This is a genomic window from Halorubrum salsamenti (assembly GCF_007671685.1).
GTDB lineage: Archaea > Halobacteriota > Halobacteria > Halobacteriales > Haloferacaceae > Halorubrum > Halorubrum salsamenti.
Map to the genome: position 1 here is coordinate 166,482 of NZ_VCNL01000004.1, position 111,362 is coordinate 277,843.

A 111,362-nucleotide genomic window follows, 5' to 3' on the forward strand; every position below is an offset into this window, starting at 1 on the left:
CAGTCAAAAACGTTCGGAAGCGCGGATACGCTTCGAGACACCGTCTCCACTGGGTTCTCCTCGCGAATTCCGAGTGATCTTACGGTAAGTTCTCGCAGGTGTCGGGCGGGCTCGGCCGCAATCGTTATTCGCCCGTGGCCGGAAGCGTCGTGACATGGCCGAACCATCGGGGCGGACCTTCTCGGACGCGGACGAGGAGATAATGCGGGCGACCTACCGCGCGCTCCGCGAACACGGATACGCCGATCTCACGATCAAGCGGATCGCGGCGGAGTACGGCAAATCGACCGCCGCGGTGCACTACCACTACGACACGAAGGAGGAGCTGTTGGCGGCGTTTCTCGACTACATCCTGAATTGGTTCGTCGCCTCCATCCGCGAGGTCGAGACGACCGACCCCGAACAGCGCCTGACGGTTCTGCTCGACAAGCTGCTCGTCGCGCCGCAGGAGAACCCCGACCTGTCCGTCGCGCTGCTGGAGATGCGGAGTCAGGCCCCCTACAACGAGGCGTTCGCCGAGCGCTTCCGGCAGAACGACGAGTACGTCCGTTACCTGGTCAAGGCCGTCATCAACCACGGCATCGACGAGGGCGTGTTCGCAGATGTCGACGCCGACCGCGTCACGCGGTCGCTGCTGACGATCGTCGAGGGCGCCCGTACCCGATCGGTGGTGTTCGACGACGTGGGCGAGTACGAGCGCGCGCGGGCGACCGCGGAGGAGTACGTCGACGCGACGCTCAGATGAGCGCGCTCAGGCGAGTCGACGCTTAGCGGCCTGACCGCTCGCTCGCAGCGTCCCCGGAGTCGACCTCCAGACCGCCAGACAGATCGGCCGTACACCAGTGACAGAAGTCGAGCTCCGGATCGACCTCCTTCCCGCAGTTCGGACAGCTGTCGGTCGTCTCTCCGGCCACGTCCTTCGTCCCCTCGCCCGTGTTCCTCGTCGCCTCGGTCGCGTTCTCCGTCCGGGCGAGCGCGTTCTGCGCGCGGGCGATGACGTACGCGTCGACGACGCTTGCGCCCCCCACGAGCAGGGTCGGCGCGACGCTCAGCGGATCGACCGGCTCGCCGGCCGCGAGCGCCTCGATCGCCGCCGGCTCGACGAAGACGTAGCTCACCGCGAACAGCACCGCGAGCCAGCCGACCGCGCGGCGCCACCGACGCAAGTAGAGGTGACCGAACCCGGTCACGAGCGCGCCGAGAAGGGCCGCGAGCCAGGGCCGCTTCTGCGATATCGTTCGCTCCATGCCCGAACTTACCGGTCGGTCAGGTATAAGCCTTCTACCGCTTCGGAATCCGGACGATGTGCCGACCGATCGCTCACGGCACTCGCCAGCGGCGTTCACGCTCGCGAGCGCTCGGGTGAGTCGCCACTTAAATAGCGCCGTGGGAGCCGCCGTTCCCTCCGGCGCCGGCGTCGCCGAGCGACTCGCCAACCTCCTCGTCGACCGTCCCCTCGTCGACCGCCCCCTCGTCGACCGTCCCGCTCGGTCCCGCGACGTATCCCCCGACGCTCCCGCCCTCCCGGATCCGGCCGTCGAGCGCGTTGTCGTCGAATAGGTCCGAATCGTCGACCGACGGCAGCGGCTCGTCCGGGACGGGGATCCGCCACGCGTCGAGCGTCCCGAGGAGCCGCGTCCGGTCTCCCTCTACCGCCAGCCGGAGAGTCGGCGCGAGCGTCCCGCCGAACCGCTCCCGCTGCTCGGCCTCGGGGAGGTCGGCGATCGCGTCGAGCGAGTCGCCGGCGAAGTCGTAGTAGTTGAGGAAGCTCTGGACGAGCACCTCCTCGTCGTGGGCGAACGCCATCCACGAGTACGCCTGAAACGGCGCCTCCGGCGGATTCGTGGCGACCAGCCCGGAGCCGTTCAGGGGGCGATACTCGCCGCCGAGCGCGTCGGCGACGAAGCCGTAGAGCCCGTCGGGGCCGGTGACGCCCGGCGCGAACGTGTGGACGTGGCTGCAGACGAACAGGTAGTAGCGCCCGTCGGCGACGACGACGTGCGGGCGCTCCAGCTCCTGATTGACCTCGGTCGCGTCCAGCAGGGGCGGGCGGAGCTCCCACGAGAGCGGGTCGCCGGACTCCGAGACGGCGACGCCGACGCAGCCGTTGAACTCCCGCCGGTGAGCGGTCTCCGGGTCGTCGCCCTCCCGCTCAGGGGCGGGCGCGTTCGCCTCGAACAGCAGGTGCGTCTCGCCCGTCGTCGGGTCCTCGAAGAACCACGGGTCCCGGAAGGTGTAGGTCATCCCGCGCGACTGCGCCTCGGTCTCGTACCACTCGCCGTCGGGGGTCAGCAGCGTCTCGTGGGTCCACGGGCCGGAGAGCTCGACCCCGTCCTCGCCGGCGCCCACCGTCCCGCCGTGCGCGACCGCGATCCGCTGGGCGTACGTCATCTCGTCGGCGGTCTCGTCGCCGGCGGCGGTGTAGTAGAGGTAGACCTCGCCGTCGTCGTACAGCGCGGAGCCGGCCCACTGGCGCTGGCCGAGCGCGCCGCCGTCGAAGACCGGCCCCGCGTCGCGCCAAGTCTCGCCGTCCGGCGAGTAGAAACACCGGATCTCGGCCACGTCGTGTCGTTTACCGGGGAGCAGCTCGGCCGGCGCCGTCAGCGAGAACGCGAGCCGATACCCGCCCACGTCGGCGATCTCGCCGTGTCGGTCGCGGAGCAGCCACGTGTCCCAGATGTGAAGCTCCGGGAAGGGGTCGATCTCGGGGGCGCCCGCCGCCGGGGCGACGTTCTCGCGCCGGCGTTCGATCGACGCGGCCTGCGCTCTGGTCCACCGCGACAGCGAGTGACCGCCGTCGCTCTCCGGCGTCTCGTGCATACGCCTCCTCCGCCAGCGACCGAATAAAGCCTTTTCAGTCGGAACGGCGTTCGGTCTGGACCACCCCCCGTAACGGAAATAAAACGTTTTATCACAGCCGTGGTAGTTCAGAGCATGGCAGGAACACGCACTGAACGAGATCGGCCGAAACGCGGCGCAGCCAGTCGAACCGAAACGAACCGCCGCAACCGTACGGGCCGACACGAGATCGCACGCGGGGGATGAAGGTGGACCGCGCAGAACTCACCGAGACCCTGGAGGACGCCGGCCTCTCGCCGTATCAGGCGGACGCCTACGTCACCGTCCTCGAACTCGGCTCCGCGCCGGTCACCCGGGTCGCCGACGCCAGCGGGGTCCCCGACCCCCGGATCTACGACGTGTTGCGCGACTTGGAGAGCGCCGGCTACATCGAGACCTACGAGCAGGAGTCGCTGTACGCCCGCGCCAACAGCCTCGACGAGATCACCGAGGACCTCCGGACGCGAGCGAACCGGTTCACCGAGGCCACCGAGGAGATCGAGCGCCGCTGGAACGAGCCGTCCGTCGAGCAGTCCACCGTCAGCATCGTCACCCGCTTCGAGACGGTGATCAAGAACGCCGACGAGTTCATCCGCGACGCCGACACGCAGGTGAACGTCTCGCTCGGCGTCGAGCACTTCGAGCGGCTCCGTCCCGCGCTGCAGGCGGCGACGGAGCGCGGCGTCCGCGTCAACCTCTCCATCCACACTCCGGACGGGAGTACGGACTCGCTCCCCGACCCCGAGGACCTCGCCGAGGTCTGCTCGGAGGCGCGCCACCGTCGGCTCCCCTCCCCGTTCGTGGTGATCGTCGACCGGACGCGGACCTGTTTCGCGCCCCACGCCGGATCGACCAACGAGTACGGCGTGCTCGTCGACGACCGCACCCACACGTACGTGTTCCACTGGTACTTCCTGACGACCCAGTGGGACACGTGGGAACCGATCTACACGTCCATCGACGACGAGCCGCCGATCGACTACATCGACATCCGGTACTGCGTCCGCGACGTGACCCCGCTCCTTCGAAACGGCGACACGGTGCGGGTCCGGATCGAGGGGATCGACACCGACACCGGCGCCGACCGCGCCGTGGAGGGGACCCTCTCCGAGGTCATCGTCACCGGCGACGAAGACGTGGCGGCCGAGACCATCGCGAGCTACGGCGGCCGGGTCGCCCTCGTGGTCGAGACCGACGACGGCCCCGTCGAGGTCGGCGGCTGGGGGGCGATGGTCGAGGCCGTCGAGGCCCACCGGATCACGGTCGTCGACGTGGAGTGAGCGCCGGTGTGGGGAGGTCCCGTCCGCGCCGAGCCGAGGCTCGCCGGCGTCGAACGAGACGGAAAAATGCAGCGCCGACGGCGATCCGACCGAGCTACGTCACTCCAGCGAGTGCGTGATCGCGTCGCCGCTCGCCCGGTCGAACAGGTGGACGTTCTCGCGGTCCATCACGATCCGGATGTCGTCGCCCTCCGCGATCTCCGTGTCGGGCGCGAGGTTGATGAGGAGCTGTCCCTCGCCGCGTCCCTCGGCGCTCGCCTCCACGTCGCGGTCGAACAGCAGGTAGGCGTTGACCTCCTTCCCCATCGGCTCGATCACGTCGACGACGGCGTCGAACGCCTTCGTCGGCGAGGCCGCCTTCCGGGCGTCCTCCTCTAAGAACACGTCCTCGGGACGGATCCCGACCGTGATGTCCTGTCCCGGCGAGACCCCGTGTGTCTCGGGGTCGAAGTCGATCTGCGTGTACTGGGACTCGAAGCCGCCGTCGACGACCGCTCCCTCGATGAAGTTCATCGCGGGCGACCCGATGAAGCCGGCGACGAACAGGTTCGCGGGCTCGTTGTAACACTCGAGCGGCGGCGCCACCTGCTGGAGCACGCCGCTGTTTATCACCGCGATCCGGTCGGACATCGTCATCGCCTGCGCCTGGTCGTGGGTGACGTAGATGATCGTCGTGTCCAGCTCGCGGTGGAGCCGCTGGAGCTGCGTGCGCATGTGGACCCGCAGCTCCGCGTCGAGGTTCGCCAGCGGCTCGTCCATCAGGAACGCGTCCGGGTTGCGGACGATGGCGCGGGCGATCGCGACGCGCTGGCGCTGCCCGCCGGACATCTCGCTCGGCATCCGGTCCATCATCCCCTCCAGCTGGACGATGTCGGCCGCCTCCTCGACGCGCCGGTCCACCTCCTCCTGGTCGTACTTCCGGAGCCGGAGCCCGAAGGAGATGTTGTCGTACACGTCCATGTGGGGGAACAGCGCGATGTTCTGGAACACCATGGAGATCCCCCGGTCCTTCGGCGGGAGGTTCGTCACGTCGCGCCCGCCGATCTCGATGGTACCCTCGGTGGGCAGCGTGAGCCCGGCGATCGTCTCCATCGTGGTCGACTTCCCGCACCCGGAGGGGCCGACGAAGGTGACGAACTCACCGTCGTTGATCTCCAGGTTCATGTCGTCGACTGCCGTTACGTCCTCGTACCGTTTCGTGATTCCCTCTAATGTGACTGATGCCATGGTTACTCCTTAACCGCCCCCGTGGTGAGTCCGCTCACGATCTTCTCCTGTGCGACGACGACGAGGATGGCGACCGGCAGCACCGCGACGATGCTGGCGGCGGCCATGAGATTGTACAGCACCTCGAACTCGCCCTGGAACCGCAGTATCCCCTCGAGCATCGGGGCCCAGTTCCCCGGCCGCCCGTCGGTCATCAGCGAGCTGAAGAAGTACTCGTTGTACACCGAGATGAACGTCAACACGCCGGCGGTCGCGACGCCGGGCGCCGACAGCGGGACGATGACCCGGAACAGCGCGCCGAGCCGAGTCGTCCCCTCCACGCGGGCCGCGTCCTCCAGCCCGTCGGGGATCTGCGAGTAGAACGTCATCAGGATGAATATCGACAGCGGCAGGAAGATCGCCGACAGCGGGATGAAGATCGCGTACGGGGTGTTATACAGCGACCCGGCCGAGATCAGCGGCCGCAACACGTCGACGTTGGTGTTGAACAGCCGGTTCAGCGGGATGAAGAAGGCCGCCGGCGGGAAGAAGGACGTGACGAGGACTAAGAGCAGCATCGCGTTGCGTCCCCGGAACCGGAGCCGACCGAACACGTAACCGGCGAGGCTCCCGACGAGCAGCACCGCAACGGTCGCAATCGTCGCGATCAGGAAGCTGTTGAACACGTACCGGTGGAACGGCAGCGTCTGGAAGACCTCGACGAACGCCGCCGGGTTGAACCCCGCCGGGAGGAACACGCCGACCTCGGAGAGGTTGTTCCGCGGCGTCAGCGCGACCACGAGCAGCCAGTAGAACGGGAACAGCGTCGTGACGACGAAGAAGACCGTCGCGACGTAGAACGTCGCCCGGTACGCGCGGTCCGGGTTGGAGATCATCTTCGCGGCCCACGCCTCGATGATGCCGCGGTCGAGTTCGGGCTCGTCCGCCTTGGCCTGATCGGCCATCTCGACGGTCGGATCGGCCTCGTCGACCGACTCGCCGTCGGGGCGGTCGGCGCTCATGCCACACCCCCGTTGCTGTTACGCAGCGCAAGCAGGTACGCGACCACGAATCCGCTGATGACGACCGCGGTCAGGAACGCCACCGCGGAAGCGGTCGCCCAGCGCCGACTGTTCTGGAGCGCGATGATTACGAGGCAGGTCAGCGACGGCACCGTCTCACAGCCCGCCGTGGCGTCGATCAGCCCGTAGATGCGCATCGCGTCCATCGTCCGGAACAGCATCGCGACGAGCAGCGCCGGCGCCACGAGCGGCAGGGTGATGTACCGGAACCGCTGCCACGGCGAGGCGCCCGACACCTTCGCCACGTCGTAGAGCCCGCGATCGATGCTCTGGAGCCCCGCCAGAATGAGCAGCGCCATGAACGCCGTCGTCTTCCAGATGTCGGCGACCAACACGATCATGAACGAGTCAGAGCTGCTCGACAGCGGGTTGTCGCCGAACACGCCGAGCCACTGCATGAACTCGGTCCCGAAGCCGATGGTCGGGTTGAACAGGAGGAAGAAGATCATTCCCTGAATGACGATGGGGATGGCCCACGGGATGATGATCGACACCCGGACCCACCGGCGACCGTAGAAGTCCTGATCGAGCACGAGGGCCTGTCCGAACCCGATCAGCGTCTCGAACAGGACGCTCAAGATCGCGAACGCCAGCGTGACGAACAGCGCCTGCTGGAGGAACGGCGCCCCGAACGTCACGAACGGGAACGAGTCCGTGGTCGATATCGAGATGAACTGCTGCGTGAAGTTCGTGTCGCCGGTCAGCAGGTCGACGTAGTTGTCGAGGCCGATGAACTCGCCGAACGGGTCGGCCGACGCCACGGCGTCCGCGAGCAGTGAGAACCGGAACGTCTCGATCAGCGGGTAGAACGCGACGACCGCGAGCAGCAGGAATGCGGGAGCTAACAGGACGTAGGCGTACACCTCCTCGCTCTGCGTCTCCAGCCAGTTGAGCGGCCGGGCGAGCAGCGAACCCCCCTCGTCCGCTCGCGTGTCGGTTGACATGCTCGTCCCTCGTTATTCAGCCAGGTCGGATTCGATCGAGCTGAGCGAGCTTTCTAAGTCGGACATGGCGTCCTCGGGCGACTTCTCGGCCTGATACGCCGCCGAGACCTCGGAGGCGACCTGCGGGCTCTGGTCGGGCCACGCCACGGTGACCGGACGCGGGACCGTGTTCTGGCCGGCGACCGCGAGCGTGTCGAGGAAGTCGCCGAGCGCGCCCACCTCGTCGGGATCGACCGACTCGGTGACCGACGGGTCCGGCGGGAGGTACCCCCCCTCGGCGAAGTTGCTCTGCATGACCTCCTCGTTGGCGAACGCCTCCAGCACCTGAACGCACTCGTCGAGCCGCTGGGTGTTCGGGTTGATCGTGAGGTGCCAGCCGCCGAGCGCCCCGGCCGGGCCGCCGGTGCCCTCGTAGGCGCCCTCGCCCGCCTCGACGCCGTACGGGAGCGGCATCACGTCGTAGTCCTCCGGGTCGAAGCTGTCGGAGTCGAGGTTGATCGGGATCGCGTACGGCCAGTTGCGCATGAAGATCGCGTTCCCGCCCGTGAACGGCTCGCGGGCCGGCTCCTCGGTGAAGGAGAGCAGGTCGGTCGTCGAGATCTGCGGGAAGTCGGGATGGGCGTACTCCGCGTCGGGCCCCTCCATGAACGACCGCATCATGCGGATCGTGTCGTGGACGGGCTCCTCGTTGACCGTGACCGGCCGGTCGCCGATCGGGCCGAAGAGGTTCTCGTGGTCGCCGAAGTACGCGCCGCCGAAGGCGGTCATCGTCTCGTTGAACGTACAGCAGGCGAGCCCGACGTAGTTGTCGGCCTGCGTGGTGAACCCGTAGTCGAAGCTGTCGCCGTCGGGGCCGCCGTTCTGCTCCCACACGTCCGCGGCCATCTCGGCGAACTCCTGCCAGCTCATCGGCTCGGTCGCCCAGTTCTCGCCCTCGGGGTCGTAGCCGGCGTCCTCGACGACGTCCCTCCGGTAGTGCATCACCGGGTAGTCGGGGAACAGCGGGAGCCCGAACAGGTCTCCGCTCTCCGGGTCGCTCGCGGTGCTCACCGCGCTGTCGAGGTAGTCGTTCTGAACGTAATCGAGCGTCTCGGAGGAGAGCTCCTCGCTCAGGTTCACGAGCTGGCCGCGCGCGATGAACGGGATGGTCCATCCCGAGTCCATCATGAAGATGTCCGGGCTCGCCCGCCCGGCGTCAAGCGCCGACGTGAACTCCGACCGGCGCGCCCCCGACTCGAAGTCGCCCGGCAGGATCTCGATCTCGATCTCCTCGTCGAGCCCCGCGTCGTGGAGGCTCTGGCTGACCGAGTCGCCGATCCCCGCCCACTCGCTGTCCATCGTGATCTGGATCGGCCCGTCGCCGCCGCCCCCACCGCCGGAACAGCCGGCAAGCCCGACGGTCGCCCCTGCAGCGCCCGTCGCCTCCAGGAACCGTCGCCGCGATACCCCCACACGCCCCGTTTCGTGATCGGATTCTCTGTCGACCATTACACCTGTTGTTACAAAATACACCCGTATATAATTATTGATGCCAACACTTATGCATGATCGGGCGCACGCGCTCGAGAGCGAATTCGAACCGATCACCGTTGGCCGACCGCGCCTCCTGAGTCCCCGAGTCCCTCCCGACGCCGTCGGAACGGCTATGGATCCCGAGCGTCGAGTGGGTGCCAGTCATGGGTTCAACCGGCACGGTCGCGGGACGGGTACGAGACGGGGTGGTTCAGTGGCTCGAACGCGTGTTCTTCGGGGGCGCGGAGATCTCGCTGCTGTCGTCGCCCGCGTTCGCCGCGGTGCTCGTCCTCCAGACGCGCTACCCCGACGCGGCCCCGATCGCCGGACTCCTCGCGATCGGGTTCGGGAGCGTCGCGATCGCGCTGTTCCGCGCGAAGGTCCTCGACGTCGGGGCGTGGCCGCGGCGCGGCGAACTGGCGACCCTCCCCCTGCGAGTCGGCTACTTCAGCGCCCTCTTCCTCCTCTCGACGGTCGGAGTCGCGGCGGCGGCGACGGCGGCCGGATCGCTGTGGTTCGCCCTGCTCGGCGGGGTCGTCCAACCCCTCGGCCTCGCGGCGTTCCCCCGCGCCTACCGCGCCGTCCACGGCGAACCGCTCCAGCGCACGCCCGGGGTGGAGCTGTGAGCGACGGCCGGTCCGCCGTCGACGCCCTGCGGGACGCGGTCGCCGCGCTCGCCGATCCCGATCACACCGGCGAGAACCGCTGTCTCCCCTGCACGGTCGTCAACGCGGTCGGCGTCGCGGCCGTGGCCGGGCTGGTCTCGCGTCGCCGCCGGTCGCTCGGGCTCCTCGCCGCCGTCCTCGGCGGCGCGGCGATCTGGCTTCGCGGCTACGTCCTCCCCGGGACCCCGCGATTCGCCCCGCGGCTCGTCGCCCCCCTCCCGATCGATATCGGTCCCGACCACCGGGCGGGGCTCGGCTCCGGATCGCTCGCCGACGACGCGGTCACGGTCGATGTGAGGGGAGACGAACCGGCGGGAGACGAACCGGCGGAGAGTGACGCGGAGACGGGCGACTCGGAGACGGGCGATCCGGACCGCGATCCCGGATACGACGCCGGTATCGCGCCGAGCGAGGGAGATGCGGACCGCGGGGGCGACAGCGACGGCGACGCCGTCGGCCCGGAGGCCCTCATGACGACGCTCGTCGACGCGGGCGCCCTCGTCGACGACGGCGAGACGCTCCTCCTCGATGAGTCGTTCCGGACGGCGGTGTACGACCGGATCGACGCGCTCCGTCGCGGCCCCGACGAGGAACTCGCCGAGCGCGCTGCGGCGCTCGCCGGGACCGACGTCGAAGGGCAGGTCCACGACGGCCGAATTCTCCTCGCCGGACGGCGCGACGCGTGGCTGAGCCGGCCGATCGCGCTCGCGGAGACGGCCGCCGCGGAGACCCTCCGCGAGCGCGGGGTCGACGACGCGGTCGCCCGGCAGGCGGCGCGGCCGCTCCGCGCGTTCCTCGACGCCTGTCCGGTCTGTGACGGTCCGGTCCGCGAGACGACGCTGCGGAACTGCTGTGGCGGCCCAGGGGGCGTCAGCGGGAACCCCGAGCGACCGGTCCGCGCCTGTGCCGACTGCGACGCGGTCGTCTTCGCCGACCGGTCCTGAGGGCGGCGACGGGGCGCTCGGCGGCGCCGAGGCGACGATCGAGTTGCCCCGCTCACTGCGCCCGGTCGCCGTCGCGCGTCGCCGCGGCCGGCTCGTCGGCGGCGGGCGACGGAGCGCCCGCTCGCCCGTCGGCGACGCCGGGATCGGGGCCGTCGGCCGCGGCGGTGACCGTCACGTCGCGCTTGGGGTAGGGGATCTCGATGTCGGCCGCGGCCAGCGCCTTGTACAGCGCGCGGTTGAGCTCGTGTTGGGCGCGCCGCCGTCGCGTCGGTCCCCTGACCCAACAGAGCAGCTCGTACTGCAGCGCAGAGTCCCCGAACGAGCGGAGCCGCGCCCGCGGCTTCGGGGAGTCGAGGACCAGCGCCTCCGCCTGCACGACCTCGATCGCGAGCGCCTCGAACGCGTCGATGTCGGTCCCGTAGGCGACGCCGATTGGCACCCGGACGCGGCGCCGGCGCTGCGGCGCGGACTCGTTGGTGACCTTCGCGGCGTTGAGCGCGGCGTTCGGAACCGTCACCAGCACCTCGTCGCGGGTGAGAAGCGTCGTCGAGCGCACGCCGACCTTGATCACGGTCCCCGCGGTGCCGTCGTCGAGGACGATGTAATCGCCGATCTTGTAGGTGTCGTCGAAGTACAGCGCGATGCCGCCGAAGAAGTTCGCGACCGTGTCCTTCGCGGCGAAGCCGACCGCGATGCCGGCGACCCCCGCGGCGCCCAGGAGCGGCGTGATCTCGATGCCCCACAGCCACAGCAGCGTCCCGGCGCTGCCGACGAGGACCGCGAGCGTCCAGACGTTCGAGAAGACGGGCGCGAAGTCGAACCGGCCGCCCTCCTCGTTGACGGCGGCGACGACCTGGTTCACGACACCGTTCGCGGCGTGTGCCCACACCAGCACGATGACCGACAGCGACGGTCGGCCGAAGATGTCGTCGAGCAGCTGCGGGTCGACGAGGACGGACGATCGGATCGCGGGGACCTGGGTGAGGACGAACACTCCGGCGAGCGCGGCGGTGACGACGAGCGGCGCGCGAAGCGAGGAGATGACGATGTCGTCGTACCCGGAGTCGGTGGCCGAGACGTACCGGCGCGCGAGTCGCAACACGACGAACTCCATCCCGAGGGCGGCGACGACGGAGACCGCGAGGACCGCGACCGTCGCCTCGACCGCGGTGAGCCCTTCGAACAACGCGGGCAGGGAGGGAATCATGTCGTCCGAGACGCGACAGCGGGAGATAACGGTTTCTGCGGCGAGTGGCTGCCGACGGCCGACGACTGGATCTTCCGAACCGCGTCTACTCGAACCGCTTCCGGACGCTCTCCGCGTGCGCCTCTAACCCCTCGGCCTCGGCGAGGGTCGTGATCGCCTCGGAGAGGCCGTCGAGCGCGTCGCGGTCGAGCCGCTGGACCGTCGACGACCTGAGGAAGGTGTCGACGGAGAGCCCGCCGTACCGCTTCGCGCCGCCGTTCGTCGGCAACACGTGGTTCGTCCCGGTCGCGTAGTCGCCGGCGGCCACGGGGGAGTACGGCCCGAGGAACACCGAGCCGGCGTTCGAGATCCGATCGAGGAGCGCCTCGTCGTCGGCGGCGACGATCGAGAGGTGCTCGGCCGCGTACTCCTCGGCGAACAGCACCGCCTCGGGCATCGACCGGGCGTGGAGGACGCCGGAGGCGTCGTTGTCGAGGGCGGCCCGGATCGTCTCCTCGCGCTCGCGGCCGGCGGCCTGCTCGTCGACAGCGTCCGCGACCGCCGCCGCGAGGTCCGGGTCGTCGGTGACCACGACCACGGAGGCGTTCGGGTCGTGTTCGGCCTGCGCGACCAGATCGGCGGCGACGAGGTCGGGGTCGGCGGTCTCGTCCGCGAGCACGAGCACCTCGCTCGGCCCGGCGAGGAAGTCGATCTCCACGTCGCCCTGCACGACCGCCTTCGCGGCGGTGACCCACTTGTTACCGGGGCCGACCACCTTCTGGGCGTTCGTGACCGTCTCCGTGCCGTACGCGAGCGCGGCGATCGCCTGTGCGCCGCCGGCCTGATACACCGCGTCCGCGCCGGCCTCGTGGACCGCCGCGAGCGTGACCGGGTTCAGATCCTCGGCCGGCGGAGTCGCGACCGACACGTGGTCGACGCCCGCCACCGTCGCCGGGATCACGCCCATCAGCGCGCTGGAGGGATACGCCGCCGCGCCGCCGGGCACGTACACTCCCGCGCGGTCGAGCGGGCGGAACCGGCGACCGAGCTCGCGGTCGCCGAACTCCTCGCGCCAGTCCTCGGGGCGCTGCCGGTCGTGGAACTCGCGGATGTTCGCGGCCGCCTCGCGGACCGCGTCGAGCACCGGGTCGTTCGCGTCGTCGAGCTCGGCGTGCGCGCGCTCCGCGTCGTCCGTCACGTCGATGTTGCCGACGGTCACCCCGTCGAACTCCTCGGAGAACTCCCGCAGCGCCACGTCCCCCTCCTCGCGCACCCGGCCGACGATCTCGCTCACGTCGTCGCGGACCGCGTCGACGCCCGCGTCGCGCTCGAAGAAGGCGCGACGCTCGGCCGGCGAGAGGTCGGCGACGGTTCGTACGTCCATACCCGTACTCCGAGCCGCGGTCAAAAGGGCGTTCCGACTTCGCCTACCCCCCGAATGCGCTCTCGCCGAAACGGCCGGCCGTTAAGGGCCGACCGACGGCGGGAGTGGGTGTTACAGCCGCTGTCGGGGAAGCGATATTTAAACAGCGGTGAGCGACTGCAACGATCACTTATAAACAAGCTCCCGCCGCACCGATTCACCCGCCCCCCACCATCAAACGGGTGTGAGACGCCCCGTCCGGCGATCCGGGATCGGCCCGAACCTGCGGCGGTGTTGCGGAACATTTTTATAATGAAACTCGGGTAGATACACGTGATGATCGCGGAGGCTCGTCTCGACGCCGCCCTTATCCGAGGCCGACGAGCCCCGCGACCGCGACGAGGCGTCCGACCGCCGCGACCGGCTTCCGGCGCGGCGCGACGACCGGCCCCTTCGGGCCAGTAACCTTCCTCCCTCGTCGCGTTCGCGCCGCTCCGTTCCGGTGAGTGACAGCTACGTCCTCCGGTAGCGTCGGCGCCGTCATTTTCTTGCAATATCTAAAGCGACGAATTTAAGGGGGAGAGTCCATTCTACTTCGGTAATGGCAACCGTTGCACTCGCGTTCAGTGGGGGACTCGACACGACCGTCTGCGTGCCGCTGTTGAAAGAGGAGTACGGCTACGACGAGGTCATCGGCGTCAACGTCGACGTCGGACAGCCGACCGAGGAGTTCGACGAAGCCGAGGAGACCGCCGAGGCGCTCGGGCTCGACATCCACGTCGTCGACGCCAAAGAGGAGTTCGCTGACCTCTGTTTCGACGCGGTGAAGGCGAACGCGACGTATCAGGGCTACCCGCTCGGCACCGCCCTCGCGCGTCCCGTCATCGCCGAGGCGATCCTCGGCGTCGCCGAGGAGCAGGGCTGTGACGCCATCGCGCACGGCTGCACCGGGAAGGGGAACGACCAGCTCCGGTTCGAGGCCGTCTGGCGCGGCTCCGACCTCGAAGTGATCGCCCCCGTGCGCGAGCTCGGGCTCACCCGCGAGTGGGAGATCGACTACGCCGCCGAGAAGGACCTGCCCGTCGAGGCCGGCGACGGCGGCGTCTGGTCGATCGACGAGAACATCTGGTCGCGCGCGGTCGAGGGCGGCGAGCTGGAGGACCCGAACTACGAGCCCCCGGAGGACATCTACGAGTGGACCGCGGAGCCCGAGGGCGAGACCACAATCGAGATCGCCTTCGAGGAGGGCGTCCCGGTCGCGGTCGACGGCGAGGCGATGGACCCCGTCCCGCTCATCCAGCATCTGAACGAGTACGCCGGCGGCTACGGCATCGGCCGCACCGACGTGATGGAGGACCGCATGCTCGGGCTGAAGGTGCGCGAGAACTACGAGCACCCGGCCGCGACCGTCCTGCTGACGGCCCACCAGGCGCTCGAAGACCTCGTCCTCACCAAGAACGAGCGCTCGTTCAAGAAGGGGATCGAGCAGGAGTGGTCCGAGAAGGCGTACCAGGGCCTCGTCTTCGCCCCCGTCGTCGACGCGCTCGACGCGTTCGTCGACGAGACGCAGGACGTGGTGACCGGCACCGCGACCGTGAAGGTCTCCGGCGGCAACTGCCGCGTCGTCGCCCGCGACTCCGAGTACGCGGTCTACTCCGAGGAGATGGCCTCGTTCAACACCGAGGACGTGGCCGGCATCGCACAGGAGGACGCAACGGGCGTCGCGAAGTACCACGGGCTCCAGGAGCGCCTCGCCAACGACGTGAAGGAGTCGGTCTCGAAGCCCGAACTCGCGACGGACGGAAGCGGAATCGACGACGAGTCCGAATAGATGACCGACGACGATCCCGGCACGGCCGTCCGCCGCGACCGCTTCAGCGACGGCCCCGCCCGCGAGTTCCTGTCGAGCCTCGCCGCCGACGCGGCGATCTTCGAGGCCGACCTCGCGGTCGACCGCGCGCACACGGTGATGCTCGCCGAGCAGGGGATCGTCGATAGCGCGGTCGCCGGCGAGATCCTCGCGGCGCTCGACGACGTGGAGGCCGCCGGCCACGGCGAACTGTCCGACGGCGAGGACATCCACGAGGCGATCGAGACGGCGGTCATCGACCGGATCGGGCCGGACGGCGGGCGGATGCACACCGCCCGCTCGCGCAACGACGAGGTGGCGACCTGCATCCGGTACCGCCTGCGCGAAGACCTGCTCGCCGCGGCCGAGGCCACGGTCGCGCTCCGCGAGGCGCTCGTCGAGGTCGCGAGCGAGCACGCGGAGACGGTGATGCCCGGCTACACCCACCTCCAGCCGGCCCAGCCGACGACGGTCGCGCACTACCTGCTCTCCTACGAGGGCGGGGTCGCCCGCGACACCGAGCGCCTGCTCGACGCGTACGACCGGGTCAACCGGTCGCCGCTCGGTGCGGCCGCCTTCGCGGGGACGCCGTTCGACATCGACCGCGACCGCACCGCCGAGCTGCTCGGTTTCGACGGGACCGTCCGGAACTCGACGGACGCGGCCTCCTCGCGCGACTTCCTCGCGGAGGGGTCGACCGCGTGCGCGACGCTCGCGACGACGCTGTCGGGGCTCGCGGAGGACCTCGTCCTCTTCTCGAACAAGGGGTTCGTGGAGCTGTCGGACGCGTACGCCTCCACCTCCTCGATCATGCCCCAGAAGAAGAACCCCGACACGCTGGAGCTGACCCGCGGCGTCGCTGGCGACGCGATCGGCGAGGCGACGGGGACGCTGAGCCTGCTGAAGGGGCTCCCCCGCGCGTACAACCGCGACCTCCAGCGCGCCCACGCTGGCGTGTTCGAGATCGCGGACGACGTGCGCGAGGCGACCGAAGTCGCCGCGGGCGCGGTCGCGACCGCCGACTGGGACGAGGCGACGCTCGCGGACGCCGCGGGCGAGGGGTTCTCGACGGCGACCGGCGTGGCCGACCTGCTCGCGATGGGCGGGATGCCCTTCCGGACCGCTCACGAGATCGTCGCGACCGCCGCCGAGGCCGTCTCCGACGGCGACTCGCCGGCCGCCGCGGCCGCAAAAGTTGACGAAGCCACCCGAAAGGTGACGGGCGAGCCCCTCTCGGCGCACGTGAGCCGCGAGGACGTGGAGTCCGCGCTCGATCCCGCCGCCAGCGTCGCGAGCCGGGACTCCGCCGGGGGGCCTGCCCCCGACGCCGTCGCCGACGAGCTCGCGACCGCCGAGGCGGGGATCGAGGCCGACGACGCGGCGCTCGCCGACGAGCGGGAGTCGCTCGCGACGGCGGCGGCGCTGCTGGACGCGGAGGTGGACTCGTATGCGTGAGCCGACGACGACCGCTTTCGGTCGGCGACCGCGGCCACCGCGACGACCGGCGCCGTCGGCGATCGATCCGCGACCGCCGACGGCTCCGCCGTCCCCGCGAGGGGACACACTAACTACTGAAATCTGATATCGGATTTCACACCGCGGTTTGTACGACCGGTTTTCATCCGTTAGCGGGGGGTATATTTATTGTAAAACAGATTACAAGTTCGAAGGATTTATGCGGGTTCACGGTCGAGTGGGTTGTACGATGACGACCGACACCGATCCGGTGATGGCAGAGGATCCGATCACGGGCGAAGAGATCGAGCTTCCGGCCGACGTCGAGGTCGGCGAGATCATTGACAGCCCGGTTACCGGGACCGAGCTGGAGGTCATCTCGCTGGACCCCGTCGTGTTAGAAGAGGCTCCCGAACTCGAGGAGGACTGGGGCGAGTAGATGGCGACGACCGCCACGACCGCGACACGCGAGTGGTCGACATGCAAGTAGGGATCCTCTACTCGCGGATCCGGAAGGACGAGAAGCTGCTGCTCGGCGAACTCCGCGAGCGCGGCCACGAGGTCACGAAGATCGACGTCCGCAAGGAGCGCTTCGGGCTGGAGTCGACCACGGCCGACGTCGGCGACCTCGATCTGGTCGTCGACCGCTGCCTGTCGACGAGCCGGTCGCTGTACGCGACCAAGTTCCTCGACAGCTACGGCGTCCCGGTGGTGAACGCCCCCGAGACGGGTGACGTCTGCGCCGACAAGGCGAAGAACTCGCTCGCGCTCGCGGAGGCCGACATCCCCACCCCGGCGACCGAGATCGCGTTCACGAAGGAGGCCGCGATGGAGGCCATCGAGGAGTTCGGCTACCCCTGCGTGCTCAAGCCCGTCGTCGGCTCGTGGGGCCGGCTGATGGCGAAGATCGACACGCGGAGCGCCGCGGAGGCGATCTTAGAGCACAAGGAGACGCTCGGCCACTACGAGCACAAGGTGTTCTACATCCAGGAGTTCGTCGACAAGCCCGGCCGCGACATCCGCGTGCTGGCGGTCGACGGCGAGCCGGTCGCCGCGATGACCCGGTCGTCCGACCACTGGCTCACGAACGCCGCGAAGGGCGGCGAGACGACATCGTTCGACCTCGACGACCGCGCGCTCGACCTGGTCGAGCGCGCCTCCGAGGCGGTCGGCGGCGGCATGCTCGGCGTCGACCTGATGGAGGTAGGAGTCGAACCGGAAGCGGACACCGGTGAGACCGGCGGCACCGGCTCCGGCGAGTACACCGTTCACGAGGTGAACCACACGGTCGAGTTCAAGGCGCTCGACTCGGCCACCGACGTCGACGTGCCCGCGAAGGTCGTCGACTGGCTGGAGGCGAAGGCGACCGCGGCGGCCGGCGACGGCGCCGCGGACGACACCGCGGAGGCGCACACATGACCGACGAGACGTACACCGCGAGCGTCGTCGGCGGCACCGGGTTCACCGGCGGCGAGCTGTTGCGGATCCTCTCGGGCCACCCCGAGTTTGACGTTGTGCAGGCCACGTCGCGGTCGGCCGACAACATGACGGTCGGTCGCTCGCACCCGAACCTGCGCGGGCTCGACCTGCGTTTTTCGGATCCGGACGATCTGGAGTCGGTCGACGTGCTGTTCTCGGCGACGCCCCACGGCGTCTCGATGGGACAGATCGACGAGTACTTCGAGGCCGCCGACACGGTCGTCGACCTCTCGGCGGACTTCCGCCTGCCCAAGGCGGAGCTGTACGACGAGTGGTACGACGGCCACGAGTCGCCCGAGTACTTGGGGCGCGCGGAGTACGCGCTCCCCGAGATCAACCGCGAGAACCTCCCCGGCGCCGACCTGATCGCCGGCGGCGGCTGCAACGCGACCGCGACGATGCTCGGGCTCAAGCCACTCGTCGACGCGGGCGCGCTCGGTCCGGACACGGGCGAGGTCGTCGTCGACGTGAAGGTGGGTTCCTCGGAGGGCGGCGCCGGCGGCGGCGCGGCCTCCTCGCACCCGGAGCGGTCGGGCGTCGTGCGCCCGTACGCGCCCACCGGCCACCGCCACGAGGCGGAGATCGAGGCGTACCTCGGGCTCGACGTTTCCTTCACCGTTCACGCGGTCGAGATGGTCCGCGGCGCGAGCGCGACCTGCCACGTCTTCCCCGACGAGCCCGTCTCGAAGGCGGACCTGTGGCAGGCGTACCGCGGCGCCTACGCCGACGAGCCGTTCATGCGGATCGTCTCCGGCGGGGGCGGCGTCTACCGCTACCCCGAGCCGAAGGCGGTCGCCGGCACCAACCACGGCGAGGTCGGCTTCGAGCTCGACCCCGGGAACCGGCGTATCGTCGTCTTCTCGGCGATAGACAACATGATGAAAGGCTCCGCCGGACAGGCGGTCCACGCGGCGAACGTCGCCCTCGGGCTGCCGGAGGAATCCGGTCTGGAGTTCCAGGGGCTCCACCCCGTGGGGTCGCCATGACGGGGGAGCGCGACGCGACCGCGGACAGCGGCGCACCCGCAGACGAGCCCCCGGTCGTCGTCAAGATCGGCGGCGCGAAGGCGGTCGACCCGGCCGGCGCGGTCGGCGACGTGGCACACCTCGCCGCCAACGGACGGCAGGTCGTCGTCGTCCACGGCGGCTCCACGGTCGTCGACGAGGTTATCGAGCGGCTCGGCATGGATCCCGAGTACGTCGAGTCCGCCTCCGGCGTCACCGGTCGGTTCACCGACGCGGAGACGATGGAGGCGTTCACGATGGCGATGGCCGGCAAGCTCAACACCGAGCTGACGGCGCAGTTCCGCGAGGCCGGCGTCGACGCGGTCGGCCTCTCCGGCGTCGACGGCGGGCTCCTCTCGGGGCCGCGCAAGTCGGCGGTCCGCGTGGTCGAGGACGGCAAGAGGAAGATCCGCCGCGGCGAGCACTCCGGCCGGATCGAGTCGGTGAACGCCGACCTCCTCTCCGGCCTGCTCGCCGACGGCTACACCCCCGTCGTCTCGCCGCCCATGGAGGGGAAAGAGGGAGACGGCGGCGTCACTCCGGTCAACACCGACGCGGACCGGGCGGCCGCCGCGGTCGCCGGCGCGGTCGGTGCCGACCTCGTCCTGCTGACGGACGTGTCCGGCGTGTACGCGGACCCCGACGACCCCGACACGCTGATCGAGTCGGCGGCGACGCCCGGCGAACTCGACGCGGTCGAGGACGCCGCCGAGGGGTTCATGGGCAAGAAGGTGATGGCCGCCAAAGAGGCGCTCTCTGGCGGATCCGGCCGCGTCGTCGTCGCCGACGCCAACGTCCGCGATCCGATCGTCGCCGCGCTCGGGGGCGAGGGGACGACGATCGAACGCTCCGCGATTGCGGAACAGGCCGAAACGGAGGGCGAGACCGCATGAGCGGCTTCGTCTTCTCCGAGAAGCCGATCGAGATCGCCTCGGGCGACGGCGTGACCCTCACCGGCACGAACGGGAGCGAGTACCTCGACTTCGGCGCGAGCTACGCGTGTACGCCGGTCGGTCACTGCCACCCCGAGGTCGTCGACGCCGCGACGAGCCAGCTGGAGGAGCTCATGTACGTGCAGGCGTCGTACCCGCACGCGGCGCGGACGGCGCTGTACGAACGGCTCTCCGAGGCCGGACCGGGCGACGTCGACGAGGTCTGGCTCTGTAACTCCGGCACCGAGGCCAACGAGGCCGCGCTGAAGTTCGCCCGGCACGCGACCGGCCGCGAGAAGATAATCGCGACGACGCAGGGGTTCCACGGCCGGACGATGGGCGCGCTCGCGACCACGTGGAAGCAGAAGTACAAGCAGGGGTTCGAGCCGCTCGCCGGCGGCGTCGAGTTCGTCGAGTACGGCGACGTCGACGCGATGCGAGAGGCGGTCGACGACGAGACCGCCGCGGTGATCTTGGAGCCCTTGCAGGGGGAAGGCGGGATCAACCCCGCCGCCACCGAGTACCTGCAGGCGGTCCGGGAGGCGACGGAGGAGACGGGGGCCGCGATGGTCCTCGACGAGATCCAGACCGGACTCGGCCGTACCGGGTCGCTGTGGGCCGCCGAGCGCCACGGCGTGGTGCCCGACGTGCTCACGACCGCGAAGGGGCTCGCCAGCGGGCTCCCGATCGGCGCGACGCTCTGTCGCGACTGGATCGCCGAGGACGCCGGCAACCACGGCTCGACGTTCTCCGGCGGGCCCGTCGTCTCCGCGGCCGCGGGAGCGACCCTCGACGTGATCGAGCGCGAGGACCTCCCCGCACACGCCGCCGAGATGGGCGAGTACATCCGCGGGCAGATCGAGGAGCGCCTCGGCGACGACGTTCGCGACGTGCGCGGCGACGGCCTGATGATCGGCATCGAGGTGAAGCGCGGCTCGAACCGCCTGCTGCGCGATCTGGCGATCGAGCACCAGGTGCTCGCGCTGCCGGCGGGCCGCACCGTGTTGCGCCTGCTCCCGCCGCTGACGATCGAGCGCGAGCACGCCGACGCGGTGGTCGACGCGCTCGCCGAGGTGATCGGGTGATGTCGACCGGCAAGGAGCGCGAATCGGACGCGACCGACGCGGACGATTCGGCGACCGGGTCGACCGCCGCCGACGACTCGTCGGCGCCCGGGACCGACGTGGTCGCGGGCGGCGGCTACCCCGAGGCCTGCGACACGCCGGCCCGGAAGCTGCTGTACGACATGGTCTCCATCCCCTCGCCCTCGGGCGAGGAGGAGCAGGCCGCGAAGCGCCTCGTCGACTTCTTCGAGGCCAACGGTCGGGAGGCGTGGATCGACGAGGTCGGTAACGTCCGCGCGCCCGCCAGCGACGCCGTCCTGCTGACCTCGCACGTCGACACCGTTCCGGGCGACATCCCGGTCGAGGTGAAGCCGGCGGACGAGGACGACGCGGTCGGCGAGCCGGGCGAGCCCGTCCTCTGGGGGCGCGGGACCGTGGACGCCACCGGTCCCCTCGTCGCGATGGCGGTCGCGGCGGTCAAAACGGGCGTCTCGTTCGTCGGCGTCGCCGGCGAGGAGACGAACTCGCGGGGCGCCCGGTTCCTCGTCGAGGACCGCGACGCGCCCGAGTCCGTGGTGAACGGGGAGCCCTCCGGCTGGGACGGCGTCACCCTCGGCTACCGCGGCTTCCTCGCGGGGACGTACGTGAACACGAGCGAGTCCGGTCACACCTCGCGCCCGGAGCCGAACGCGATCCAGCACGCGATCGACTGGTGGCACGGCGTCGAGGAGACGTTCGAACCGACCGACGACGACACGCCCGTCTTCGAGCAGGTGACGACCAAACCCGTCTCGGTCGACGGCGGGCTCTCCGACGACGGGCTGGCCGTCGAGGCGACGATGGACGTGCAGCTCCGCGTCCCCCCCAACCGGACGGTCGACGAGATCCACGAGCTGGCCGAGACGGAGCTGTCGACCGGCTCGGTCCACTGGAAGGAGCCGATCCCGCCGGTGATGGAGAGCCCCCGCACGGAGCTGGCGCGGGCGTTCCGCGTCGCGATCCGCGGCGCCGGCGGCGACGTCCGCCTGCTTCGCAAGACCGGGACGAGCGACATGAACCTGTTCGCGGCCGCGTGGGACTGCCCGATGATCACCTACGGCCCCGGGAACTCGGACCTCGACCACGCGCCGGACGAGCGGCTCCCGCTCTCCGAACTGGACCGCGCGACGGCGGTGTTGAGCGACGTCTGCCGGGACCGACCGTAGGCGTCACGGTACCGACCGTGACGCCGACTCCTTCTGAACCGGACCGTTTCGTCGCCGACGACTGACACAGCCACCACGACCGCCGCACCATGGCTCACCGATACCACCGCCACCGACGCCACACCCAACACACCACCTACCAATGCCACTCGCCACCGACGACTTCCTCGACATCGACGACGTAACGCCGGCCGAACTGGACGCCCTGCTCGACCGCGCCGCCGCGATGAAGGCGGGCGAGACCGATCCCCGACTCGGGGACGCGACGCTCGGGATGATCTTCGAGAAGCCCTCGACGCGCACCCGCGTCTCCTTCGAGACGGGGATGACCCGACTGGGGGGCCACGCGATGTTCCTCGGTCCGGACGATATCCAACTGGGCCACGGAGAACCCCTGAAAGATACCGCCCGCGTGCTCGGCCGCTACGTCGACGGGGTGATGGCCAGACTCTTCGATCACGAAGACGTCGAAGTCCTCGCCGAGTACGCCGACTGCCCGGTCATCAACGGGCTCACCGACGAGGCGCACCCCTGCCAGACGCTCGCGGACCTGCTCACGATCCGCGAGACGGTCGGCGAGGACGCCACGGTCGCGTGGGTCGGCGACGGCAACAACGTCGGGCAGTCGTTCGTCGTCGGCGCGGCGATGGCCGGGATCGACGTCGAGGTGGCGACGCCCGCGGAGTACGAAATGAACCCCGCCGTCTTCGACCGCGCCGCGGAGTTCGGCGCGGACGTGGAGCCGACGACCGACCCGGCGGCCGCGATCGACGGCGCCGACGTGGTCTACACCGACGTGTGGATCTCGATGGGACAGGAGGACCAGCGCGCGGAGAAACTGGCCGCGTTCGAGGGGTTCCAGGTGAACGCCGACCTGCTCGCCGGCACCGACGCGAAGGTGATGCACTGCCTGCCCGCGCACCGCGGCGAGGAGATCACGAACGACGTGTTGGAGTCGGACCGCGCCCTCGTCTGGGACCAGGCCGAAAACAGAATGCACGCCCAAAACGCGCTGCTCGTCGAACTGCTCGGCGGGGAGTGAGAGCGGATCGGGGTTAGTTGAACGTCGACACTATTTATAAACGGATATGCGGTGGCGCGCGCCTCCGAGCGCCCTCTTGGGCGCGAGTAGTGAGGGACCGAAGGACCCTCTGACAGCCGGCGCGAAGCGCCGGCGACGAAGCGAGCGGCGAGGCTGGGGCTTTGGAGGCGTTCACCGTCGATCTGCTGTCAACCATTTATAAACAGGCACACGACCCACAGGAGACGTTCGCTACGACGACAGATTCCTTATAAATGCCAGAGCGCCAGTCTAGTTCCCGGTCCACCGCAGGATCGCCAGCGTCCCCTCGTACAGCACGATCATCGTCAGCGTCACGATGATCGGCGCCATCCCGGTCGGGTCGGGGCTGAAGAGGAAGGCGATCCCGAGGAACGATCCCCAGAAGATCAGCCGCTTCGCCTCCAGCCACTGCCGGGTGACGAGGTTCATCATGATCGCGAGCATGATGAACAGCGGGATCTGGAACACGATCGCCATGAACGCGAGCATGATGACGATCAGGTTGAACGTCTCCGCGAGCCCGAACGCGATCGTCGCGGCGTCGGACGTGTAGGTGGTGAAGTACGAGAAGATCGCGGGCAACACGAGGAAGTGCGCGAACGCGATGCCGACGCCGCCGAGGATGAGACTCGTGGGAACCGCCGCGAGGTAGTAGCGCCGCTCGTTCTCGTACAGCCCCGGCTTCATGAACCGATAGGTCTGGTAGACGAACGCCGGGAGCCCGACGACGACGCCCGCGAGCCCGGCGACCTTCAGCCGCGTGAGCGGGAGTTCGAGGGGGCCGTACAGCCGCGGCCGGTTCTCCATCGGCGCGGGGATGTGGTAGCTCCAGAAGTAGTTGATGAGCTCCGTCGACTCGGTGACGACGACCAGCGTCGCCAGCCCGCCGATGGCGAAGACGACGGCGAGCCGCCGCATCATCTCCTCGATGTGGGCCGCGAGAGGCATCTCCTCGTCCGTCTCGGGCGCCTCTAAGCCCGCGAACTCCTCGTCGCTTCCGGCGGTCCCCCCGCCCGCGACGCCGCCGTCCTCGACGGTCGGCGCGCCGGCGTCATCCTCGGCAGTGGAGTCGTCATCTGAGGCGTCCTCGGCAGAGGAATCGTCCCCGAGATCCGGCTTCCCGCTGTCGTCGAGGTGCTTCGCGCTCCCCGGCTCGTGCGCGTCGAAGGTGCCGCCTTCGTCGCCTGCGCCCACGTCGTCGTCCGCGTCCGCCTCACCCGTGTCGATCTCCGAGGTGACCTCGGGGGACACCTCCGGCTCCACGGACCCCGACTCGGCGTCGTCCCCGCTCTCGTCGCCGTCGGATCGGCGGTCTTCGGACGTGTCGCCGTCCGTTTCGGCCGCTTCGTCCGCTGCGGCGTCGGCGCTGTCGACCGTCCCGTCGGCGGCGGCCGAGTCGTCCTCGGGGGCCGAGGGCTCGTCACGCGACCGGTCCGAGTCGTCCATTCACTTCTTCTACGCAACCGGGTGACTATAGGCCTTTTCGGATAGCGGCGAGCGCCGGGCCGGCGCGCGGACGCGAACGTGGTCGAAAAGGTTGATAACGACGACGGACTTCCGGACCCGTATGGCGAGTGCCCTCGACGAGGATACCCAGCAGTCGCTCGCGGACGGACGCGAGTCGGCGAAGGCCTTCCTCCGGTCGGTTCAGAAAGACCTCCAGAAGGTGTTCGTCGTCTTCCTGTTGGGCTTTCTCGCGACGTTCTGGGCGCTCCGCGTGTTCATCTGGGACCGGCTCAGAGCGATCACCGAGTCGAACATGAACGCCGCGGTCGCCGCCGAGACGGACGTGATCGCCACCACTCCGTTCGAGGTGATCCTCCTACAGGCGAAGATCGGGCTGATCGTCGGCGTGATCTTCGCGATTCCGCCCTTCATCTACGTCGCCCGCGACGAGCTTCGTGCCCGCGGGGCGTGGCCGCAGTCGCCGATCGCGCGCTGGAAGCTCGCGGGAATAGGACTCCTCGGGGCCGGACTGTTCACGGTCGGCGTCGCGTACGGGGTCTACGCCTTCTTCCCGATCATGTTCTCCTTCCTGGCCGGCTTCGGGCTGGAGGCCGGGCTCCAGCCCACCTACGGGATCGTGATGTGGACGGAGTTCATCGTCTTCCTCTCGCTCTCCTTCGGTCTCGCCGGGCAGATGCCGCTTCTCATCACCGGGCTCTCCTACTCGGGTATCGTTCAGTACGAGACGTTCCGCGACAAGTGGCGCTACGCGGTCGTCGCCATCTTCGTCTTCGGTGCGGTGTTCTCCCCGCCGGATCCGTTCACCCAGCTGATGTGGGCGTTCCCGCTCATCGTTCTGTACGGCTTCAGCCTCTACCTCGCGAAGCTCGTCGTCACGGCCCAGCGGAGCTCCGACCGGATCGACGTGCTCGGTGCGGCCCGGAACCACTGGAACGTGGTGGGTGGCGCGGCCGTCCTCGGCGGCGGACTCGTGTACGCCTTCTACGAGTACGGCGGACGGACCGCCGTCAACGACTTCCTCCGGCTCGTCAACAGCGACTGGCGCTTCCTCGAACCCGGCGCGGGGCTCGGCACCGACCCCGCGACGGCGGCCGGGATCTACGCCGCCGCGTGGGCGCTCGCGTTCGTGGCCGTCGCGACGCTGTGGGCCGTCTACGCCGACCTCGACACGACGAGCGCGGGGTACCAGTACGGCGACCCGACCGCCATCGACGTGAGCGACCTCGACGCGGCCGGCGTCCGCGCCGCTCCGGACGACGCGTTCGCGGAGATGGACGAAGAGGAGTCGCTCGCGCTGGCGCAGGCCGCGCTCGACGACGACGACCCCGAGAAGGCGCAGGCGATCCTCGACCGGTTCGACGCAGTACACGGCGAGGACGGTGACGGCGAGGGCGCCTCCGACGCCGACGCGGCGGGGACCGGCGGCGGGGCGGGCGGCTCTGGCGGCGCCGGTGGCTCCGGCGACGACGGCCTGATGGGAACCGTTCAGGACCGCACCTCCCGTGCGAGCTCCACGTTCCTCTCCGAGCTCACCGACGGCGACGAGGACGAGGCCGAAGACGACATCGGCGGCTACTACAAGGATCTCAGGTTCATCTTCGACTCGCTGCGGTCGCGGTCGTTCCGGCTCGTCGCCGTCTTCGGCGGCGTGATGGCGGCCGCGTTCACGTGGCTGTACCTCGGCGGGCTCGCGACGGTGCGCAACGACCTGGAGTCGCGCGTTCCGGCCGAGATCGAGGGCGGGATCAACATCATCACGCTCCACCCCGTCGAGGCGCTGATCTTCATGGTGAAGTTCTCCGTCCTGCTCGGGATCGTCGCCGTGTTCCCGGTCGCGCTCTACTACGCGTGGCCCGCCCTGCGAGAGCGCGGCTTCGTCGCCGGACGCATCTACCAGGTGTACCTCTGGGCGGGCGCGCTGTTCGCCGGCCTGATCGGCGGCTTCGCGCTCGGGTACGCCTACATCGCGCCCGGGATCATCGGGTGGCTCGTCACCGACGCCAAGCTGGCGGACATGATCATCACCTACCAGGTGAGCGACTTCCTCTGGCTCGTCGTCTACACCACCGTCGGGATCGGCTTCCTCGCGGACATCCCGATCGCGATGCTCCTGTTGAACAACGCCGGGGTCCCGTACCGCGTCTTCCGGACCCGCTGGCGCGAGGTCGTCGTCGCGATCATGCTGTTCGCGGCGGTGTTCACCCCCGCCGACGTGATCACGATGATCCTCGCGACGCTCCCGCTGATGGCGGCGTACGGTATCGGTATCGGCGTCCTGTTCCTCGTCACCTTCGGCGGCCGGCGGAACCTCTCGCCGCCCTCGGAGCTCGTCGGACGCTGACGGGCGCCGGGGCCGTCCGCCGTCACAGTCGTCCGCGTGCCGTTCGCTCGTCTTTCCGCCAGCGCCGCAGACCGGTCTTCCCGCCAGCGGCCCAGACCACCGAGACCGACGGGTATTCCCGCGCGCGCACGCAACAGAGGGCAAGATGAGCAAGGACTACATCGAGGTCCGCGGCGCCGAGGAACACAACCTCAAGGACCTCGACGTCCGGATCCCGCGCGAGGAGTTCACCGTCGTCACCGGGCTCTCCGGGTCGGGGAAGTCGTCGCTCGCGTTCGACACGGTCTACGCCGAGGGACAGCGCCGGTACATCGAGTCGCTGTCGGCGTACGCCCGCAACTTCCTCGGGCAGATGGACAAACCGCAGGTGGAGGCCGTCGAGGGGCTCTCGCCCGCTATCTCCATCGACCAGAAGAACGCCGCGAACAACCCCCGCTCGACCGTGGGCACCGTCACCGAACTGCACGACTACCTCCGGCTGCTGTACGCCCGGATCGGTACCCAGTACGACCCCGTCACCGGTGAGGAGGTCGGCGAGCAGTCTGCACAGGACATGGTCAACCAGATCCTCGAACTGCCCGAGGGGACCCGCGCGAAGGTCGCCGCGCCGGTCGTCCGCGACCAGAAGGGCGCGTTCGAGGACCTGTTCGAGGAGCTCGTGAGCGACGGGTACGCCCGCGTCGAGGTCGACGGCGAGCCGATCGACCTGACCGTAGACGACCCCGGCCTCGACGAGAACTACGACCACACCATCGACGTGATCGTCGACCGCGTGACCGTCTCGCCCGACGCCCGCTCGCGGATCACGGACTCCGTCGAGACCGCCTTGGAAGAAGCGGGCGGCGCGCTCAAGCTGATCGTCCCCGACCCGCCCGAGGACGTGCCGTTCGCCTCGAACGCGCGCTCGACCGGGTCGCTCGCGGCGGACGCCGACGCCGACGACCGGCTCGTCGTCGAGTTCTCCGAGGAGCTCGGCAACCCCAACTCCGACGTGCAGTTCTCGGCGATCGAGACGCGCTCGTTCTCCTTCAACAGCCCCTACGGCGCCTGTCCCGAGTGCGAGGGGATCGGCTCGACGAAGGAGGTCGACGAGGGCCTCGTTATCGAGGACCCCTCGAAACCCCTCAAACACGTCTTCGAGCCGTGGAGCTACGACCGCACCTACTACTCCCGTCAGCTCGACAACGTCGCCGACCACTTCGGCGTCTCGCTGGACACGCCCTTCGAGGAGTTAGACGAGTCGATTCAACGGCAGTTCCTCTACGGCACCGACGATCTGGTCCACTTCGAGTGGACCACGAAGAACGGAACCCGCGAGAAGACCGAGCGCTTCGAGGGCGTCATCCCGAACTTAGAGCGCCGCCACGTCGAGACCGACTCCGAGCGCGCCCGCGACCACATCGAGGAGTACATGGCCGTGACGACCTGCCCCGAGTGCGAGGGCACCCGCCTGAAAGAGCAGTCGCGGCACGTCCTCGTGGGGGACACCGCGATCACCGCGGTGAACGAGATGTCGATCGCGGAGGCGCGCGAGCACTTCGAGGGGATGGAGGCGGAACTGACCGAGCGCGAGACGACGATCGCGACGGAGATCTTAAAGGAGATCCGCGCGCGGCTCGGCTTCATGGAGGAGGTCGGCTTAGAGTACCTCACGCTCGACCGCGAGGCGTCGACGCTCTCCGGCGGCGAGAGCCAGCGCATCCGGCTCGCGACGCAGGTCGGCTCCGGGCTCGTCGGCGTGCTCTACGTCCTCGACGAGCCGTCGATCGGGCTCCACCAGCGCGACAACGACCGCCTGCTCGACACGCTCACCGGGCTGCGGGACCTCGGAAACACCCTCGTCGTCGTCGAACACGACGAGGAGACGATGCGCCGCGCCGACGAGATCATCGACATGGGGCCCGGCCCGGGCAAGCGCGGCGGCGAAGTGGTCGCGCAGGGCGACTACGACGACGTGATCGCCGCCGAGGACTCGATCACGGGCGACTACCTCGCGGGCCGGAAGGAGATCCCGGTGCCCGACGAGCGCCGCGAGCCGGACTGCGAGCTGACGGTGCGCGGCGCCCGCCAGCACAACCTCAAGGAGCTCGACGTACCGATTCCGCTCGGCACGCTCACGGCCGTCACCGGGGTCTCCGGGTCGGGGAAGTCGACGCTCGTCAACGACATTCTTTATAAGGGCCTCGTCCGCGAGATGAACGACAACACCTCCGTCGATCCCGGCGACCACGACGCGATCGACGGAATGGACGGGATCGAGACGGTGCGGCTCATCGACCAGTCGCCGATCGGCCGGACGCCGCGTTCGAACCCCGCGACGTACACGGACGTGTTCGATCACGTCCGCGAGCTGTTCGCGGAGACAAAGCTCTCCAAGCGACGCGGCTACGAGAAGGGCCGGTTCTCGTTCAACGTGAAGGGCGGGCGCTGCGAGGAGTGCGGCGGTCAGGGGACGGTGAAGATCGAGATGAACTTCCTCTCGGACGTGTACGTCCCCTGCGAGGAGTGCGGCGGCGCCCGCTACAACGACGAGACGCTCGACGTCACTTATAAAGGTGCGACCATCTCGGACGTGCTCGACATGAGCGTCGAGGAAGCGTACGACTTCTTCGAGAGCCATCGGGGGCTCCAGCGGCGGTTGAAGCTCCTGAAGGACGTCGGACTCGGCTACATGGAGCTCGGTCAGCCCTCGACCACCCTCTCGGGCGGCGAGGCCCAGCGCGTGAAGCTCGCCGAGGAACTCGGGAAGAAGTCGACGGGCGACACCCTCTACCTGCTCGACGAGCCGACGACGGGACTCCACAAGGAGGACGAGCGCAAGCTGATCGACGTGCTCCACCGCCTCGTCGACGCCGGCAACACGGTGGTCGTCATCGAACACGAGCTCGACTTGGTGAAAAACGCCGACCGCGTGATCGATCTGGGCCCCGAGGGCGGCGACGGCGGCGGCGAACTCGTCGCGAGCGGGACCCCCGAGTCGGTCGCCCGCGAGGAGGATTCGCACACCGGCCGGTACCTCCGCGACATGCTCCCCGACGTCGACCTGGAGGGGCCGCGCGACGACCGCCGGAAGCCGGCGGTGGCCGACGACGACTGAGTCTCGGTCCCGAACGCTCCGCCGAACTCAGAACTTCTCCAGTAAGTCCCCGTAGAAGTCGGTGTCTCGGTCGCCGGCGAGCTTCTCGACGATGAGCTCCGGCGTCGACCGCGCGAGGTGCCCCTTGCGCGGCGAGCGGTTCACTCGGAGTTCGCCGTCGACGAGCCCGGCGGCCTCGATCCCGTCCACGGCGACCGCGAAGTCGGCGGCGTCGCGGATCTCCCGGGCCAGGTGGGAGACGAAGACGGCGGTGGCGTCCTGCTCGTCGAGCGCTTCGAGGATGCCCGCGATGATCTTCGCGGAGGCGCCCGGCTCCGTGATCGACTCCAGCTCGTCGACAAGCACGAGCCGCCCGTCCGCGCCCTCGACGAGGTCGCCGAAGTCCCGAAGCGTCGCCTCGAACGCGCCGGCGTCGAGGGTCCCCTGCGATTTCGCGTAGTAGTGGACCTCCTCGAAGCGCTCGACGCTCGCCGACGCGGCGGGGACGGGCATCCCCATCTGCGCGAGGACGACCACGAGCGCAACGAGGTCGAGGGTCGAGGTCTTCCCGCCGGAGTTGACCCCCGACAGCAGGGTCGCGCCCGACACCCCGTAGTCGATCGGCTCCACGTCCTCGAAGTCGACGTCGAGGAGGGGCGAGCGGCCGCCCTCGATGCGGAAGCCCTTCCCGGCGCCCTCCTCCGGCCCGACCACCTCCGGCATCGTGCAGTCGAAGTCGCGCGCGAACCGCGCGATCGCCAGCTCCACGTCGAGTTCGAGGGCGTCCCGCACGAGCTCCTCGACCGGCCCGCGCAGGTCGCCGAGGTCGCTCGCCAGCTCCGCCTTCAGGCGGGCGGCCCGCCGGTCGCGCGCCGCCGAGAGCTCGGTTCGGAGCCGCGAGACGGCGCTCTCGTCGTGTTCGACCGGGAAGGAGGGATCGTCGCCGAAGGCGCGCTCGGCGAGTTCCGCCTCCTCGGGCTCCAGGCGAAGCGCGTCCGCGAGGTGTTCGCGGGCGCGAGCCATCGCGTCGTCGTACTCGTCGGCCAGCTCGCGGTCTAAGAGGGAGTCGACGCGGGCGCCCTGCTCGACGAGGGAGAGGAAGTCGGTCCCCTCGATGGTCACGTCGCGCTCGCGGATCGCTTCCCGGAGCCGGTCGTCGGCGACCGACGCCGCGGTCGACACCGCGGCGTCCAGATCGTCGACGGCGGCCGTCAACCGCTCGAACTCCTCGTCGCCGACGATCGTCCCGTCGTCGTCGAGCCGCGCGAGCGCGTCGCGGAGGCGGTCGAGGTCCGCCGCGGGGGAGAGGTCGGCCGCCTCGTGGACCGCCGCGGCCGCCTCCAGCCGCTCGCGGTTCGCGGCGAAGAAGGCGAGCAGGCGCTCGGGGACGGTCTCGGCGGGCTCGTCGAGGGCGTTCGGCCGAACATGGACATCGCCCTCGACGTCGAGCCCGGCGAACTCCTCGTCTAAGACGATCACGGTCGCGTACGACCGCGCGAGCTCGGAGACGTCGCGCGTGTCTTCGACCGTCTCGACCGACAGCTCCGGGACCGCCGACTCGGCGCGGGCGAGCGTCTCGGCGTCGGCGGTCGCGAGACACCGGTCGCGCACGCGGACCGTCGGCGGGTCGGTGAGAGGTTCGACCCCGGTGAGAGCCTCGCGGACCGCGGGGTCGGGCTGGCGTTCGATCGCGCTCTCGACGAACGACTGCGCCTCGTCGATCCGCGAGACCGAGGCGCTCGGGTAGAACGTCTCTAGCCGCTTGGCGGCGTAGTCGGTGACGGTGCGCTCGCGCAGCAGGTCGATCGCGGAGCGGTACACCTCGCGGGCGCGGTCGGTCGCCAGCACCCGCCCGTCGTCGCCGTGTCGCCGCCGGATCGCCCCGCGGGCGATCCGGGCCGCGCGGGCCTCGTTGACGCCGGGGGCGCGGGCGATCGCGGCCACGTCGCCGGACTCGACGGTCGCGACCGGGTCGTCGAGCTCGCGCAGCGACGCGGCCGTCTTCGCGCCGACGCCGGGGATCGCCTCCAACTCCATCTGTCCGCGGGTATCGCGGCAACGCGCAAAAGGATGGGGGGTCCCGGCCCGCTACTCCCCCTGATCGTCCGCGGCCGACGCGCTTTTTCCCGCCGACCGCGAATCCGGGTCCATGAGCCACCACACCCTCGCCGCCGACGGGAGCGACCTCGCCCCCGAGACGGCGGCGAAAGCGGCGGCCGTCCGCGACGCGCTCGCCGAGCGCGACGGGGTCCTCGTCGCCTTCTCCGGCGGGGTCGACTCCTCGGTCGTCGCGGCGCTCGCGCGCGACGCGCTCGGTGACGACGCGGTCGCGTGCACCGCGCGGAGCGAGACGCTGCCGGCCGCGGAGCTCGACGACGCGAGGCGAGTCGCCGGCGAGATCGGGATCCGCCACGAGACGGTCACCTTCTCCGAGCTCGACGACCCGAACTTCGTCGCCAACGACGGCGACCGGTGTTACCACTGCCGGACGATGCGGCTCGGTCGGATGTACGAGACGGCCCAGGAGCTCGGCATCGGCACGGTCTGCGACGGGACGAACGCCGACGACCCGGGCGAGGGCCACCGCCCCGGACTGCGCGCGGTCGAGGAGCTGGACGTGTTCTCGCCGCTTCTGGACGCCGATATCACGAAAGAGGAGGTGCGCGAGATCGCCGAGGCGTACGACCTGTCTGTCGCCGACAAACCCTCGATGGCGTGTCTCTCCTCGCGGATCCCGACAGGGCTGGAGGTGACCGAGGAGCGGCTGACTCGCGTCGAGAAGGCCGAGCGGGTGCTCCGCGAGTGGGGGTTCGAGGGGTTCCGCGTTCGCGACCACGACGGGCTCGCGCGCGTCGAGATCGCGCCCGACGAACTCGAACGCGCCCTCGATCCCGCCTTCGCCGACGCGGTTCACGAGCACCTCACCGACGTGGGGTTCGAGTACGTCACCCTCGACATGGCCGGCTACCGCACCGGGAGCGTGAGCCCGGGCGGTGACGGGGGCGAGGAGACGGGTGACGACACGGACCGCGACGGCAACGACGGGGGCGACGGGACGACCGTCGACCTCGGCCGGCAGTACCCTCGCTGAGGCGGTCGCGGGCAGGCGCGACGCGGCTCAGACGCAGCCGACCGCGAGCGAGCCGTTATCACCCGAGAGAACCCGACGCGAACGTTTATCAGCCGTGTTGGCGAAACGACAGCTATGAGCGAGGCGAAGACGCTCGCGATCATCGCGGGCGGCGTGGGCGGGTCCGTCGGTGCGTTCGTCGGCGTCGCGGTCGGCGGCGACGCGCTCGGAACGACGCTGACGACCTTCGTCGTCGCGGTGCTCGTCGGTGCGGCGGTGATCGCGAGCGCCGTCATCGCCGGCGACGTGGAGTTCTTCGCGAGCGCCGACGGCGAGTGATCCAGTTCTTCGCGAGCGGCCTTATCGAATTCTCGGCCGGCGACGGATTCTGATCCGCGGCAGTCACTACTGGAACGGTGGCGATCGATAGCGGGAGTAGGTATTGCAGTTCGGTGGTACCGATTTAGTTATTTAAATAGACCTGAACCACGGCATCGATCGCTTATAAACGAGGGTTGCGGTTGGCGCGCGCCTGCGAGCGGCCGCCCCCGGCGGCCGCGAGTCAGCGCGTGCGAGGGACGCGGTGAGCGCTCGCAGAGCGCGAACCGCGAGGCTGGGGAGGCGTGAGGTGCGGTTGCGGTGCTGTACGGGTGGGATTCAAAGGGGCAGCCGGCGAGGCGGACGCAGGTGACGTAAGCACTGCAGGGAGCGAGCAGCACGAGCGACCGAAGCGCGCAGCGAGCGTGCGTCCGCCTCGCCGGCTGGGGCTTTGGAAGTCTTCACCGCAAAGCCGTCGATCCCTTATAAACAGCCGACAGCAACACCACAATCCGACTTATAAATGGCTACTCTCACGACGTACTACACCCACTCCCGTCATCGATCAAGAGGCATCCTCCAGCGACCACCCGTTTCAGACAAAATATCTCTGCAGGGTCGGATCGCGACAGCACTTCGCGACCCGCGTTCACAGAAACGCGGCTGTCGCCCTCAGAACACGCCGGGACCGCCCTCGGCCCCCTGCCGGCGTCCGCTGATGATGCTCGGGGTGCCGCCCGTCTGGATGATGTTGAACGCGGTCATCAGGTCCGAGCGGGAGATGAGCCCGACCAGCTCGTTGTCCCGGTCGACGACCGGAAGCCGGCCGACACCGTTCTCCTGCATCGTCTGGAGCGCGGTCATCGCGTCGGTCTCGGGCCCGATGCCGACCACCTCGGTCTCCATCACGTCTGCGACCTGGTAGGCGTCCCGCTCGACTTCCCGAACCGATCGGGCGTCCTCTAAGGTCACCATCCCGATGAGGTCGTCGCCGTGAAGCACGGGGTAGCCGGTGTGTCTCTCCTCGAACATCCGGCTCATCAGGTCCGCTATCGACGTGTCCTCGGTGACGGTGTGGAGGTTCTCGCGGCGGGTCATCACGTCGGCGACGGTGACGTCCTCGAAGGCGGCCTTCAGGGTCGTCTGCTGGGCCTCGCCGGAGGCGGCGATGTAGATGAAGAAGGCCAACACGATGAGCAGGAGCTGGAAGGAGAACAGCCCGATCAGCCCCATGAAGAAGGCGAACACCTTCCCGATCGCGGCGGCGCGCTGGGTCGCCTGCGCGTGCGGCTGGTTCCGCGCGAGGATCGCCCGGAGGACGCGCCCGCCGTCCATCGGGAACGCGGGGAGCATGTTGAACACGGCGAGGACGACGTTCAACAGCGCGAGGTAGCCGAAGACGAACAACACGCTCGAGCCGACCGGTGCGAACGCGAACACGCCGTAACAGACGACTCCGACAGCGACGCTGACGACCGGCCCCGCGATCGCGATCCAGAACTCGTGTTTCCAGTCCTCGGGGAACTCGGTGAAGCTGGCGAGTCCGCCGAGCAGCCACAGGGTGATCGACTCGATCTCGTAGCCGTACCGCATGGCGACGATCGAGTGACCGAACTCGTGGAGGAGGACGCCGCCGAACAGCCCGAGCGCGGCCGCCAGCCCGAGCACCCACGGCGTGACTCCCGCCCCGACCACGTCGAGCTCGATGCCGGCGCCGAACGCTTCGTTCATCACCTCGGCGATCATCCCGACCTGCGAGCCGATGAGGTAGGCGAAGAGCGGCAGTACGATCAGAAACGTCCAGTTGAGCCTGACCGGGATCCCGAGCACGGTCCCGATTTTGAGTCCTCGCATGCCCTTGGATTAGTCGGGTGGGGGGTTAAACGTCTGGACGGTGGCGATGGACCGCACGGCGCCGACTCCCTCGCCGTGGTTTATAAGCGTCCCGCCGTCGATCGGTCGGTATGGACGACAGCACCGACGACGCGACGGCCGCGGGACCGGACCCCGTCGTGAAGCGCAGCGACGAGATTAGCTACGAGGGGGTCGACGCAGCCGAGGGGCTCCGGAAGGGTGTCCTCCTCGACGAGTCGGACGGCGCCCCGAACTTCGCGATACGGCGGTTCGAGCTCGCGGCCGGCGCCGCGGTCCCGCGCCACACGAACGCGGTCGAACACGAGCAGTACGTGCTCGCCGGCGAGTACGTGGTGGGGATCGGCGAGGAGGAGCACGTCGTCGGTCCCGGCGACGCCCTCCTCATCCCGGCCGGCGTCGAGCACTGGTACCGGAACGAGGGCGACGAGCCGGGGGCGTTCATCTGCGCGGTGCCGAACGGCGACGACGAGATCGAACTGGTCGAGTAGCTCGCACGAACCCACCGCTCACTCGATCGTCCCGACGCGGTCCGCGACGTAGCCGAACTGATCGCGGTAGCCGTACGGCGACAGCAACACGGGGTAGAAGGGCTCTTCGGCGCGGAGCTGCTCGTCGCCGGCGGCCGCGAACGCCTCGCCGGCCTCGACGCGTTCGAAGTTGCGCGCGAACACCTCGTACGCCTCGGCGTCCGGCTTCGGGATCCGGTCGCGGAGCCGGAACACCGCCACGTCCTCGCGTCCGCCGGCGTCGACCACGCTCTCCGCCCCGGGCGCGGGAATGACACCGGTCGCCGCCAAGAAGGCCCGCGCCAGCCAATAGGCGTTGTCGGCGGCGGCCTCGGAGCCCTGAAGTCCGGCCTCCACCTCGAGGGTGTGCGGGTGTTCGATGAGTCGTCCCTCGGTAAACGCGTCGGTCTGGATCACGGCGTCGACCGGGAGGTGCGGGGCCACCGCGCGGGCGACTTCGTCCATCGAGTCGACGACGGCGAACGGCTCGGCGTACGACTGCGTCGAGTGGATCGCGAGCGTGGAGCAGCCCTCGAGCGCGCCGAGCAGTTCGGCGGCGAGCCGCACCTCGTGCGCCTCCGCGTCCGGATCGCCGGGGAACGACCGATTGAGGTCGGCGTCGAGGTATCGGACGCCGGCGTCGAGCGCCGCCTCGTTGGCGATGATCAGCCGCACCGGGCGCTCGACGTCGAGGTCGGCGTCGAGGAGCCGTCGGATCGCGCGGGCGCCGCAGGGCTCGTCGCCGTGGATCGCGCCGACGACCGCGACCTCCGGCTCCCCCTCGCCCAGATCGTGAACGTCCATACCTGTACGACGCGCTCGGACGGTAAGTCGCGTTCGGATCGGGGACGCGCCGCAGATCCCCTCGTCAGTTCAGTGCCTCTCGTCGATCCGCTCCGCGTACTCGTAGTCGGCGGGGTACGCCTCGGGGCGGGCGCCGTCGATGGCGATCGTCCATCCGTCGATCGCGGTCGGATCGTCGAGCGCGGCCCGGAGGGTCGCTCGGACCTCGTCGACGTCGACCCCGTAGAAGTCGCCCGGGAGCCCGCGGAGGTACTCCAGCGCCGTCTCGAACAGCGACCGCATCCCGTCGTCGTTCCCGAAGTCGACGCGCTTGTACGCGCCCGCCGCGACCTGCACCATCCCGTGGAGGAAGGCGCTCTCGGCGGTGCCGCTGCCGTAGTTGTACCACTCGTCCTCGAAGCAGTCGTGCGACTCGTGATACGCGCCGGCGTTGAACAGCCGGACGCCGTGCTCGGTCGCCCGCCGGAGGGTGGCGTGCTCCCAGTGGCCGCCGGCGATCCGCGTGTCGGCGGCGGGGTCTCCGTCTGTCGCGGCATCCTCGTCCGCAGCGCCCTCACTCGCCGCGTGCCACCCGGTCGGGTTCCCGAGCGGCGGGGCGACGCCGGGATCGCGGGTGTGCTCGTCCATGGACACGCGTCGCGCCCGCAGCGACCTAACCGTTTCGCGGGGGCCGCCGAGGGCGTCGCTTCGCGGCGACCGGTCCGCCCCGCCGGATCGAACGGCTCTTTCCGCCGCCGTCGTCGCCGGGACCGCCGCGGTCATCCTCGGCGAGCGCCACTTCCGGATCCGGCTCGTCGCCACCTCCTTGCCGTCGGCGGCGGAATGATCGCGTTGTGAGGGCCAAATCCCACCCCGCCGCACCTAACCGACGGGATAAAGGGGAGCGACGTTAAACCGTCGACTGCGTGCGAGGGTAGCCAAGCCCGGAAACGGCGGCGGACTCAAGATCCGCTCCTGTAGAGGTCCGTGGGTTCAAATCCCTCCCCTCGCATGAGCGCGTCCACAACGCGCGAATGCACAAGGGGGGAGGATTTGAATCAGGGAGCGCCTCTGGCGCGACCGTGGTTCAAATCCCTCCCCTCGCATCGCCGGGGTCCATCCCCGTGATGCGGAAGACGCTCTCGGAGCGCTCTTCCCTCGCAACACTTCACTCGAACTCGACGAGCGACTTCCAGCGACGGCTACGTCCCCGTCACGCTCTCGCTCCGGTACCGGGCGAGCGCGAGACCGGCGAAGACGACGACCGCGAGCTGGGCACCGACGCCGAGCGTGGACCCGAGCGCCTGTAGGAACACCACGGCGCTCTGTTGCGGATCGGCGATCAGCAGTACGATACCGGTGCCGACGAGGGTCACGACCGCGGCGGCGAGGCCGGACGCGAGCGCGATCCGACCGTCGCTCCGCGGGTCGTCGCGTCGCCGCCCGACGGCGAACGAGACGCCGAACAGGAGCCCGTAGACGAGCAGGAACGAGACGAACTGCCCGCCGGCGACGTACAGCCCGAGCCTGCGAACCGGCGGCGTGTCTATCGGCGACGACACGAGAAGCGGGGGGAGCCGACGGAGGACGCTCAACGCGAACCCGACGCCCGCCGCGACGAGTGGAGGGACCGCTGACAGGTTCATGGGACGGCCGCGACTGCTTCCGCGGGAAAGGAGTAGCTTTCGCTTGCCGGTCAGCTGCGCCGGTCTCGCTGGTCTGCTCCACCCCTTCGGAGGGCTCCACCCCGGAGACCCCGCCTCGGCGACCGGACAACGCCGACGAGGCCGGGATGCGCTACGAGCCGACTGGGGCGTAGCGCGAGCCGCTCGCCGCGGAAACGTCACGAACGTCCACCCGAAACGAAGCGTCCGAAACGGTTTTGCCGGCCCCTGACGGACGGTCGATATGCCAACGGATCCCGACACAGGGTACGACCCCTCGCTGGGTCGGAAGTTCGTGTTCGTCACAGGCGGGGTGATGTCCGGGCTAGGTAAGGGCATCACCGCCGCCAGCACCGGTCGTCTCCTCGCGAACGCGGGCTTCGACGTCACCGCCGTGAAGGTGGACCCCTATCTCAACGTCGACGCCGGAACGATGAACCCGTACGAACACGGCGAGGTGTACGTCCTCAAAGACGGCGGCGAGGTCGACCTCGACTTGGGCAACTACGAGCGCTTCCTCGGCACCGACATGACGTTCGACCACAACGTCACCACGGGGAAGACCTACCAGCACGTCATCGAGCGCGAGCGCGCCGGCGACTACCTCGGCAAGACCGTCCAGATCATCCCGCACGTCACCGACGACATCAAGCGGCGCATCCGGGAGGCCGCCGAGGGGAGCGACGTCTGTCTGATCGAGATCGGCGGCACGGTCGGCGACATCGAGTCGATGCCCTTCCTCGAAGCGCTCCGCCAGTTCGCCCACGAGGAGGACGACGAGGACATCCTCTTCACCCACGTCACCCTGGTCCCCTACTCGAAGAACGGCGAGCAGAAGACGAAGCCGACCCAGCACTCGGTGAAGGAGCTGCGGTCGATCGGGCTCCAGCCCGACATCCTGGTCGGTCGCTCCGAGGACCGACTCGATCCGGAGACGAAAGAGAAGATCGCCCTGTTCTGCGACGTGCCCACCGACGCCGTCTTCTCGAACCCCGACGTCGAGGACATCTACCACGTCCCGCTGATGGTCGAAGACGAGGGGTTAGACGAGCACGTGATGGAGCGGCTCGGGCTCGCCGACGAGGCGCTTCCCGAGGCGGAGCGGTCGACCGAGTGGCGCGAGCTGGTCACCCGCGACCGCGACGAGGAGATCGACGTGGCGCTCGTCGGCAAGTACGCCCTCGAAGACGCCTACATGTCCATCCACGAGGCGCTGAAACACGCCGGGATCCAGACCGAGACCGAGGTGAACGTGCTGTGGGTCGACGCCGACGAGACCCGCGCGGAACACGAGGAGCGACTCGCCGAGGCCGACGCGGTCGTCGTCCCCGGCGGCTTCGGCTCCCGCGGGACGGACGGGAAGATCGAGGCGGTCCGGTACGCCCGCGAGAACGAGGTGCCCTTCCTCGGGCTCTGTCTGGGCTTCCAGATGGCCGTCGTCGAGCACGCCCGTAACGTGCTCGGGCTGGAGGGCGCCCACTCCGCCGAGATCGACCCCGACACGCCCCACCCCGTCATCGATCTCCTCCCCGACCAGTACGAGACGGAGGACATGGGCGGGACGATGCGGCTCGGCGCCCACGAGACCGACATCGAGCCCGACACGCTCGCGGCGCGGGTGTACGACGCCGACTCCTGTACCGAGCGCCACCGCCACCGCTACGAGGTGAACCCCGAGTACATCGACGAGCTGGAGGCCGACGGGCTGGCCTTCTCCGGGCGGGCCGACAACCGGATGGAGATCCTCGAACGCCCGGACCACCCGTTCTTCTTCGGCACGCAGGCGCACCCCGAGTTCCGGTCGCGGCCGGACCGCGCGAGCCCCCCGTTCGTCGCCCTGGTCGAAGCGGCGCTGGGATCGACGGACACAACCGAACGGAACGCGGACGTGAGGCTATAGATGGTCGAGACGGAGGAATTCATCGCGGAGGCGAAAGCGGAGATCCGGGAGGCGATCGGCGACGCGAACGCGGTGATCGCGTTGTCCGGCGGCGTCGACTCCTCGGTCGCGGCGACGCTCGCGTACGAGGCGGTCGGCGACCAGCTCACTCCCGTCTACGTCGACACGGGGCTGATGCGGAAGGGGGAGACCGACGAGATCCGAGACACCTTCTCCTTCATGGAGTCGCTGCGGGTGATCGAGGCGCAGGACCGGTTCTTCGACCGCCTCGCGGGCGTCACCGACCCCGAGGAGAAGCGCCACGTCATCGGCGAGGGGTTCATCGACGAGTTCGAGACCGTCGCCCGCGACGTGGACGCCGACTACCTCGTACAGGGGACGATCTACCCCGACCGCATCGAGTCGGAGGGGAACATCAAGTCGCACCACAACGTCGGCGGGCTCCCCGAGGTCGTCGACTTCGAGGGGATCGTCGAACCGGTCCGCGACCTCTACAAGGACGAGGTCCGCGAGGTCGCCCGCGCGCTCGGCTTAGAGGAGATAATCTCCGAGCGGATGCCGTTCCCCGGCCCCGGGCTCGCCGTCCGGATCGTCGGCGAGGTGACACCGGAGAAGGCCGCGGTCGCCCGCGAGGCGACTCACGTCGTCGAGGAGGAGCTGGAGGAGTACGACCCCTGGCAGGCGTTCGCCGCCGTGCTCGGGAAGGCCACCGGCGTCAAGGGCGACAACCGCGTCCACGGCTGGGTCGTCGCCGTGCGCTCGGTCGAGAGCCGCGACGGGATGACCGCGCGCGCCCAGGAGCTCGACTGGAGCACCCTCCAGCGCATCCAGAGTCGGATCACCGGCGAGAACGAGAACGTGGCGCGCGTCGTCTACGACGTGACCCACAAACCGCCCGCGACGATCGAGTACGAGTGATGGCGGCCCGACCTCTCGCCGTCGTCGCCGGCCCCGACGAGCACGGACTCGGCGAGGAACTCGAAGCGCTCGGCGTCGAGATCCGCCGTATCGAGGGGATCGTCACCGCCGACGCGCTCTCCGAGGCCGGAATCGAAGACGCCGCCTACTTCGTCCTCACCGACGTAGAGGAGGCGACCGGCATCCCGATCGCGAAGGAACTGAACCCGGACGTGCTCGCGGTGACGTACGCCGAACGGTCGCTGCCGGAGTTCGTCTCCGGCGTCGCCGACCTCGCGATCGACCCGGCCCTGATGAGCCCGGAACTGGTCGCAGAAGAGCTCCATAACGGGACGAACGACGGATAACGCCGCCTAACTCGTCTCCGTCGCCACCGGCGAACCGACCTACCCATTGTTCTCGCTGTTACCGCCCTCGTCGCCGCTTATCTCACCGTCACCGCCGCTCGCCTCACCGTCCTCGATCGTGCCGGCGCGCCGCCGTCGCCGGACGGACAGCCACACCGCACAGCAGAAGGCGGTAGCGACGGCCGCCGTCGTGAGCGAGAACGCGACGCGGTAACCGGTCTCGGTGTAGACCACGGTCCCGGAGACGACGTCGCCGGTGCGGTACCCGTCGAGGACGACGCCCATCGCGGTCGGGAGGACGGCCCCCCCGAGGAACCCCGCCCCGTTCACGGTCGCGGTGGCGACGCCGCTCGCCTCGGCCGGGTACTGCTCTTTGATTATCGGGAGCGAGAGCATGACGAACCCGAGGCTGAACCCCACGAGGAAGAACACGCCGGCGACCGCCGGGAGCGGCGGATCGCCGACGGCGGGCACGACGGCGAGCACGAGCGTGAACAGCCCGAGCCCCGCGATGAGCGGCCCGTGACGGCGGCCGAGCCGGTCGGAGACGCGCCCCATCGCCGGCGCGCCGATCAGCATCCCGACCGCCCCCGCGAGCGTGAACGAGGAGGCGGTCGTCACGTCGAGCCCGTACACGACGACGAGGTACGGCACGCCCCAGAGCCCGATCACGGTGAGGATCGTCCCCATCGCCGAGAAGAAGACGACCGACAGCAGCCACTGGTCGAGGTCGCCGAGCAGCGTCCGGAGGTGCGCGCCGGTCTCGCGGAGGCTCGCCGTGCGCTGCTCCGGGACGTTCGCGATCGGATCGAGGCCGGCGTCGCTCGGCGAGCGGCGCACTAACGCGGCCACCGCGACCGCCGCCGCGAAGCCGACGACGGCGAGCCCGCGAATGGTCGGCTGCCACCCGATCCGGTCGATGGCGACCGCCAGCGGGACCGTCGCGAGGATCGCGCCGAGTCCGGCGATCCCGGTCGTCACGCCCGTCATCGTCGCGAACTCGTCGACGCGGAACCAGTTCGCGCAGAAGCGGAGCGTGGCGATGAAGATCACGCCGCTGCCGAGCCCGATCACCGCCCGCGAGAGGAACGCCGTGAGGTAGCTGTCGCTGAACGTGAACGCGACCGCGCCCGCGCTGAGGACGACCGCGCCCGCCGCCCCCACGTACCGCGCGCCGTATCGGTCGGCGACGACGCCGGTCGGGATCTGCACGACCGCGTAGATGAAGAAGAAAGAGGCGTGGAGCGTCCCGAGCTGCGACGCGGAGATCGCGAACGCGTCGACCAGCTGTTCCGAGAGCACCGCCGTCGAGAGCCGGTGGACGTTGACGAGGAGGAAGACGACCGCCAGCGACCCCCACCCGAGCCAGCGGCGCTTCGTGGGGTCGGTGAGCGCGCTCATGCAGGTCGATCCGCGATCCCGGGCCTAAAAGCGTGGTACTCCGGAAAACGAGGCTCTGCGGCGGCGGGGAAGCGCCTACCCTCCCCGAGTTCGATCGGCCGATCAGGCCGTTTCCATTTCGCGCTCCAGATCGCGGAGCCGCTCGATCCGGTTCTCAGTCGACGGGTGCGTCGAGGCGAGCTTCCCGACGAACCCGGCCTTGATCGGGATGATGAAGAACGCGTTCATCTCCGCCTCCTCGCGGAGGTCCTCCTTCGGCACGCGGTCCATCCGGCCGTCGATCGTCATCAGCGCGGATGCGAGCGCGCCGGGCTTCCCAGTGATCAGCGCCGCGCCGCGGTCGGCGGAGTACTCGCGGTACCGCGAGAGCGCGCGGATGAGCAGGAACGAGATGACCCACACGACGATCGACACGAGGATCGCGACGATGACGGGCGCGCCCTGCCGGTTGTCGCCGCTGAACAGCCATCCCCACCGCACGATGAAGAAGGCGATCGTCGAGAGGAACGAGGCGATGGTCATCACCATCACGTCGCGGTTCTTCACGTGTGCGAGTTCGTGAGCGAGCACGCCGTCGAGCTCGTCGTCGTCGAGCGCCCGGAGCAGTCCGGTGGTCACGGCGACGGTCGCGTTCTTCTTGTTCCGGCCGGTCGCGAACGCGTTCGGCACCTGCGTGTCCGCGACGGCGACGGTCGGCTTCGGGAGGTCGGCCTGCTGGCTCAGTCGCTCGACCCGGCGGTGGAGATCGGGATACTCGTCGGCGCTCACCTCGCGGGCGCCCATGCTCCGCAGGGCGAGCTTGTCGCTGAAAAAGTACTGAGCGATCGAGAACCCGCCGAGCATGATCAGCGGGAACAGGAAGTCACCGAAGTACACGGTCAGCGCGCCGACGAACACGACGTAGAGGGCGAAGAGGAGGAACATCGTGAACGCCATCCGTCCACGCAGTCCCCAATCGGTCTTCCATTCCATACCCGTATTTTACCGCTCGCGCGATTAAAGGCTGCCGGGAGCGGGAGATCGTCCGACGACGGCAGCGCTTTTCCCCCGCCGCGGCCACCCGCACGCATGGAGACCGTTCTCGTCACCGGCGGCCGCGGCGCCTCCGGGCGCTGGGTCGTCGACCGGCTCGCGGGCGACTACGAGGTCGTCGTCGTCGACTACGAACGCCCCGGCCCCGGCGTCGACCCGACTCCGCACGTCTCGTTCCGCGCGGCCGATCTCGCCGACCGCGGCGAGGCGCTCGACACCGTCCACGCCGTCGCCCCCGACGCCGTCGTCCACTGGGCCGCGATCCCCGTCGCCGGCACCCACCCCGACGGCCGTGTGTTCGAGACGAACGCCCGCGCCGCGAAGAACGTCCTCGACGCCGCGGGGCGCGCCGACGCCCGGATCGTGCAGGCGTCGAGCGACGGGGCGTACGGCTTCTTCTTCGCCGATCCGACGCCGGTCCCCGACGAGCTTCCCATTACCGAGGATCACCCGCTCCGACCGGAGGACCCCTACGGCCTCTCGAAGGTGACCGCCGAGGCGGCCGCGGGTGCGGTCGCGCGCCGCGAGGGCGTTCCGGCGGTATCGATCCGCCCCTCGTGGATCCAGTACCCCGGCGAGTACGCCTGTCGGAGCGACGACTACGTCGACGATCTGGACGCCGGCGCCGGCAACTTCTGGTCGTACGTCGACGCCCGCGACGTCGCCGACCTCGTCGCCGCCGCGCTGGCGGGCACGGCGGGACCGGACCCGGCCGTCCCGTCCGGAGCCCACGAGGCGGTCAACTGCGTCGCCGCCGACAACGCGCTCGGCCGACCGCTGCTCGATCTGGTGCGGGAGTCGTACGGCGAGATTCCGGACGACTGCGCGGTCGACGAGGGGGACGACCGGGGCGCCTACGCGATCGAAAAGGCCGACCGGCTGTTCGGGTGGAAACCGAGCCGATCGTGGCGCGAGGCAGCCGGCGAGGACGTTCCCGAGCCGACGCTGTCCGAGGGGTAGATCTGGAAGAGATGCCCTTATAAACGAACGAGGCGTGAGGCTGCGGTGCGGTTGCGGTCCGGGCGGGACTCAAAGGGGCAGTCGCCGTCGATCCAATATCAGCCGTTTATAAACAAACGCCTGAAGATCCGGAAACAGCCATCCTTCCGCCAAGAATCACTTATAAACAACGAACGTATCGAATCGATTCTTAAATCGACAGGATCGCGTTGACCAGCGTCCGCGTCGCGATCGCCGTCGCCGCGCCCAGCCACGTCAACAGGACGAAGTGGATGTACCCGTTCGCGGGGTTGCCGCCGTCGATCCGCCGGATCATCTGCGAGGAGAGGGAGGCGTTGAACAGCACGACCGTGAGCAGCAGGTACTCGATCAGCGGGATGTCGTACGCCCCGGGGTAGACGATCTGGCCGATGTCCATCTGATCGAGCTGGAAGTCGGCCGTCAGATCAGCGAGGATGGCGACGATCTCTAACCCGATGAAGAAGGCGAACGTCGCCGCCGCCGTGATCCCGTACAGCAGGCCGATAAACGTCATCGCCGCCTGCCGACGCTGCTCGCGGAGCTGGTTGACGGCGTTCATGTTCTTCGAGATCAGCTCGCCGAGCATCTTCGGGTCCCCGCCCATCCGCCGGCCGACGAGGTACATCTCGGAGAACTTCTGGATGAGGTACGACCGGGTGTCGTAGGTGAACTGCTCCCACGCGCCCTCCGTGCTGATCCGCATGTTGAGCCGGCGGTAGAGCCGCTCGATCGACGGCGAGAGGGCGCCGAAGTTCTTGTCGCGCAGCGTGGTCAACACGTCGGTCGTCGTCGACTGCTTCGCGCTCTCGGTCGCACCGAGCGCCCGGACGAAGGAGGGGAACTCCCCGTCGCGGGCCGTGATCGCCTGTTCCTCGCTGCGGAGGATGACGCCGGTAATAAAGAGGGGAGAGATCGGCACCGCGAGGTACAGCGGGAGCCGCACGTCGTCGATGAAGAAGAGCAGCCCCGGGAGCCCCGGACCGTGCCCGAACATCCCGGCGGCCGTGATCCCGATGATGAGGAAGGAGAGCCCGCCGCCGATCCCGAGCGACGCCCAGAGCTTCAGGTCGCCGGGGGCCCGCTCGTCCGGGTGGAACCAGATCGGGTCGTACGGCGAGGTCGCACGGATCATCGCGTAGAAGCCGAGCTGGACGAAGACGAACAGCACGATGACGGCCGCCACCGTCGCGGTCGGGTCGTTCCCGGTCAGGATCGGCAGGACGATCGCGAAGACGAGGGCGAACGTCATCGAGAGGATCATCGACATGTACAGGTCCTTCATCACCTCCAGGTTCGACAGCGAGGACTCGTACAGCGTCTCGTACTTGGCGAGCATGACGTCCTGCTCGGAGACGAGGAACTCCTCTAGCGACTGGCCCGCGCCCATCGTGTAGCCGAGCCGGTCGAAGAAGTCGGCCATCGCGTCGGAGGGGACCTCCTCGGCCCGCCGGCGACACGCGTCGTCGAGGCTCTGGTTCCAGGTGTCGACGAGGTGGACGACGCGGGCGATCTCCTCGGCCGCGACCCCGTACTCCTCCTCTTTCGCTAAGGTCCGGAACACCTCCATGCGGTCGATGTTCGTCGTCGACAGCACGGTCATGTGCGTCATCACGAGATGGAGTTGGTTGTCGATCTTGTTCTCCAGACTGGAGAGGTAGATCTTCGGGTAGATCACCGCCGACACCACTACCAGTCCGCCAAACATCGGGACGGGAACCCGCGCCGCGAACGGGAGCGGGAGGACGAACAGCCCGACGACGCTCGCGAGGAAGACGATGACCGCCGGAACCAACACGAGCCCGACGTACTTCCGCTTCGAGATGTCAAGCTTGTCGTACGACTCCATGACGGCCGAGGTTAGCTCGGCCGCGGTCGCGAGTCCGTTGCCGACCTCCTTCACCGCCATGGCTATCTGACGTTCCGGTGCATGTCGAAGGGGAGCCCCTCGACGCCGTCGCGCTGGAAGGAGTCGATCGCGTTGTTCACCTCGTGGTAGCCCAAGATTCCCTCTTGGATCATCCGTTCGATCAGCTCCGCGCGGAACTCCAGGTCGTCGTAGATGTCACGGGTGTCGGCGTATCCCAGCAGCGTCGCGATCTGCTCTTCTAACACGTAGGAGTTGTTCATCCCCTGGAAGACGATCTCGTCTTCGACGGGGTCCCAGCTGAACACCTCGCGGGTGACGACCCCCTCCATCTCCTTGGAGTACCCCTCGATCTCCTGGACGCTCGTCACCCGGCGCAACACCTGATCGCCCTGTTTCACCCGGTTCTGGAACAGCGCCACGTCGGCGTTGTCCATGAACGTCTCGGGGACGTTGATCGGCTCGGAGGTGAACCGCTGGATCATCGAGACGATGTCGGACGCGTGGAACGTCAGCATGACCGGGTGCCCCGTCTGGGCCGCCTGGAACGCCATGCGCCCCTCGGCGCCGCGCACCTCGCCCACGATAATGTAGTCGGGACGAGACCGCAGCGCGGCGGCGACGAGGTCGAACATGTCCACGTCGGAGGAGCCCTCTCCGCCGCCCTCGCGGGTCAACAGCTGCTGCCAGGTGTTGTGCGGCGGGATGACCTCGGCGGTGTCCTCCGCGGTGTAGATCTTCGAGTCGCTCGGGATATACGAGAGGATGGCGTTCAACGTCGTCGTCTTGCCGGACGCCGTCTCCCCGACCACGAACACCGTCTGCTCGTTCTCCAAGCAAAGCCAGAGGTACGCCGCGAGCTCCGGCGAAAGCGTCCCCCAGTTGGTGATCTGGTTGATCGACAGCGGCACCTCCTCGCCCTGCCGGATCGTGAGCGAGGAGCCCTTCAGCGACACGTCGTCGGAGTAGATGATGTTGATACGCGACCCGTCCGGCAGCGTGGAGTCGACGATGGGGTCGGAGTCGGACAGCGGGTCGCCGATCCGCTCGCCCATGTTTCGCAGCCAGTTGTCGAACTCCTGCGGGGTGCCGAAGTCGACGGTCGTCTCCAGCATGCCGAACGTGCCGTGATCGACGTGACACTCCTTGGGGCCGATGACGTGGATGTCCTCGTTGGCCGAGTCGCGCATCACCGGTTCGAGCGGGCCGAGACCGACGATATCGCGGTTGAGCCGGTAGCGGATGTTCTCGTAGGTCTCCTCGGTGACCGACAGCTTCCCCATGTTGAGCAGCTTCGAGAGGCTGCCGCGGAACCCCTGGTTCTGCTCGTCGACATGGGTGACCTCCTCTAACAGCTCCTCGATGAGGTCGTCGTACTCGGATTCGCTGTCGGGGGCGCTGTGCTGGCCACTCACCGTGAGAAGGCGGTTTTTCACCTCGTTGAGGACCTCCGCCTGCGGACCGGAGACCTCCGGCTCGATGGCGTAGTACTTGGTGTCCTGCCCGAGGTCGCCGTAGATGTGGCTGTAGATGGGTCCGCCGACGGGGTAGATGACGTTGGGCCGGTTCGACTCGTACTCGGCTTTCGGCTCCTCGATGAACTGCGGGAACTCCCCGGTGATCTGCTTGAACTCCCGCAGGTGCTCGCGGAGGTGCGGCCGCCGCATGGCCGCCTTCCGGAGCTCGTCCGACGGTTTCGCGGTTCCGTGTTCGGTCATGTCTTACTCCGTGTCTCCCGTCCGATCGGTCGCGTCCCGGCGGCCGGGACGGCTGTGCGTCGACCCGCGCATGCGTTCACGCGACGCTGCGGCTCTCGATGACGATGCCGGTCCCCGAGCGGACCGAAAAGCCGATCGTGTCGCCGACCTGTTCGCCCATCCCCGCGAAGCGTTTCACGTTGATCTGGCGGCGGATGTCGTTTCCGACCTCGATCATCTCCAGTTGGAGGAAGACGTCGGCGATCGACCGGAACGGCCCAATAGCGTCGTCGTCGACGGCCGAGGGGTCGACGGTGAGCACCACCACCTTCCCCTGCGAGATGATCTCCCGGAAGAAGGAGATGATCTCCAGGGCCGCCTGTCGCTCCTCGTTCTTCCGAACCAGCGCCTCGAAGGTGGGGTCGTTCCGGAAGATGGCGTCGAACGTGTCCAGGAAGACGACGTCGGAGTTCCACATCGCCTCCGCGTTCATCAGCCGCTTGAGCAACTCCTTGCGCTCCCCGTCGTCGTCGGAGAACGCCCCGCCGGAGTCGAAGTCGGCGTGGAGGAAGAGCATCTCCTCCTGGAGGAGCGGCTTCACCATGTCGTACTCCAGCGAGTGCATCTGGTCGATGAACCCGCGGACGGTGAGCTCCGTCGACATCATCGTCACCGACGCGCCCTCCTCGACGAGCCCGTAGGCGAACCGCTGGGAGATGGCGCTTTTGCCGGCGCCGTAGTCGCCCTCCATGAGGACGATGCTACCGCGGGGGATCCCCCCGCCGAGCTCCTTGTTCAGCCGGTCGCGATCGCCGAGCCCGAGCGAGAGCAGGTTGTCGCGGGGCATCTCAGTTACTCCCCTCCACGCGGAACTGGAACAGCTCCTCGTCGCCGTTGGCGGTGACGTACACCCGGTGGTCGCCGTCGTCGAGGCCGCCGCTCGTTCCGTCGAGCGCGTTCACGTTGATCGTGAGCCGCAACACGTCTCCGCGGCTCCACGCCGCGCCCGCGTCGGCGGAGACGAGCTCGCCGTCGATGGCGCTCGGCGGGACGTAGCTCCCGTCGAAGACGACGTCGAGCCCCGAGCCGTCGGGCGCGAGCCGATAGGTTCCGGTGTTCTTTATCAAGAGGGTCACGTTCTGGGTGCTGGCGTTGTACACCCCCGCGTTCGCGTCGGAGATGATCGTCACGTCGGTCCGGAGCGTCTCGGTCGCGTCCAGTCCGGCGTCGTCGACCGCCGCGCTCACGCGGTCGACTCCCGTGGTGATCGTACCGACCACGCCGGCCGCGATCACGAGGCTCGCGATGAACAGGATGAGGTGCGAGACGGGAACGCTGGCCATCTACGCGCTCACCTCCGCGGCGTCGCGGACGCCGGACTCGACGACGAGGACGACGCGGGTCTCTCCCGCGGCCACACCGGTTGAGAGGTCGCCCTCGTCGACCTCGATGGTCAACGTCTCGCCGCCGAGCCACAGCTCTGTGTCGCCGTTGCCGTCGACCGTCGTGGTCGCGTTCGGCCCGCCCACGTCGACGTACACGTTGTCGACGAGCAGCGTCGCGTCGCCGGCGACGAGGCCGAGGGAGCCGTCGTTGGTGGCGTTGACGGTGAGAGTCGTGTCGTCGAACGTCGCGTTCGTCACCGTGAACGCCGTGTTCTGCCGCTCGAGCGCGCGTTCGTTTATCCCGTGTTGCGCGTCGCTGACGCGGTCGAAGCCGTTGGCCGCGACGGGATAGAACGTCGTGAACGCGAAGAACAGCCCCGCGACGATGATGGCCGTCGACGCCGAGACGCTAACGCCCATCGCCCCACCCTCCGTCGGCCGGGTCGGCGCGGTCGGAACGCGGGTTCGGGTCGTTCATCGGCCGCGGGGAGCCGCCGTTGCGCTCGCGCCCCTCGGAGCCGCGATGGTCTGCGTGGTCGTCTCGGTGGCCAGCGTGGTCGTCCCGCCTCCCCGCGTCGCCGCCCTGACCGTTCTCGCTCGCCCGACGGTCTCGGTCGTCGCCGCCGCGATCGCCGCCTCGGTCCTCGCGCGGGGCGCGTCCCTCGCGACCTCCTCGCCCCCCGCGACTCCCCGAACCGGCCCGCGGCGGTCCGCCGCCGACCAGCGAGCCGCCGGCGAGGTCGTCCCAGCGGTCGAGCAACAGCAGATGGCCGCTCGTCCCGTTGAGCTGGGTGACGTACCGGAGACTGCGGGTGTGGTGTTCGCGGACCAGCCGGTCGGTCCCCGGCCGGTCGACGAGGTTGCGGTCGATCGTGCCGAACCCGGAGAGGAAGTCGCGGAGCCGCGCGGCCGCGTCGGGACCGACCCACTCGATGCGCTCGTAGTAGTTGATCGCGCGCACCGCGTCGGTGACGTCGCTCTCGGAGACGAGGAACTCCAGCCACTCCATCACGAGGAGGTCGCCGACGTAGTCGCCGGGGAGCTCCGTGAGGTACGGCTTGCCGCGAGTCCCCGAGAGGTCGTCCTCGCGGACGTACTCGAAGCCGCCGCCGTTCGCCTCGGCGGGGTCGCCGCCGGGCCGCTGGCCGCGCGAGCGGTCGGGCTCCGGCTCCGGTTCGGGGTCCGGCTCCGGCGCGTGACCGTTCGTCGCCGGGCCGTCGTCGACGGGCTCGTCTTCGAACGAGTCCATCCCCTCGTCGAAGTTGACGCCGTCATCGGGCCCGTCGTCGAACGGGTCCGACTCGTCGCCGAGGTCCTCCTCGAACGAGTCGCCTCCGTCGTCGAACGGGTCCTCGTCAGCGGGCGCGTCCGCGTCCGTTTCGGCGCCGTCCTCGTCGGCCCAGTCGGCCTCCCCGGCGTCGTACTCCTCTTTCAGCTCGCTGAAACTCTTTCCATCGTCGTTCATGTCGTCTCCGTCGTCCGCCGCCGCGGTCTCGGACGCGGCGTCGGCGGGGTCGCCGTCGTCCGTGTGCTCGTCGTCCGGTTCCTCGTCCAGCTCGGCGAACTCGTCGTCGTCCTCGAAGTCGTCGTCGAGCAGGTCGTCGTCGAAGAACCCGTCGGCGTCCGCGTTCGCGACGTCTTCGTCGAGGTCGTCGTCGCCCGCGTCGTCCCCTTCGTCGTCGTCGAAGAGGCCGAACGACCCCTCACCGCCGCCGTCGACCCCGCCGAAGCCGCTGGAGTCGTCGACGAACGGGTTGATGCCGCGGGTGACCATCTCGTAGATGTCGAGTAAGTTCCGCACGTCCTCCTCGATGTCGTCGACGGCGGCCGAGATCTCCTCGTTCTCCGAGCGGACGGTCGAGACGGTCGACGAGAGCGAGGAGACCTCGTTCTCCAAGTCGTCGAGCCGTTTCTCCAGCTCGTCGGTGTCGGCGCCGCCGCCACCGCCGTCGTCGAACCCGTCGTCCCACTCGTCCATCCCGTCGAAGTCGTCGAAATCGTCGCCGCCGCCCATTCCGCCGCCCATTCCGCCGCCGCCCATCCCGCCATCTCCCATCCCGCCGCCGAAGGGATCGTCGCCGCCGCCCATGCCTCCGGAATCGTTGTCGTCGGAGCCGTCATCGTCGAGGAACCTATCGAGGACGCTCGCACCGACGAGCCCCAGCGTGGCGACTATCCATGCAGCCGTTGGAGATCCCCACACCGGTAGTTCGAGGCCCATTACCGTATACCATCCTCAGAACGCACTTCAATTCACCCCTCAAAATATCAGCTGTGAGAAGACGCGCGTTCGGCGGAGATCCGGACACGCCGCGCCATCTCCTCAGCGGTTCGATCTCAAAGCGTCCGCTCGAACCCGTCGGCCGCTCGAACGACCAGCCGGCCGTCCGCCCTGAACCGGACGGTCCGTCCGACGCCGTCGCCGACGGCGCGCTCGACCACCGGAATTCCGGCCGCGTCGAGGCACTGCTCGGCGCGCGCGACGTTCCGCGGCCCGACCGCGTCCGTGAGATCGAGCATCTCCGCGCCGCCGGCGACGCGCGCTTCGAGTCGGTCGAGGGACGCGCCCTCGGCCTCCAGCTCCGCGATCAGCGTCTCGATGCCGGTGTCGACGTACTTGCCCGGTCGTTCGATCCCGGTATCGGTCTCGGTGCCGTTCGGTAGCATCGCGTGTAACAGCCCTCTGACGCCGGTCGACCGGTCGACGAGCGCCACGGCGACGCACGAACCGAGGCCGCTCGTCGTCAGCGTTTCCCCGCCGGTCGCGACCGACAGATCGCTGACCCCGACCTTGATCCGGCCGGCGTCGGGGGCTCGGGAGAGCGTTCCCTCGCGAGACGACGGGGGGTGGCTCACGACTCCGAGAGTCGGTCGAGCGCCCGGGTCAGTTCGCGCTCGTCAGGGAGCGCGTACACGTCGCACCGCGCCTGCACGCCCTCGGTCCGGATCGCGGCGTCGATCACGAACCCGTAGTCCTGTCGCTGACTCAGTTTGGCGACCAGCGGGCTGATCGCTGCCGAGCCGATGTCGTGGACGAACTCCGGCGGCGAGTGGGTGATCGACGTGCCGAGCACGTTCGCCCAGCCGTCGATGAACCCGCTCGTCATCACGTTGCCGAGCTCGCAGAGGGCGTTCTCCGCCATTCCGCCCAGCGGTTCGTCCGGTTCGGTGGGGAGCATCGAGGCCGCGATCTTCGCCGCGGACTCCTCCTCGAAGAGGATCGCGAGGTAGCCGCTCGGCTCTCCCTGGAGCTCGAAGACGGTCCCCGCGTGCGGCTCGACGCCCACCTCGGCGGGCACGTCGGCGAGGGGGACAAATCGTAGTCGACTCACGTCGACACTCGTGGTAAGTCCCGTCATCATCGCGATGTTGTCGGCGGCGTTCGCGGAGCCGCGCTTCGCCAGCGACGCGAACGTCGACAGCGACTCGTAGGGAACCGCGGTGCTGTCGGCGCCGTCGTTCCCCGCCTCGCCGTCCGCGCCCGGCGCGGCGGCCGGCGCGGTCTTACCCACGACGAGGTCGCGGAACTTCCCGGAGTCGGGGAGCATGTAGATGGAGAAGTCGAGATCCGCCGTCGTCGCGTCCAGCCGGCTCTCGAAGAGGAACACGCCGTCTCCGGCGAGCGCCCCGTCGGGGAGGACGGCGGCGCCGTCGGCTTCGAAGTACCGGGGCGGCGTCATGTCGATCGCCGTCCCGAGGTAGTTCGCCCAGCCGTCGAGGAAGCCGCCGAGCGCGATGTTGCCGACCTCGGTCACCGCGCTGCGTCCCATCGACGCCCCGCCGGGCAGGAGCGAGAGCAGAGCGTCGACGTTGTCCGCGTCGAACGCGAGGACCGCCTCGCCCTCCAGTCCGCCGCGGAGGTCGACGCTCACCCCGATCGACTCCCGGCCGGCGAACGCCTCGGCGAGGTCCTCGCCGCTGGCGACGCTGGCGCCCGTGACCTCCACGGAGAGGTCCGTGCCCGTCAGGTCGGTGAGCGCGCCGGCGGCCTGTCCGGCCCCCCGCTCCGCCAACCGGTTGCAGGCGCCGAGCGCCCGAACGTCGACGCGCATTATACCGCCGATCCGATGGCGTCGAGCACGTTCGGCTTCTGGAACGGCTTCGTGATGTACCCCTCGGCGCCGGCCTTGATGGCCGCCTTCATCTTCTCCTCCTGCCCGACGCTGGTGCACATGATCACCGTCGCCTCCGGGTTGGCTTCGAGGATCTCCGTCGTCGCCTCGATACCGTCCCGGATCGGCATCACGATGTCCATCATCACGAGGTCGGGGCCGTGTTCCTCGTACATGTTGACCGCCTCCACGCCGTTTTCGGCCTCGCCGACGATCTCGAACTCCCCTTCGAGGATCTCCCGGAGCAGGTTCCGCATGAACTCCGAATCGTCTGCGATAAGCACGCGCGTTGCCATAGTTATCTGGAAGGCGGGACAGCGCTCACTTAACGACTCCCCCGCGGTTCTCAGCGATGAGAACCGACGTGGGAGGCCGGATCGTCGAGACCCCAAGCGTGCTCACACCCAGTGACCGAGGAGGTACGTCGCGCCCACGAGGACCGTCCCGCCGAACGTCTCCCGCGTCCCGATACCGAAGGGGAGGAACGTCGCCGGCGCGTCGCCCGGCACCTCGTCGTCGCCACCCTTCGACGGCCCCTCGTTCGCCCCGCCACCGTCCGAACCGTCGCCACCCGCCTCGTCGTCGCCGTCCGATTCACCTTCTCCCCCATTCCCTCCGTCGGTCGCCGCCGACCCCTCTTCTCCGGCGCCGGGCTCGTCGACCCGCGTCACCGACGGGTCCGCCTCCACGGTCAGCGTCCCGTTCACGCTGTGCCCGTCGATCGCGAGCTCGTACGGGTACTCACCCGGCTCCAGCTCGGCGTCGATCTCGCCGAACGTCTCCGCTTTCGAGGCTCCCGGTTCGACCGTGAGGTGGCGCTCCTCGACGACCGCCCCGTCGTCGACGTCGAGCGACAGCCGCTCCCGGGTCTGTAGCTGCCCGACGTTTCGCACCGTCGCGGAGAGGTTCGACAGCGACTCGCCCCGGGTCACCGTGAGATTCGTCGTCGTCTCGTTCGACAGCCGCAGGCGGGCTGGGTCCCCCGCGTCGTCGACGACGATGATCCTCCGGCTGTCCTGCAGCGACTGTCCCTGGTAGAGCCGGTAGCTCGCCTCCGTCCCCGGCGTCACGTTAGTGAGCCCGCTGTCGACGGAGAAGTTCCCGTCCTCGATCGTCAGCTCCGACTCCGTCCGTGACGGCTCGCCGTCGTCGTCCCTGACGATCGTCGCCGACAGCTCCGTCACGGGGAGGATCGACGTCGACCCGGTGATGGTCTCGTTGTCGGCCTCGACGAGGAGGTCGCCGTCGGCGGTGGCGTGGTCGTACCGGAGGTAGCGCTCGCGGACGCTGAACGACGCCTCGGCGCTCACCCGGCCGTCGGCGCTCCCGTGGTACGGGTACTGCTCCGACAGCCGGTCGTCCGCGGCCGACTCCGGTTCGAAGGCGGCCGGGGGCCCCTGCCCGTCGCGGAACGCGTACCGCTCGCCTTCGGTCCCCTCCAGGGCGAACTCGACCGAGAACTCGTCGCCCGGCTCGGGGTCGGCGGTGAACGGGCCCCCGTCGCTCGTGTCTATCGCGAGGTAGAACCGGCTGGGCGCCCGATCGCTGTCCCCGCGTTCGAGCGTCTCCCCCTCCGCGAGATAGAGCGTGACGTCGTCCGGGTCGGCGTTCGCGAGGTCGAGTTCCGCCGTCCGCTCGTTACCATTGGAGTTCGTCTGTCGGACGCGGAGCGAGACGCCCTCTTCGGCGTCGAGGAGATCGGCGAGGGCCCGGTGATCGATCTGGGACTTGTCCTCGATCGACCCGGCGGACCGCTGCTGGGCGAAATACGAGAGGGCGCCCCAGATCCCGGTCGACTCGAATCCGAGCACGACGCGGTCGCCCTTCGTCACCGCCGTTCGGTCGAGCCCGCTCTCCCGGAGCGCGCCGAGCGGTTCGGTCCCGCCCTCGCCGTCGGTGGTCACCTCGCTGTCCGCGGTCGTGAACACCTCGACGCTGTCGTTGAACGCCGGCTTCCGCAACACGAGATCGGACTCCGCGGCCACCTTGACCGGGTCCACGGCACCAGAGTCTCGGACGACGAACGTCCCGTTCGTGACCGCGAGCCGGTATCGCTGTGGATTTAGAGGGCGCGCGAGTCCGTCGGCGCCGGTCGCGCCGGTCGCGCCGGACAGGTTCGCGAGGTCCTCCGCGATCACGTCGCCCGCCTCGTTCCTGAACTCGAGGTCGCAGTTCACGTCGGAAGCACTGCAGCTATCGACGTCGCTCTCGTTCGTCCCGAGAAGCCGCGTGTTGATCGTCGTGGATCCGCCGGACGCCTTGACGACGTCGACGAACCCGACCGTTCCGCCGGAGTCGGTGAGTCGGTTGCCGCCGATCAGCAGGTACGCGCTGTCGTTCCCGGACGCGCCGACGACGTGTCTGATCTCCACCGGGTCCCCCGCCGTCCCGGTGTACATCGGTCGGCTGAACGATCCGCGGATCTCCTGACGGGCGGCGCCGCCCGGTTCCGTTTCGTCGTCGGTCGCGATCGCGGGAGCGATCCCGTCTCCACCGGCCGCCGTCGCGTCTCCTCCCGCGAGCGTCGCCGCGGCGGGGCCCGTGGCCGCCGCACCGAGAAACGAGAGGAGCACCGCGAGCGCGACCAGCACGACGCCGAGGTCCGAGAGCCGGGTGCGGAGCGTCATCTCCGCCTCCTCCCCCACGTTCCCCTCGCCCGGTTTAGTGCGCGATCCGGTAGGCTCGGTGCGCGAATCGGCACGCCCGCTGCGGACGCGGGCTGTCGTCGTCCGGCCGGACCGATCCGCGTCGTCCGGTGAAGCTCTGGAGGTCATCGTGGTGTCCGTTTCGTCCTGACGGGCCGAGTCGTTTCCACGGCCCGCCGTCGGTTGGTACGTGGTCGGGATCTCAGTGACTAAAGCGTACCTTCCCGATTATCGTAACAGAGAACCGGACCCTCCGCCACGGAGGTGAATCGACCCAAACCGACAGATGGCGGCGGGATCGAGTCGTCAACAAAGCTCCGAAGAGTTAAGTCCGCCCGCGGTACGCTTTCGATGAGGATGAAGACCTGCTCCCGGTGTGACTCGTCGCTCGACGACGAAGCCCGCTACTGCGTCGAGTGCGGCGCCCCCCAAACGGAGGACGCCGCTGAGGAACTCGACGACTACGTGCAGCGACAGGCCCAGCAGGTGGCCGCCGACTCCGGGGATGCAGGCGGCGGAGGCGGACACGCCGGAAGCGGCGGTGACGGGTCCGGATACGTCTCGACCGAGGAGCTCACCGACCGCGAGCAGCTCTGGCGCCGCGGCTGTTACGTGCTCGGCTACGGGACGATCGTCGTCGCGCTCACGCTGGTCCCGCAGATCGGTTCCTTCCCCCTGATACTCGGTGGGATCGCGATCTTACCGCCGATCCGCCGCCTGACCTCGGAGCCGCTCGGGAGCCCGCTGAAACGCGAGGTGATGGCCGGACTGTACGCGGTGTTCGCGCTGCTCGGCGTCGCGCTGCTCGTTCTTTTATAAGCATCCGCTCGGAACAGTCGTTCCAGAAAGCGCTCGCTACTCGATCCGGAAGCCGTTCGCCTCCTCCGCCGCGCGCACCAGATCGCCGATGCTGTCGCTCGCCGTGAGCCCCTGGCTCGCGGCGAAGCGCTTGATCGCCACCGGCGGGACGTCGACGGTCGTCTCGCTCGCGACGAGCAGGAGCCCGAGCGCCTCGGGGGTGGGCGAGCTCGGGCCCGCGTTGGACGCGAACCACGACACGAGCGAGTCGAACGTCGCCGTCACGTCGTTCGAGACCATCCGCTGACGGGTGGTGTCGCCGTCGACGTGGAGCGTCGCGTCGATCCCGTAGGTGAACCCGTCGTCGTCGAAGGAGTTCGCCAGCCACCGACTCACCGACTGGCGGTCGACTTCGGGGGTGGCGTGACCGCCCTGTGGGTGGTTCGTGGAGGCGCCCTGCGGCCGGGCGGCGTTCCCGCCCTGCACCTGACCGCCCGCATCACGGGGCGCGTCGGCGCCGGGGACATCCCCGCTCCCCGCACCTCCCGGACCACCACCCGGATCGGGTGGTCGCCTCTCCGCCGGATTCGCCGGGTCGGCGGACGTGAAGCCGGTCTCGTCGGCGGGGGACCGGTCCGGCTGCGCCCGCCGGATGTTGGGCCGGCCGTTCGTCCCGACGACGTACCGGCTCTCCCCGATCTCGACGACGCTCTCGTCGTCGGTGAAGTCGAGCTCGTCGGGGTCGGCCGGCGGCGCGTCGGGGTCGGCGGCCGGTGCGTCGCGGTCGCTCATGGTAACGCCGTGAACGCGCGAGAAAATAGGTGTTCCGGGCGGATCGATCCGCCGAGGAAGTGGTTAGGGGGCTCTTCGAGGCTCGTTAGAGTCTGACTGCTTCGTCCTTCGTGTTGAACAGGTCGGGCGCACGCAGTTCCACCTGCGTCGCCGCGCCGGCGGGCGAGACGATGTCGAGGGTCGCCTGTTCTCCCTCACCGAACGCGCTACCGCCAGCGTTGAACGCACCGGCGTCAGGATTTAAGAGGATCTGGAACTGCGACTCGCTGTCGAGCACGGCACTCGACTGAAGCGTGCCGTCGTCGCGGACCGCGAACTCGTTGCCCTGTAAGTCGCTGGCGCCGCTTACGAGGTCGACAACAGAGACGGTGTCAGTATCAGCCTCAACATCGTTGGGTTGAATGAGAGTGACCGTTAACGTATCTCCAGAATCGACCGAACCGGAGATATTAGTTAGGCTGACTTCTCGGGTGTTAACGTCAGTGTTGGAATCGCCACTGAACGTCGTGAAGTCGGTATTACCATTGCCGTCAGTCACAGTAAGGTTGAACTGCCCGGTAGTAGTTGTGGTAGTATTGGCGGTTAGTGTCCCGTTACCAACGTTGTACTCTGCTTGGGCGTCCGTTTCGTTATTACCGGTAGTGACGTCATCGATGGACGTGTCAACCGTTCCACCGGGGACGAACACGAGGTTCTCCTGACCGTCCGGGCCGACCGCTTGGATCGTCGTTTCGGTCAGGTCGATGTTGTCGGAGCCGGGCGCGCCGGAGACCGACAGGCGGATCTCCTTAAGAGTATCAGTATCTGCGCTGACGATACCGACGGAGCTACCGACTTCGATGCGTTCGGACACGAGGTCCGTACTCTCCTGGCCCGTTGCTTCCGCCTGTGACTGGAGGAACCCGGCCGTGTTGATCAGGACGCCGGCGGCGATCGCCGCCACCAGCACCATCGCGATGAACACGATGAGCGTCCCGATCCCCACCTGACCACGTTCCTCGGAGTTAGTGATGAATTCGAACATTGTTACAGCCTCACCGAGCTATCCTCGCTCGTGATAGTCGTCGGAACGCGGATCTCCTTGGTCGTCGTCGCCCCCGCGGCCGTCGTGAACGTTACCGTAAGGCGCTCGCCTTCGGCGAGTTGCGCGTAGTCGATGTCGGCACCACTGGCACTTCCGTTAAGCACGATATTGATGTTGACACGGTCGCTGTTGTCCGTGAGAATGTTACCTTTATCAGTGCCGATGATGTCCGTCGTGGTAACCTCTGCCACGTCATTGTCGTTGAGATCGAAGGTAGCCTGTCCGTCCTGACCGATGAATTCGGCCGTCGTCTCTTGGAGGTCGACCGGACTCGAACCGGGTGCGAGCGCGACGACGAAGTCGAGTTCGTTGATCCCGTCGTTGGTTGCCGTTACGTTACCCGAAGTACTCACGACCTGTAGTCGGTCGCTCACCTGGCTCGTACTCTCCTGCCCCGTTGCTTCCGCCTGCGTCTGGAGGAAGCCGGCCGTGTTGATCAGGACGCCGGCGGCGATCGCCGCCACCAGCACCATCGCGATGAACACGATGAGCGTCCCGATCCCCACCTGACCGCGCTCTTCCTCGTCCAGTAGTGTTTCGAACATTGTGTGTTGCGTTGGCCCCCGGCCTTCCCGGCGGGCGTTATCGCTAGGGAGCAGGATTTCCCTATTAAAGACTCCGCGCCGATTATTTAAGCTGATAAAATGCTGCAGTAGTGCGGTTATCGGGTTATTTTCTGCCTATTGGTTTTTGAATACATTAACAATATCTCTATCTGATTATCGCCGCTGGATCTGTGGGAACCCCGTATGGCCGGACGGCTCGGACGAGATCGGCGCACAGATCTGCGACGCTGACTGGTGCGATCGTCGAGAGAATTCCCGCTTGAAAATCCGAATAGCGATCGTCCGCGCCGCGTGATTTCGACCCGGCTCAGCGGTCCTGGATCCGCGTCAGTTCCGAATCGGGGATCACGAACTCCCGCGTGCCGGGCTCGTACACCGCGAGGCTTCCCGCGACCAGCGCCATCGACGCCGCCAGCAGGCCGGTGTTGACGAGCAGTAGCGCCTGCGGGTTCGCGAACGCGGTCCGGAAGGCGGCGACGGGTGTCGCCACGGCGGCGAGGACGACGAGCCCGAACCCGACCGCCAGGTACGCCATCGCCGTCCGACCCGACGACCGATACGCCGAGACCGCGAACGCAAGTAGCGTCGCGCTCGCGCCGGCCAGCACGGTGGTCGTCACGAGATATAGCCCCTCGATGAGCTCCATATCCACCCTGACCGGAGTCGGGTTATAAACTTACGGTAGCGGCTATCACCGTCGATAACACCCGAGAATACGCGTAAGCGAACGAAAGCCCGTTAGAGCGGGCGACGTGCCACCGGGCGGGATTTTCGACCTGCATCGATCACCGGTACCCTTTTAAGCTCTAAAAATCAACGGCGATAACGTGAATGGTGGGGGACAATCTGATCGCGGTACTCGGCAACAAGTACAACACGGACATCCTAACCGCGACCGGTGACGCGAAGTCCGCGCAGGAACTCAGCGACGAGCTCGACGTCCCGATCGCGACGTGTTACCGCCGGATCAACGAGCTGGAGGAGGCCGACCTCCTGGAGCTTCACGACCGTCCGCTCTCGGACGAACACCGCCGCGTGAAGGTGTACCGCCGGAAAGTGGACGGCGTCGATGTCGACTTCCGCGACGGGCTCACCGTGGAGGTCGAGGAGCGCTCTGCGGTGAAAAACCGACTCGACGACGTGTGGCGCGACCTCTCGTCCGGTCAGTAACCGCTCACGTTCCCCGTTACGCCGCGTTTTTCCGCCCGTACCGTCCGTACCTCTCCCCCGGGGTCAGAACGAGGGTTCTTCGGACCGACCCATCATCGAGAACCCGCCCGCTCGCTCGTGGACGGTAATTCCGCCCTCGCCGATCTCCATCGGGAAGATGTCGGTGTCGATGTCCTGTTTCCGCATCTTCGCTACCCAGACGTACCGGTTGACGCCGGAATCGGTCGGCGTCTGGATGAAGTAGATGTTCCCGTCGGTGAGGAAGTTCTCCAATCCGACCTCGGTGTCGGGGAACACCGCGCCCTGCTCGTTGATGAGCAGCGAGGTCAACCCGTTCGCCTTGAGGATGTCCGAGAACTTCAGCAGGTACGTGCGTTTCTCCTGTTCGGCGTCGAAGAAGAGCTGGAACATCGACAGCGAGTCGAGCACTAGCCGGTCGAAGTCGCCGTCCTCGATCGTGTCTAGCAGCTTGTCGACCGCCGTCGAGAAGTCGGTCTCGCGCAGCATTTCGCGCTTGTCGAGGATGACGATGTCGCCGCTGTCAACGAGGTCGTCGAACCCCTCCAACCCGATCGACTCCGCGGCGCCGCGGATGTCCGCTTCGTCCTCCTCGAAGGAGACGTACACCCCCCGTTCGTCGTGTTCGGTGACGCCGTGGTGGAGGTACTGAATCCCGAAGATACTCTTGCCGGTACCGGGGTTCCCGGAGACGAGGACCGTCGATCGCTCCGTGATGCCGCCGGAGAGGATCGAGTCGAGTCCCTCGACCCCGGTGGAGACGAGTTCTGACATTCGTCCCGTCCTTGGCGACGAGAGTATATAAAAGACGATCCGACGGACCAACCGCACAGACGCCGACAGGTTTATTCCTCGACACGCCGCCCCTTCCTGTATGCCCGGTGAAGCGTCCCCCGTCGACCGCGGCGGTGATCGGCGGTGAGCCATCCATCGGTCCTCGTCGTCGAGGACGAGCCCGACATCGCCGCGCTGTACGCCGGTTTCCTCGAGGAACGATACGACGTTACCCTCGCCGAAACCGCCGCCGAAGCGATCGATCGGGTCGACGACGCGATCGACGTGGTGTTGCTCGACCGTCGGCTTCCCGACGGGAGCGGCGACGACGTGCTTGAGCATATCCGCGAGACCGGCTACGACTGCCGCGTCGCGATGGTCACCGCCGTCGAGCCCGACTTCGACATCATCGATATGGGGTTCGACCTGTACCTCACCAAGCCCGTCAGCCGCTCGAAGCTGCTGGCGGCGATCGACACGCTGCTGACCCGTAGCGAATACGACGCTCTGATACAAGAGGCCGCGGCGTTAGCGAGCAAGCGCGCGGTGCTCAACGTCCAGAAGCCGGCCGCCCAGCGCGAGGGGAACGAGGCGTACGCCGAGCTGGTCGAACGGCTCGAAACGCTCGACGCCGACATTGACGAGCTCGGCGAGTCGCTATCGTCCGACGATTACCGCGCGATGTTCCGCGACCTCGGCGAGGCCTGACGCGGTCGAACTGCGGGCTTCTCCCTCTTCGCTGCCCGGTTTCGCTACGAGAGCTGTTCGCCGACCAGTCGGTCCGCTTCGGCGATAAACGCGTCGCGCTCGCCGATCGGGACGGTGGCGCCCGCGGCCACGTCGTGGCCGCCGCCGTCGCCGCCGACCGCCCGACTCGCCTCCCGCATCACTACCGAGAGGTCGAGCCCCTGTCGAACCAGCGCGTGCGACCCCCGCGAAGACACCTTCAGCTCCTCGGCGCTCTCCTCCGCGAACGCGATCACGGGCTTCGAGCGGTCGAGGGCCGGCGAGCCGATCGCCATCCCGGCGACGATGCCGACGATCGTCTCGCGGATCCGCGAGCCGGCGTCGAACCACTGGAGGAACTCCTCGTCGGTGACGCCCTCCGTCTTCACCCACTGTAACCCCTCCGAGAGGTTCTTGCGATGATTCCGCAGGAGCCGGCGCGCCTCGGCGAGCGCGTCGCCGCGGTCGCCGAGACACACCGCGAGCCCCACGTCGGCCCGCTCGTAGCGGGCGGTGGCGTTGAGGAGCGTGGAGAACTCGCTCACGTCCCGCAACTCCGTGCCGGGCTCCTCGTCGACGAGGGTGTAGGAGGTGCCGACGAGCGCCTCGATCCGGTCGGCGGGGACGCCGGAGGCGACGGCGCGGCGCATCAGCGCGGACGCCAGCGCCTGTCGCTCCTCGCCGTCGAGGTCGACCCAGCGCCGCCACTCCCCGTCGCGTTTCACGTCCACGTCGAGGTCGGTGAGGAAGGAGATCGCGCCCGCCTCGTCGTTCGAGACGCCCGGGATCTTCACGTCGGAGGCGTATTCCAGCAGCTTCGGGAGCGGGCGCGTCTGTCTGCCGTACAGGTCCAGATCGGTCTGCGCCTCGATGACGCCGGCGTCGACGCCGTCGGCGACGACCGCCTCGTTGGCGCCGACGAGCCCGCCGTCGGAGTCCTGCATATCGCCGACGGCGCCGACCACAGCCAGCGCGGCGAGGTCGCGGTTGTCGCCGTCCGGCCCTTCGAGCGCGCGGGCGAGCACGTAGCTCGCGCCGGCTCCCGACAGCTCGCTCGCGCCGTTTATCCCCTCGAGCAGCGGGTTGAGGTGGAACTCCGTGTCTCGGTCGGCCGGCTGGTGGTGGTCGGCGATCACGGGGACGAAGTCGCCGCGGTCCTGGTGGTCGGCGATCACGTCGAGCTGGCCGGAGCCGAAGTCGGTGAACAGCACCACGTCGAACTCGCGGGCGGCGATCCCCGCGATCGACTCGGCGTCGAGCTGCTTCTCGAAGACGACTTCGTGGTCGATCCCGGCCCGCTCGAGCGCCGTCGAGGCGATCGCGCCGCTGGTGAGCCCGTCGGCGTCGATGTGGGACGCGAGCAGCACGCGGTCCGCGGCGCGGAGCCGGTCGGCGCAGGCGTTCGCGCGCGCAGCGAGCTCCGGTACGGGAGGATCGGCGACTGCCATTACCGACCGTAGGCTCGCGATCGGGGATAAACTCACGCTTCGGCCGGGCGACGGTGAGGACCGCACCCGAGCCGAGACGGCCGCGCCGACACAGGCGGAGGCATCACTTGCCGTAACTGGCGGTTATAGATGTTTGTAGATATATGCACTACACACATGACACGTGGGTTCAACACCCGGAGTCTCCACGCCGGCGCCGAGGCGGACCCGGCGACCGGGTCGCGCGCGACCCCGATCCACCAGACGACCTCCTTCGTCTTCGACGACGCGGACACGGCGGCGGAGATGTACGCGCTCCGGGCGGAGGGCCACATCTACTCCCGGCTCTCCAACCCGACCGTGAACGTCCTCGAAGACCGCATCGCCGACCTGTCGGGCGGCTCCGACGCGGTCGCGACGGGCTCGGGAATGGCCGCGCTCGACGCGATCGCCACCGTGCTCGCGAGCGCGGGCGACAACGTCGTCGCCAGCTCCGAGATGTACGGCGGGACGGCCGCGTACCTCACGAGCATCGCGAACCGCCGCGGGGTCGAGGCGCGGCTCGTCGACACGCTCGACGACGAAGCGTACGCGGAGGCGATCGACGACGACACCGCGTTCGTCCACGTCGAGACGGTCGCGAATCCCTCGCTCGTCACGCCCGACTTCGAGCGGCTCGCCGAGATCGCCCACGAGCACGCGGTCCCGCTCGTGGTCGACAACACGTTCGCGACGCCCTACCTCTGCCGGCCGTTCGAGCACGGCGCCGACATCGTCTGGGAGTCGACGACGAAGTGGATCACGGGCAACGGCACCACCGTCGGCGGCGTCGTCGTCGACGGCGGGCAGTTCCCGTGGGACCACCCCGACGCCGACTACGACGAGCTCGACGGTCAGTCCCCGGCCTACCCGATCGACTTCGTCGAGCAGTTCGGCGACGCCGCCTTCGCCAACGTCGCCCGCCAGCGCGGTGTCCGACCGACCGGCGGCCAGCAGTCCCCCTTCGACGCGTGGCAGACGATACAGGGGCTCAACACGCTCCCGCTCCGGATGGAGCGACACTGCGAGAACGCCCGGACCGTCGCCGAGTTCCTCCGGGGCGACGACCGGGTCGACTGGGTGGCGTACCCCGGCTTCGAGGACCACCAGAGCCACGACAACGCCGCCGAGTACCTCGACGGCTACGGCGGGATGGTCACCTTCGGCGTCGACGGCGGCTACGAGGCCGCCAAGACGTTCTGCGAGGCCGTCGACCTGACGAGCTTCCTCGCGAACATCGGGGACGCGAAGACGCTCGTCATCCACCCGGCCTCGACCACCCACGCCCAGATGGAAGAGGCGCAGCAGCGCCTCGCCGGCGTCTACCCCGAGATGCTCCGGCTCTCCGTCGGGATCGAGGACGCGGACGACGTGATCTCCGACCTCGATCGGGGGCTCGCCGCCGGCGAGCGCGCGGCGACTGGGCGAGCCGAAACGGACTCGGAGGTGTGACGCCGTGAGCACCGTCCCGACCGACCACGGCGTCGCCTCGCTCGGCGAGTTCGCCTTCGAGTGCGGCCAGTCGGTCCCCGACTTGGAGGTCGCCTACGAGACGCACGGCGAGTTCGACGGCGACAACGTGGTGTTGGTGTGTCACGCGCTCACCGGCAGCCAGAACGTCGCCCGGTCGCCCGCGCCGGAGCGCGACGAGGGGACCCGCGGGGCCGGGCAGGCCGGACAGGCCCGCGCCTGGTGGGACGACATCGTCGGCCCGGGGAAGGCGATCGACACCACCGAGTACTACGTCGTCTGCGCGAACGTCCCCGGCTCCTGTTACGGCACCACGGGACCGGCGAGCGAGCGCCCCGCCGACCTCGACCTCCCCGAGGAGCCCGACCACGACCGATGGGGGACCGCGTTCCCGCCGGTGCAGGTCGAGGACTGGGCGCGCGCGCAGCGCCGCCTGCTGGACCACCTCGGCGTGGGGCGGCTCCGGGCCGTCGTCGGCGGGAGCGTCGGCGGCATGAACGTCCTGGAGTGGGCGAAGCGCTACCCGGACGACGTCGACCGCGTGGTCGCCATCGCGACCGCCGGACGCCTCGACGCGCAGTGCCTCGCGCTCGACGCGGTCGCCCGGCGGGCGATCCGCGCGGACCCGAACTGGAACGGGGGCGACTACTACGGCGAGGGCCGTCCCTCGCCCGACGAGGGGCTCGCCTTGGCCCGCCAGATCGGTCACATCATGTACCTCTCGAAGGCGTCGATGGAGCGGAAGTTCGGCCGCCGATCGGCGGGCCGCGACTCGCTGACGCGCGAGGAGGGGGACCTCGGGCTGCCGCCGGAGCCGACGGCCGCGTTCTTCCCGTACCGGGAGGTGGAGTCGTACCTCGACTACCAGGCGGAGGGGTTCAGCGACCGGTTCGACGCCAACAGCTACCTCTACCTCACGCGCGCGATGGACGAGTACGACCTCGCGGCGGGCCACGGCACCGATGCCGACGCGCTCGGCGCCTTCGACGGCGAGGCGCTCCTGTTGAGCTTCACCGCCGACTGGCACTTCACCGTCGAGCAGTCGTCGTCGCTCGCCGACGCGTTCCGCGCCGGCGACGCCCCGGTCGCGCACCACGTGATCGACTCCGACCACGGCCACGACGCGTTCCTCGTCGAGCCCGAGCACGTCGGCCCGCCGCTCCGCGACTTCCTCGCGGAGGGGGTCGAAGGCCGAGCCATCTCCGACGGCGGCGGCGAGGGCGGCGAGTCCGCACGCCCAGAGTCGGACCACGCGCCGGTCCACGCGAGCCTTTTTAAGGGATAGTTGACGGCTTTTCAATGATGACCGATATGCGGTGGCGCGCGCCTGCGAGCGGTCGCCATCGGCGACCGGGAGTCAGCACGTGCGAGGGAGTCGCTGGCGCCGGCGGCGCCAGCGACAGGGCGAGAGCGGAGCTCTCGCTTGCAACCGGACGCAGTCCGGTGACGAGGCTGGGGAGGTGTGAGGCTGTGCGGTGCGGTCGGGACGGGACTCAAAGGGGCAGTCGCCGGCGGCGCTGCCGCCGGCTGCCAGAGGCGCGAAGCGCCTCGCTGCCGTGAGGGCGAAGGCGCGGGACGTAAGGACCGGAAGGAAGGAGCGCTAGCGACTGACTGAGGACCGCAACGACCGCACCGAGCCCTCACGGCTGGGGCTTTGGAGGCCATCACGGTGGAGTTGTCGATCACGTACTACCGAGCGACTGGGGCTTTGGAGCTGTTCACCGCCGATCTGCTTGCAACTACTTATAAGCGAGCGACTGCCTCGTCGAAATCTCCTCCCTCTGACTATAACGATCAACCATGATAACGTTCATAATTCTCGACTCCGTGGTGTGTGAGGTATGCCCGGTGGACACTCTCAGACCCTACGACCGTTCCTGTGGCGCGCCGAACGACTGTATCCGGACACAGAGATCGTCTCCCGGACTCACGAGGGGCGCACGCGACACACGTACGCCGAGTACGCCGACCGCACGGCCCGGCTCGCGAACGCGCTGGACGAGTACGGGATCGAACGCGGCGACCGGATCGCGACGTTCTGCTGGAACCACACCCGCCACTTCGAGACGTACTTCGGCGTCCCGAACGCCGGCGCGCAGCTCCACACGATCAACCCGCTCCTGCCCGACGAGCACATCCGGTACATCGTCGAGGACGCCGCCGACGAGATCGTCTTCGTCGACGCGTCGTTGGCCCCGAAACTCGCCGGCGCGGCCGAGGGCGCCGAGGAGTTCGACGACGTCGACTTCGTCTCCATGGGCTCGTCCGAGATCGACGCGCTCGACGCCATGCCCTACGAGGAGTTCATCGCGGACCAGCCGACCGACTACGACTGGCCCGACCTCGACGGCGACCAGCCGGCCGGCCTCTGTTACACCTCCGGCACCACGGGGAAGCCGAAGGGCGTCGAGTACACCCAGTCGATGCTGTGGAGCCACACGATGGCCTCCCAGACGCCGCAGGGGATCCCGATGGAGGACTCCGACGTTGTCATGCCAGTTGTTCCCATGTTCCACGTCAACGCGTGGGGGATGCCGTTCACCGCGACCGCGGCGGGCGCGAAACACGTCTATCCCGGCCCCTCGCCCGAGCCGGCCGACCTCGCCGCGCTGATCGAGGAGGAGGGCGTGACGATCTCCGCGGGCGTGCCGACGGTGTGGCTCGGGCTGCAGGAGTACATCACGGAGGGCAACGACGTCGACCTCTCGACGCTCGACACCGTGATCGTCGGCGGCGCGGCCGCCCCGCGGGCACTGATCGAGTGGTACGACGAGCGCGGCGTCGAGGTGCTCCACGCGTGGGGGATGACCGAGCTGTCGCCGATCGGCACCGTCTCCCATCTCACGGACGACCTGCGCGACGCCGACTACGAGACGCAGGTCGACAAGCGCTCGAAACAGGGGCTCGTCGTCCCCGGACTGGAGTTCGAGGTGATCGACGAGAACGGCGAGGAGGTTCCCTGGAACGGCGAGGACTTCGGCGAACTGCGGATCCGCGGCCCGTGGGTGACGAAGGAGTACTTCGCGCGCCCGGAGGCCAGCGAGGAGGAGTTCGTCGACGGCTGGCTGAAGACCGGCGACGTGGTCACCGTCGACGAAGACGGCTACATGCAGCTCGTCGACCGGACGAAGGACGTGATCAAGTCGGGCGGCGAGTGGATCTCCAGCGTCGAGCTGGAGAACGCGATCATGGCCTACGACGGCGTCAGCGAGGCGACCGTGATCGGCGTCCCGCACGAGCGCTGGCAGGAGCGTCCCGTGGCGTTCGTCGTCGCGGCCGACGGCGTCGACCGCGACGCCTTAGTCGAGGAGATCGAGTCGGGGCTCCGCGAGGAGTACCCGAAGTGGTGGGTACCGGACGCGGTGGAGTTCATCGACGAGGTTCCCAAGACCGCGACCGGGAAGTTCTCGAAGAAGGACCTCCGGGAGCGGTACGCCGACCAGTCGCTCGTCGAGGGGTCGGTGCCGGAAGACGACGCGCCGGAGCAGGGGTAGGTCGCTCGCAGCCGTGGGCTTCTCCCCGTCGCGGCCGCGGGCTACTCCCCGTCCCGCTCGCCGACGACCCACTTGTGCGAGTAGCTCTCGCCGCAGGTGCAGTGGGCGTACGCGTGGACCACGTCGCCCTCGGCGTAGAGGCCGCCGACCTCCTCGTTTTGCGCCTCCGCGAACGCGAAGACGAACCGGATCTCGTGGTCGTCGTCGGGGGCCTCCTCGGCGAAGGGACACGTCCCGTCGTCGAGCGAGCCGGCGATCTCGCCCTCGGCGCCCATCGCCGTCTTCGCGAACTCCATCGCTCCCATTCCCGTGCCGGCCTCGAACGCGGACCGACCGGTCTCGCCGTCGAGGATCAGCCGGACCCCGCCGTCCGTCTCGGTGCCGACGCTGCGGAGCCGGGAGTCGTCATCGAGGTACGCGTCGCTCAGGTAGAAGACCACGTCGTCGAGCCGCTCGCCCGCGAGGAACTCGTCGAGGTTGCTCATGCCGGTCCGAGGCGCGTGAGCGGTAAAAGGCGTGCGAGTCGCGTCGAGTCGGGATCGCCTCGCGCCGACCGCGAATCGCCGTCGACGTCCGCCGCGACGCCCACTATCGCCGCCCGCCGCGATGTCTCGGTTCCTGTCGAACCGATGTTAGCTCACGCGGAATCGGGATAACTGTTAATACGTACCACTGAGATCCGTCCCCTGATGAGTGCGCAAACGCCATCCGGAGATCGGCTCGCCGAGTGGGCGGAGCTGGTCGACGAGGACGTGCCGGAGGAGCTCCGAGAGGAGCGGTCCGGCGACTGTTAACTTTCACCTCGCTTCGCGAAGGCTTTAGGCCGGTGCCGGCCAAGGGCCGCCGATGGCGACCGAGGCCGCCGGCATCGACAGACCCCTGCTCGTCGACGACTTCCTCCAGGAGCGCCGCTACCAGCTCCAGCTGGCGGCGTCCGCCACCGACGAACACACCCTCGTCTGTCTCCCGACCGGCCTCGGCAAGACGACGGTCAGCCTGCTCGTCACCGCCGAGCGCCTCCACGAGGCGGGCGGGAAGGCCCTCTTTTTAGCCCCCACCAAACCCCTCGTCCAGCAGCACGCCGACTTCTACCGCGAGGCGCTCTCGGTCCCGGACGACGAGATCGTCGTGTTCACCGGCGACGTGAAGCCGGACGACCGCGCCGCGCTCTGGGCGGACGCCCGGATCGTGATCGCGACCCCGCAGGTCGTCGAGAACGACCTGGTCGGCAACCGGATCTCGCTGCGCGACGTGACCCACTGCACCTTCGACGAGTGCCACCGCGCGACCGGTGACTACGCGTACGTCTACATCGCGGAGCGCTACCACGCCGACGCCGCCGATCCGCTCGTCACCGGCATGTCGGCCTCGCCCGGCGGCGACACCGAGGAGATCGAGACGGTCTGCGAGAACCTCGGGCTCGTCAACGTCGAGGTGATGACCGAGGAGGACGCCGACGTCGACGAGTACACCCACGACACCGACGTGCGGTGGGAGCAGGTGACGCTCCCGGACGAGGTCCTCGAGATCCGCGACGCGCTCAACGAGGTGATCACCGACCGGCTGGAGAAGCTGAAGTCGCTCGGCGTGACGAACACGACGAATCCCGACCTCTCGCAGAAGGACCTCAACAAGATGCGCGGGCAGCTGAAGCAGATGATGGACAACGACCAGTCGGACGGGTACAAGGGGATGTCTACCCACGCCGAGGTGATGAAGCTCCGCCGCGCGACCGAGCTGGTCGAGACGCAGTCGGTCGAATCCGTCCGGCGCTACTTCGAGCGCCAACGCGAGGCCGCGCGCTCGTCGGGCGCCTCGAAGGCGAGCCAGCGCATGGTCGCGGACCCCAAAGTGAGAGAGGCGATGCGGAAGGCGGAGTCGTTCGACGGGCTCCACCCGAAGTTCTCGAAGGCCCGCATCCTGCTCGCGGAGACGCTCGGGATCAACGGGGGCGAGCGCTCCATCCTGTTCACCGAGTCCCGCGACACCGCCGAGGCGCTCGTGGAGTTCCTCTCGGCGAGCTTCGACGTCCGGAAGTTCGTCGGGCAGGGCGACAAGGAGGGCTCCGACGGGATGAGCCAGACGCAGCAGCAGGAGACGCTCGACGAGTTCAAGAACGGCGACTTCGAGGTGCTCGTCTCCACGAGCGTCGCCGAGGAGGGCCTCGACGTGCCCGAGGTCGACCTCGTCTGCTTCTACGAGCCCGTCCCGACCGCGATCCGCTCGATCCAGCGCAAGGGGCGGACCGGCCGGCAGGCCGAGGGGAAGGTGGTCGTCCTGATGGCCGAGGACACCCGCGACGAGGCGTTCTTCTGGATCTCCCGCCGGCGCGAGAAGAAGATGGCCAGCCAGCTCGCCGAGCTGAAGGAGGCCACCGACGACATCGAGGAGACCGTCGGCGACGACGGGCAGGCGGGGCTCGACGCGTTCGCCAACGGATCTGCTGAGGACACGGACGCGGAAGGCGACGATGGCGCGGGCGACAGTGACGGCGACGGCGCCGACAGTACCACCGACAGCGACGACGGTGAGGACGGCGACGCCGGCCTCAGCGACTTCGCGGCGGAGGCGCGGGACGGAGACGGGGAGGGTGACGACGGAGTCGTCGCCACCGCCGGCGTCGACGAGGGGGTCGAGGTCGTCGTCGACCAGCGCGAGCTCGACTCCTCCATCGCGAAGGATCTCTCGACGCGCGACGGGCTCGTCACCCGGCTGGAGACGCTCGCGGTCGGCGACTACGTGCTCTCCGACCGGGTCGCCGTCGAGCGCAAGTCGGCGGCGGACTTCGTCGACTCGATGCTCGATTCCGACCGCTCGATGTTCGAGCAGGTCGGCGAGCTCTCGCGGGCGTACGCCCGCCCCGTGATGGTCGTCGAGGGGACGAACCTCTACGGCCAGCGCGACATCGATCCCAACGCGATCCGCGGCGCGCTCGCGTCGCTCGCGGTCGACTTCGACGTGAGCGTCCTCCGCACCGAGGGCGAAGAGGACACAACCGAACTGCTCGCGACCATCGCCAAGCGAGAGCAGGAGACACGCGATCGCGAGGTGAGCGTCCACGGCGAGAAGACGACGAAGACCCGCGCGGAACAGCAGGAGTACGTCGTCTCCTCCATCGCCGACATCGGACCGGTCACCGCGCGCACCCTGCTCGAACACTTCGGCACCGTCGAGGCCGTGATGACCGCGCCCGAGGACGACTTACTGGAGGTCGACGGCGTCGGGCCGGTGACCGCGGAGCGCATCCGCGAGGTCGTCGGGAGCGACTACGAGTAGCTGCGACGGGACGGCAGAAGCGCTTGCCACGAAAAGCGTACTTCAGGAGTCTGCTCGGCGAAACAGTATTGTATACTGGGTAGTATACGAACGCACATGAGCAAGAGTATCCGCGTCGACGAGGACACGCACGCCGCACTCGCGTCGCTGAAGGGCGACGACGAGACCTTCGACGACCTACTGACGCGGCTGATCCGCGAGCGCCGTGAGGATATCCGGGCCGGGGCCGGCCTTTGGGCGGGGACCGACGCGCCCGAGCGTGCACGAGAAAAACGCCGAGAGATGAAACGCGGGGTCGACTCGCGGTGACGGTGTACGACAGCAGCGTTCTCATCGATTATCTCGCTGGACGAGATGCGGCCGTCGAGTGCGTCCACGAACATGCCGACGAGCCAGCGAACGCCCCGCCGCTCGCGCTGTTCGAGGTGTACCAAGGCGAGGTGTTCCGGTCGGGATCAACGAATCTCGACGCGGTCGACGACGCTCTCGACTGGATACAGGTAGTCGACACGCCGGCGACGGTCGCCCGTGAGGCGGCGGTGCTTCAGGACGCGCTCCGCGACCGAGGTGACCCGCTTGCGGCCCGTGACGCATTCATCGCGGGGACCGCTGTCGCCCTGAACGAGCGACTCGTCGTGTCCGACGCCGATTTTGATGTTGATGGACTGCGTGACGTTCTCGATCTCGACCTCGTCTGAGGGGACTCATTCGAACCCGCTCACCAGCGTCACGACCCACTGTCCGAGATCGTACTCCGCCCGGACCTCCACGCGCGTCACCCACTTCACCCACTGGAACCCCCGCCGATCGGGCGCGACCAGCCGCGCGGGCGCCCCGTGGCCGTGGCTCAGTCGCTCGCCGCCGACGCGAGTCGCGAGCAGGGCCTTCTCGGCCTCCTCGATCGGGAGGCTCCAGCGGTAGCCGGTGACGGAGGTGAACCGGACGTACGCGGCGTCGTCGTCGAGCTCGCCCGCCGCGTCGAGCAGGTCGCCGACGCGGATCCCATCCCACTCCTGGACCGTGTACCAGCCGCTGGTACAGTCGAGCAGGGCCTCCGTCTCGTGGCCGGCGGCGAGTTCGTCGGCGGTCAGTTCGACCGGCTCGCTCACGAGCCCCTCGACGCGCAGCCGATACTCGTTCCGGTCGATCGGGTCGGGGTCGTCGGCGACCCACGAGGTGATCGGGAAGGCCGCGTTTCCCGCGCCCTCGCGCGGCTGCGATCCGGTGAACCGCCGATCGGAGCCGGCCGTGTCGAGCGCGTCGTTGACGCTCTGCTGGAGTCGGTAGGTCGCACCGCCCGCGGCCAGGAGGACGGTGTAGCGGACCGCGGTCCGGCGGCGCTCGAAGTCGACCCGCCGCGGGACTCTGAATCGCGTCGCCGCGTGCGCGGCCACGAGCGGGACCAAGGCGAGCCCGAAGCCGACGTGGACGGAGAGGAGCGTCCAGTACGAGACCCGCACGTCGAGCCCGAACACCCACGCGGTCCCGGTCGCGAGCGCGCCGAGCGCGGCGACCAGCGTCAGGACCGACAGCGCGGTCGACCGCTGCCAGAGGGTCGGGTCCGTGAGCCGGGATCGGACGCGCGCGAGCTTCCACGCGAGCAGCGCGACGATTCCGACGCCGAGCGCGCGATGGAGCCAGAACAGCGGCCACCCCTCCGGGACGCCGACGGTGAAGGAGACGAGCCCGGTCGTCGCCTCGGCGACGACGAACGCGAACAGCGACCAGTCGACGGCGCGCGGCGGCGGCTCCAGTCGGTCGAGCGCTTCGCCGGTTCGGGAGCGCACGCCCATCTCGATCGTGGTACGTGCTAGCGAGACAAAAGCGTCGTCACGGTTCGGTCGCTCCGCGCTACAGCTCGTGGGCTTCCCCGTCCACCGCCAGCGGCTCCGCGAACGCCTCGTCGGGCGGGTAGTAGTGCGCGAGGTGGACGAGGCGGGTGCGGTCCGCGTCGAGCTCGTCGGCGAGCGCGAGCGCGCCCTCCCGAGTCATGTGCTTCGTACCGAACGTGCGCGGGACGCCGTCGGGACCCTCGTGGCGCCCGCCGATCGGGTGGTGCTCGCAGAGCGAGGCGGGGACGATGGCGTCGGCGAGCAGGAGGTCGGCGTCGGAAAGCGCCTCGCGGGACCGCTCCGGAATGTCGTAGCTCGTGTCGCCCGTCAGCGAGAGCTTCGCGCCCGTCTCGGGGTCCTCGATCACGACGCCGTAACACAGCAGCGGCGGGTGATCGACGGGGACGAACCGGACCTCGAACCCGCACGTCTCGAAGGGCTCGAACGGGTCGCGGGAGTGGACGCCGATGCGGTCCTCCAGGTAGTCGTACTTCGCGCGGATCGTCTCCGCGACGCTCTCGTCGGTGGCGGGGTCGGTCTCCGACGGCGCGTGGACCGGGAGCCCGTCGACCAGCCGGTAGACGTTGCCGAGCCCGTCGAGGTGGTCGAAGTGGATGTGCGTCACGATGCCGGCGTCTGGCAGCGGGACGTCGTTGCCGAGGAACTGGCTCCGGAAGTCCGGGCTGAAGTCGACGAGCAGCGACTCGCCGGTGCGCTCGTTCGCGACGTGGACCGAGAACCGCGAGCGCGACACCCCGCGCTCGCGCGCCGCGGCGCAGGTGTCGCAGTCGCAGCCGACCGTCGGCGTCCCGGTCGTGTCGCCGGCGCCGAGGAGGGTGACCCGCATTTCAGATCGTGGTCGGCGGCCCACAGCCTTAGCGTCCGTGATCGACCGCTCTCGCCCCGGTTTATAAGCCCGTCAGGCACGACGCTCCGGTATGCACGACGCTCGCGACCTCGTCCTCGCGCGACTCCCCTCGGGGATCCCGGTCCGCACGACCGTCCACGTCTACGGCGAGGGGAATCTCGTCGACGGCCCGGACGGTCCCGAACTCGACGTTCCCGCCGACGGCGGTCCCGTCGTCTACGCGCAGGCGGCCCAGCACGGCCGGGAGGTGAACGGGACGGCGGCCCTCCGCCGGCTCCACGAACGACTGACGAGGACGGGCGAGGACGCGGTCGACGCGGAGGTCGCGGGCACCCTCGTCACCGTCCCGGTCGCCGACCCGCTCACCTTCGACCGCGTCTCGTACACCACTCCGGAGTCGCTCGACGCGATCCACTCCAACATGAACCGCTGCTGGCCCGGCGACGCCGACGGGACCCTCCACGAGCGGATGGCGGCCAGCCTCTGGACCGTCGCGAGCGCGGCGGACGCGGTCGTCGACCTCCACACCGGGTCGCCCGCGATGCTCACCCACGCGGTGTACATGCGCGACGACGCGGCCTGCCGGGGCCTCGCGGAGGCGTTCGGCACCGATCTCCTGCTCGCGGAGGCCGCGGGCGACGAGGCGGACGCGGAGTGGGCGGAGCGCGGCTTCGCGGGCAAGCTCCGCGTCGCCGCCACCCGCGAGGGGATCCCGACGGTCACCCCCGAGCTCGCGCACAGCCGCGAGGTCGTCCCCGAGGCGGTCGACGCCGGTGTCGAGGGGATGATCGGTGTGCTCCGACACGAGGACCTCCTGCCCGGTGACCCGGCGCCGTGGGACGGGACGGCCGCGCGGAACCACCTCGGGCGCGTCGAGGCCGCGGACTCCGGGCTGTTCACTCCGGAGCGCGGCCTGTCGGTCGGCGACGAGGTCGAAGAAGGCCAGCGGCTCGGCGTCGTTCACGACCCGGCGACGTTCGAGTCGCTTCAGACCGCCGCGGCCGACCGCGACGGGATCGTCTACTCGATCGCCCGCGAAGCGACCGTCACCGCGGGCTCGACGCTCGTCGGCGTGGCTGAGCGACTGGACGAGTGAGCTGACGCGACTGGACGGGTTTGTCGTCGAGCTAGGGTCGCCGCACCCGGATCGTCCCCGTGGCGTCGACGGTGACGAACAGCCGGTCGCGCACCTCACGCCCGTGAACCGCGTCGCCCGCGCCCTCGCCGATCGTCTTCATCAGGTCGGGCGCGGTCTGGTTCACCTTCACGCCCGCCTCGTCGCAGGCGTCGTACACGCGCTTCGGCGCGTCGTAGAGGTCGGTCCCCGTCTCGATCTCCACGCGGACCGGGGCGGAGAGCGCCTCCGCGAACGCGACCGTCTCGCGGGCGCTCGCCACGTTGTCGCGGGCGCTGGCCTCGACGCTGGAGACGTTGGCGCGCGACGTGCCAAGCTGGTCCGCGATGTCCGACTGACGGAGCCCCCGCTCGCGGAGGGCCAACACCTCTGCCTGCCGGCGGGTGAGAACGCTCTCGTCCGCGTCGAACCCCGCGCGCTCCAGCAGATCCGCGGCGTCGATGTCGTCGGGATCAGGTTCGGGGCTGGGATCGGCGTCGGGAGCCCCGTCGTCTGCGACCATACGCGCCGTCAGGGGACGCGTGCTCAAAAAACGGCGGTTTCGACGGGGATGAGAAACGGAATCGAAGTCGGCGGCGGATCGGTAGCGTCCGGACTGTCCGTGGGGTGGGGCTGCCCCCGAGACGCGCCTACTTGCCCCAGAAGTTCTCGCGACTGCCGAGCCGCTCGCGGTCGGGGCGGTCTCGGCGTCGGTCGCCCTCGTCGTCTTCGTCCTCCCCGTCGCCGGACGCGTCGGCGTCCCCGGCGGGATCGTCTCCGTCGGCGTCGTCGCCTTCTTCCTCCTCCGGATCGTCGGGGAGGCGTTCGACGACGTCCTGTGCGGTCGCGTGGCTCGATTTTACGCGGTGGATCCGGACCTCGGCGCGCGCCGGGGGGAGGAGCCCGTCGACGAGGACGATGAAACCGTCGTCGGTGCGGCCGACGCCCGCGCCGCTCTCGTGGATGTCGTCGACCTCGACGACGACCTCCTCGCCGGGTTGGACCGGCTGCTGTTTCAGCTCGTAGATGGGCATATCGTAGTGGTTACACCACTCCGCGCCGCCCTTGTTGCCGTAGTGTTGACACCCCATCCCCTCGATTCGTTCGTCGAAACTGGGGCAGTCGTCGGCGAGTGGACAGTCCGCCATATCGTACGGGAGACCGGCCGTTGTTGAAACGTTTTCGACTGGGCGATCGGAAATGCGTCGTATCAGCGGCTCATCCGGTGAACGGTGGATAAATCGGTCTGGGGGTCCGGTTCCGGTCCCGGCTCAGAGGAACTCCCGGACCTCCGAGTACCACATGTCGTGGTGGTCGACCGCGTCGACCGCGTCAGCCACGTCGACCGCGATCGCGTGCCAGCACCGCTCCGAGGGGTCCTCGGCGTCGAGGTTGTACGTCGCGTCCGCACAGGTGCACTCGCCGTCCTCGACGACGTACTCGTCGTCGTGGCCGACCACGACGGTGAAATCGCGGTAGCGCTTCACGCGCCCCTCCCCGACCGCCTCGATGGCGCGCTTCCCGCGGTCGCCGTGTTCGTCGACGACGGCCGCGGCGATCGGGCCGGTTAGCTCTCCGGCCGCCGCGATCGCCGCGCGCCAGTCGTCGACCGGCTCCATGACGCCCCCTTTTCGGGCGTTCGGTTAAACACCGTCGGTCAGGACGACGTCTCCCACCGCGACGGAGTCGTTCGTCCAGCCCATGCGCGCCGACACCGATTACGCGCGGTACGATACCGACTCTGAAACGGACTGCGAGCGCGACGTCGACCGGAGGCGACGTCGGACGAGAGCGCCCGCCGGGTCTCAATCGTCCCCCTTGTAGACGAGCGCTTCGGCGAGCGAATCGGACTTACATCCCGTGCTCAGCCCGATACGGAGGCCGTTGTTGTCGGCACCGGTTCGGTCCCGTAGCGGTAGCAGATCGTCGAGAACCGACGCCGAGATCAGCATCGTCGAGATCGGCCAGGCCTTCGGCCCGAACTGGAGCGATTCTTCGAGAACGTCGCCGCGAACGCCCGGATCCGGAAGTCGGACGCCCTCGTCGGACGCGTAACCGCAGAACGCGACGCCGACGTCGGGAGTCCGTTCGAGTTGCGGGACCTGCGAGGAGAGCTTTTCGGGATGGAGCCGGTCGTCGTCGTCGAGCAGTTGGACGTGCCTCCCGTCGGCGATCTCGATACCGTGCGTTCGCGCCCGGTTTGCACCGCGTCGTTCGGTGTGCTCGACGTATTCCGTGTCATATCTCTCGGCGACCGGGCGCGCATTTCCGGTTCCGGAATCGTCGACGACGATGGTCTCGACCGGAGCGTAGCGCTGGTCCCGAACGCTTTCGATGGCCGTAGCGAGCCGTTCGTTTCGGTTGGACGTCGGGATAACGACCGACACGAGCGGTCCCGGTCGGGCACGCGAGCTGGGCGATTCCGCACCGCCAGCCGGCGGGATCTCACCGGAGTCTTCCGGTTGCCGGGGAGAGGTCTGATCGCCGTCAACCGAAGGGCCGAACGCCGTTTCAGCCGGAGAAAGGGCGCCTCCGCCGGCGCCCGAATCGGACGCTTCCTCGGGCGGGTTGGGTTTCGTCCGATCGTCGGTTACCGTCAGCCATGGAACTGTCACGAGAGCCGGTGTCCGGATCCCCGGCGGATGACCGAACAGCCTGACCGGGAACGGAGCGACGACTTCGCCGACGTGGTTCCCGTGGTCGGAGGTGACGACGATCCTCTCATCCAACGCGTCGATGAGCTCCTGCACGTACGGCAGCACGAGCCAGAGATTCTCTTCGTACGCCTGTCGGACGCGCTCGGTCGAGTAGGCACCGTCGCGGAGTGCGTCCCAGACCGGCCGTTCGTCGGCGTCGGAACTCTCCCCCTCTGCGCGCCGTTTCCCCCGCATCCGACCGTGAGCGAGACGCTTGCCGAGCGGACCGATAAACGGGTAGTGCGGCTGCACGAAATGCGTGATGATCCGGTGGTCGGGGTACCGATCACGCGCCGCTTTGGTTGCGGAGGCCATCGCCGCCGGCGGGAGCGTCCCGAGGCCGTCGTCCCAATCGGTCTCCCAGACATCGACGATGTCGTGAAAGACATCGTCAAGGTCGACGGGACACCAGTCGTCGACCCGGTGCATCGGGTTCGCTGTTACGTAGACGGTGTCCTCGTAGGTCTTCCCGTCGAACGTCCGTTCCAGAAACTGCGGTGTTGCGGTCGCGAGCGAAGTTCGGGCGGACAAGTCGCCGTCGATCCAGTTCTGTCGTTCGAACATATCGAACCGACAGCCGTCCAAGATGACCAGCAGGTCCCACTCCTCGGTCATAACGTCGCGGCCCGAGGGCGTTCGCCACGAAAAGTACGTTTCCATCGCCAGTTGGATCCCGATTCCGACTGGACGCGGGAGGAAGTCGACGCCGAGGGGTCGGAGCCGACGGCGGGTCTTTTTGTTCATGCGAGAGATCGCTGTCGCGAAGCGCCGTCTGTGGGTTGATCCGAGACGTCTCGGAGGTCCGGATGGTCGGTACCAGGACGCTCACCGTCGGCCACGGCGCGGCAGGTCCGCAGCCAACCGGCGTGGCGCACGAGGAAGGCCACGGGCACCGCGTCAAGTTCGAGCAGTTTGGCGATGCAGAGCCGATGTTTCCCGCTGACGAGCAGCAGTTCGCCGTCTCGCCCGACGTCGACGATGATCTCGCGCTCAAGCGCGTCAATGAAGTTCCCGTCGCGATCACGGGGCGCGGTCCGCTCTCGATAACTCAGACAGCCGTTCCGCTCCATACTCCGATGGATCCGCTCCAGTTCCCCGCACCGATCGAGGACGTCAGATCGGGTCTGACAGTCGTGCCAGACGTACTCAGCGCCGTCTTCGAGGCGAGCAATGACGTCTCGGATAAACCGCGTTTCCGTCCACGGTCGGTCGTCGAGAAAGCGGGCACGAAGCGCCCGGTACAGCGGACTCTCGGCGACGGTGTCGGCGTGGAAGAGCTCCTCCGGTGGGCCGCCGTAGGTCGGTGCGGCCTCATGTGGGCGCCGATCCCAGTCGCCGTCCCGAACGCTCCCGAACAGCTGGTCCCGGTTCCGCCACGGGGGGTAACACCGCCGCGTGAACCGGCGTATCCGGGACGGAGAGACCGATCGGATCTTGAACGGGTCCGACAGCGGCGTACTCTCGTCGAGATCGGTCGGGTATCGTCGCCGGTAATAGGATGGAGCGACAGACCAGTAGACCGACTTCGTCAGTGGCGACGCGAGCGGACTTCGAAGGAGGACGTACTCCGATCCGAGACGACAGGTCCCCTTGACTCCTCGATCCGCGTACACGTCAGCGATCGCTCCAAGCATCTCCCGGCACGTAGCGTACGAGACGTATTGTTAGTACCACTGTAACGGAGTTATATCCGATGTAAGATGCTGTCGAGGCCCGCAACGTACGCGACGCGTTCACGTCGATCCTCCCGCGCCGCCTCGGTCCCGGCGGACCTCCGTCGGAAGAGGCCGGGTCGCATTCTTATTAACTTATTAATAATATATGGAAACCGAGAATCACGTGAGCGTAATGATTCGCACGAGTCCGACGGACCGAGTCGATCCCGTCGAGGGGCCATCCGAGAGAGAACTCTTACCGGCGAGATCGTCTACGCCCGGAGGTGCGTTCCGATACAGTTCGCTACCGGACGGAGAGCGGCTCGAAGGGTGTGAGCCGCCATGGAACCGAATATGAGGGGCGAGACGGTGGCCGAGCCCGTCAACGAGTTAGACGGGAAGGTGACGGCGGTACCGCCTATTGGACTCGGAACGTATCGAACCGGAGGGTACAAGTGCTTTAACGCCGTTCTGGAGGCTCTCGAGGTCGGCTACCGTCACGTTGACACCGCGATGGCGTACGAGAACGAGGCCGTCGTCGGCCGCGCAATCGAGGCCTCAACGGTCGATCGCGAAGCCGTGTTCGTCACGACCAAGGTGAAGGGATACGCAGAGTTCTTGGACCGCGATCGACTGACCGAGGCGGTTGAGGGTTCGCTCAAGCGGCTCGGGATGGATCGAATTGACCTCGTGTTGCTCCACTGGTGGAACCCGGACGGGGACATGGTGGAAGTGTTCGGGGCGCTCTCCGATCTCGTGGAGGACGGGAAAGTAACCCACGTCGGGGTCAGTAATTTCTCGACCGAGCAACTCGCGCGGGCGATGGACGCTTCCGAGGTCCCGATAGCGACCAACCAAGTCCAGTACAACCCGTACTTCCATCAAGACGAGATGCTCTCGTTCTGTCGGGAGCACGACGTGCTGCTGACGGCGTACAGCCCCCTCGCCGCCGGTACCGTCGTCGACGACGAGACGCTCACACGGATCGGCGAACGGTACGGGAAGTCGGCCGCACAGGTCGCCCTCAGGTGGCTCGTCCAGCAGGACGGCGTGGTCACGATCCCGAAGACGACGAGTTCGGACCGTCTGCGGGAGAACCTCGACCTGTTCGACTTCGAACTCACGAACGCCGAGATGGATCGGATCCACGACCTCGAGGGCCCGCTCTCGTTCCGGCTGACCAACGATCGAGGAGCCGTAACTCGGTTTCGGTCCGCCGTCGGCCCGTACGTGCCGAAGGAGATCCGGGACATGATCCCGTGAACGCCGTCCCACCGGTTACCGTTCGACATCCGCCACCACTGCGGCCCGACCCGCTATTTCGCGTTTTTATCTGTTTGTACGGTCTTAACAATAATCCCACGCGGCAAGGAACGTGTATGCCTCCGAAGATATCTGTCATCATTCCGACCTACTATCGGAACAATCTCCTCCCGAAGGCGATCGAGAGCGTCCTCGACCAGGACTACGAACCGATCGAGCTGATCGTCGTCGACGACTCCGGAGAGGGGCACGCGGAGCCCGTGATACAGAGGTACGACGAGGTCCAAGGTATCATTCACGAGGAGAACGGCGACTGGAACGCGGCCTACACGTCCGGGATCGAGGCGTCGACAGGCGAGTACGTTCAGTTCCTCGACGACGACGACGAACTCCTCGAGAGTAAGTTGACGAAGACGGCCGAGGTACTCCGAGAGAACCCGGACGTCGGGGTCTCGTACTGCGGCGTCATCAAGGGAGGCGAGCGACACTACCCGAAGCCGAAGGTGTCGGGCGACTTCTTAGAGGAGGCGCTGGCCTTCCAGACGTTCCCGATGTGGACGGGATCGATGCTGATAGAGCGCGATGTCTTGCTCGACTGCCTGCCGCTCGCGGGAATGGATGAAGACGACGATCTCGGTATCGAGTTGGGCGACACCGACCTGAAGATCGAACTGGCCCGGCGGACGGAGGCCGACTACGTCGACGAGTGCCTCGCCGCGTATCGACAGGAGACGAACGGGAAATGGACCGGTCCCCGGCGATTCGAGAAGGTGAAACAGAACATCGAACACCAGCGCGAACTGTACGACCAGTATCCGTCGATCCGGCGGGAACTCCTCGAGAACTGGCATCAGCGGCAGGCACGATACTGGCTCGAGGAGAAGACGTGGTCCGCCGAAGCGGTGTCTCACTTCCTGCAAGCCGCCTACTACGCGAACGGACTCACTAGTCGGTTGAAATGCGGAGCCGGAGCCGCAGCGTCCCTGTTCGGCCGGCCGGGCTGGAGCGTCGCCTGGGCGGTCCGGAACTCCGTCAGCCATAGCTGACGGCGTGGAGGAAGCGGTAACTCCGTATTAACAATTACTACACAGCGAAACCAGGATACAATGCCGGATATACCTCTCCGCGAGAAATTACACGGCCTCTATTTGATCGCGTCGTACAGACCGCGGTTCACCGCCGCGATCGTCGTGTTCAGCGTGTTGACCGCGCTGCTTGAGGGGATCGGTGTGACCCTGATCGTCCCGCTGATCGAGGTTGCTCAGTCGTCCGGAGCGCCGCCAGACGGCGGTATCGCCGGCGCCTTCGCACGCGTCTATCAGCTCTTCGGGCTCCCGTTCACGATCGGTTCCATCGTCCTCGGAGTCGGGGTGGTGCTCACCGTGAGATACACGTTCACATTCCTGACCCAGTGGGCGCGCGTGTATCTACGGACCAACTACGTCGCTGACCTCCAGTCTCGCGGGTTCGAGAACACCTTAGACGCTCGGATCGCCTACTTCGACCGCGAGGGATCGGACGACATTCTCAACGCGATCGTCACGCAGGCACAGAAGGCCGGCGAGGCGATCGAGGCGTTCATTCGGGTGTTCCAGAGGAGCATGCTCATCCTGATGTACCTCGGAATCGCGCTGTACCTCGCTCCGGTCCTGACGGTCGTTTCGGCGGCCTTCGTTGGGCTCTTGACCTTCGGGCTGCGGAACACCGTCGAGTCCGCGTACACTATCGGCGACCGCGTCGCCGAGGCCAACGAGCAGATACAGCGGGTCGTTCAGGCCGGCACGCAGGGCATTCGCGAGGTGAAGACGCTCGGATACGGCGCCGAACTGCGCGACAATTTCGCCGCGGCGATGGAGCAGTACATCGGCTCCTCGATCCGGGTGAAACGCAACGAGGCGCTGATCGGAAACGTGTACAACCTCTCGATCGCGTTGGTGATATTCGGGTTGATCTACGCTGCGCTCACGCTCACGAGCATGTCGTTCGGTGCGCTCGGGGCGTTCCTGTTCGTTATGTTCAAGCTCGGCCCGGCGGTGAGCGGCACGAACAAGCGGTTCTACCAGCTCGAGGGGATGCTCCCACACCTCGTCCGCACCGAGGAGTTCATCGACAACCTGAAACGGAACCCGGAGATCGAGGGGGGTGACGAACCGCTTCCGGACGACCCCTCTCCGATCGCGTTCGAGGATGTCTCCTTCTCGTACGACGGAACCGAGGACGTACTCAGGGACGTCTCCTTCCGGATGGACCACGGCGAGTTCGTCGCCTTCGTCGGCGAGTCCGGAGCCGGAAAATCGACCATCGCTTCGCTTCTCGCGAGGCTGTACACGCCGGACTCCGGGCGTATAACGGCGTCCGGACGATCCGTCGAAGAATACGACATCGACGAGTGGCGCTCGCGGGTGGCGTACGTACAACAGAACCCGTTCATTTTCAACACGACGCTCGAGGAGAACCTCCTCGTCGCGAACCAAGACGCGAGCCGGCAGGAGATAGAGCGCGTCTGTGAGATCGCTCAGGTCACGGAGTTCGTCGACGATTTGGCGGACGGGTACGAAACCGAGCTCGGGGACGACGGGGTTCGCCTCTCGGGCGGGCAACGACAGCGCGTCGCGCTCGCGCGCGCGCTCCTGGAGGACGCGGACGTCCTCGTACTGGACGAAGCGACGAGCGATCTGGACACGAGCATCGAGACGCAAGTCCAGGCCGGTATCGAGTCGATGGACCGCGATTTCATGATCCTCGCCATCGCGCACCGCCTCTCGACCATCAGCGACGCTGACCGGATCTACACGGTCAGCGACGGGACGATAGTCGAACGGGGCGAACACAAGTCGCTCCTCGAGGACGACGGCCAGTACGCGAAGCTCTACTCCGCGCAGTGAGTGTTCTTAACGACTCTTCCGCTTCGGTAAGCGAGCCGTATCGCTGGCGTGTAACTGCCGGGGTGACAGTCTACCGGCGGTGAGTGACCCAACTGGAAACCGATTTATCGGCCGGAAACACGCGACGGGACGGTTTTTAAGGGTTCCAATACGAAAACGTCGAGAGAAAGCGAAACCGGAGGGACGAGGGCGCCGGAGATCGAGAAAGTCAGAGACCGGGCCGCGTCGTCGCCTCAGAACGTCTCCAGGTAGCGGTCCTCCTCCCACTGGGAGACCTGGGTGAGGTACTCGCTGAACTCCTGGGACTTCGCCTCGGCGAACTTCTCGGAGGTGTGCGGACCGAGCGCCTCCTGAATCACCTCGTCCGTCTCGAGCTCCTCGACGGCGCCGCCGAGGTTCGGCGGCAGCGTCTCGATACCGTACTCCTGGCGCTTCTCGTCGTCGAACTCGTAGATGTCCTCGCGGACCGGGTCGCCGGGGTCGGCCTCGGTCTTGATCCCGTCGAGACCGGCGGCGATGAGCGACGCCAGTCCGAGGTAGGGGTTACAGGACGGGTCGGGACTGCGGACCTCGAACCGGGCGGAGACGCCGGCCGCGTCGGGGACGCGGACGAGCGCCGAACGGTTCGTGTCGGACCACGCGACGTAGATCGGCGCCTCGTAGCCGGGCACCAGGCGCTTGTAGGAGTTCACGGTCGGGTTGGTGACGGCCGTGAACGCGGGCGCGTGGTTCAGGATGCCGCCCATGAACTGGTAGGCCGTCTCGCTCAGGTTGAACTCGTCGCCGTCGTCGGAGAAGGCGTTGCCGTCCTCGTCGAACAGCGAAATGTGCGTGTGCATCCCCGAGCCGTTGATCTCGGCGATCGGCTTGGGCATGAACGTCGCGTGGAGGTCGTGCTGGCTGGCGACCGCGCGGACGACGGCGCGGAACGTCGCGATGTTGTCCGCGGTCGTGAGCGCGTCGTCGTACTTGAAGTTGATCTCGTGTTGGCCCTCGGCGACCTCGTGGTGGGACGCCTCGATTTCGAAGCCCATGTCCTCTAACGTGAAGATGATCTCCTTTCGGACGTCGCTCGCTAGGTCCTTCGGCGCGAGGTCGAAGTAGCCGCCGTTGTCGTGGGGGATCGTCGTCGCGTTCCCCTCGTCGTCGGTCTTGAACAGGAAGAACTCCGGTTCGGGACCGATCGAGACGGAGTAGCCCATCTCCTCGGCCTCCTCGAGGACGCTCTTGAGGACCTGACGCGGGCCGCCGACGAACGGCTCGCCCTCCGTGGTGACGATGTCACAGATGAGCCGCGCGGCCGCGCTGTCGTCGTCGCCGTCGCTGCGCCACGGGAGCACCGCGAACGTGTCGGGGTCGGGAACGAGCCGCATGTCCGACTCCTGGATGCGTACGAACCCCTCGATGGAGGAACCGTCGAAGTAGATCCCCTCGGTGAACGCCTTCTCCGCCTGGTGAGCGGGGACGGAGACGTTCTTCACGACGCCGAGGATGTCGGTGAACTGGAGCCGCAGGAAATCGACGTTCTCCTCTTCGATCTCGTCGAGCACCGCCTGTTCTTCGGCCGTGAGGCCACCGTCCGGTTTCGTGTGTTCGTCCGTCATGTTCTGGACGCTTCATTCCTTATCTGCCAGTATAAAGGCCTTATCGCTTGGCGCATGAACCGCCAGTCGCGCAAGAATGCTGGACGTTCGTAAAATTATAAACCCCTGACGACATGGATCGGTGTGATGACGTACGAAAACCTCGATGCGAAGCTCATCAACTCGCTTCTCAGCAACGGGCGGGCGAGTCTCAGAAGCCTCGGCGACGAGCTAGACGTGTCGGTGACGACGGTGTCGAACCACCTTCGGGATCTCGAAGACGAGGGCGTTATCCGGGGGTACACGCCGATCGTCGACTACGACAAGCTCGGCTACGACGTGACCGCGGTGCTCCAGCTCAAGGTCGAGGGGAGCGCGCTCCCCAGCGTGACCGAGAAGCTCCGCCAGGAGAAACAGATGGTAAGCGTCTACGAGGTCACCGGCGATTACGACGTGATCGCCATCGGAAAGTTCACCGACACGGACGGGATGAACGACCAGATCAAGTCGATCCTCACCGACGCCGACATCCGCGAGTCGAACACCAGCGTCGTCCTCAACGCGGTCACGGAAAACGAGCAGTTCGACCTCGATCTCGAAGCGGAGTAGCCGCCGTCGAGCCCGCGACGACGGTTCCGCCTTCTCGTTCCCTGCTACTGACGCGTCGCCGCCGCCGCTAGCGTTTCGACCGCCGGGAGCGGCTCGCCCGTCAGCGCGCGGATGTACGCCCCGCCCGCGATAGAGACGTGCGAGAAGTCGTCCTCGTCTAACCCGTACATCTCGATCGCCCGCGAGGTGTCGCCGCCGCCGACCACGGAGAAGCAGTCGGTCTCGGCGATCGCTTCGAGCACGCCGACCGTCCCGTCCGCGAACCGCTCGTCCTCGAAGACGCCGAGCGCGCCCTTCACGAACACCGCGTCGGACTCCCGGATCGGCGGCTCGTAGGCCGCCACCGTCTCCGAGCCCACGTCGAGGTACCCCTCCGTCTTCTCGTCGATGTCGCCGACGGCGACCTCCGCGCGGTCGCCGTCGGGGCCCTCGTACGCGAGGTCGGTCGCGAGCCGGATCGCGTCGCCGCGCTCGTCGAGCACCGACTCGATCAGCTCGCGGTTCTCCTCCCACTGCTCGTCGAACAGGTCCATCTCTCCCACGTCGTGGCCGACCGGGTGGCCCGCGGCGCGTAAGAAGAGTTCGCCGGCGACGCCGCCGAGCAGGAAACGGTCGACCCGGTCGTCTAGGGCGTCCATCACGCCGATCACGTCGGTCGCCTTCGTCCCGCCCACGACCATCGTCACCGGCCCGTCGAACTCGCGGGTCGCGATGGCGGTGTTGGCCTCGTACTCCGTCTCCATCACCCGTCCCGCGTACGACGGAAGGACCAGCGGGAACCCGACCAGCGAGGCGTGCTTGCGGTGGGCCGCCGAGTAGGCGTCGTTGACGTACGCGTCGAACCGCGGTGCGAGGGTCCGAACGAACTCGGTGTCGGCCTTCTCCTCGGGCGACTCCTCGGGGAGCTCGTCGTCGCACATCCGGGTGTTCTCCAGCAGGAGCACCTCGCCCGCGCCGAGCGCGTCGATCGCCGCCAGCGCCTCGTCGCCGTAGGTGTCCGCGACGAAGCCGACGTCGCGCCCGACGTGTTCGGCGAGGATGCCGGCGTGGTCCGCGAGCGACGTGAAATCGTCGCGGCCGGGACGGCCCTGGTGAGCCATGAGTACGACGCGGTGGCCGGCGTCGGCGAGCTCGCGGACCGTCTCCGCGTGGCGCTCGAACCGGCGGTTGTCCTGCGGTTCTCCGTCCTCGATCGGGGAGTTGAGGTCGAGCCGAACGAGGACGCGCGACTCGGCCGGGATGTCGTCGATGGTGTCGAAGGGGGCCATGTGCGAACAGTCGTCGATGAGATATTTAAGCGGTGGTTCTTCGGGGGAACGTTGCCGCCGGGCGTCTCGGACGCGGCGACGGCGTCCCGAGAGGGGGCCGGCCGCGTCGACCGCTTACGCCTCGTCGTGGACGTACGCGGCCATGTCGAGCATCCGGTTCGAGAAGCCGTACTCGTTGTCGTACCACGTGAGGATCTTCAGGAGCTTCCCGCCGGCGATGACGTTCGTCGACTGCAGGTCGACGTAGCTGGAGAAGGGGAGGCCGACGATGTCACTGGAGACGACCTCGTCGTCGGTGTAGCCGAGCACGCCCGCGAGCGGGCCGGAGTCGGCGGCTTCGCGGAAGGCGGCGTTCACGTCTTCCTCGGTGACGGTCTCGTCGAGGCTGACGACGAACTCGGTGAGCGAGCCGGACGGGACCGGGACGCGCATCGCCATCCCGTCGATCTTTCCCTCGAGCTGCGGGAGGACCTCCTGGGCGGCGCCCGCGGCGCCCGTCGAGGTCGGCACGATGTTCTCGGCGGCCGCGCGGCCGCGGCGCGTCTTCGCCTTCGGCCCGTCGATCAGGCTCTGGGAGCCGGTGTACGCGTGGACGGTGGTGAGGGTGCCGGCGTCGATGCCGAACTCCGCGTCGAGCACCTTCGCGACCGGCGTGATGGAGTTGGTCGTACAGGAGGCGTTCGAGATCACGTCGTCGCCCTCGTACTCGTCGTGGTTGACGCCGTAGACGAGCTGTTTGACCGGCTCCTCTCCCTTCGGCGGCGCCGAGATGATCACGGTGTCGGCGCCGCCCTCGAGGTGCGCGCTCGCGTCCTCGCGGGTGCGGAAGACGCCCGTACACTCCAGCGCCACGTCCACGTCGAGCTCGTCCCACGGGAGGTCCGCGGGGTCCTGCACGTTGTACAGGTCCACCGCGGTGCCGCCGATCGTCAGCGCGTCGCCCTCGCGCTCGACGCCGTCGAGCCGTCCCATGACGGTGTCGTACTTCGCGAGGTACGCCATGTCGTCGAAGTCCATCACGTCGTTGATTCCGACGAGCTCGACCCGCGGCGACTCCAGCACCGCGCGGAACACGTTTCGCCCGATTCGACCGAACCCGTTGAGGCCGACCCGGACGACCTCGTCGTCGCTCACGTCATCGCCCGCGGCGAGATATGATTTACTCATGTTCGAAAAAAGTGAGCCCAGATACTTAAATCCGACCGAGTCGGCGCGAGACGGTCACTATCGTTCGTATTCGTTACGTCCAGTCCGCACACAGGAGAGCGGTTCCGGGGCTCGCGCGACCCCGGCGAGTCCCGACTCCGAGAACGACGACCAGAGGGCAGAGAGAAGACTGCGACCGACCGACAGAGACGCCGCGTACCGCCCGCACGACCCCGAGCGGCGGCGAAGACGGTCGTGGACAGAAGGCTTATCGGGATCACCACCCTCACGTGAGGTATGGACAGAGACGACCGTGACGATCCGTTCGGCGACTTCTTCGAGGAGATCGAACGGATGATGAACGAGATGGCCAACGGGAACCCCGGAAGCGAGGACGCCGGCTTCGGGTCGGCGACGCACGTGGACGCGTACACGACCAACGACGGCGTGCGACTCGTCGCCGACCTCCCGGCCGTCTCGAAGGAGGAGCTCTCCCTGCAGTGCGACGGGGAGGCGCTCACCATCTCCGCGGCGTCCGACCGGCGGGAGTACGACGAGACCGTCGAGCTCCCCGTTCCGGTCGACGAGCACTCGGCGGACGCGACGTTCAACAACGGCGTGCTGGAGGTCGCGTTCGACCGCGACGACGACTCGGCCTCGATCGATCTGGAGTAGGCCGCCGAGCCGTTCCCCCGTCCCCGCTATTCTCCCGCGGCGGTCCGCTCGATCAGTTCCGCGAGCCGGTCGTAGAAACCGGGCTCGTACTTCGTCGCCGCGTCGACCGTCGGCCGCGCGTTCGTCTCGTTGATGACCGTCCGTCCGCCCGACGCCAGCAGATCGACGCCGAGGAAGTCGACCCCGAGTACCTCCGCGGCCCGCTCGGCCAGTTCGCGTGCGCGGTCGGGGAGATCGACGCCGGTCGCCTCGGCGCCGCGGTGGACGTTGTGTTTCCACCGCCCCTCCTCGACCGCGTCCGCGGGGAGCTCCCGCTCGACGGCGCCGACGTACGCGCCGTCGACGACCATCGCCCGGTAGTCGCGCGCGTCCGGGAGGAACTCCTGGATCAGGTACGACTTGTCGCCGGTCGCGCGGTAGTCGTGGACGAGGTTCAGGTAGTCGACGACGCCCAAAAGGGAGTCGAGGTCGCTCGCGGTCGCGACGCCGACCCCGCGGGTCGCGGAGTTCGGCTTGACGACGACCGGGTAGGAGAAGGGTTCGACGGCCTCGGTGACGACCGCCTCGTCGACGGGGTTCGACACCAGCGTCGTCCGCGGCGTCGGGAGGCCGGCGTCGTCGAGCGCGGCGAGCACGCCCGCCTTGTTCCGGGAGGTGAGGACGGCCTCGCGACCGTTCACCCACGGGACCGAGAGCCGCGCGTCGACCACGGCGCCCTCCATGAGCCGCGAGGGGTAGACGAAGCCGACGTCGAAGCCGTCGAACTCGCCGGTAGCGCCCGCCGCGGCCTCGGTGGGCTCGTCCCGCTCCTCACCTCCCGAGACGCGGAGCGCCCGCTCTTTCGCCTGCACGTGGTCGACGTCGACGCCGCGGTCGGCGAGCGGCTCGCGCACGCGCTCGAACGTCTCGGCGTCCGTCGTCATCGCGAGCCGAAGCATACGCCCGCTCGGAACCGTTCGGACTTAAAAATCGCGAGTGGCGAGCCGCGCCCGGCTCACTGCAGGTGGCCTTCCTCGCGGAGCTGTTCGGCCTCGCTCTTCTCGTAGCGCCACGAGATGTCGCCCTTCTCGTCTTGCCAGTCCCACGGCTCGACGAGGACGATGTCGTCCTCCCGGATCCAGACGCGCTTCTGCATCCGGCCGGGAATCCGTGCGGTCCGCTCTTTCCCGTCCGCACAGCGCACTCTGACCCGGTTCGCGCCGAGCATTTCGACGACCTCCGCGAACACCTCGTCGTCGTCGGGCATCCGGAGGTCGTTTCGACCGCCGCCGTCTCCGTTGCTCATGCGTACGCGGTGATACGCGCTCCCGGAAATAAAAGGGCCGCTCTCCGCGCGAAAACGCCCTTTTAAATCGCGGCGGCGGCGATCGGAGGCATGCGCGACACCCTCGGGTCCGAAGGCATCGCCGGCGTCGCGGTCGTCCTCATCGCGGTCGGAATCCTGACCGTCCACGACCCGGTCGTCGGCGCGGGCGTCGCGGTCCTGTTGGCCGGCCTCGCGCTGATCGCGAAGGGGATCGCCGACTCGACGATGCGGGCGTTTGGACTCAAGTAGCGCCACGCGGCGCGTCTCGGCGTTTGACGCGAGAGCACGTCTCGCCGCGCTCCCGAAAGAGTAATACACCACGGCCGCCGCGGACCGGTATGGTCGACGTACCCGCGGTCGCCGTCGAACTGATCGAACTCCTCGCCGTCGTCGCCGGCGCCGGCGCCGCCTCGGTAATCGGCGTCGTGCTCGAACGCGTCGGGCTCACCGCGGTCACCGCCGGAGACCTCGTGCTCGGTGCGTGGGCGGTCGGAATGGGCCTGCTCGCGCTGTACGTCGGAGTCGTCGCGCTCGGCTACGAGCAGGCGCTCCCCCGGCTGCAGCGGCTCGCCGCCGGCGAGTGACCGTCTGACTGCGCGACCGCTTGTCGCTCGGCCGCGTGATCACGCGGCCGTTCGACTGCGGCCCGATAGTCCGCCCGACAGACCCGTACCCGCGCCTTTTTACTCGGCCTCGGTGAGGGGGAGGTATGGACGAGATCCTCACGAACTGGCTCCTCGGTCTGATCGCGGCCCTCCTCGCCGTGCTCGTGCTCGGCTCGACCGGTCAGTCGTTCCTCGAACCGCTCGCTCCGGTCGCGAACGTGCTCTCGCTCGTGACGTTCCTCGCGTTCGTGCTCCTGACGGGGGCGTTCCTCGTGTACACCGCGTCGTTCCGGGACGACTAGGGCGGCCTCGTAGCGGTCCGCGATCGGCGCGGCGCGGGTAGCTTTTTACTTCTCCTCCGTCTGCTCGCCGTATGGAGTACACGACGCTCGGAAGCACCGGAACGACGGTCTCGAAGATCTGCCTCGGCTGCATGAGCTTCGGCGACTCGGACTGGCGCGAGTGGGTCCTCGACGAGGAGGAAGGGAAAGCGATCGTCGAGCGCGCGCTCGAACTCGGGGTGAACTTCTTCGACACCGCCAACATGTACTCGAACGGCGAGTCGGAGCGCGTCCTCGGCGAGGCGTTGGAGGGCCACCGCGAGGAGAGCGTCGTCGCCACGAAGGCCTACTTCCAGATGGACGAGTCGAACCCGCACTCGGGCGGGCTCTCGCGGAAGGCGATCGAACAGGAGCTGGAGAACAGCCTCGATCGACTCGGGACGGAGACGATCGATCTCTACCAGATCCACCGGTGGGACTACGACACGCCGATCGAGGAGACGCTGGCCGCGCTCGACGACGCGGTCCGGCGCGGCAAGGTCCGCCACATCGGCGCCTCCTCGATGTGGGCCCACCAGTTCGCCGAGGCGCTCCACGCGAGCGACCGCGAGGGGTACGAGCGGTTCGCCACCATGCAGAACCACTACAACCTCGCGTACCGCGAGGAGGAGCGCGAGATACTCCCGTTCTGTGAGAAAGAGGGGATCGGCGTGATGCCGTGGAGCCCCCTCGCTCGCGGGTACCTCACGCGGCCGCACGAGGACGTGGACGCCACGCTTCGGGGCGAGACGGAAGACCACCTCTACGAGCATCCCTACCGCGAGGGCGGCGGGCCGGCCGTCAACGAGCGCGTCGCCGAACTGGCCGACGAGAAGGGCGTGAAGATGGCCCAGATCGCGTTGGCGTGGCTGTTCCACAAGGAGTGGGTCGACACCCCTATCGTCGGGACGACCAGCGTCGAACACCTCGAAGACGCCGTCGAGGCGCTCGATATCGACCTCTCAGAGTCCGATATCGAGTGGCTCGAAGAGCCGTACGAGCCGGTCCGCGTCTCCGGGCACGAGTGAGCCGCGCGAACGACGAGTTCGGTCCCCCTCAACCGCCTAAATGGTGTTTTAGGGATATGTCGATAAGCTATTTGTATGACACTTGTTGACATTGGTGTATGGCCGACGACAGCGAGCAGTCCACCGTTTCGTCGAGCACCGAGTACGCCCGCACTCGGACCCGGTGTCCGAACTGCGGCGATCACGTACCGGCGGCCGGCCGGGACGCGGAGACAGTGGAGTGTCCGAACTGCCACCGCATGGTTCGGGCGTGACGCCGGTTTCGGCCCGACCGCGCGGCAGACGCGGTCTCGCTCCGGGGGGCACGGACTCGTCGGATCGCCGCGGCACGCTGCCCCGCTTATAAACGCACCGTCGCGGGCGGCACGACAACCCTTTTCGGCCGGGGCGCCGAACCGGGGCCCATGGCAGACGACGACGCCAACGACGCCGACGCCGGCGAAGAACAGGGCGATAGCGCCGCCGGAGCCGAGGGCGACGACGGCGAGGAGAAATCCTTCCGCGAGCGCGTCGAGGAGATCCGCGAGCGACGCGAGCAGGAGCGCGAGGAGGGCGACCGGCCCGACCCCGAAGAGATGATGGGCGGCGGCGGCCCGCCCGGGATGGGCGGCGGCGGCGGTGGCGGCGGCAACCCCTTCGCGCAGATGATGTCCGGCATGATGGGTGGCGGCGGTCCGGGCGGCGCGGGCGGCCCGCCCGGGATGGGCGGCGGACCCGGCGGTGCGGGCGGTCGCGGCGAGGAGCGCGGCGATCAGGCCGGCAACGAGGAGCTCGTCCGCGAGGTGCGCCAGCTCCGCGACGAGGTCCGCGACGCCACCCGCCAGCTCCAGCGTATCGCGCAGGCGCTCGAAGACGACTGATTCGGCGACGGTTCTCTGCGGTCGCGATTCTCTCCGCTTTTCGACGCGTGGTAGCGTTGCGTTCGCCCGTCGATCGATGACGGGAGTGGATGTTGCAGATCGGTGGCGGTGATGACGTATTTAAACGACTGTGAGCGACAGCGACGGTCGCTTATAAATGGGTCTGCGGTGGCGCGCGCCCGTGAGCGGCCGACAGGCCGCGAACGGCGCCGCGCGAGGGAGTCGGCCGGCGCTTATAAGTGCCGGCCGACGAGGCTGGGGAGGCGTGAGGCTGCGGTTGCGGTGCTGGAGGACTCAAAGGGGCAGTCGCGAGGGCGAAGCACGCCGCAGTAAGCACCGCAGCGAGGGAGCGCTAGCGACTGAGCGAGGAGCACAACAAGGCGCGCGAGCCCTCGCGGCTGGGGCTTTGGAGACCCTCACCGCAAAGCCGTCGATCGCTTATAAACAGCCGACAGCAACACCGCGACCCGACTTATAAACGACCAATCAACCGCACCGATATACCTACTCCCGACGTCTCTCGCGTCCGCGTCGTCCCGATCTGAAAAAAAACACCGCGTCGTCGACCGCTCGTTACCGACAGCCCACTCCGTCTAACACTCCGACCAGCCGCACGACTCGCACGTCTTGCAGCCCTCGGAGTAGTAGAGATTCATCCCGCCGCACTCGGGACACTCGGGCGACTCGCCCGCCGCGATCAGCTCCTGGGTCGCGTCGTCCTCGCCGGCCGCGTCGTCCACGGCCTCGGGACCGCCCGCGGTCGGGGCGTCGACCGGAGCGTCGGTCGCGGTTCCGGCGTCGACCGCGCCGCCGTCGGTCTGGCTCGGAGGCTCGGTGACGCCCTCCACGTCGTCGAGGCTCTGCTGTTGCGGGATCCCCTTGTCGATCTCGTCGTCGAGGTAGCGGCGAAGCGCGGTGCCGATCGCGTCCGGGATCGACTGGATCTGCTCGCCTTTGTCCCACGCGACCTTCGGGCTCCGGGTGCCCTGCAGCTCGTCGACGATCTCCTCGGGGTCGACGCCCGAACGGAGCGCCGTCGAGATGACCTTCGCGAGCGCCTCCGTGAAGGAGTTGGTGTAGCCGCCGGAGTGGCCGATGTTCGCGAACAGCTCGAACGGCAGCCCGTTCTCGTCCTCGTTGATGGTGACGTACAGCTTGCCGTAGCCCGTCTCGACCCGCTGAGTGACGCCGTTCAGGGAGTCGGGACGCGGACTGCGCTCGCTGTAGTCGATCCGGGGCTGCTCGCTGGCTTCGAGCAGGTCCGAGATCTCCGCGTCGATCGCCGCCTGCACGTCCTCGTTGTCAAGGAACGCCTCGATGCCGCCGAACACCTCGCCGATCTGCTCGACGATCGCCTCGGCCGCCTCGCTCTCGTCGGCGAACTCGGCGTTCTTCGCGCGCGTCGTGAGGACCTGCTTCGAGCGGGTGCCGTCGCGGTAGACGGTGACGCCCTTCCCGCCGTGGTCGTAGATGTAGCGGTACACCTCTTCCATCTCCTCGGCGGTGGCGTCGTTCGGGAAGTTACACGTCTTCGAGATGGCGGAGTCGACGCCCTCCTGGCAGGCGCACTGGACCGCCGCGTGCTGCTTGCCCGAGAGGTCGCCGGTGACGACGAACAGCTCGCCGATGGCGTCCGGAACCGTCTCCAGCCCGTCGACGCCGTCGAACTCGTTCGTCGCCATCTGCTCTTGGGCCTCCTGCTTGACGGCGTCGACGTCGACGTCGTTCTCCTCTAAGGTGCGCAGGAAGTAGTCGTCGAACTCGACGAGCATCTCGTCGCCCTGCACGTCGTCGGAGACGTTCTTGTAGTAGGCGACGTTGTAGATGGGCTCGCAGCCGCCGGTGGTGTTGCCGATCATCGACGTCGTGCCCGTGGGCGCGATCGTCGTCGTGTTGTGGTTGCGGATCGGGAAGCCGTCCTCCCACTCGTCGGCGTCGAGCCCGGTGTAGTGCTCGAACCACTCGCGGTACTCGGTGGGGTTCGCGTACTTCGACTCCTCCCAGTCGTTGAACGTGCCGCGCTCCGTCGCGAGCTCGTGAGAGGTCTGCTTCGACGCGTGGTTGATGTGAGTCATCAGCTGCCGGGCGACCTCGTGGCCCGGCTCGGTGCCGTACTGGATCCCGAGCTGGATGTACAGCTGTGCCAGCCCCATGACCCCGAGTCCGATCTTCCGCATGTCGCGGACCTTCTGCTCGATCTTCTCGACCGGGAAGTCCGACATCGTGACGACGTTCTCGAGGAACCGCGTGCCGTAGTCGATCCGCTCGTCGAACTCCTCGAAGTCGATCGCCTCCTCGAGGAAGGCGTCGATCGCCGCCTCCTGGGAGTCGTACTCGTCGGCGTGCTCCGCCGACCAGACCCGCCAGTCCGGCGCGTCCTGCGCCGCGAGCGTCGAGAGGTTGATGTGGCCGAGGTTACAGGCCTCGTACTCCTCCAACGGCTGTTCTCCGCAGGGGTTTGTTGCAAGAATTCTGTGATCTGGATTTTCTTCAACATCGAACGAATGTTCCTTGTTCACCCGTTCGAGGTAGATGACGCCCGGCTCGCCGTTCTCGTGGGCGCCCTCGATCATGTCGTCCCACAGCTCCTGGGCCGGGATCGAGAGCACCTCGCCGACCTCGACGTGCTCGCCGAGGCCGAACATGTCGTAGATCTCCTTCGTCTCGGGGGTCGCGACGTGCGGCTCCTCGGTGCGCGGGTTGGTGAAGGTGAACTCCTCGTCGTTGTACAGCGCCTCCATGAAGTCGTCGGTGACGCCGACGCTGATGTTGAAGTTCGACAGGTGACCCTCGACCGCGTTCCGGAGGTGCTCTGGGACCTTCCCGTCCTCGTCGATGAGGCCGCGAGCCTCCTCTAAGGCGTCCGCGAAGGAGTTGTGCGTGAAGTCGTCGGGGTCGTTCAGGCGCAGCGAGTGGGCCAGCGAGACGTCCTTGTTCTTCGAGTGGATGAACTGGATGACGTCGGGGTGCGAGACGCGCATGACGCCCATCTGGGCGCCGCGGCGCGCGCCGCCCTGCGCGATCGTCTCGCACATCTGGTCGAACGTCCGCATGAACGTGATCGGCCCGGAGGCGATACCTCCCGTCGAGCCGACGGAGTCGCCGTAGGGGCGGAGCTTCCAGAACGCGTATCCCATGCCGCCGCCGGACTGGAACACCTCGGCCGCCTCCTTGGCGGTCTGGTGGATGTCGGTGATGTCGTCGCCGGGGGAGTCGACGAAGCAGGCGGAGAGCTGCTGGAGCTCGTCGCCCGCGTTCATCAGCGTCGGCGAGTTCGGCATGAAGGAGAGCTGCTCCATCCCGTCGCGGAACCGGTCCGCGGTCGCCTCGACGTGCTCGCGCACGCCCTCGGGCAGTTCGGGGACGACGGTGTCGTACGCGAACTTGTTGACGTTGTGCGCGGTGAGCGTCGTCTCCGCGTCGGCGTCGGCCGTCGTACCCGCGCCGAAGACCTCCTCGGCGAGCTCGTCGCGCCGCGGGTGATCGGGCTTGAGCTGGTCGGGCGTGACCGTGACCTCGACGTCCTGATTCTCGGCTTCGAAGACCGCCTCCGCGAGCGCGACGTTGCGCGCGACGCGGTCGAACAGCTCCTCGGGGTCCTCGATCGCTTCCCCGTCCGCGTTCTTCCGGAGGTAACGCGCGGGCAGGATGTTGTGGTACGCGTTGGCCGTGAGCCGCTCCTCCATCGTGTCGCCCGTGGTTCGTTTGATCGGCAGTTCGAGTTCGTCGGCGGCGACGCCGTCGCTGCTCATTCGACGGCCACCCCGCTCGGTTGGCGTGGGATATGAATCATCTGTAGTGTTGGTGTACTGGCGAGGCGGGCCCTTGTACGTTCGGATGTTCGGACCCGGCAGGTGTCATATGTGCGATTCGTTATGCAACGTCCGTTCCGCGCGTCTGACGCTGAATTTCGGTACGTCGGCAATGAACGGACTCGGGACACATAAGCGTAGCCAGACCGGAGTGAAACTGATCGACGACCGAGAAAACCGCATCAATGAGGCGTCTCCCCACCGGAACAGAAGGGGGATTGTTCGACGCCGATTCGCCGGGACATGCGGTACGACACCGCGCTCACGGGCGTCACGACGGTGATCGTTCGTCGTCGTCGGCCGTAGTTCTTTCCGAAGACCTGTCAAAATCGACACCCCGTGGGTCGCACTTTCCCCACAAGCTTATGCCGGGCCTCGCCGTGGACCCGGACATGACCGCTTCGCTCGCCGCGCTCGCGGCCTCGGTACCGCTTCAGGCCGGCATCCTCGCCAGCCAGACCGGACAGCTCCTCGTCGCGCTCGTCGCGATCGCGGTCGTGATCGTCCTCGGGAAGTTCGTGTTGAAGCTCGCGTGGCGGCTCGTCACGATCGGAATCTTCGTCGTCGCCGTGCTCTACCTGCTGTCGCTGCTCGGCGTCGTGTAAATCGGGCGGCGTCTGAAAAAACCGCAGCCGCGGGCCGATCCGACCGGGTCCGGACCGACTACTGGAACGCCGTTCCGGGCTCGGTCTCCGCGGACTCGACCTCCGACCGCCGGAACTGCTTTTCGATCTCCTCGTAGCGCTCGCGCGTCTCGGGAGTGACGCTCGGGTTCACCTCGTCCAAGGCGTCCTCGAAGTGCTGCATCGTCACGCGGACGTTGCCCACGGACTCGCCCACTTCCTCGCGCGAGACGCTGCCGATGAACTCCCGGGAGGCGTTCATCGACGCCTCGCGGGCCACCGCCTCGATGTCGGCCCCGACGTATCCCTCCGTCTTCCGGGCGATCGCGTCGAGGTCGACGTCGTCGGCCAGCGGCTTGTTCCGGGTGTGGACCTCCAGTATCTTCCGGCGCGCGTCCTCGTCGGGCACGGGGACGTGCACGTGGCGGTCCAGCCGGCCGGGCCGGAGCAGCGCCGAGTCGATCAGGTCCGGGCGGTTCGTCGTCGCGATGACGACCACGTCCTCCAGCGACTCGAGCCCGTCGAGCTCCGTCAGCAGCTGGGAGACGACGCGTTCGCCGACGCCGGAGTCGCCCGAGTTCTTGCCGCGCTCGGTCGCGATCGAGTCGATCTCGTCGAAGAACACGATCGTCGGCGCGTTCTCGCGGGCCTTGCTGAACACCTCGCGGACGCCCTTCTCGGACTCGCCCACGTACTTGTTCAGCAGCTCGGGACCCTTGATCGAGATGAAGTTCGACTCGCTCTCGTTGGCGACCGCCTTCGCGAGCAGGGTCTTCCCCGTGCCGGGCGGGCCGTACATCAGGACGCCCTTGGCGGCCTGCATGTCGAGCTCCTCGAACACCTCGGGGTACTCGAGTGGCCACTGGATCGTCTCGCGGAGCCGCTCTTTGGTCTCCTCCAAGCCGCCGACCTGGTCCCAGCTCACGTCGGGGACCTCGACGAACACCTCGCGGAGCGCGGAGGGTTCGATCCCCTTCATCGCCTCCTTGAAGTCGGACTCCGTGACCTGGATGGAGTTCAGCACGTCGGCGTCGATCTCGTCGCTCTCGAGGTCGATCTCGGGACGGATGCGCCGCAGCGCGTGCATCGCGGACTCCTTCGCCAGCGACTCCAGGTCCGCGCCGACGAAGCCGTGGGTGTTCTCGGCGTACTCGTCCAGGTCGATCTCGTCGACCAGCGGCATGTTCCGCGTGTGGACCTGTAGGATCTCCTTTCGGCCGTCGCGGTCGGGGACGCCGACCTCGATCTCGCGGTCGAACCGACCGCCGCGCCGGAGCGCGGGGTCGATGGCGTCGACGCGGTTCGTCGCCCCGATGACGACGACCTCGCCGCGCTCCTCGAGCCCGTCCATCAGCGAGAGCAGCTGGGCCACGACGCGGCGCTCCACGTCCCCGCCGGCCTCCTCGCGTTTCGCCGCGATGGAGTCGAGCTCGTCCATGAAGATGATCGCGGGCGACTCCTCGGACGCCTCCTCGAACACTTCACGGAGCTTCTCCTCCGACTCGCCGTAGTACTTCGACATGATCTCCGGGCCGGAGATCGTGTGGAAGTTCGCGTCGATCTCGTTGGCGACGGCCTTGGCGATCAGGGTCTTGCCCGTGCCCGGCGGGCCGTGCAGGAGCACGCCCTTCGGCGGGTCGATGCCGAGCCGCTTGAACAGCTCCGGGTGCCGCATCGGTAGCTCGATCATCTCCCGGACCTGTTCGAGCTCGCTGTCGAGCCCGCCGATGTCCTCGTAGGTCACGTCGGGGCCCTCGCTGGCCCCGTCGCCGTCACCGCTCCGCTCGGTCAGCTCCTCGGCGGGGACCTCCGAGATCTCGATCTCGGTGTCGTCGGTGATGACGACGGTCCCCGAGGGGGTCGTCGAGGCGACCTTCATCGGCACCGCCTGCGACTGGCCGCCCATCAGGCCGAAGCCCATCGACGTGCGGATCGTCTGCCCCTCGGTCACCGGCTGGCCGGAGAGCTTGTCGCGGATGAACGGGGCGATCTGCCCGCGGACGCGGAGCTGGCTCGGGAACGCGATCGTCACCGACTCCGCCCGCGAGACGTCGACGTCTTCGACGGTCACGCGGTCGTCGATCCCGACGTTGGCCTCCTGACGGAGGCGACCGTCGATACGCACGACGCCGGTCCCGTCGTCCTCCGGGTAGCCCGGCCAGACGCGGGCGATCGCGGCCCCGTCAGCCCCCTCGACGCGGACGATGTCCCCGCCGGAGAGCCCGAGCTCCTCGGCGGCGACGCGGTCGATCGCCGCGAGGCGACGCCCGGCGTCCTTCTGTTTCAGCGGCCTGACGGTGAGCTTCATCGCTGGCCCTCCACGGTGACCACGCCGTTCTCGACGGCGACCGAGTCGGCCTCGCTCGGGAGCTCGAACTCCGACTCGACGGGCTCGCCGTCGCCCTCGATCACGACGATCGCGGTCTCGCCGACGGTGTCGACGGAGACGTTCTCCGCGTCGGCGCCCAGATCGGCGGCGACGATCCACCCGTCCTCGTACTCGTACCGGCGGAGCAACGCGCCGTCGCCGGTCGATCGGGTCTGTTGGTGATTCATGCTAACTACAAGTTAGGTGCGAGAGTATATAAATCTTTCTCTAAAACCGCATGACGTGAGATAGTAACGGCGTATCGGTAGTGTTGCGGTTCGGGGGCGATCGGGGCGCGGCGGCGACCTTTATGAAGCGGCGCGCGGGAGAACGCCCATGGAGCGGGTCACGCACCACGGCCGCGACACCGCCTACCGGGTCTCCGACCGCGGCGGCGACGGGCCGACGGTCTGTTTCGTCCACGGGAGCGGCGGGAGCAAGGACGTTTGGAAGGCGCAGGCGCGCGTGAGCGACCGGTTTCCGGTCGCCGCGCTCGATCTGTCGGGCCACGGCGACAGCGACGACATCGACGGCGGCGATATCGCCCCGCCCGCCGGCCCCGAGGCGCTCGACGCGTACGCGGACGACGCGGTCGCCGTCGCGGAGGCGACGGGGGCGACCGTCCTCTGTGGCAACTCACTGGGCGGGGCCGTCGCGCTGTGGGTCGCCTTGGAGCGCGACCTCCCACTCGACGGCCTCGTGCTCGCCGGGACGGGTGCGAAGCTCGCCGTCGCCGAACCCCTCCGAGACGCGCTCGCGACCGACTTCGACCGGGCGATCGAACTGCTCCACGAGCCCGGTCGGCTGTTCCACGACGCGCCGCCGGAGTACGCCGAACTGTCGCGCGCCGAGATGCGAGAGTGCGGGCGGGCCGTCACCGAGCGCGACTTCCGCACCTGCCACGCCTTCGACGTCCGCGACCGGCTCGACGAGGTCTCGGTCCCGTCGCTCGCGGTCGTCGGCGAGCACGACGCGCTCACGCCCGTCGCCTACCACGACTACCTCGCGGACCGGATCGACGACTGCGAGCGCGCGGTGATCGAGGGCGCCGCGCACCTCGCGATGCTCGAACGGCCGGCGGCGTTCAACGCGGCGCTCACGGCGTTCTGTTCGCGTATCTCGGAGGGACCGGCGTAGCGACTCCGAGTTAACGCTCGTCGGCGGCTCGGTGTTTTAAAAGGATACGGCGAGCGAAGCGGTCGTTCGAGACGCGTCTCCAGGCGGAGACGCGGCCCGTGACTGGAAGCCGTCTGGACAGAACCCGATTCGGTCCCTCCCGGTCGTCGATTGCTGTCGGTTCCGGTCTTCGATCTCTTCGGTACTCACCTCGTGTTATACGTTACCATACGACGCTATTTAAAACGTTCGCCGGACTGCTTCGCCGGCCGTCGGCATCCTTTTTAAACAACGCTCTCGATCGGAGCCCAATGGACGGCTCCGATGGCGACCCCGATCGCTCCGGGTCCCACGAGGGCCCCGGCTCCCGCGAGGGCGACCGCGTTTCCGGTGCTTCGCACGACGTCAATGCCTCGCCCCACGGCCCCGCGGACCCGGACATCAACGATCTACTCGCGAAGCTCGACGCCCTGAGCGACACGGTCGACGAGGGCCACGAGCGCGAGAAGGTGCGCCAGACCATCTCGCTCGTCGAGCGGATGCCGGGTAGCTCGGCGTTCAGGACCCGGATCACGAAGTACACCTCGCGGGACATGGCCGAGGCGTTCGTGGGGTCGGTCCTCTTCGCGCTCCCCCTGCTCGTCGAGGGGGGAGTCTTCGAGATCGCGGCGTGGTTCGCCGCGGTGACGCCGGGCGGCGTCCCCGTCTTTCTGCTCGCACACGTCGGACTCGTACTGGTCATGACCGCCGGGCTGCTGTACTTCGCCGACTTCCGACAGATCGAGATCAGCCATCCGATACTCGGCGTCGTCCCGCGGCGCTACGCCGGGATCCTGCTCGTCTCCCTGTTCACGTCCGTGTTCATGCTGTCTCTCTGGGGGCGGCTCCACGCGGGGGACCCCACCGCGCTCGAACGGGTCTCGCGCGTGGCGGTCGTCTGGGCCGCCGCCGCGTTCGGCGCCGGGCTCGGCGACATCCTCCCGGGCGAGTCGCAGGGCGAGGACATCAGCGAGATCGACCTCGACTTCGACGACTAATCCGGCCCGAGCGGAACCGTCCCCCCTTTCCACACCTTTTTCGCCGCGGCGACCGTACCCGTGTGCATGTCAGCGTTACGCGACGCGCTCCGGGACCTCCCGGACGCGGTGTTTGCGGACCTGCTCGAATCCGACGAGGGGTACGTGCTCGTCGTCGACCTCCCGGGCGCCACCGCAGAGACCACCGAGGTCCTCGCGGAGGACGGCCGGATCGCCATCGAGGGGCGCCGCGAGAAGGAGGTCCCCGAGGGGTTCCGCTACGTGCGCGAAGACCGGCCGCTGTTCCTCGACGCGGAACTCCCCCTCCCCGGCGACGCCGACGGTAGCGGCGCCGACGCCGAGATGGACCGCGGGGTCCTCGAAGTGACGATTCCCAAGCGGACCGGCGGCGCCTCCCGGACCATCCCGGTCGACGAGGCCGACGACACCAAAATCGACGGCGCCTGACGGGTGGTCACGCTGGTAAACCTCCGCTCCTACTGGCGGTTCTTCGTGGTCATGCGGCAGTTCTCGCCGCTGATCGTCGCCTACTGGCGGGACCGGAAACGGTACTTCCTGTTCGGCGGGGGCCGCGAGGTCGACGCCGATACCCAGCGCGAGCGCGCCGCCGTCCTCCTCGACATCCTGCTCACGCTCGGCCCCACGTTCATCAAGCTCGGCCAGATCCTCTCGACGCGGCCCGACATCCTCCCGCCGGCGTACATCGAGGTGTTGGAGGGGCTCCAGGACGACGTGCCGCCGGCCCCGTGGGAGGAGTCAAGGACCGTCCTCGAAGACGAGCTCGGCCCCGTCGACGAGACGTTCGACGACTTCGACCGAGAGCCGATAAGCGGCGCGAGCCTCGGGCAGGTGTACACCGCCCGGTACGAGGGGACCGACGTGGCGGTGAAGGTCCGCCGTCCGGGGATCGAGTCGCTCGTCGAGGCCGACCTCCGGACGATCCGGTGGTCGATCCCGCTGGTCAAGCGGTTCATCGGCAGCGGGCGGGCGTTCTCCCTGGAGAACCTCGCCGACGAGTTCGCGAAGACGATCCGCGAGGAGATGGACTACGAGCGCGAGCGGGCGATGCTCGAGGAGATCCGCGACAACTTCGGGGACGAGGACCGGATCCGGATCCCGACCGCCTTCGAGGCGGTCTCCGGGCCGCGCGTGCTCACGATGGAGTACATTCCCGGAACCAAGATCAGCGACATCGACGCCCTCGACGAGGCGGGGCACGACCGGAACGCCATCGCCGAGACGCTCCAAGAGGTGTACCTCCAGATGATCATCGAGGACGGCGTGTTCCACGCCGACCCCCACCCCGGGAACCTCGCGGTCGACGACGGCGGGGCCGTGATCTTCTACGACTTCGGGATGGCGGGGCGGGTGGACCCGTTCATCCAGGAGAAGATCGTCGACTTCTACGTCGCGGTCGCCCGGCAGGACATCGACGGCATCCTCGACACGCTGATCGCGATGGGTACCCTCTCGCCGGAGGCCGACCGCGAGGTGATGGGGAACGTGATGGAGTTGGCCATCGCTGACGCCAGCGGCGAGGACATCGAGCAGTACCAAGTGAACCAGATCATCGAGCAGGTGGAGTCGACCATCTACGAGTTCCCGCTTCGGCTCCCGCCGAACCTCGCGCTCGTGTTGCGCGTCGCCACCGTCGTCGAGGGGGTCTGCGTCACCCTCGACCCCGAATTCGACTTCATCTCGACCGCGACGGAGTACCTCAAGGAGGAGGGGTACTACGAGCAGACCGCCCGCAACCTCGCCGAGGACGCCGGACAGCAGGCCCAGAAGACGGCGGAGGCGCTGTTCACGGTCCCCCCGAAGGCCGACGACTTCCTCGACCGGGCGAACCGCGGCGACCTCCACGTCGACGTCACGATCGACGACGGTTCGAACGTCCTCGACAAGCTCGCGATGCGGATCGCCTACTCGGTGCTGCTCGCCGTCGGCGTGCTCTCCGCGACTATCCTCTACTCGTTCGCCGACGCGTGGCGGCTCGCGGGCGTCGTTCTCCTGCTCGCGGTCCCGCTCGCGATCGCGCTCTACCGCTCTTTCCGGAAGAAACGCGGGCTCCGGACCACCCCCCAGTTCACCAGACAGGGGATGAAGAAGCGGCGCGAGGACTAGATCCGCTGGCGCCGGGACCGCCCCGCCGACCTCACGCCGAAACGACTTCGATCGGAACGAGGAGGAAACAGAGCGCGCCGACCGCGAAGGTCACGATTCCAACCGCGAGCCGGGGCCATCCCACCCCCTCCTCGTCCGCGGGGTTCGCGGGACCGTTGAACGCGATCACGAGTGAGAACACGCCCCAGAACGCCCACAGCCCTACCGACTGATCGAGCCCGAAGCCGCGCCAGAAGTAGAGGTACGCGGCGATCGAGAAGAGGGCGCCCGGGACGAGCGCCGCGACCGTCTCCTGTCGCGGACCCACCATCGCCCGGACCATGTGGCCCCCGTCGAGCTGACCGACCGGCAGGAGGTTGAGCAGGGTGAAGAACATCCCGACCCAGCCGCCGATCACCACCGGATGCGCGGAGAGAGTCGGGTCCTCGTACGCCGTCGGCTGACCGGTGAGATCGGCGATAATCCCCAAAAGCGGCGGGTTGTTGAACCGGATCATCGTCCCCGACGAGTTCGCGATCTCGGCCGGGACCCGGATCGGATCCAGCGAGAGTCCGATCGCGGTGACGAGGACGGTCGCGACCAGCCCGGCTATCGGGCCGGCGACCCCGATGTCGAACAGGGCTTTTCGAGAGGGCATTCGCCCCCGCATCCGGATGATCGCTCCGAGGGTCCCGAAGGGGAACATAAAGGGGATGACGTACGGCAACGAGACGTCCACGCCGTGGTACCGGCCGGCGACGTAGTGGCCCAGCTCGTGGGTCATCAGGACGCCGAGCACCGCGGCCGTGAACGGCCACGCTCGCAGCATGACCAGCGGGTTCGCGGCGATCTCCTCCCACCCGATGTAGTACCAGCCGTACGCGCCGACGAACAGCGTGGACAGCACCGTCGCGGCGAACATGGCGACGTTGACCCACGGGATCCCGTCGCGACCGTGGTCGAAGGGCGTCGCGACGACGACGTGGCCGTTCTCGACCGCCTCTACGTCGACATCGTACCCGGCGTCGCGGAACCCCGGGACCAGCTTCCGCAACAGCGTGCGCTCCGGAATGTATGACTCTCCGACGTACCGAACGTGGCCGTCCTCCCGGCGGACCTCGTCGACCCGGAAGAACGTTCGGAGCGGCTCCGGACGCGGAACGTCGGACGTTCCCGACGGCTCCCCGTCCTCGTGTTCTGGCATCGTCGGTGGTAACTGGTCGGCGAGTATAAACCCCGCGTCGAGCGCTTCGCTCGACGGGGGCGCTTCGGGAGGGAGGCCGAACCGCGTGCCGATCGGCGGAGACCCCTCCGTCGGCGGAGAAGTGAGGACGGAGAGACCGGTCACCAGCGGGGAGGAGGCCGGGGAGGAGAGAAATCGGGAACGACGGTCGATGGGCCGGCCGTCAGATCGGCGGTGCGATTGTGGCCGTCAGATCGGCGGTGCGATTGTCAGTGTGTGAGTGCGGGGACGCGCGCGAACGCGCTGTTCGACATGCGGCGCTTCCGCCGGTCAGGCGGGCTCGACGCGCCAGGTCGTCGCGCCCGTGTACGACCACTTCTCGACGGTGAGCTCCGTGGCGGAGTCGCGGAGCTTCACCATCAGGGCGCCGATCTCCTTCGGCGAGAGGTCGACGTCCTCGGAGATGAACTTCCCTTTGAAGTACATCTCACCGTCCTCCGCGCGGTTGAGCAGGTACCGCTTCAGCCGCTCTTCCTTGCTGAGGTCGTTGGTTGCGGTCGTGGAGGGGTTCGCAGTTGCGCTCATGGTACACTCCTCGCTTGTCTCCGGAGGGTGTTATAAAGGCAAGACCGTTGAGGGGTGTTCAGCAGCTTTCATGGCGTTTCAGGAAACGGGGCGAGGGTAAAAGGTGTCAGACGAACCGTTCACAAGCGTTTTAAATTCGCTTAGACGTTTTATAACGTTCCGAAATGCTTCGTTTTGGATCGGTCGTGCTCGACCGACACCGGCTCGTTCGACGCGATGGTCCGCCGTGTACCAGCCAGAATCTCTTCATCGAGACGCTCAGAACCCTCGTCCGCGCGCGGTCGGTGCCCCGTTCCGAGCGGCGGCGGTGCCGCCGGCACCGCGCCCTCACCGCGACTACTCCCGCTGGTGGACCCAGAACTCCTCGGTCTCAGTGGTCTCCTTTTTGAATATCGGAACCTCGTCTTTCAGCCGGTCGATCCCGTCCTCGACCGTCCGGAACGCCTCCCGACGATGGCCCGCGAGGACGACGACGAACACGATGTCCTCGCCCGCCTCGATCACGCCCGTCCGGTGGTACATCCGGACCTCGAACACCCCGTCTCGCTCGGCCAGCTCGGCCTCGATGGCATCCATCCGCTCGGCGGCGACTCCCTCGTACTTCTCGAACGCGAGGTGGGTCGTCCGGTTGTCGTCCGGGGCGTCACGCGCTCGAACGCGCCCGGTGAACGTCGCGATGGCGCCGGAGCGGTCCGCGTCCGCGGACGCCTCCACGCGGCGCACGAGCGTCTCCCGGGTGATCCACGGCTCCGCGTCGGTCAGATCCGCGACGAGCCGGTCGAGGTCGACCTCGTCGAGACCGTCGGCGACGGCGACGACCGAACCGGGGACGTCCGCCGGCTCCGCGTCCGCACCGAGCAGGACCGTCGGGACGCGCAGGCGGGACTCGCCGACGGCGACGAGGTAGTCGTGATCGGGCGCGAGCCCGTCGAGGAGGTCGTCGAGCCCGTCGACGCGGCCGCGACCCGTCCACGAGCCGTCGGCGTGGAGCGAGAGCGTCGTGTCCGCGGTCGCCGCCGTTCCACCGTCGCCGTCGGGGTCGTCTCGTCTCACCGCGACACCTCCATCGGTCACCTCGGAATCGGCGGATCGGCGGACGCGCTCACTCTCACCCGCGCAGTCGACGACGGCCACCTGCCCGTCGAGCCGGTCCACGAGCGACCCCGCGAGGTCGGCCGCTCCAGGGCCGACGATCGATATCGGTTGCATACCCGAAGACGGGCTGCGAGCGGCTTAGGCGTTTCCCGGCGTGTCAGGGCGGACCGCGCTCGCGCCGCTATCCCTCCTCGCCGCCTGTCCCGCTTGATAATCCTTAAGACCGCGACAGGGGTATTCGACCGTAATGAGAGTCGTCGTTTCTATCGGCGGGAGCGTACTCGCGCCCGATCTCGATCCCGACCGGGTGACCGCGTACGCCGAGGCGATCGAGCGGCTGGCGACCGACGGCTGCGAGGTCGGCGTCGTCGTCGGCGGGGGCGGCGTCGCGCGCGAATACATCGAGACGGCGCGCAATCTGGGCGCGAACGAGGTCGAGCTCGATCAGCTCGGCATCGGGACGACCCGGCTCAACGCCCGCCTGCTCATCGCCGCGCTCGACGGCGGCGCGAACCTCTCGCCGGCGACGGGGTACGACGAGGCGGCCGCCGCTCTCCGCCGCGGGGAGGTGGCGGTGATGGGCGGCCTGACTCCCGGGCAGACCACCGACGCGGTCGCCGCCGCCTTCGCGGAGTCGGTCGACGCCGACCTGCTCGTGTACGCGACGAGCGCCGACGGCGTGTACGACGCCGATCCCAACGTCGACGACGACGCGACCCAGTTCGGATCGATGTCGCCGGCGGAACTCGTCGACGTCGTCCTCCCGATGAGCCGGAACGCGGGGGCGTCCGCCCCCGTCGACCTGCTCGCGGCCAAGCTGATCGACCGCGGGGGAATCCGGTCCATCGTCCTCGACGGCACCGACCCGAGCGCGGTCGTCGACGCGGTGCTCCGCGGCGAACACACCGGTACCGACGTGGTCCCGACCGGAAGCGACGAGCCGACCTACTGGACGGGGGCGAGCGACGCGTGAGCGCCGACGACTCCCCCCACATCCTCTCCGAGCAGGCGCGAGAGGCCGGCGGCGCGGCGGGCGCCGCCGACGAGGGCGACGAGGACGACGGTGAGGGGTTCCGCGCCTTCTGGGCCGACGTGGTCGCCGACGAGATCGAGGCGCGCGACCCCGACGAGCCGATCGTGATCAAGGGCGGCGTCTCGCCCTCGGGGGTCGCGCACCTCGGCAACTTCAACGAGATCATCCGCGGGTACTTCGTCGCGGCGGTGCTGCGCGAGCGGGGCCACGAGGTCCGCCAGGTGTTCACCTCCGACGACAAGGACCCGCTCCGAAAGCTACCGCGGAAGCTGGCCAACGCCGACGGCGAGATCGTCGGGCTCGGAGAGGTGGACGCGGGCGCGCTCGGCCGGAACCTCGGGAAGCCGTACACCGCGATCCCGGACCCGTTCGGCGAGCGCGACTCGTACGCCGCGCACTTCGCCGCCCTGCTGAAGGCCGACGCCGACCGGCTGTCGATTCCGGTCGAGATGGTCTCGAACACGGAGCTGTACGCCGACGGCGCCTTCGACGACGTGACTCGAACCGTCCTCTCCGACCTCGACGGCGTCCGCGAGGTGCTCTCGAAGTATCAGGACAAGGTCGACGGCGAGTACGTGCCCTTCAATCCGGTGTGCGCCGAGTGCGGGAAGATCACGGAGACGGTCACGAGCGTCGACCTCGACGCCGAGACCGTCGAGTACGTCTGCACGGACATGGAAGTCGGCGACGAGGTGATCGACGGGTGCGGCCACGAGGGGACCGCGACGTTCCGCGAGGGGAAGCTCCCGTGGCGGCTGGAGTGGCCCGGCCAGTGGGACGTGCTCGGCGTCGACTTCGAGCCGTTCGGGAAGGACCACGCGGAGGGGTCGTGGCCCTCGGGCGTCGACGTGGCGCGGAACGTCCTCGATAGCGAGCCGCCGGTGCCGATGGTGTACGAGTGGTTCACGCTCAACGGCGAGCCGCTCTCCTCGTCGGCCGGCAACATCGTCACCGTCCCCGAGCTGCTCGAACTGCTCGAACCCGCGGTGCTCCGGTACTTCTTCGCGCTCCATCCGAAGAAGGCGCGCGACCTCGACGTCGAACGACTCGACCAGCTCGTCGACCGCTTCGACCGGTTCGAGCGCGCGTACTTCGGCGAGGTCGACGACGAGGACCTGACCGCCTTCGCCGAGCGCGCCTACCCGTTCGTCGTCGGGCGCGCGGACGACCCGCCCGCCGAGAAGCCCGTGCGGCTCCCGTACACCTTCGCGGCCGTGCTCGGCATGGTCGACGACCCCGCGTTCCGGGAGCGACTCGCCCGCGACGAGGGACACATCCCCGACGACGCCTCCGACGAGACGGTCGAGGCCGCGCTCGCCCGCGTCGAGAAGGCGCGGAACTGGGCGGAGCGCACCGGAAACGAGTACGACTACCGGCTCCAGACGGACCTGCCAGACGTGGACTTCGACGACGCCGTCGCGGCCGCGCTCGACGACCTCGCCGACTTCGTCGCGGCCGGCCACGACGGCGACGCGATCCAGTCGGAAATGTACGAGACGGCCCGTTCCCACGACGTGGAGGTGAGCGACTTCTTCGCCGCCGGCTACCGGCTCTTCTTCGACGACACGCAGGGACCCCGGCTCGGGGAGTTCCTCGGCGAACTGGAGCGCGACTACGTCGTGGCGCGGCTCCGCCGGGAGGCGTAGATGCCCGAGGACCGCTCGCTCGACGAGTTCGGGGGGGCGGAGGGGAACAGCGGAACCGACGACGCCGGGTCCACCGACACCGAACCCACCGAAACCGGCCCCGACGACACCGAACCCACCGAAACCGACCCAGCCGGTGCCGCTGACGCGGACTCGTCGTCCGCGGAACCGGACGGCGACGACGTCGTCACCGATCCCGATCCCGCGACCGCGACGGCGACGTGGACCGCCGGCGGCGCCGACTGCGAGCGGTGCGGCGACCGCGTCGAGCGGCGCTGGCTCGACGGTGGGGACCGCGTTTGCCCCGACTGCAAGTCGTGGTGATTTGAATCAAAACTTAATACGAAACGGGGTCAGTCGTTAGTTACGATAACGAGCACCTGATGTGTAGTTGGAGATAAATGAGATTGGAATCCGACCTCGTCTTGGGCCGACCCCCGCGGGAGCTCGCCGCCGCGTACTTCTGTCTGGGGACGCTGTTCGTCGTCGCGGCCGACCTCGCGGTGGCGTCCGCGGTCGGGTCGCTCCCGAGGTGGACCCCCGTTCACGTCGTCCGCGGGTGGACACTGGTCGCCGTCTCGTCGGTGGTCCTCTACGGCGCGACGACGTATCAGAAGCGTCGGGCGGTCGCCGCTCGGAGCGAGCTCGAAACGTCGAACCAGCAGTTGCAGGTGTTGAGCCGGGTGTTCCGTCACAACGTCCGGAACGACCTCAACGTCATTCAGGGGTACACGGACCTGCTCGTCGACCGGGTCGACGACGAGCGGAGCCGGGAGTGCCTGGAGACGATCCGAGAGACGACCGACGACGTGATCGAGATCAGCGAGAAGCTGCGCGTCATCGAGGACACGTCGCCAGCCCCCCCGGACGGGCGGGTCGACCTCGTCGACGTGGTCCGTGAGGCGGCCACGAACGTCGATCGCGCGGACGTCGCGCTCACCGTCGACGCGCCCGCCGAGGC

General features: G+C 68.3%; 104 protein-coding genes, 1 tRNA gene and 1 pseudogene (1 of these 106 only partly in view). 54 read left to right on the plus strand and 52 right to left on the minus strand.

What is annotated here, in order from left to right; all coding sequences use genetic code 11:
• Positions 1–154: 154 nt before the first annotated feature.
• Complete coding sequence (locus FGL94_RS12150) at positions 155–745, plus strand: TetR/AcrR family transcriptional regulator (RefSeq protein WP_144925499.1); 591 nt, start codon at positions 155–157, stop codon at positions 743–745.
• Positions 746–767: 22 nt separating this feature from the next.
• On the opposite strand, the gene FGL94_RS12155 is transcribed toward FGL94_RS12150, so the two are convergent.
• Both FGL94_RS12155 and FGL94_RS12160 read right to left on the minus strand, forming a co-directional pair.
• Positions 768–1,247, minus strand: coding sequence for a zinc ribbon domain-containing protein (locus tag FGL94_RS12155; protein WP_144925502.1), 480 nt, complete (start codon positions 1,245–1,247; stop codon positions 768–770).
• 127 nt (positions 1,248–1,374) lie between these two features.
• On the minus strand, positions 1,375–2,820 hold the full coding sequence (locus FGL94_RS12160; RefSeq protein WP_144925506.1) for a glycoside hydrolase family 68 protein: 1,446 nt from the start codon (positions 2,818–2,820) through the stop codon (positions 1,375–1,377).
• A 221-nt stretch (positions 2,821–3,041) separates the two neighbouring features.
• Between FGL94_RS12160 and FGL94_RS12165 the strand changes: the two genes are divergently transcribed.
• Positions 3,042–4,118 (plus strand): TrmB family transcriptional regulator, encoded by a 1,077-nt coding sequence (locus tag FGL94_RS12165; protein WP_144925510.1) that lies wholly within the window; start codon positions 3,042–3,044, stop codon positions 4,116–4,118.
• Positions 4,119–4,217: 99 nt separating this feature from the next.
• On the opposite strand, the gene FGL94_RS12170 is transcribed toward FGL94_RS12165, so the two are convergent.
• The 4 genes from FGL94_RS12170 to FGL94_RS12185 are packed head-to-tail and all read right to left on the minus strand — an operon-like array spanning position 4,218 to position 8,838.
• Positions 4,218–5,345 carry an ABC transporter ATP-binding protein gene (locus FGL94_RS12170; RefSeq protein ID WP_186313404.1) on the minus strand — a complete coding sequence of 376 codons (1,128 nt, stop codon included), beginning with the start codon at positions 5,343–5,345 and terminating at the stop codon, positions 4,218–4,220.
• A 2-nt stretch (positions 5,346–5,347) separates the two neighbouring features.
• On the minus strand, positions 5,348–6,289 hold the full coding sequence (locus FGL94_RS12175; RefSeq protein WP_144926160.1) for a carbohydrate ABC transporter permease: 942 nt from the start codon (positions 6,287–6,289) through the stop codon (positions 5,348–5,350).
• A gap of 53 nt (positions 6,290–6,342) precedes the next feature.
• Positions 6,343–7,350: a carbohydrate ABC transporter permease gene (locus tag FGL94_RS12180; RefSeq protein ID WP_144925513.1), complete on the minus strand. Its 1,008-nt coding sequence runs from the start codon at positions 7,348–7,350 to the stop codon at positions 6,343–6,345.
• Between the two features lie 12 nt (positions 7,351–7,362).
• Positions 7,363–8,838: an extracellular solute-binding protein gene (locus tag FGL94_RS12185; RefSeq protein WP_186313405.1), complete on the minus strand. Its 1,476-nt coding sequence runs from the start codon at positions 8,836–8,838 to the stop codon at positions 7,363–7,365.
• A gap of 188 nt (positions 8,839–9,026) precedes the next feature.
• Here FGL94_RS12185 and FGL94_RS12190 point away from each other — a divergent pair, with 188 nt between their 5' ends.
• Together FGL94_RS12190 and FGL94_RS12195 are read left to right on the plus strand one after the other, a co-directional pair.
• A complete protein-coding gene (locus tag FGL94_RS12190) occupies positions 9,027–9,488 on the plus strand; it encodes a hypothetical protein (RefSeq protein WP_144925516.1) in 462 nt (153 codons plus the stop codon).
• On the plus strand, positions 9,485–10,471 hold the full coding sequence (locus FGL94_RS12195) for a hypothetical protein (RefSeq protein ID WP_144925519.1): 987 nt from the start codon (positions 9,485–9,487) through the stop codon (positions 10,469–10,471). Before FGL94_RS12190 ends, FGL94_RS12195 begins: the two co-directional genes overlap by 4 nt.
• Positions 10,472–10,523: 52 nt before the next feature.
• Here the strand turns inward: FGL94_RS12195 and FGL94_RS12200 are convergent, their stop codons facing one another.
• The 3 genes from FGL94_RS12200 to FGL94_RS18360 all read right to left on the minus strand — a co-directional run bounded on the left by FGL94_RS12200 (position 10,524) and on the right by FGL94_RS18360 (position 13,564).
• A complete protein-coding gene (locus FGL94_RS12200; protein WP_144925522.1) occupies positions 10,524–11,678 on the minus strand; it encodes a mechanosensitive ion channel family protein in 1,155 nt (384 codons plus the stop codon).
• A gap of 85 nt (positions 11,679–11,763) precedes the next feature.
• A complete protein-coding gene (hisD, locus tag FGL94_RS12205; RefSeq protein WP_144925525.1) occupies positions 11,764–13,041 on the minus strand; it encodes a histidinol dehydrogenase in 1,278 nt (425 codons plus the stop codon).
• 346 nt (positions 13,042–13,387) lie between these two features.
• On the minus strand, positions 13,388–13,564 hold the full coding sequence (locus tag FGL94_RS18360) for a hypothetical protein (protein ID WP_186313406.1): 177 nt from the start codon (positions 13,562–13,564) through the stop codon (positions 13,388–13,390).
• A gap of 57 nt (positions 13,565–13,621) precedes the next feature.
• Between FGL94_RS18360 and FGL94_RS12210 the strand changes: the two genes are divergently transcribed.
• The 9 genes from FGL94_RS12210 (at position 13,622) to argF (ending at position 23,050) form a co-directional block, all read left to right on the plus strand.
• Entirely contained in the window at positions 13,622–14,851 is a 1,230-nt protein-coding gene (locus FGL94_RS12210; protein WP_144925528.1) for an argininosuccinate synthase, read from the plus strand.
• A complete protein-coding gene (gene argH, locus FGL94_RS12215) occupies positions 14,852–16,324 on the plus strand; it encodes an argininosuccinate lyase (RefSeq protein WP_144925531.1) in 1,473 nt (490 codons plus the stop codon).
• 250 nt (positions 16,325–16,574) lie between these two features.
• Complete coding sequence (gene lysW / locus FGL94_RS12220) at positions 16,575–16,763, plus strand: lysine biosynthesis protein LysW (protein ID WP_144925534.1); 189 nt, start codon at positions 16,575–16,577, stop codon at positions 16,761–16,763.
• Between the two features lie 41 nt (positions 16,764–16,804).
• Positions 16,805–17,743, plus strand: coding sequence for a lysine biosynthesis protein LysX (lysX, locus tag FGL94_RS12225; RefSeq protein ID WP_144925537.1), 939 nt, complete (start codon positions 16,805–16,807; stop codon positions 17,741–17,743).
• Positions 17,740–18,789 carry an N-acetyl-gamma-glutamyl-phosphate reductase gene (gene argC, locus FGL94_RS12230; RefSeq protein ID WP_144925540.1) on the plus strand — a complete coding sequence of 350 codons (1,050 nt, stop codon included), beginning with the start codon at positions 17,740–17,742 and terminating at the stop codon, positions 18,787–18,789. Before lysX ends, argC begins: the two co-directional genes overlap by 4 nt.
• Positions 18,786–19,700, plus strand: coding sequence for an acetylglutamate/acetylaminoadipate kinase (locus tag FGL94_RS12235; RefSeq protein ID WP_144925543.1), 915 nt, complete (start codon positions 18,786–18,788; stop codon positions 19,698–19,700). The genes argC and FGL94_RS12235 overlap by 4 nt, the downstream gene beginning before the upstream one ends.
• Positions 19,697–20,824 (plus strand): aspartate aminotransferase family protein, encoded by a 1,128-nt coding sequence (locus tag FGL94_RS12240; protein ID WP_144925546.1) that lies wholly within the window; start codon positions 19,697–19,699, stop codon positions 20,822–20,824. The genes FGL94_RS12235 and FGL94_RS12240 overlap by 4 nt, the downstream gene beginning before the upstream one ends.
• Positions 20,824–22,008: a [LysW]-lysine hydrolase gene (locus FGL94_RS12245; protein WP_144925549.1), complete on the plus strand. Its 1,185-nt coding sequence runs from the start codon at positions 20,824–20,826 to the stop codon at positions 22,006–22,008. The genes FGL94_RS12240 and FGL94_RS12245 overlap by 1 nt, the downstream gene beginning before the upstream one ends.
• Positions 22,009–22,150: 142 nt before the next feature.
• Positions 22,151–23,050, plus strand: a complete 900-nt coding sequence (argF, locus tag FGL94_RS12250) for an ornithine carbamoyltransferase (protein ID WP_144925551.1) — start codon at positions 22,151–22,153, stop codon at positions 23,048–23,050.
• Positions 23,051–23,320: 270 nt separating this feature from the next.
• On the opposite strand, the gene FGL94_RS12255 is transcribed toward argF, so the two are convergent.
• A complete protein-coding gene (locus FGL94_RS12255) occupies positions 23,321–24,517 on the minus strand; it encodes a twin-arginine translocase subunit TatC (RefSeq protein ID WP_144925554.1) in 1,197 nt (398 codons plus the stop codon).
• 121 nt (positions 24,518–24,638) lie between these two features.
• On the opposite strand from FGL94_RS12255, the gene tatC reads away from it, so the two are divergent.
• Together tatC and uvrA are read left to right on the plus strand one after the other, a co-directional pair.
• On the plus strand, positions 24,639–26,879 hold the full coding sequence (gene tatC, locus FGL94_RS12260; RefSeq protein ID WP_144925557.1) for a twin-arginine translocase subunit TatC: 2,241 nt from the start codon (positions 24,639–24,641) through the stop codon (positions 26,877–26,879).
• A gap of 145 nt (positions 26,880–27,024) precedes the next feature.
• On the plus strand, positions 27,025–29,976 hold the full coding sequence (uvrA, locus tag FGL94_RS12265; RefSeq protein ID WP_144925560.1) for an excinuclease ABC subunit UvrA: 2,952 nt from the start codon (positions 27,025–27,027) through the stop codon (positions 29,974–29,976).
• Positions 29,977–30,003: 27 nt separating this feature from the next.
• Here the strand turns inward: uvrA and FGL94_RS12270 are convergent, their stop codons facing one another.
• Entirely contained in the window at positions 30,004–31,992 is a 1,989-nt protein-coding gene (locus FGL94_RS12270) for a MutS-related protein (RefSeq protein WP_144925563.1), read from the minus strand.
• A gap of 112 nt (positions 31,993–32,104) precedes the next feature.
• Between FGL94_RS12270 and larE the strand changes: the two genes are divergently transcribed.
• Positions 32,105–33,046: an ATP-dependent sacrificial sulfur transferase LarE gene (gene larE / locus FGL94_RS12275; RefSeq protein ID WP_144925566.1), complete on the plus strand. Its 942-nt coding sequence runs from the start codon at positions 32,105–32,107 to the stop codon at positions 33,044–33,046.
• Between the two features lie 114 nt (positions 33,047–33,160).
• Positions 33,161–33,364 carry a hypothetical protein gene (locus FGL94_RS12280; RefSeq protein ID WP_144925569.1) on the plus strand — a complete coding sequence of 68 codons (204 nt, stop codon included), beginning with the start codon at positions 33,161–33,163 and terminating at the stop codon, positions 33,362–33,364.
• Positions 33,365–34,015: 651 nt separating this feature from the next.
• On the opposite strand, the gene FGL94_RS12285 is transcribed toward FGL94_RS12280, so the two are convergent.
• Positions 34,016–35,197, minus strand: coding sequence for a CBS domain-containing protein (locus FGL94_RS12285; protein WP_144925572.1), 1,182 nt, complete (start codon positions 35,195–35,197; stop codon positions 34,016–34,018).
• A 110-nt stretch (positions 35,198–35,307) separates the two neighbouring features.
• On the opposite strand from FGL94_RS12285, the gene FGL94_RS12290 reads away from it, so the two are divergent.
• A complete protein-coding gene (locus tag FGL94_RS12290; protein WP_144925576.1) occupies positions 35,308–35,706 on the plus strand; it encodes a cupin domain-containing protein in 399 nt (132 codons plus the stop codon).
• An 18-nt stretch (positions 35,707–35,724) separates the two neighbouring features.
• On the opposite strand, the gene FGL94_RS12295 is transcribed toward FGL94_RS12290, so the two are convergent.
• Together FGL94_RS12295 and FGL94_RS12300 are read right to left on the minus strand one after the other, a co-directional pair.
• On the minus strand, positions 35,725–36,528 hold the full coding sequence (locus tag FGL94_RS12295) for a M14 family metallopeptidase (protein WP_144925577.1): 804 nt from the start codon (positions 36,526–36,528) through the stop codon (positions 35,725–35,727).
• Positions 36,529–36,597: 69 nt separating this feature from the next.
• Positions 36,598–37,155 carry a DUF309 domain-containing protein gene (locus FGL94_RS12300; protein WP_144925580.1) on the minus strand — a complete coding sequence of 186 codons (558 nt, stop codon included), beginning with the start codon at positions 37,153–37,155 and terminating at the stop codon, positions 36,598–36,600.
• On the opposite strand from FGL94_RS12300, the gene FGL94_RS12305 reads away from it, so the two are divergent.
• Together FGL94_RS12305 and FGL94_RS12310 are read left to right on the plus strand one after the other, a co-directional pair.
• On the plus strand, positions 37,154–37,354 hold the full coding sequence (locus FGL94_RS12305) for a hypothetical protein (protein WP_144925583.1): 201 nt from the start codon (positions 37,154–37,156) through the stop codon (positions 37,352–37,354). The genes FGL94_RS12300 and FGL94_RS12305 overlap by 2 nt on opposite strands.
• Before the next feature lie 81 nt (positions 37,355–37,435).
• Positions 37,436–37,519: transfer RNA gene (locus FGL94_RS12310), tRNA-Leu, on the plus strand.
• Between the two features lie 190 nt (positions 37,520–37,709).
• On the opposite strand, the gene FGL94_RS12315 is transcribed toward FGL94_RS12310, so the two are convergent.
• Complete coding sequence (locus FGL94_RS12315) at positions 37,710–38,153, minus strand: hypothetical protein (protein ID WP_144925586.1); 444 nt, start codon at positions 38,151–38,153, stop codon at positions 37,710–37,712.
• Between the two features lie 262 nt (positions 38,154–38,415).
• Between FGL94_RS12315 and FGL94_RS12320 the strand changes: the two genes are divergently transcribed.
• The 3 genes from FGL94_RS12320 to FGL94_RS12330 are packed head-to-tail and all read left to right on the plus strand — an operon-like array spanning position 38,416 to position 41,336.
• Positions 38,416–40,071, plus strand: coding sequence for a CTP synthase (locus tag FGL94_RS12320; RefSeq protein WP_144925589.1), 1,656 nt, complete (start codon positions 38,416–38,418; stop codon positions 40,069–40,071).
• Positions 40,072–40,989, plus strand: a complete 918-nt coding sequence (guaA, locus tag FGL94_RS12325) for a glutamine-hydrolyzing GMP synthase (protein WP_144925592.1) — start codon at positions 40,072–40,074, stop codon at positions 40,987–40,989.
• A complete protein-coding gene (locus tag FGL94_RS12330; protein ID WP_144925595.1) occupies positions 40,989–41,336 on the plus strand; it encodes a DUF7126 family protein in 348 nt (115 codons plus the stop codon). The genes guaA and FGL94_RS12330 overlap by 1 nt, the downstream gene beginning before the upstream one ends.
• Positions 41,337–41,375: 39 nt before the next feature.
• Here FGL94_RS12330 and FGL94_RS12335 read toward each other — a convergent pair whose 3' ends face one another.
• Together FGL94_RS12335 and htpX are read right to left on the minus strand one after the other, a co-directional pair.
• On the minus strand, positions 41,376–42,737 hold the full coding sequence (locus tag FGL94_RS12335) for an MFS transporter (protein ID WP_144925598.1): 1,362 nt from the start codon (positions 42,735–42,737) through the stop codon (positions 41,376–41,378).
• Positions 42,738–42,839: 102 nt separating this feature from the next.
• On the minus strand, positions 42,840–43,709 hold the full coding sequence (htpX, locus tag FGL94_RS12340) for a zinc metalloprotease HtpX (RefSeq protein WP_144925601.1): 870 nt from the start codon (positions 43,707–43,709) through the stop codon (positions 42,840–42,842).
• Between the two features lie 96 nt (positions 43,710–43,805).
• Here htpX and FGL94_RS12345 point away from each other — a divergent pair, with 96 nt between their 5' ends.
• On the plus strand, positions 43,806–44,729 hold the full coding sequence (locus tag FGL94_RS12345; protein ID WP_144925604.1) for an NAD-dependent epimerase/dehydratase family protein: 924 nt from the start codon (positions 43,806–43,808) through the stop codon (positions 44,727–44,729).
• Between the two features lie 190 nt (positions 44,730–44,919).
• Here FGL94_RS12345 and flaJ read toward each other — a convergent pair whose 3' ends face one another.
• The 10 genes from flaJ to FGL94_RS12395 all read right to left on the minus strand — a co-directional run bounded on the left by flaJ (position 44,920) and on the right by FGL94_RS12395 (position 56,582).
• Positions 44,920–46,656 (minus strand): archaellar assembly protein FlaJ, encoded by a 1,737-nt coding sequence (gene flaJ / locus FGL94_RS12350; RefSeq protein WP_144925607.1) that lies wholly within the window; start codon positions 46,654–46,656, stop codon positions 44,920–44,922.
• Positions 46,657–46,658: 2 nt separating this feature from the next.
• Positions 46,659–48,332, minus strand: a complete 1,674-nt coding sequence (locus FGL94_RS12355) for a type II/IV secretion system ATPase subunit (protein WP_144925610.1) — start codon at positions 48,330–48,332, stop codon at positions 46,659–46,661.
• 76 nt (positions 48,333–48,408) lie between these two features.
• Positions 48,409–49,158 (minus strand): ATPase domain-containing protein, encoded by a 750-nt coding sequence (locus FGL94_RS12360; RefSeq protein ID WP_144925613.1) that lies wholly within the window; start codon positions 49,156–49,158, stop codon positions 48,409–48,411.
• A 1-nt stretch (position 49,159) separates the two neighbouring features.
• Positions 49,160–49,654, minus strand: coding sequence for a flagellar protein G (locus tag FGL94_RS12365; RefSeq protein WP_144925616.1), 495 nt, complete (start codon positions 49,652–49,654; stop codon positions 49,160–49,162).
• A complete protein-coding gene (locus FGL94_RS12370; RefSeq protein ID WP_144925619.1) occupies positions 49,655–50,116 on the minus strand; it encodes a flagellin in 462 nt (153 codons plus the stop codon). It lies immediately after the preceding gene.
• On the minus strand, positions 50,106–51,917 hold the full coding sequence (locus tag FGL94_RS12375; protein WP_144925622.1) for a FlaD/FlaE family flagellar protein: 1,812 nt from the start codon (positions 51,915–51,917) through the stop codon (positions 50,106–50,108). Before FGL94_RS12375 ends, FGL94_RS12370 begins: the two co-directional genes overlap by 11 nt.
• A 116-nt stretch (positions 51,918–52,033) precedes the next feature.
• On the minus strand, positions 52,034–52,552 hold the full coding sequence (locus tag FGL94_RS12380; protein WP_144925624.1) for a chemotaxis protein CheD: 519 nt from the start codon (positions 52,550–52,552) through the stop codon (positions 52,034–52,036).
• Positions 52,549–53,748, minus strand: coding sequence for a chemotaxis protein CheC (locus tag FGL94_RS18830; protein ID WP_144925627.1), 1,200 nt, complete (start codon positions 53,746–53,748; stop codon positions 52,549–52,551). Before FGL94_RS18830 ends, FGL94_RS12380 begins: the two co-directional genes overlap by 4 nt.
• Positions 53,748–54,104, minus strand: a complete 357-nt coding sequence (gene cheY, locus FGL94_RS12390) for a chemotaxis protein CheY (protein ID WP_123623812.1) — start codon at positions 54,102–54,104, stop codon at positions 53,748–53,750. The genes FGL94_RS18830 and cheY overlap by 1 nt, the downstream gene beginning before the upstream one ends.
• Positions 54,105–54,206: 102 nt before the next feature.
• A complete protein-coding gene (locus tag FGL94_RS12395) occupies positions 54,207–56,582 on the minus strand; it encodes a BGTF surface domain-containing protein (protein ID WP_144925630.1) in 2,376 nt (791 codons plus the stop codon).
• 228 nt (positions 56,583–56,810) lie between these two features.
• Here FGL94_RS12395 and FGL94_RS12400 point away from each other — a divergent pair, with 228 nt between their 5' ends.
• Positions 56,811–57,272, plus strand: a complete 462-nt coding sequence (locus FGL94_RS12400; RefSeq protein WP_144925633.1) for a zinc ribbon domain-containing protein — start codon at positions 56,811–56,813, stop codon at positions 57,270–57,272.
• 36 nt (positions 57,273–57,308) lie between these two features.
• Here FGL94_RS12400 and FGL94_RS12405 read toward each other — a convergent pair whose 3' ends face one another.
• From FGL94_RS12405 to FGL94_RS12420, 4 genes and pseudogenes are all read right to left on the minus strand, one after another.
• On the minus strand, positions 57,309–58,043 hold the full coding sequence (locus tag FGL94_RS12405) for a DUF7500 family protein (protein ID WP_144925636.1): 735 nt from the start codon (positions 58,041–58,043) through the stop codon (positions 57,309–57,311).
• 502 nt (positions 58,044–58,545) lie between these two features.
• Positions 58,546–59,067: pseudogene (locus FGL94_RS18920) on the minus strand (archaellin/type IV pilin N-terminal domain-containing protein); the annotation flags it as partial.
• Positions 59,068–59,069: 2 nt separating this feature from the next.
• Positions 59,070–59,672: an archaellin/type IV pilin N-terminal domain-containing protein gene (locus FGL94_RS12415; protein ID WP_144925642.1), complete on the minus strand. Its 603-nt coding sequence runs from the start codon at positions 59,670–59,672 to the stop codon at positions 59,070–59,072.
• A gap of 328 nt (positions 59,673–60,000) precedes the next feature.
• A complete protein-coding gene (locus FGL94_RS12420) occupies positions 60,001–60,339 on the minus strand; it encodes a hypothetical protein (protein ID WP_144925645.1) in 339 nt (112 codons plus the stop codon).
• A 185-nt stretch (positions 60,340–60,524) separates the two neighbouring features.
• On the opposite strand from FGL94_RS12420, the gene FGL94_RS12425 reads away from it, so the two are divergent.
• Entirely contained in the window at positions 60,525–60,863 is a 339-nt protein-coding gene (locus tag FGL94_RS12425) for a helix-turn-helix domain-containing protein (protein WP_144925648.1), read from the plus strand.
• A 63-nt stretch (positions 60,864–60,926) separates the two neighbouring features.
• Here the strand turns inward: FGL94_RS12425 and FGL94_RS12430 are convergent, their stop codons facing one another.
• On the minus strand, positions 60,927–61,655 hold the full coding sequence (locus FGL94_RS12430) for an RAD55 family ATPase (RefSeq protein ID WP_144925652.1): 729 nt from the start codon (positions 61,653–61,655) through the stop codon (positions 60,927–60,929).
• 144 nt (positions 61,656–61,799) lie between these two features.
• Between FGL94_RS12430 and FGL94_RS12435 the strand changes: the two genes are divergently transcribed.
• A complete protein-coding gene (locus tag FGL94_RS12435; RefSeq protein ID WP_144925655.1) occupies positions 61,800–62,363 on the plus strand; it encodes a response regulator transcription factor in 564 nt (187 codons plus the stop codon).
• 44 nt (positions 62,364–62,407) lie between these two features.
• Here FGL94_RS12435 and FGL94_RS12440 read toward each other — a convergent pair whose 3' ends face one another.
• Complete coding sequence (locus FGL94_RS12440; protein ID WP_144925658.1) at positions 62,408–63,829, minus strand: single-stranded-DNA-specific exonuclease RecJ; 1,422 nt, start codon at positions 63,827–63,829, stop codon at positions 62,408–62,410.
• Between the two features lie 156 nt (positions 63,830–63,985).
• Here FGL94_RS12440 and FGL94_RS12445 point away from each other — a divergent pair, with 156 nt between their 5' ends.
• The 3 genes from FGL94_RS12445 (at position 63,986) to FGL94_RS12455 (ending at position 68,811) form a co-directional block, all read left to right on the plus strand.
• On the plus strand, positions 63,986–65,299 hold the full coding sequence (locus tag FGL94_RS12445; RefSeq protein WP_144925661.1) for an O-acetylhomoserine aminocarboxypropyltransferase/cysteine synthase family protein: 1,314 nt from the start codon (positions 63,986–63,988) through the stop codon (positions 65,297–65,299).
• A 4-nt stretch (positions 65,300–65,303) separates the two neighbouring features.
• Positions 65,304–66,602 carry a homoserine O-acetyltransferase MetX gene (gene metX / locus FGL94_RS12450; protein ID WP_144925664.1) on the plus strand — a complete coding sequence of 433 codons (1,299 nt, stop codon included), beginning with the start codon at positions 65,304–65,306 and terminating at the stop codon, positions 66,600–66,602.
• Between the two features lie 556 nt (positions 66,603–67,158).
• A complete protein-coding gene (locus FGL94_RS12455; RefSeq protein WP_144925668.1) occupies positions 67,159–68,811 on the plus strand; it encodes a long-chain fatty acid--CoA ligase in 1,653 nt (550 codons plus the stop codon).
• A gap of 41 nt (positions 68,812–68,852) precedes the next feature.
• Here the strand turns inward: FGL94_RS12455 and FGL94_RS12460 are convergent, their stop codons facing one another.
• Complete coding sequence (locus FGL94_RS12460; RefSeq protein ID WP_144925671.1) at positions 68,853–69,296, minus strand: DUF5807 family protein; 444 nt, start codon at positions 69,294–69,296, stop codon at positions 68,853–68,855.
• Positions 69,297–69,657: 361 nt separating this feature from the next.
• On the opposite strand from FGL94_RS12460, the gene FGL94_RS12465 reads away from it, so the two are divergent.
• The 3 genes from FGL94_RS12465 (at position 69,658) to FGL94_RS12475 (ending at position 72,785) form a co-directional block, all read left to right on the plus strand.
• Positions 69,658–72,087 carry a DEAD/DEAH box helicase gene (locus tag FGL94_RS12465; RefSeq protein WP_144925674.1) on the plus strand — a complete coding sequence of 810 codons (2,430 nt, stop codon included), beginning with the start codon at positions 69,658–69,660 and terminating at the stop codon, positions 72,085–72,087.
• Between the two features lie 96 nt (positions 72,088–72,183).
• The gene (locus FGL94_RS12470) at positions 72,184–72,396 is read left to right on the plus strand and encodes a DUF7557 family protein (protein WP_144925677.1); all 213 of its coding nucleotides are present in this window, start codon (positions 72,184–72,186) and stop codon (positions 72,394–72,396) included.
• Positions 72,393–72,785, plus strand: coding sequence for a PIN domain-containing protein (locus tag FGL94_RS12475; RefSeq protein ID WP_144925680.1), 393 nt, complete (start codon positions 72,393–72,395; stop codon positions 72,783–72,785). Before FGL94_RS12470 ends, FGL94_RS12475 begins: the two co-directional genes overlap by 4 nt.
• Positions 72,786–72,791: 6 nt before the next feature.
• Here the strand turns inward: FGL94_RS12475 and FGL94_RS12480 are convergent, their stop codons facing one another.
• Positions 72,792–73,880: a molybdopterin-dependent oxidoreductase gene (locus FGL94_RS12480; RefSeq protein ID WP_144925683.1), complete on the minus strand. Its 1,089-nt coding sequence runs from the start codon at positions 73,878–73,880 to the stop codon at positions 72,792–72,794.
• A 58-nt stretch (positions 73,881–73,938) separates the two neighbouring features.
• Complete coding sequence (locus tag FGL94_RS12485) at positions 73,939–74,766, minus strand: MBL fold metallo-hydrolase (RefSeq protein ID WP_144925686.1); 828 nt, start codon at positions 74,764–74,766, stop codon at positions 73,939–73,941.
• Positions 74,767–74,857: 91 nt separating this feature from the next.
• On the opposite strand from FGL94_RS12485, the gene FGL94_RS12490 reads away from it, so the two are divergent.
• Positions 74,858–75,883 carry a succinylglutamate desuccinylase/aspartoacylase family protein gene (locus FGL94_RS12490; protein ID WP_144925689.1) on the plus strand — a complete coding sequence of 342 codons (1,026 nt, stop codon included), beginning with the start codon at positions 74,858–74,860 and terminating at the stop codon, positions 75,881–75,883.
• Between the two features lie 31 nt (positions 75,884–75,914).
• On the opposite strand, the gene FGL94_RS12495 is transcribed toward FGL94_RS12490, so the two are convergent.
• The 5 genes from FGL94_RS12495 to FGL94_RS12515 all read right to left on the minus strand — a co-directional run bounded on the left by FGL94_RS12495 (position 75,915) and on the right by FGL94_RS12515 (position 80,231).
• Positions 75,915–76,424 (minus strand): Tfx family DNA-binding protein, encoded by a 510-nt coding sequence (locus FGL94_RS12495; protein ID WP_144925692.1) that lies wholly within the window; start codon positions 76,422–76,424, stop codon positions 75,915–75,917.
• A 127-nt stretch (positions 76,425–76,551) separates the two neighbouring features.
• On the minus strand, positions 76,552–77,049 hold the full coding sequence (locus tag FGL94_RS12500; protein WP_144925695.1) for a TRAM domain-containing protein: 498 nt from the start codon (positions 77,047–77,049) through the stop codon (positions 76,552–76,554).
• 123 nt (positions 77,050–77,172) lie between these two features.
• Positions 77,173–77,520: a hypothetical protein gene (locus FGL94_RS12505; RefSeq protein WP_144925698.1), complete on the minus strand. Its 348-nt coding sequence runs from the start codon at positions 77,518–77,520 to the stop codon at positions 77,173–77,175.
• Between the two features lie 186 nt (positions 77,521–77,706).
• Positions 77,707–79,341 carry a glycosyltransferase family 2 protein gene (locus FGL94_RS12510; RefSeq protein WP_144925701.1) on the minus strand — a complete coding sequence of 545 codons (1,635 nt, stop codon included), beginning with the start codon at positions 79,339–79,341 and terminating at the stop codon, positions 77,707–77,709.
• Entirely contained in the window at positions 79,338–80,231 is an 894-nt protein-coding gene (locus FGL94_RS12515) for a ParB N-terminal domain-containing protein (protein ID WP_144925704.1), read from the minus strand. The genes FGL94_RS12510 and FGL94_RS12515 overlap by 4 nt, the downstream gene beginning before the upstream one ends.
• Before the next feature lie 375 nt (positions 80,232–80,606).
• On the opposite strand from FGL94_RS12515, the gene FGL94_RS12520 reads away from it, so the two are divergent.
• The 3 genes from FGL94_RS12520 (at position 80,607) to FGL94_RS12530 (ending at position 84,400) form a co-directional block, all read left to right on the plus strand.
• Positions 80,607–81,515, plus strand: a complete 909-nt coding sequence (locus FGL94_RS12520; RefSeq protein ID WP_144926166.1) for an aldo/keto reductase — start codon at positions 80,607–80,609, stop codon at positions 81,513–81,515.
• A gap of 116 nt (positions 81,516–81,631) precedes the next feature.
• Positions 81,632–82,561: a glycosyltransferase family 2 protein gene (locus FGL94_RS12525; RefSeq protein ID WP_144925707.1), complete on the plus strand. Its 930-nt coding sequence runs from the start codon at positions 81,632–81,634 to the stop codon at positions 82,559–82,561.
• A gap of 60 nt (positions 82,562–82,621) precedes the next feature.
• Complete coding sequence (locus FGL94_RS12530; RefSeq protein ID WP_144925710.1) at positions 82,622–84,400, plus strand: ABC transporter ATP-binding protein; 1,779 nt, start codon at positions 82,622–82,624, stop codon at positions 84,398–84,400.
• A gap of 233 nt (positions 84,401–84,633) precedes the next feature.
• On the opposite strand, the gene glnA is transcribed toward FGL94_RS12530, so the two are convergent.
• Positions 84,634–86,004: a type I glutamate--ammonia ligase gene (gene glnA / locus FGL94_RS12535; RefSeq protein ID WP_144925713.1), complete on the minus strand. Its 1,371-nt coding sequence runs from the start codon at positions 86,002–86,004 to the stop codon at positions 84,634–84,636.
• A 126-nt stretch (positions 86,005–86,130) separates the two neighbouring features.
• Here glnA and lrp point away from each other — a divergent pair, with 126 nt between their 5' ends.
• Entirely contained in the window at positions 86,131–86,592 is a 462-nt protein-coding gene (lrp, locus tag FGL94_RS12540; RefSeq protein ID WP_144925716.1) for an HTH-type transcriptional regulator Lrp, read from the plus strand.
• Between the two features lie 44 nt (positions 86,593–86,636).
• Here lrp and FGL94_RS12545 read toward each other — a convergent pair whose 3' ends face one another.
• The gene (locus tag FGL94_RS12545; protein WP_144925719.1) at positions 86,637–87,860 is read right to left on the minus strand and encodes a phosphoglycerate kinase; all 1,224 of its coding nucleotides are present in this window, start codon (positions 87,858–87,860) and stop codon (positions 86,637–86,639) included.
• A gap of 114 nt (positions 87,861–87,974) precedes the next feature.
• Entirely contained in the window at positions 87,975–89,027 is a 1,053-nt protein-coding gene (gene gap, locus FGL94_RS12550; RefSeq protein WP_144925722.1) for a type I glyceraldehyde-3-phosphate dehydrogenase, read from the minus strand.
• 276 nt (positions 89,028–89,303) lie between these two features.
• Here gap and FGL94_RS12555 point away from each other — a divergent pair, with 276 nt between their 5' ends.
• The gene (locus FGL94_RS12555) at positions 89,304–89,681 is read left to right on the plus strand and encodes an Hsp20/alpha crystallin family protein (RefSeq protein WP_144925725.1); all 378 of its coding nucleotides are present in this window, start codon (positions 89,304–89,306) and stop codon (positions 89,679–89,681) included.
• A 26-nt stretch (positions 89,682–89,707) separates the two neighbouring features.
• On the opposite strand, the gene FGL94_RS12560 is transcribed toward FGL94_RS12555, so the two are convergent.
• Both FGL94_RS12560 and eif1A read right to left on the minus strand, forming a co-directional pair.
• Positions 89,708–90,619 carry an ATP-grasp domain-containing protein gene (locus FGL94_RS12560; protein ID WP_144925728.1) on the minus strand — a complete coding sequence of 304 codons (912 nt, stop codon included), beginning with the start codon at positions 90,617–90,619 and terminating at the stop codon, positions 89,708–89,710.
• A 56-nt stretch (positions 90,620–90,675) separates the two neighbouring features.
• The gene (gene eif1A / locus FGL94_RS12565) at positions 90,676–90,966 is read right to left on the minus strand and encodes a translation initiation factor eIF-1A (protein ID WP_008847545.1); all 291 of its coding nucleotides are present in this window, start codon (positions 90,964–90,966) and stop codon (positions 90,676–90,678) included.
• Positions 90,967–91,056: 90 nt separating this feature from the next.
• On the opposite strand from eif1A, the gene FGL94_RS12570 reads away from it, so the two are divergent.
• The 6 genes from FGL94_RS12570 to FGL94_RS12590 all read left to right on the plus strand — a co-directional run bounded on the left by FGL94_RS12570 (position 91,057) and on the right by FGL94_RS12590 (position 93,800).
• A complete protein-coding gene (locus FGL94_RS12570; RefSeq protein ID WP_144925732.1) occupies positions 91,057–91,236 on the plus strand; it encodes a DUF7470 family protein in 180 nt (59 codons plus the stop codon).
• Between the two features lie 89 nt (positions 91,237–91,325).
• On the plus strand, positions 91,326–91,571 hold the full coding sequence (locus FGL94_RS12575; protein ID WP_144925735.1) for a hypothetical protein: 246 nt from the start codon (positions 91,326–91,328) through the stop codon (positions 91,569–91,571).
• 125 nt (positions 91,572–91,696) lie between these two features.
• Positions 91,697–91,894 carry a hypothetical protein gene (locus FGL94_RS12580; protein ID WP_144925739.1) on the plus strand — a complete coding sequence of 66 codons (198 nt, stop codon included), beginning with the start codon at positions 91,697–91,699 and terminating at the stop codon, positions 91,892–91,894.
• A gap of 71 nt (positions 91,895–91,965) precedes the next feature.
• Entirely contained in the window at positions 91,966–92,940 is a 975-nt protein-coding gene (locus tag FGL94_RS12585) for an aldo/keto reductase (protein WP_144925742.1), read from the plus strand.
• 98 nt (positions 92,941–93,038) lie between these two features.
• On the plus strand, positions 93,039–93,194 hold the full coding sequence (locus FGL94_RS18365; RefSeq protein WP_186313407.1) for a hypothetical protein: 156 nt from the start codon (positions 93,039–93,041) through the stop codon (positions 93,192–93,194).
• 150 nt (positions 93,195–93,344) lie between these two features.
• On the plus strand, positions 93,345–93,800 hold the full coding sequence (locus FGL94_RS12590; protein WP_144925745.1) for a hypothetical protein: 456 nt from the start codon (positions 93,345–93,347) through the stop codon (positions 93,798–93,800).
• A 593-nt stretch (positions 93,801–94,393) separates the two neighbouring features.
• Here the strand turns inward: FGL94_RS12590 and FGL94_RS12595 are convergent.
• On the minus strand, positions 94,394–97,552 hold the full coding sequence (locus tag FGL94_RS12595; protein ID WP_144925748.1) for an adenosylcobalamin-dependent ribonucleoside-diphosphate reductase: 3,159 nt from the start codon (positions 97,550–97,552) through the stop codon (positions 94,394–94,396).
• A gap of 425 nt (positions 97,553–97,977) precedes the next feature.
• On the opposite strand from FGL94_RS12595, the gene FGL94_RS12600 reads away from it, so the two are divergent.
• Complete coding sequence (locus FGL94_RS12600; RefSeq protein WP_144925751.1) at positions 97,978–98,217, plus strand: hypothetical protein; 240 nt, start codon at positions 97,978–97,980, stop codon at positions 98,215–98,217.
• A 58-nt stretch (positions 98,218–98,275) separates the two neighbouring features.
• Here the strand turns inward: FGL94_RS12600 and FGL94_RS12605 are convergent, their stop codons facing one another.
• Both FGL94_RS12605 and FGL94_RS12610 read right to left on the minus strand, forming a co-directional pair.
• Complete coding sequence (locus tag FGL94_RS12605; RefSeq protein WP_144925754.1) at positions 98,276–100,543, minus strand: CDC48 family AAA ATPase; 2,268 nt, start codon at positions 100,541–100,543, stop codon at positions 98,276–98,278.
• Positions 100,540–100,791, minus strand: a complete 252-nt coding sequence (locus FGL94_RS12610) for a DUF7127 family protein (protein WP_144925770.1) — start codon at positions 100,789–100,791, stop codon at positions 100,540–100,542. The genes FGL94_RS12605 and FGL94_RS12610 overlap by 4 nt, the downstream gene beginning before the upstream one ends.
• A 148-nt stretch (positions 100,792–100,939) precedes the next feature.
• Between FGL94_RS12610 and FGL94_RS12615 the strand changes: the two genes are divergently transcribed.
• The 4 genes from FGL94_RS12615 (at position 100,940) to FGL94_RS12630 (ending at position 104,880) form a co-directional block, all read left to right on the plus strand.
• The gene (locus FGL94_RS12615; protein WP_144925773.1) at positions 100,940–101,740 is read left to right on the plus strand and encodes an alpha/beta fold hydrolase; all 801 of its coding nucleotides are present in this window, start codon (positions 100,940–100,942) and stop codon (positions 101,738–101,740) included.
• A 290-nt stretch (positions 101,741–102,030) separates the two neighbouring features.
• A complete protein-coding gene (locus FGL94_RS12620) occupies positions 102,031–102,756 on the plus strand; it encodes a DUF2391 domain-containing protein (protein WP_144925776.1) in 726 nt (241 codons plus the stop codon).
• Between the two features lie 66 nt (positions 102,757–102,822).
• Positions 102,823–103,203, plus strand: coding sequence for an Hsp20/alpha crystallin family protein (locus FGL94_RS12625; RefSeq protein ID WP_144925778.1), 381 nt, complete (start codon positions 102,823–102,825; stop codon positions 103,201–103,203).
• 3 nt (positions 103,204–103,206) lie between these two features.
• Positions 103,207–104,880 (plus strand): ABC1 kinase family protein, encoded by a 1,674-nt coding sequence (locus FGL94_RS12630; protein ID WP_144925781.1) that lies wholly within the window; start codon positions 103,207–103,209, stop codon positions 104,878–104,880.
• Between the two features lie 31 nt (positions 104,881–104,911).
• On the opposite strand, the gene FGL94_RS12635 is transcribed toward FGL94_RS12630, so the two are convergent.
• The 3 genes from FGL94_RS12635 to FGL94_RS12645 form a co-directional block, all read right to left on the minus strand.
• A complete protein-coding gene (locus tag FGL94_RS12635) occupies positions 104,912–106,063 on the minus strand; it encodes a site-2 protease family protein (RefSeq protein ID WP_144925783.1) in 1,152 nt (383 codons plus the stop codon).
• A gap of 309 nt (positions 106,064–106,372) precedes the next feature.
• Positions 106,373–106,627, minus strand: a complete 255-nt coding sequence (locus FGL94_RS12640; RefSeq protein WP_144925786.1) for a DUF7123 family protein — start codon at positions 106,625–106,627, stop codon at positions 106,373–106,375.
• A gap of 336 nt (positions 106,628–106,963) precedes the next feature.
• The gene (locus tag FGL94_RS12645) at positions 106,964–107,836 is read right to left on the minus strand and encodes a molybdopterin synthase (RefSeq protein ID WP_144925789.1); all 873 of its coding nucleotides are present in this window, start codon (positions 107,834–107,836) and stop codon (positions 106,964–106,966) included.
• Positions 107,837–107,969: 133 nt separating this feature from the next.
• Here FGL94_RS12645 and pyrH point away from each other — a divergent pair, with 133 nt between their 5' ends.
• The 4 genes from pyrH to FGL94_RS12665 form a co-directional block, all read left to right on the plus strand.
• A complete protein-coding gene (pyrH, locus tag FGL94_RS12650) occupies positions 107,970–108,695 on the plus strand; it encodes a UMP kinase (protein WP_144925792.1) in 726 nt (241 codons plus the stop codon).
• Entirely contained in the window at positions 108,692–110,401 is a 1,710-nt protein-coding gene (gene lysS, locus FGL94_RS12655) for a lysine--tRNA ligase (RefSeq protein ID WP_144925795.1), read from the plus strand. The genes pyrH and lysS overlap by 4 nt, the downstream gene beginning before the upstream one ends.
• Positions 110,402–110,725, plus strand: coding sequence for a DUF7573 domain-containing protein (locus FGL94_RS12660; RefSeq protein WP_144925798.1), 324 nt, complete (start codon positions 110,402–110,404; stop codon positions 110,723–110,725).
• A gap of 77 nt (positions 110,726–110,802) precedes the next feature.
• Positions 110,803–111,362, plus strand: partial view of a sensor histidine kinase gene (locus tag FGL94_RS12665; RefSeq protein ID WP_144925801.1) — the 5' portion only. It continues 433 nt past the right edge of the window; 560 of the gene's 993 nt are visible here — the first part of the coding sequence; it begins with the start codon at positions 110,803–110,805; its stop codon lies off the right edge, out of view.

What these genes read in the sequence shown, in the direction of transcription:
- FGL94_RS12555 (WP_144925725.1), top strand. Translation starts at nt 89,304, where the DNA reads ATGGACAGAGACGACCGTGACGATCCGTTCGGCGACTTCTTCGAGGAG.
- FGL94_RS12445 (WP_144925661.1), top strand. Translation starts at nt 63,986, where the DNA reads ATGACACGTGGGTTCAACACCCGGAGTCTCCACGCCGGCGCCGAGGCG.
- FGL94_RS12420 (WP_144925645.1), bottom strand. Translation starts at nt 60,339, where the DNA reads ATGGAGCTCATCGAGGGGCTATATCTCGTGACGACCACCGTGCTGGCC.
- argH (WP_144925531.1), top strand. Translation starts at nt 14,852, where the DNA reads ATGACCGACGACGATCCCGGCACGGCCGTCCGCCGCGACCGCTTCAGC.
- uvrA (WP_144925560.1), top strand. Translation starts at nt 27,025, where the DNA reads ATGAGCAAGGACTACATCGAGGTCCGCGGCGCCGAGGAACACAACCTC.
- FGL94_RS12155 (WP_144925502.1), bottom strand. Translation starts at nt 1,247, where the DNA reads ATGGAGCGAACGATATCGCAGAAGCGGCCCTGGCTCGCGGCCCTTCTC.
- FGL94_RS12235 (WP_144925543.1), top strand. Translation starts at nt 18,786, where the DNA reads ATGACGGGGGAGCGCGACGCGACCGCGGACAGCGGCGCACCCGCAGAC.
- FGL94_RS12635 (WP_144925783.1), bottom strand. Translation starts at nt 106,063, where the DNA reads ATGCCAGAACACGAGGACGGGGAGCCGTCGGGAACGTCCGACGTTCCG.
- FGL94_RS12440 (WP_144925658.1), bottom strand. Translation starts at nt 63,829, where the DNA reads ATGGCAGTCGCCGATCCTCCCGTACCGGAGCTCGCTGCGCGCGCGAAC.
- FGL94_RS12520 (WP_144926166.1), top strand. Translation starts at nt 80,607, where the DNA reads ATGAGGGGCGAGACGGTGGCCGAGCCCGTCAACGAGTTAGACGGGAAG.
- FGL94_RS12585 (WP_144925742.1), top strand. Translation starts at nt 91,966, where the DNA reads ATGGAGTACACGACGCTCGGAAGCACCGGAACGACGGTCTCGAAGATC.
- hisD (WP_144925525.1), bottom strand. Translation starts at nt 13,041, where the DNA reads ATGGACGTACGAACCGTCGCCGACCTCTCGCCGGCCGAGCGTCGCGCC.
- pyrH (WP_144925792.1), top strand. Translation starts at nt 107,970, where the DNA reads ATGAGAGTCGTCGTTTCTATCGGCGGGAGCGTACTCGCGCCCGATCTC.
- FGL94_RS12645 (WP_144925789.1), bottom strand. Translation starts at nt 107,836, where the DNA reads ATGCAACCGATATCGATCGTCGGCCCTGGAGCGGCCGACCTCGCGGGG.
- FGL94_RS12660 (WP_144925798.1), top strand. Translation starts at nt 110,402, where the DNA reads ATGCCCGAGGACCGCTCGCTCGACGAGTTCGGGGGGGCGGAGGGGAAC.
- larE (WP_144925566.1), top strand. Translation starts at nt 32,105, where the DNA reads ATGAGCCACCACACCCTCGCCGCCGACGGGAGCGACCTCGCCCCCGAG.
- FGL94_RS12545 (WP_144925719.1), bottom strand. Translation starts at nt 87,860, where the DNA reads ATGGCCCCCTTCGACACCATCGACGACATCCCGGCCGAGTCGCGCGTC.
- FGL94_RS12595 (WP_144925748.1), bottom strand. Translation starts at nt 97,552, where the DNA reads ATGAGCAGCGACGGCGTCGCCGCCGACGAACTCGAACTGCCGATCAAA.
- FGL94_RS12515 (WP_144925704.1), bottom strand. Translation starts at nt 80,231, where the DNA reads ATGCTTGGAGCGATCGCTGACGTGTACGCGGATCGAGGAGTCAAGGGG.
- FGL94_RS12345 (WP_144925604.1), top strand. Translation starts at nt 43,806, where the DNA reads ATGGAGACCGTTCTCGTCACCGGCGGCCGCGGCGCCTCCGGGCGCTGG.
- FGL94_RS12200 (WP_144925522.1), bottom strand. Translation starts at nt 11,678, where the DNA reads ATGATTCCCTCCCTGCCCGCGTTGTTCGAAGGGCTCACCGCGGTCGAG.
- FGL94_RS12455 (WP_144925668.1), top strand. Translation starts at nt 67,159, where the DNA reads ATGCCCGGTGGACACTCTCAGACCCTACGACCGTTCCTGTGGCGCGCC.
- FGL94_RS12405 (WP_144925636.1), bottom strand. Translation starts at nt 58,043, where the DNA reads ATGAGCGACCGCGACGCACCGGCCGCCGACCCCGACGCGCCGCCGGCC.
- FGL94_RS12470 (WP_144925677.1), top strand. Translation starts at nt 72,184, where the DNA reads ATGAGCAAGAGTATCCGCGTCGACGAGGACACGCACGCCGCACTCGCG.
- FGL94_RS12460 (WP_144925671.1), bottom strand. Translation starts at nt 69,296, where the DNA reads ATGAGCAACCTCGACGAGTTCCTCGCGGGCGAGCGGCTCGACGACGTG.
- cheY (WP_123623812.1), bottom strand. Translation starts at nt 54,104, where the DNA reads ATGGCAACGCGCGTGCTTATCGCAGACGATTCGGAGTTCATGCGGAAC.
- FGL94_RS12360 (WP_144925613.1), bottom strand. Translation starts at nt 49,158, where the DNA reads ATGCCCCGCGACAACCTGCTCTCGCTCGGGCTCGGCGATCGCGACCGG.
- argF (WP_144925551.1), top strand. Translation starts at nt 22,151, where the DNA reads ATGCCACTCGCCACCGACGACTTCCTCGACATCGACGACGTAACGCCG.
- FGL94_RS12330 (WP_144925595.1), top strand. Translation starts at nt 40,989, where the DNA reads ATGGCGGCCCGACCTCTCGCCGTCGTCGCCGGCCCCGACGAGCACGGA.
- FGL94_RS12580 (WP_144925739.1), top strand. Translation starts at nt 91,697, where the DNA reads ATGGACGAGATCCTCACGAACTGGCTCCTCGGTCTGATCGCGGCCCTC.
- lysW (WP_144925534.1), top strand. Translation starts at nt 16,575, where the DNA reads ATGACGACCGACACCGATCCGGTGATGGCAGAGGATCCGATCACGGGC.
- FGL94_RS12400 (WP_144925633.1), top strand. Translation starts at nt 56,811, where the DNA reads ATGAAGACCTGCTCCCGGTGTGACTCGTCGCTCGACGACGAAGCCCGC.
- FGL94_RS12465 (WP_144925674.1), top strand. Translation starts at nt 69,658, where the DNA reads ATGGCGACCGAGGCCGCCGGCATCGACAGACCCCTGCTCGTCGACGAC.
- FGL94_RS12190 (WP_144925516.1), top strand. Translation starts at nt 9,027, where the DNA reads ATGGGTTCAACCGGCACGGTCGCGGGACGGGTACGAGACGGGGTGGTT.
- FGL94_RS12245 (WP_144925549.1), top strand. Translation starts at nt 20,824, where the DNA reads ATGTCGACCGGCAAGGAGCGCGAATCGGACGCGACCGACGCGGACGAT.
- FGL94_RS12525 (WP_144925707.1), top strand. Translation starts at nt 81,632, where the DNA reads ATGCCTCCGAAGATATCTGTCATCATTCCGACCTACTATCGGAACAAT.
- FGL94_RS12395 (WP_144925630.1), bottom strand. Translation starts at nt 56,582, where the DNA reads ATGACCTCCAGAGCTTCACCGGACGACGCGGATCGGTCCGGCCGGACG.
- FGL94_RS12625 (WP_144925778.1), top strand. Translation starts at nt 102,823, where the DNA reads ATGTCAGCGTTACGCGACGCGCTCCGGGACCTCCCGGACGCGGTGTTT.
- FGL94_RS12305 (WP_144925583.1), top strand. Translation starts at nt 37,154, where the DNA reads ATGGACACGCGTCGCGCCCGCAGCGACCTAACCGTTTCGCGGGGGCCG.
- FGL94_RS12160 (WP_144925506.1), bottom strand. Translation starts at nt 2,820, where the DNA reads ATGCACGAGACGCCGGAGAGCGACGGCGGTCACTCGCTGTCGCGGTGG.
- FGL94_RS12255 (WP_144925554.1), bottom strand. Translation starts at nt 24,517, where the DNA reads ATGGACGACTCGGACCGGTCGCGTGACGAGCCCTCGGCCCCCGAGGAC.
- FGL94_RS12365 (WP_144925616.1), bottom strand. Translation starts at nt 49,654, where the DNA reads ATGGCCAGCGTTCCCGTCTCGCACCTCATCCTGTTCATCGCGAGCCTC.
- argC (WP_144925540.1), top strand. Translation starts at nt 17,740, where the DNA reads ATGACCGACGAGACGTACACCGCGAGCGTCGTCGGCGGCACCGGGTTC.
- FGL94_RS12500 (WP_144925695.1), bottom strand. Translation starts at nt 77,049, where the DNA reads ATGGCGGACTGTCCACTCGCCGACGACTGCCCCAGTTTCGACGAACGA.
- FGL94_RS12600 (WP_144925751.1), top strand. Translation starts at nt 97,978, where the DNA reads ATGCCGGGCCTCGCCGTGGACCCGGACATGACCGCTTCGCTCGCCGCG.
- FGL94_RS12605 (WP_144925754.1), bottom strand. Translation starts at nt 100,543, where the DNA reads ATGAAGCTCACCGTCAGGCCGCTGAAACAGAAGGACGCCGGGCGTCGC.
- FGL94_RS12615 (WP_144925773.1), top strand. Translation starts at nt 100,940, where the DNA reads ATGGAGCGGGTCACGCACCACGGCCGCGACACCGCCTACCGGGTCTCC.
- FGL94_RS12335 (WP_144925598.1), bottom strand. Translation starts at nt 42,737, where the DNA reads ATGAGCGCGCTCACCGACCCCACGAAGCGCCGCTGGCTCGGGTGGGGG.
- FGL94_RS12240 (WP_144925546.1), top strand. Translation starts at nt 19,697, where the DNA reads ATGAGCGGCTTCGTCTTCTCCGAGAAGCCGATCGAGATCGCCTCGGGC.
- FGL94_RS12570 (WP_144925732.1), top strand. Translation starts at nt 91,057, where the DNA reads ATGCGCGACACCCTCGGGTCCGAAGGCATCGCCGGCGTCGCGGTCGTC.
- FGL94_RS12300 (WP_144925580.1), bottom strand. Translation starts at nt 37,155, where the DNA reads ATGGACGAGCACACCCGCGATCCCGGCGTCGCCCCGCCGCTCGGGAAC.
- FGL94_RS12430 (WP_144925652.1), bottom strand. Translation starts at nt 61,655, where the DNA reads ATGTCAGAACTCGTCTCCACCGGGGTCGAGGGACTCGACTCGATCCTC.
- tatC (WP_144925557.1), top strand. Translation starts at nt 24,639, where the DNA reads ATGGCGAGTGCCCTCGACGAGGATACCCAGCAGTCGCTCGCGGACGGA.
- FGL94_RS12530 (WP_144925710.1), top strand. Translation starts at nt 82,622, where the DNA reads ATGCCGGATATACCTCTCCGCGAGAAATTACACGGCCTCTATTTGATC.
- FGL94_RS12270 (WP_144925563.1), bottom strand. Translation starts at nt 31,992, where the DNA reads ATGGAGTTGGAGGCGATCCCCGGCGTCGGCGCGAAGACGGCCGCGTCG.
- lrp (WP_144925716.1), top strand. Translation starts at nt 86,131, where the DNA reads ATGACGTACGAAAACCTCGATGCGAAGCTCATCAACTCGCTTCTCAGC.
- FGL94_RS12485 (WP_144925686.1), bottom strand. Translation starts at nt 74,766, where the DNA reads ATGCGGGTCACCCTCCTCGGCGCCGGCGACACGACCGGGACGCCGACG.
- FGL94_RS12150 (WP_144925499.1), top strand. Translation starts at nt 155, where the DNA reads ATGGCCGAACCATCGGGGCGGACCTTCTCGGACGCGGACGAGGAGATA.
- FGL94_RS12180 (WP_144925513.1), bottom strand. Translation starts at nt 7,350, where the DNA reads ATGTCAACCGACACGCGAGCGGACGAGGGGGGTTCGCTGCTCGCCCGG.
- FGL94_RS12315 (WP_144925586.1), bottom strand. Translation starts at nt 38,153, where the DNA reads ATGAACCTGTCAGCGGTCCCTCCACTCGTCGCGGCGGGCGTCGGGTTC.
- FGL94_RS12185 (WP_186313405.1), bottom strand. Translation starts at nt 8,838, where the DNA reads ATGGTCGACAGAGAATCCGATCACGAAACGGGGCGTGTGGGGGTATCG.
- FGL94_RS12575 (WP_144925735.1), top strand. Translation starts at nt 91,326, where the DNA reads ATGGTCGACGTACCCGCGGTCGCCGTCGAACTGATCGAACTCCTCGCC.
- FGL94_RS18830 (WP_144925627.1), bottom strand. Translation starts at nt 53,748, where the DNA reads ATGCGCGTCGACGTTCGGGCGCTCGGCGCCTGCAACCGGTTGGCGGAG.
- FGL94_RS12295 (WP_144925577.1), bottom strand. Translation starts at nt 36,528, where the DNA reads ATGGACGTTCACGATCTGGGCGAGGGGGAGCCGGAGGTCGCGGTCGTC.
- FGL94_RS12280 (WP_144925569.1), top strand. Translation starts at nt 33,161, where the DNA reads ATGAGCGAGGCGAAGACGCTCGCGATCATCGCGGGCGGCGTGGGCGGG.
- FGL94_RS12370 (WP_144925619.1), bottom strand. Translation starts at nt 50,116, where the DNA reads ATGGGCGTTAGCGTCTCGGCGTCGACGGCCATCATCGTCGCGGGGCTG.
- FGL94_RS12560 (WP_144925728.1), bottom strand. Translation starts at nt 90,619, where the DNA reads ATGCTTCGGCTCGCGATGACGACGGACGCCGAGACGTTCGAGCGCGTG.
- lysX (WP_144925537.1), top strand. Translation starts at nt 16,805, where the DNA reads ATGCAAGTAGGGATCCTCTACTCGCGGATCCGGAAGGACGAGAAGCTG.
- FGL94_RS12510 (WP_144925701.1), bottom strand. Translation starts at nt 79,341, where the DNA reads ATGAACAAAAAGACCCGCCGTCGGCTCCGACCCCTCGGCGTCGACTTC.
- FGL94_RS12590 (WP_144925745.1), top strand. Translation starts at nt 93,345, where the DNA reads ATGGCAGACGACGACGCCAACGACGCCGACGCCGGCGAAGAACAGGGC.
- FGL94_RS18365 (WP_186313407.1), top strand. Translation starts at nt 93,039, where the DNA reads ATGGCCGACGACAGCGAGCAGTCCACCGTTTCGTCGAGCACCGAGTAC.
- FGL94_RS12375 (WP_144925622.1), bottom strand. Translation starts at nt 51,917, where the DNA reads ATGGGCCTCGAACTACCGGTGTGGGGATCTCCAACGGCTGCATGGATA.
- FGL94_RS18360 (WP_186313406.1), bottom strand. Translation starts at nt 13,564, where the DNA reads ATGACGGCGCCGACGCTACCGGAGGACGTAGCTGTCACTCACCGGAAC.
- FGL94_RS12480 (WP_144925683.1), bottom strand. Translation starts at nt 73,880, where the DNA reads ATGGGCGTGCGCTCCCGAACCGGCGAAGCGCTCGACCGACTGGAGCCG.
- FGL94_RS12175 (WP_144926160.1), bottom strand. Translation starts at nt 6,289, where the DNA reads ATGGCCGATCAGGCCAAGGCGGACGAGCCCGAACTCGACCGCGGCATC.
- FGL94_RS12355 (WP_144925610.1), bottom strand. Translation starts at nt 48,332, where the DNA reads ATGACCGAACACGGAACCGCGAAACCGTCGGACGAGCTCCGGAAGGCG.
- eif1A (WP_008847545.1), bottom strand. Translation starts at nt 90,966, where the DNA reads ATGAGCAACGGAGACGGCGGCGGTCGAAACGACCTCCGGATGCCCGAC.
- FGL94_RS12290 (WP_144925576.1), top strand. Translation starts at nt 35,308, where the DNA reads ATGGACGACAGCACCGACGACGCGACGGCCGCGGGACCGGACCCCGTC.
- FGL94_RS12640 (WP_144925786.1), bottom strand. Translation starts at nt 106,627, where the DNA reads ATGAGCGCAACTGCGAACCCCTCCACGACCGCAACCAACGACCTCAGC.
- FGL94_RS12285 (WP_144925572.1), bottom strand. Translation starts at nt 35,197, where the DNA reads ATGCGAGGACTCAAAATCGGGACCGTGCTCGGGATCCCGGTCAGGCTC.
- FGL94_RS12210 (WP_144925528.1), top strand. Translation starts at nt 13,622, where the DNA reads ATGGCAACCGTTGCACTCGCGTTCAGTGGGGGACTCGACACGACCGTC.
- FGL94_RS12165 (WP_144925510.1), top strand. Translation starts at nt 3,042, where the DNA reads ATGAAGGTGGACCGCGCAGAACTCACCGAGACCCTGGAGGACGCCGGC.
- FGL94_RS12170 (WP_186313404.1), bottom strand. Translation starts at nt 5,345, where the DNA reads ATGGCATCAGTCACATTAGAGGGAATCACGAAACGGTACGAGGACGTA.
- FGL94_RS12495 (WP_144925692.1), bottom strand. Translation starts at nt 76,424, where the DNA reads ATGGTCGCAGACGACGGGGCTCCCGACGCCGATCCCAGCCCCGAACCT.
- glnA (WP_144925713.1), bottom strand. Translation starts at nt 86,004, where the DNA reads ATGACGGACGAACACACGAAACCGGACGGTGGCCTCACGGCCGAAGAA.
- flaJ (WP_144925607.1), bottom strand. Translation starts at nt 46,656, where the DNA reads ATGGCGGTGAAGGAGGTCGGCAACGGACTCGCGACCGCGGCCGAGCTA.
- FGL94_RS12620 (WP_144925776.1), top strand. Translation starts at nt 102,031, where the DNA reads ATGGACGGCTCCGATGGCGACCCCGATCGCTCCGGGTCCCACGAGGGC.
- FGL94_RS12415 (WP_144925642.1), bottom strand. Translation starts at nt 59,672, where the DNA reads ATGTTCGAAACACTACTGGACGAGGAAGAGCGCGGTCAGGTGGGGATC.
- guaA (WP_144925592.1), top strand. Translation starts at nt 40,072, where the DNA reads ATGGTCGAGACGGAGGAATTCATCGCGGAGGCGAAAGCGGAGATCCGG.
- FGL94_RS12490 (WP_144925689.1), top strand. Translation starts at nt 74,858, where the DNA reads ATGCACGACGCTCGCGACCTCGTCCTCGCGCGACTCCCCTCGGGGATC.
- htpX (WP_144925601.1), bottom strand. Translation starts at nt 43,709, where the DNA reads ATGGAATGGAAGACCGATTGGGGACTGCGTGGACGGATGGCGTTCACG.
- FGL94_RS12610 (WP_144925770.1), bottom strand. Translation starts at nt 100,791, where the DNA reads ATGAATCACCAACAGACCCGATCGACCGGCGACGGCGCGTTGCTCCGC.
- FGL94_RS12425 (WP_144925648.1), top strand. Translation starts at nt 60,525, where the DNA reads ATGGTGGGGGACAATCTGATCGCGGTACTCGGCAACAAGTACAACACG.
- FGL94_RS12505 (WP_144925698.1), bottom strand. Translation starts at nt 77,520, where the DNA reads ATGGAGCCGGTCGACGACTGGCGCGCGGCGATCGCGGCGGCCGGAGAG.
- gap (WP_144925722.1), bottom strand. Translation starts at nt 89,027, where the DNA reads ATGAGTAAATCATATCTCGCCGCGGGCGATGACGTGAGCGACGACGAG.
- FGL94_RS12320 (WP_144925589.1), top strand. Translation starts at nt 38,416, where the DNA reads ATGCCAACGGATCCCGACACAGGGTACGACCCCTCGCTGGGTCGGAAG.